The sequence below is a fragment of the Arthrobacter sp. STN4 genome (assembly GCF_024539665.1).
GTDB lineage: Bacteria > Actinomycetota > Actinomycetes > Actinomycetales > Micrococcaceae > Specibacter.
The window spans coordinates 339,207-453,683 of sequence record NZ_JAKZGX010000001.1 but is presented as its reverse complement, the minus strand read 5'-3'; the positions used below and the strand labels follow the sequence as shown (position 1 = coordinate 453,683).

The 114,477-nt window shown below is 67.6% G+C and carries 103 protein-coding genes (2 of these 103 running past the window's edge); 49 read left to right on the top strand and 54 right to left on the bottom strand.

Features of this window, described 5'->3' with window-relative positions; all coding sequences use genetic code 11:
- Both ppc and MMF96_RS02145 read right to left on the bottom strand, forming a co-directional pair.
- Positions 1-194: the beginning of a phosphoenolpyruvate carboxylase gene (gene ppc, locus MMF96_RS02150; protein WP_256882386.1), read on the bottom strand. It extends 2,614 nt beyond the left edge of the window; 194 of the gene's 2,808 nt are visible here — the first part of the coding sequence; the start codon lies at positions 192-194; its stop codon lies off the left edge, out of view.
- Positions 195-300: 106 nt separating this feature from the next.
- Positions 301-858, bottom strand: a complete 558-nt coding sequence (locus MMF96_RS02145; protein ID WP_176616898.1) for an SRPBCC domain-containing protein — start codon at positions 856-858, stop codon at positions 301-303.
- 92 nt (positions 859-950) lie between these two features.
- On the opposite strand from MMF96_RS02145, the gene MMF96_RS02140 reads away from it, so the two are divergent.
- Positions 951-1,754 (top strand): DUF1684 domain-containing protein, encoded by an 804-nt coding sequence (locus MMF96_RS02140; protein WP_256882385.1) that lies wholly within the window; start codon positions 951-953, stop codon positions 1,752-1,754.
- 43 nt (positions 1,755-1,797) lie between these two features.
- On the opposite strand, the gene MMF96_RS02135 is transcribed toward MMF96_RS02140, so the two are convergent.
- Positions 1,798-2,982 (bottom strand): acyl-CoA dehydrogenase family protein, encoded by a 1,185-nt coding sequence (locus MMF96_RS02135; protein WP_256882384.1) that lies wholly within the window; start codon positions 2,980-2,982, stop codon positions 1,798-1,800.
- Entirely contained in the window at positions 2,979-3,758 is a 780-nt protein-coding gene (locus MMF96_RS02130; protein WP_256882383.1) for an SDR family NAD(P)-dependent oxidoreductase, read from the bottom strand. Before MMF96_RS02130 ends, MMF96_RS02135 begins: the two co-directional genes overlap by 4 nt.
- 106 nt (positions 3,759-3,864) lie before the next feature.
- Between MMF96_RS02130 and MMF96_RS02125 the strand changes: the two genes are divergently transcribed.
- Entirely contained in the window at positions 3,865-4,959 is a 1,095-nt protein-coding gene (locus MMF96_RS02125) for a glycoside hydrolase family 76 protein (protein ID WP_256882382.1), read from the top strand.
- A 38-nt stretch (positions 4,960-4,997) separates the two neighbouring features.
- On the opposite strand, the gene MMF96_RS02120 is transcribed toward MMF96_RS02125, so the two are convergent.
- Positions 4,998-5,603 carry a YdeI family protein gene (locus MMF96_RS02120; protein ID WP_176616919.1) on the bottom strand — a complete coding sequence of 202 codons (606 nt, stop codon included), beginning with the start codon at positions 5,601-5,603 and terminating at the stop codon, positions 4,998-5,000.
- 53 nt (positions 5,604-5,656) lie between these two features.
- Between MMF96_RS02120 and MMF96_RS02115 the strand changes: the two genes are divergently transcribed.
- From MMF96_RS02115 to MMF96_RS02105, 3 genes are read left to right on the top strand one after another with little or no spacing between them, the layout of a single operon-like run.
- A complete protein-coding gene (locus MMF96_RS02115) occupies positions 5,657-6,325 on the top strand; it encodes a VOC family protein (RefSeq protein ID WP_256882381.1) in 669 nt (222 codons plus the stop codon).
- A 46-nt stretch (positions 6,326-6,371) separates the two neighbouring features.
- Positions 6,372-6,911 (top strand): NUDIX hydrolase family protein, encoded by a 540-nt coding sequence (locus tag MMF96_RS02110; RefSeq protein WP_176616921.1) that lies wholly within the window; start codon positions 6,372-6,374, stop codon positions 6,909-6,911.
- 42 nt (positions 6,912-6,953) lie between these two features.
- Positions 6,954-7,670, top strand: coding sequence for an SRPBCC domain-containing protein (locus tag MMF96_RS02105; RefSeq protein WP_256882380.1), 717 nt, complete (start codon positions 6,954-6,956; stop codon positions 7,668-7,670).
- An 83-nt stretch (positions 7,671-7,753) separates the two neighbouring features.
- Here the strand turns inward: MMF96_RS02105 and mctP are convergent, their stop codons facing one another.
- Both mctP and MMF96_RS02095 read right to left on the bottom strand, forming a co-directional pair.
- Positions 7,754-9,466 carry a monocarboxylate uptake permease MctP gene (gene mctP, locus MMF96_RS02100; RefSeq protein ID WP_309145212.1) on the bottom strand — a complete coding sequence of 571 codons (1,713 nt, stop codon included), beginning with the start codon at positions 9,464-9,466 and terminating at the stop codon, positions 7,754-7,756.
- Positions 9,463-9,774, bottom strand: coding sequence for a DUF3311 domain-containing protein (locus MMF96_RS02095; protein WP_176616923.1), 312 nt, complete (start codon positions 9,772-9,774; stop codon positions 9,463-9,465). The genes mctP and MMF96_RS02095 overlap by 4 nt, the downstream gene beginning before the upstream one ends.
- 238 nt (positions 9,775-10,012) lie before the next feature.
- On the opposite strand from MMF96_RS02095, the gene tgt reads away from it, so the two are divergent.
- Positions 10,013-11,368 carry a tRNA guanosine(34) transglycosylase Tgt gene (gene tgt / locus MMF96_RS02090; protein WP_256882379.1) on the top strand — a complete coding sequence of 452 codons (1,356 nt, stop codon included), beginning with the start codon at positions 10,013-10,015 and terminating at the stop codon, positions 11,366-11,368.
- A gap of 3 nt (positions 11,369-11,371) precedes the next feature.
- Here the strand turns inward: tgt and MMF96_RS02085 are convergent, their stop codons facing one another.
- The 6 genes from MMF96_RS02085 to MMF96_RS02060 form a co-directional block, all read right to left on the bottom strand.
- Positions 11,372-11,806 carry a DoxX family protein gene (locus MMF96_RS02085; protein ID WP_176616925.1) on the bottom strand — a complete coding sequence of 145 codons (435 nt, stop codon included), beginning with the start codon at positions 11,804-11,806 and terminating at the stop codon, positions 11,372-11,374.
- 162 nt (positions 11,807-11,968) lie between these two features.
- Complete coding sequence (locus MMF96_RS02080; protein ID WP_256882378.1) at positions 11,969-12,700, bottom strand: queuosine precursor transporter; 732 nt, start codon at positions 12,698-12,700, stop codon at positions 11,969-11,971.
- Positions 12,701-12,900: 200 nt separating this feature from the next.
- Entirely contained in the window at positions 12,901-13,803 is a 903-nt protein-coding gene (locus MMF96_RS02075) for a hypothetical protein (protein ID WP_256882377.1), read from the bottom strand.
- Positions 13,804-13,933: 130 nt separating this feature from the next.
- Positions 13,934-14,509 (bottom strand): hypothetical protein, encoded by a 576-nt coding sequence (locus MMF96_RS02070; RefSeq protein ID WP_176616928.1) that lies wholly within the window; start codon positions 14,507-14,509, stop codon positions 13,934-13,936.
- Between the two features lie 139 nt (positions 14,510-14,648).
- Positions 14,649-15,491 (bottom strand): tryptophan 2,3-dioxygenase, encoded by an 843-nt coding sequence (gene kynA, locus MMF96_RS02065; protein ID WP_176616929.1) that lies wholly within the window; start codon positions 15,489-15,491, stop codon positions 14,649-14,651.
- A 35-nt stretch (positions 15,492-15,526) separates the two neighbouring features.
- Complete coding sequence (locus tag MMF96_RS02060) at positions 15,527-16,276, bottom strand: alpha/beta hydrolase (RefSeq protein ID WP_256882376.1); 750 nt, start codon at positions 16,274-16,276, stop codon at positions 15,527-15,529.
- A 440-nt stretch (positions 16,277-16,716) separates the two neighbouring features.
- On the opposite strand from MMF96_RS02060, the gene MMF96_RS02055 reads away from it, so the two are divergent.
- Together MMF96_RS02055 and MMF96_RS02050 are read left to right on the top strand one after the other, a co-directional pair.
- The gene (locus MMF96_RS02055) at positions 16,717-17,643 is read left to right on the top strand and encodes an NADP-dependent oxidoreductase (RefSeq protein ID WP_256882375.1); all 927 of its coding nucleotides are present in this window, start codon (positions 16,717-16,719) and stop codon (positions 17,641-17,643) included.
- A gap of 82 nt (positions 17,644-17,725) precedes the next feature.
- Positions 17,726-18,412: an HAD-IA family hydrolase gene (locus tag MMF96_RS02050; protein WP_176616932.1), complete on the top strand. Its 687-nt coding sequence runs from the start codon at positions 17,726-17,728 to the stop codon at positions 18,410-18,412.
- A 13-nt stretch (positions 18,413-18,425) separates the two neighbouring features.
- On the opposite strand, the gene MMF96_RS02045 is transcribed toward MMF96_RS02050, so the two are convergent.
- From MMF96_RS02045 to MMF96_RS02035, 3 genes are read right to left on the bottom strand one after another with little or no spacing between them, the layout of a single operon-like run.
- Positions 18,426-19,343 carry a ketopantoate reductase family protein gene (locus MMF96_RS02045; protein WP_256882374.1) on the bottom strand — a complete coding sequence of 306 codons (918 nt, stop codon included), beginning with the start codon at positions 19,341-19,343 and terminating at the stop codon, positions 18,426-18,428.
- A complete protein-coding gene (locus MMF96_RS02040) occupies positions 19,340-19,831 on the bottom strand; it encodes a DUF2127 domain-containing protein (RefSeq protein ID WP_176616934.1) in 492 nt (163 codons plus the stop codon). Before MMF96_RS02040 ends, MMF96_RS02045 begins: the two co-directional genes overlap by 4 nt.
- A gap of 40 nt (positions 19,832-19,871) precedes the next feature.
- Positions 19,872-20,882, bottom strand: a complete 1,011-nt coding sequence (locus MMF96_RS02035; protein WP_256882373.1) for a LysR family transcriptional regulator — start codon at positions 20,880-20,882, stop codon at positions 19,872-19,874.
- Between the two features lie 149 nt (positions 20,883-21,031).
- Between MMF96_RS02035 and MMF96_RS02030 the strand changes: the two genes are divergently transcribed.
- Positions 21,032-22,423, top strand: coding sequence for an MFS transporter (locus MMF96_RS02030; protein WP_256882372.1), 1,392 nt, complete (start codon positions 21,032-21,034; stop codon positions 22,421-22,423).
- A gap of 88 nt (positions 22,424-22,511) precedes the next feature.
- Here the strand turns inward: MMF96_RS02030 and MMF96_RS02025 are convergent, their stop codons facing one another.
- Both MMF96_RS02025 and MMF96_RS02020 read right to left on the bottom strand, forming a co-directional pair.
- The gene (locus MMF96_RS02025; protein ID WP_256882371.1) at positions 22,512-24,515 is read right to left on the bottom strand and encodes a VWA domain-containing protein; all 2,004 of its coding nucleotides are present in this window, start codon (positions 24,513-24,515) and stop codon (positions 22,512-22,514) included.
- 9 nt (positions 24,516-24,524) lie between these two features.
- Positions 24,525-25,913 carry a sigma 54-interacting transcriptional regulator gene (locus MMF96_RS02020; RefSeq protein ID WP_256882370.1) on the bottom strand — a complete coding sequence of 463 codons (1,389 nt, stop codon included), beginning with the start codon at positions 25,911-25,913 and terminating at the stop codon, positions 24,525-24,527.
- Positions 25,914-26,079: 166 nt separating this feature from the next.
- Here MMF96_RS02020 and MMF96_RS02015 point away from each other — a divergent pair, with 166 nt between their 5' ends.
- Both MMF96_RS02015 and MMF96_RS02010 read left to right on the top strand, forming a co-directional pair.
- Positions 26,080-26,730: a histidine phosphatase family protein gene (locus MMF96_RS02015; protein ID WP_256882369.1), complete on the top strand. Its 651-nt coding sequence runs from the start codon at positions 26,080-26,082 to the stop codon at positions 26,728-26,730.
- The gene (locus MMF96_RS02010; protein ID WP_256882368.1) at positions 26,727-27,464 is read left to right on the top strand and encodes an SCO1664 family protein; all 738 of its coding nucleotides are present in this window, start codon (positions 26,727-26,729) and stop codon (positions 27,462-27,464) included. The genes MMF96_RS02015 and MMF96_RS02010 overlap by 4 nt, the downstream gene beginning before the upstream one ends.
- Here the strand turns inward: MMF96_RS02010 and MMF96_RS02005 are convergent.
- Positions 27,443-27,949 carry a hypothetical protein gene (locus MMF96_RS02005; RefSeq protein ID WP_256882367.1) on the bottom strand — a complete coding sequence of 169 codons (507 nt, stop codon included), beginning with the start codon at positions 27,947-27,949 and terminating at the stop codon, positions 27,443-27,445. The genes MMF96_RS02010 and MMF96_RS02005 overlap by 22 nt on opposite strands.
- A complete protein-coding gene (locus MMF96_RS02000; protein WP_256882366.1) occupies positions 27,930-29,861 on the bottom strand; it encodes a primary-amine oxidase in 1,932 nt (643 codons plus the stop codon). Before MMF96_RS02000 ends, MMF96_RS02005 begins: the two co-directional genes overlap by 20 nt.
- Positions 29,862-29,995: 134 nt before the next feature.
- Here MMF96_RS02000 and MMF96_RS01995 point away from each other — a divergent pair, with 134 nt between their 5' ends.
- The 5 genes from MMF96_RS01995 (at position 29,996) to MMF96_RS01975 (ending at position 35,537) form a co-directional block, all read left to right on the top strand.
- Entirely contained in the window at positions 29,996-30,586 is a 591-nt protein-coding gene (locus tag MMF96_RS01995) for a TetR/AcrR family transcriptional regulator (RefSeq protein WP_176616942.1), read from the top strand.
- Positions 30,583-31,011 carry a protein-tyrosine phosphatase family protein gene (locus MMF96_RS01990; protein ID WP_256882365.1) on the top strand — a complete coding sequence of 143 codons (429 nt, stop codon included), beginning with the start codon at positions 30,583-30,585 and terminating at the stop codon, positions 31,009-31,011. Before MMF96_RS01995 ends, MMF96_RS01990 begins: the two co-directional genes overlap by 4 nt.
- Positions 31,012-31,271: 260 nt before the next feature.
- Positions 31,272-32,240 carry a helix-turn-helix domain-containing protein gene (locus tag MMF96_RS01985; RefSeq protein ID WP_256882364.1) on the top strand — a complete coding sequence of 323 codons (969 nt, stop codon included), beginning with the start codon at positions 31,272-31,274 and terminating at the stop codon, positions 32,238-32,240.
- A gap of 168 nt (positions 32,241-32,408) precedes the next feature.
- Positions 32,409-33,818, top strand: a complete 1,410-nt coding sequence (locus tag MMF96_RS01980; RefSeq protein WP_256882363.1) for an aldehyde dehydrogenase family protein — start codon at positions 32,409-32,411, stop codon at positions 33,816-33,818.
- A gap of 216 nt (positions 33,819-34,034) precedes the next feature.
- Positions 34,035-35,537, top strand: coding sequence for an APC family permease (locus MMF96_RS01975; protein WP_256882362.1), 1,503 nt, complete (start codon positions 34,035-34,037; stop codon positions 35,535-35,537).
- A 94-nt stretch (positions 35,538-35,631) separates the two neighbouring features.
- Here the strand turns inward: MMF96_RS01975 and MMF96_RS01970 are convergent, their stop codons facing one another.
- The 6 genes from MMF96_RS01970 to MMF96_RS01945 all read right to left on the bottom strand — a co-directional run bounded on the left by MMF96_RS01970 (position 35,632) and on the right by MMF96_RS01945 (position 42,473).
- A complete protein-coding gene (locus tag MMF96_RS01970) occupies positions 35,632-37,239 on the bottom strand; it encodes a sulfatase (RefSeq protein ID WP_256882361.1) in 1,608 nt (535 codons plus the stop codon).
- Positions 37,236-38,045 carry an ABC transporter ATP-binding protein gene (locus tag MMF96_RS01965; protein ID WP_256882360.1) on the bottom strand — a complete coding sequence of 270 codons (810 nt, stop codon included), beginning with the start codon at positions 38,043-38,045 and terminating at the stop codon, positions 37,236-37,238. Before MMF96_RS01965 ends, MMF96_RS01970 begins: the two co-directional genes overlap by 4 nt.
- Before the next feature lie 71 nt (positions 38,046-38,116).
- Positions 38,117-38,890: an ABC transporter permease gene (locus tag MMF96_RS01960; protein ID WP_176616948.1), complete on the bottom strand. Its 774-nt coding sequence runs from the start codon at positions 38,888-38,890 to the stop codon at positions 38,117-38,119.
- A gap of 2 nt (positions 38,891-38,892) precedes the next feature.
- Positions 38,893-39,660, bottom strand: coding sequence for an ABC transporter permease (locus MMF96_RS01955; protein ID WP_256882359.1), 768 nt, complete (start codon positions 39,658-39,660; stop codon positions 38,893-38,895).
- Positions 39,661-39,692: 32 nt separating this feature from the next.
- Positions 39,693-40,676: an ABC transporter substrate-binding protein gene (locus MMF96_RS01950; RefSeq protein WP_256882358.1), complete on the bottom strand. Its 984-nt coding sequence runs from the start codon at positions 40,674-40,676 to the stop codon at positions 39,693-39,695.
- Between the two features lie 60 nt (positions 40,677-40,736).
- Positions 40,737-42,473, bottom strand: a complete 1,737-nt coding sequence (locus tag MMF96_RS01945) for an amidohydrolase family protein (protein WP_256882357.1) — start codon at positions 42,471-42,473, stop codon at positions 40,737-40,739.
- Positions 42,474-42,689: 216 nt separating this feature from the next.
- Between MMF96_RS01945 and MMF96_RS01940 the strand changes: the two genes are divergently transcribed.
- The 12 genes from MMF96_RS01940 (at position 42,690) to MMF96_RS01885 (ending at position 55,072) form a co-directional block, all read left to right on the top strand.
- On the top strand, positions 42,690-43,298 hold the full coding sequence (locus MMF96_RS01940) for a TetR/AcrR family transcriptional regulator (protein WP_256882356.1): 609 nt from the start codon (positions 42,690-42,692) through the stop codon (positions 43,296-43,298).
- Positions 43,299-43,478: 180 nt separating this feature from the next.
- On the top strand, positions 43,479-44,459 hold the full coding sequence (locus MMF96_RS01935) for a formylglycine-generating enzyme family protein (protein WP_375141392.1): 981 nt from the start codon (positions 43,479-43,481) through the stop codon (positions 44,457-44,459).
- A 150-nt stretch (positions 44,460-44,609) separates the two neighbouring features.
- On the top strand, positions 44,610-45,341 hold the full coding sequence (locus tag MMF96_RS01930; protein ID WP_176616994.1) for a helix-turn-helix domain-containing protein: 732 nt from the start codon (positions 44,610-44,612) through the stop codon (positions 45,339-45,341).
- A 152-nt stretch (positions 45,342-45,493) separates the two neighbouring features.
- Positions 45,494-46,963, top strand: coding sequence for a fumarylacetoacetate hydrolase family protein (locus tag MMF96_RS01925; protein ID WP_256882353.1), 1,470 nt, complete (start codon positions 45,494-45,496; stop codon positions 46,961-46,963).
- The gene (locus tag MMF96_RS01920) at positions 46,963-47,652 is read left to right on the top strand and encodes a GntR family transcriptional regulator (RefSeq protein ID WP_176616954.1); all 690 of its coding nucleotides are present in this window, start codon (positions 46,963-46,965) and stop codon (positions 47,650-47,652) included. Before MMF96_RS01925 ends, MMF96_RS01920 begins: the two co-directional genes overlap by 1 nt.
- Before the next feature lie 36 nt (positions 47,653-47,688).
- A complete protein-coding gene (locus tag MMF96_RS01915) occupies positions 47,689-49,218 on the top strand; it encodes an aldehyde dehydrogenase (RefSeq protein WP_176616955.1) in 1,530 nt (509 codons plus the stop codon).
- Between the two features lie 33 nt (positions 49,219-49,251).
- The gene (gene hpaD, locus MMF96_RS01910) at positions 49,252-50,349 is read left to right on the top strand and encodes a 3,4-dihydroxyphenylacetate 2,3-dioxygenase (protein WP_176616956.1); all 1,098 of its coding nucleotides are present in this window, start codon (positions 49,252-49,254) and stop codon (positions 50,347-50,349) included.
- 87 nt (positions 50,350-50,436) lie between these two features.
- Entirely contained in the window at positions 50,437-51,222 is a 786-nt protein-coding gene (gene hpaH / locus MMF96_RS01905) for a 2-oxo-hept-4-ene-1,7-dioate hydratase (protein WP_176616957.1), read from the top strand.
- Positions 51,207-52,016, top strand: coding sequence for an HpcH/HpaI aldolase/citrate lyase family protein (locus tag MMF96_RS01900; protein ID WP_176616958.1), 810 nt, complete (start codon positions 51,207-51,209; stop codon positions 52,014-52,016). Before hpaH ends, MMF96_RS01900 begins: the two co-directional genes overlap by 16 nt.
- A 141-nt stretch (positions 52,017-52,157) precedes the next feature.
- Positions 52,158-53,636 carry an NAD-dependent succinate-semialdehyde dehydrogenase gene (locus MMF96_RS01895; protein ID WP_176616959.1) on the top strand — a complete coding sequence of 493 codons (1,479 nt, stop codon included), beginning with the start codon at positions 52,158-52,160 and terminating at the stop codon, positions 53,634-53,636.
- A 119-nt stretch (positions 53,637-53,755) separates the two neighbouring features.
- A complete protein-coding gene (locus MMF96_RS01890; RefSeq protein ID WP_176616960.1) occupies positions 53,756-54,046 on the top strand; it encodes an antibiotic biosynthesis monooxygenase in 291 nt (96 codons plus the stop codon).
- Positions 54,047-54,178: 132 nt separating this feature from the next.
- Complete coding sequence (locus tag MMF96_RS01885; protein ID WP_176616961.1) at positions 54,179-55,072, top strand: aldo/keto reductase; 894 nt, start codon at positions 54,179-54,181, stop codon at positions 55,070-55,072.
- Positions 55,073-55,203: 131 nt separating this feature from the next.
- Here the strand turns inward: MMF96_RS01885 and MMF96_RS01880 are convergent, their stop codons facing one another.
- Positions 55,204-57,096 carry an FAD-binding monooxygenase gene (locus MMF96_RS01880; protein WP_256882352.1) on the bottom strand — a complete coding sequence of 631 codons (1,893 nt, stop codon included), beginning with the start codon at positions 57,094-57,096 and terminating at the stop codon, positions 55,204-55,206.
- Positions 57,097-57,314: 218 nt separating this feature from the next.
- Here MMF96_RS01880 and MMF96_RS01875 point away from each other — a divergent pair, with 218 nt between their 5' ends.
- Entirely contained in the window at positions 57,315-58,223 is a 909-nt protein-coding gene (locus MMF96_RS01875; RefSeq protein WP_256882351.1) for a LysR substrate-binding domain-containing protein, read from the top strand.
- A 304-nt stretch (positions 58,224-58,527) separates the two neighbouring features.
- Here MMF96_RS01875 and MMF96_RS01870 read toward each other — a convergent pair whose 3' ends face one another.
- Positions 58,528-59,871 (bottom strand): MFS transporter, encoded by a 1,344-nt coding sequence (locus MMF96_RS01870; RefSeq protein WP_256882350.1) that lies wholly within the window; start codon positions 59,869-59,871, stop codon positions 58,528-58,530.
- Positions 59,868-60,938 carry an MBL fold metallo-hydrolase gene (locus MMF96_RS01865; protein WP_256882349.1) on the bottom strand — a complete coding sequence of 357 codons (1,071 nt, stop codon included), beginning with the start codon at positions 60,936-60,938 and terminating at the stop codon, positions 59,868-59,870. Before MMF96_RS01865 ends, MMF96_RS01870 begins: the two co-directional genes overlap by 4 nt.
- 185 nt (positions 60,939-61,123) lie before the next feature.
- Between MMF96_RS01865 and MMF96_RS01860 the strand changes: the two genes are divergently transcribed.
- Positions 61,124-61,930 (top strand): hypothetical protein, encoded by an 807-nt coding sequence (locus MMF96_RS01860; protein WP_256882348.1) that lies wholly within the window; start codon positions 61,124-61,126, stop codon positions 61,928-61,930.
- Positions 61,931-62,015: 85 nt separating this feature from the next.
- On the opposite strand, the gene MMF96_RS01855 is transcribed toward MMF96_RS01860, so the two are convergent.
- Entirely contained in the window at positions 62,016-63,818 is a 1,803-nt protein-coding gene (locus tag MMF96_RS01855) for a chloride channel protein (protein ID WP_256882347.1), read from the bottom strand.
- Between the two features lie 59 nt (positions 63,819-63,877).
- Here MMF96_RS01855 and MMF96_RS01850 point away from each other — a divergent pair, with 59 nt between their 5' ends.
- From MMF96_RS01850 to MMF96_RS01835, 4 genes are read left to right on the top strand one after another with little or no spacing between them, the layout of a single operon-like run.
- Positions 63,878-64,357 carry a MarR family winged helix-turn-helix transcriptional regulator gene (locus MMF96_RS01850; RefSeq protein ID WP_176616967.1) on the top strand — a complete coding sequence of 160 codons (480 nt, stop codon included), beginning with the start codon at positions 63,878-63,880 and terminating at the stop codon, positions 64,355-64,357.
- A gap of 2 nt (positions 64,358-64,359) precedes the next feature.
- Positions 64,360-65,397, top strand: coding sequence for a cytochrome c oxidase assembly protein (locus MMF96_RS01845; protein ID WP_256882403.1), 1,038 nt, complete (start codon positions 64,360-64,362; stop codon positions 65,395-65,397).
- Positions 65,394-66,290 carry a cytochrome c biogenesis protein CcdA gene (locus MMF96_RS01840; protein WP_256882346.1) on the top strand — a complete coding sequence of 299 codons (897 nt, stop codon included), beginning with the start codon at positions 65,394-65,396 and terminating at the stop codon, positions 66,288-66,290. Before MMF96_RS01845 ends, MMF96_RS01840 begins: the two co-directional genes overlap by 4 nt.
- The gene (locus MMF96_RS01835; protein ID WP_176616969.1) at positions 66,283-67,506 is read left to right on the top strand and encodes a redoxin domain-containing protein; all 1,224 of its coding nucleotides are present in this window, start codon (positions 66,283-66,285) and stop codon (positions 67,504-67,506) included. The genes MMF96_RS01840 and MMF96_RS01835 overlap by 8 nt, the downstream gene beginning before the upstream one ends.
- Positions 67,507-67,510: 4 nt before the next feature.
- Here MMF96_RS01835 and MMF96_RS01830 read toward each other — a convergent pair whose 3' ends face one another.
- From MMF96_RS01830 to MMF96_RS01810, 5 genes are all read right to left on the bottom strand, one after another.
- A complete protein-coding gene (locus tag MMF96_RS01830; RefSeq protein WP_256882345.1) occupies positions 67,511-68,593 on the bottom strand; it encodes a phosphotransferase family protein in 1,083 nt (360 codons plus the stop codon).
- A complete protein-coding gene (locus MMF96_RS01825; protein ID WP_256882402.1) occupies positions 68,590-69,903 on the bottom strand; it encodes an acyl-CoA dehydrogenase family protein in 1,314 nt (437 codons plus the stop codon). The genes MMF96_RS01830 and MMF96_RS01825 overlap by 4 nt, the downstream gene beginning before the upstream one ends.
- A complete protein-coding gene (locus MMF96_RS01820) occupies positions 69,903-70,736 on the bottom strand; it encodes an SDR family oxidoreductase (RefSeq protein WP_306295619.1) in 834 nt (277 codons plus the stop codon). Before MMF96_RS01820 ends, MMF96_RS01825 begins: the two co-directional genes overlap by 1 nt.
- Positions 70,737-70,756: 20 nt before the next feature.
- Positions 70,757-71,650 carry a hypothetical protein gene (locus tag MMF96_RS01815; protein ID WP_256882344.1) on the bottom strand — a complete coding sequence of 298 codons (894 nt, stop codon included), beginning with the start codon at positions 71,648-71,650 and terminating at the stop codon, positions 70,757-70,759.
- A 189-nt stretch (positions 71,651-71,839) separates the two neighbouring features.
- Positions 71,840-73,336, bottom strand: a complete 1,497-nt coding sequence (locus MMF96_RS01810) for a helix-turn-helix transcriptional regulator (RefSeq protein ID WP_256882343.1) — start codon at positions 73,334-73,336, stop codon at positions 71,840-71,842.
- Between the two features lie 124 nt (positions 73,337-73,460).
- On the opposite strand from MMF96_RS01810, the gene aceA reads away from it, so the two are divergent.
- From aceA to MMF96_RS01795, 3 genes are all read left to right on the top strand, one after another.
- Positions 73,461-74,783, top strand: coding sequence for an isocitrate lyase (gene aceA, locus MMF96_RS01805; protein WP_256882342.1), 1,323 nt, complete (start codon positions 73,461-73,463; stop codon positions 74,781-74,783).
- A gap of 108 nt (positions 74,784-74,891) precedes the next feature.
- Complete coding sequence (gene aceB, locus MMF96_RS01800; RefSeq protein WP_256882341.1) at positions 74,892-76,556, top strand: malate synthase A; 1,665 nt, start codon at positions 74,892-74,894, stop codon at positions 76,554-76,556.
- 179 nt (positions 76,557-76,735) lie between these two features.
- Entirely contained in the window at positions 76,736-77,443 is a 708-nt protein-coding gene (locus tag MMF96_RS01795) for a DsbA family oxidoreductase (protein ID WP_176616974.1), read from the top strand.
- A gap of 100 nt (positions 77,444-77,543) precedes the next feature.
- On the opposite strand, the gene MMF96_RS01790 is transcribed toward MMF96_RS01795, so the two are convergent.
- The 5 genes from MMF96_RS01790 to MMF96_RS01770 form a co-directional block, all read right to left on the bottom strand.
- Positions 77,544-78,383 (bottom strand): carbohydrate ABC transporter permease, encoded by an 840-nt coding sequence (locus tag MMF96_RS01790; RefSeq protein WP_256882340.1) that lies wholly within the window; start codon positions 78,381-78,383, stop codon positions 77,544-77,546.
- The gene (locus tag MMF96_RS19720) at positions 78,376-79,350 is read right to left on the bottom strand and encodes a carbohydrate ABC transporter permease (protein WP_256882339.1); all 975 of its coding nucleotides are present in this window, start codon (positions 79,348-79,350) and stop codon (positions 78,376-78,378) included. The genes MMF96_RS01790 and MMF96_RS19720 overlap by 8 nt, the downstream gene beginning before the upstream one ends.
- Before the next feature lie 151 nt (positions 79,351-79,501).
- Complete coding sequence (locus tag MMF96_RS01780; RefSeq protein WP_176616976.1) at positions 79,502-80,809, bottom strand: sugar ABC transporter substrate-binding protein; 1,308 nt, start codon at positions 80,807-80,809, stop codon at positions 79,502-79,504.
- Between the two features lie 326 nt (positions 80,810-81,135).
- Positions 81,136-82,206, bottom strand: coding sequence for a LacI family DNA-binding transcriptional regulator (locus MMF96_RS01775; RefSeq protein ID WP_256882338.1), 1,071 nt, complete (start codon positions 82,204-82,206; stop codon positions 81,136-81,138).
- Positions 82,203-83,429, bottom strand: coding sequence for an ROK family protein (locus MMF96_RS01770; protein ID WP_256882337.1), 1,227 nt, complete (start codon positions 83,427-83,429; stop codon positions 82,203-82,205). Before MMF96_RS01770 ends, MMF96_RS01775 begins: the two co-directional genes overlap by 4 nt.
- A 154-nt stretch (positions 83,430-83,583) precedes the next feature.
- On the opposite strand from MMF96_RS01770, the gene MMF96_RS01765 reads away from it, so the two are divergent.
- From MMF96_RS01765 to MMF96_RS01745, 5 genes are all read left to right on the top strand, one after another.
- Positions 83,584-84,318: a sugar phosphate isomerase/epimerase gene (locus tag MMF96_RS01765; protein WP_176616979.1), complete on the top strand. Its 735-nt coding sequence runs from the start codon at positions 83,584-83,586 to the stop codon at positions 84,316-84,318.
- A gap of 5 nt (positions 84,319-84,323) precedes the next feature.
- Positions 84,324-85,436: a Gfo/Idh/MocA family protein gene (locus MMF96_RS01760; RefSeq protein WP_256882336.1), complete on the top strand. Its 1,113-nt coding sequence runs from the start codon at positions 84,324-84,326 to the stop codon at positions 85,434-85,436.
- 10 nt (positions 85,437-85,446) lie between these two features.
- A complete protein-coding gene (locus tag MMF96_RS01755) occupies positions 85,447-86,670 on the top strand; it encodes a Gfo/Idh/MocA family protein (protein ID WP_256882335.1) in 1,224 nt (407 codons plus the stop codon).
- A 2-nt stretch (positions 86,671-86,672) separates the two neighbouring features.
- Positions 86,673-87,674 carry a sugar phosphate isomerase/epimerase gene (locus MMF96_RS01750; RefSeq protein WP_256882334.1) on the top strand — a complete coding sequence of 334 codons (1,002 nt, stop codon included), beginning with the start codon at positions 86,673-86,675 and terminating at the stop codon, positions 87,672-87,674.
- A 294-nt stretch (positions 87,675-87,968) separates the two neighbouring features.
- The gene (locus tag MMF96_RS01745; RefSeq protein ID WP_176616983.1) at positions 87,969-88,349 is read left to right on the top strand and encodes an RNA-binding S4 domain-containing protein; all 381 of its coding nucleotides are present in this window, start codon (positions 87,969-87,971) and stop codon (positions 88,347-88,349) included.
- Positions 88,350-88,470: 121 nt separating this feature from the next.
- Here MMF96_RS01745 and MMF96_RS01740 read toward each other — a convergent pair whose 3' ends face one another.
- The 3 genes from MMF96_RS01740 to MMF96_RS01730 all read right to left on the bottom strand — a co-directional run bounded on the left by MMF96_RS01740 (position 88,471) and on the right by MMF96_RS01730 (position 90,498).
- Complete coding sequence (locus MMF96_RS01740) at positions 88,471-89,238, bottom strand: TM2 domain-containing protein (protein WP_256882333.1); 768 nt, start codon at positions 89,236-89,238, stop codon at positions 88,471-88,473.
- An 83-nt stretch (positions 89,239-89,321) separates the two neighbouring features.
- Positions 89,322-89,873, bottom strand: coding sequence for a hypothetical protein (locus MMF96_RS01735; protein ID WP_176616985.1), 552 nt, complete (start codon positions 89,871-89,873; stop codon positions 89,322-89,324).
- Between the two features lie 238 nt (positions 89,874-90,111).
- Positions 90,112-90,498 (bottom strand): hypothetical protein, encoded by a 387-nt coding sequence (locus tag MMF96_RS01730; protein ID WP_256882332.1) that lies wholly within the window; start codon positions 90,496-90,498, stop codon positions 90,112-90,114.
- 178 nt (positions 90,499-90,676) lie between these two features.
- Between MMF96_RS01730 and MMF96_RS01725 the strand changes: the two genes are divergently transcribed.
- Genes MMF96_RS01725 through MMF96_RS01715 form a run of 3 tightly spaced genes read left to right on the top strand, consistent with a single transcriptional unit; the run spans position 90,677 to position 95,573 of the window.
- Complete coding sequence (locus tag MMF96_RS01725) at positions 90,677-92,719, top strand: hypothetical protein (protein WP_256882331.1); 2,043 nt, start codon at positions 90,677-90,679, stop codon at positions 92,717-92,719.
- 14 nt (positions 92,720-92,733) lie between these two features.
- A complete protein-coding gene (locus tag MMF96_RS01720; protein WP_256882330.1) occupies positions 92,734-94,365 on the top strand; it encodes a class I SAM-dependent DNA methyltransferase in 1,632 nt (543 codons plus the stop codon).
- Entirely contained in the window at positions 94,362-95,573 is a 1,212-nt protein-coding gene (locus MMF96_RS01715; RefSeq protein ID WP_256882329.1) for a restriction endonuclease subunit S, read from the top strand. The genes MMF96_RS01720 and MMF96_RS01715 overlap by 4 nt, the downstream gene beginning before the upstream one ends.
- 28 nt (positions 95,574-95,601) lie before the next feature.
- On the opposite strand, the gene MMF96_RS01710 is transcribed toward MMF96_RS01715, so the two are convergent.
- From MMF96_RS01710 to MMF96_RS01695, 4 genes are all read right to left on the bottom strand, one after another.
- Positions 95,602-96,033, bottom strand: coding sequence for a hypothetical protein (locus MMF96_RS01710; RefSeq protein WP_256882328.1), 432 nt, complete (start codon positions 96,031-96,033; stop codon positions 95,602-95,604).
- Positions 96,030-96,434: a helix-turn-helix domain-containing protein gene (locus MMF96_RS01705; RefSeq protein ID WP_256882327.1), complete on the bottom strand. Its 405-nt coding sequence runs from the start codon at positions 96,432-96,434 to the stop codon at positions 96,030-96,032. Before MMF96_RS01705 ends, MMF96_RS01710 begins: the two co-directional genes overlap by 4 nt.
- Positions 96,435-96,446: 12 nt before the next feature.
- On the bottom strand, positions 96,447-96,827 hold the full coding sequence (locus MMF96_RS01700; protein ID WP_256882326.1) for a hypothetical protein: 381 nt from the start codon (positions 96,825-96,827) through the stop codon (positions 96,447-96,449).
- Between the two features lie 331 nt (positions 96,828-97,158).
- Positions 97,159-99,015: a plasmid pRiA4b ORF-3 family protein gene (locus MMF96_RS01695; protein WP_256882325.1), complete on the bottom strand. Its 1,857-nt coding sequence runs from the start codon at positions 99,013-99,015 to the stop codon at positions 97,159-97,161.
- 420 nt (positions 99,016-99,435) lie between these two features.
- On the opposite strand from MMF96_RS01695, the gene MMF96_RS01690 reads away from it, so the two are divergent.
- Together MMF96_RS01690 and MMF96_RS01685 are read left to right on the top strand one after the other, a co-directional pair.
- Positions 99,436-102,621, top strand: coding sequence for a type I restriction endonuclease subunit R (locus MMF96_RS01690; RefSeq protein WP_256882324.1), 3,186 nt, complete (start codon positions 99,436-99,438; stop codon positions 102,619-102,621).
- 57 nt (positions 102,622-102,678) lie between these two features.
- Entirely contained in the window at positions 102,679-103,842 is a 1,164-nt protein-coding gene (locus MMF96_RS01685) for an SIR2 family protein (RefSeq protein WP_256882323.1), read from the top strand.
- A 188-nt stretch (positions 103,843-104,030) separates the two neighbouring features.
- On the opposite strand, the gene MMF96_RS01680 is transcribed toward MMF96_RS01685, so the two are convergent.
- The 6 genes from MMF96_RS01680 to MMF96_RS01655 form a co-directional block, all read right to left on the bottom strand.
- Positions 104,031-104,903, bottom strand: coding sequence for a hypothetical protein (locus MMF96_RS01680; RefSeq protein WP_256882322.1), 873 nt, complete (start codon positions 104,901-104,903; stop codon positions 104,031-104,033).
- 275 nt (positions 104,904-105,178) lie between these two features.
- Entirely contained in the window at positions 105,179-106,573 is a 1,395-nt protein-coding gene (locus tag MMF96_RS01675; protein ID WP_176618749.1) for an IS1380 family transposase, read from the bottom strand.
- 152 nt (positions 106,574-106,725) lie between these two features.
- Positions 106,726-107,775, bottom strand: a complete 1,050-nt coding sequence (locus tag MMF96_RS01670) for an LLM class flavin-dependent oxidoreductase (protein ID WP_256882401.1) — start codon at positions 107,773-107,775, stop codon at positions 106,726-106,728.
- A gap of 99 nt (positions 107,776-107,874) precedes the next feature.
- Positions 107,875-108,015, bottom strand: a complete 141-nt coding sequence (locus tag MMF96_RS01665) for a hypothetical protein (protein ID WP_176615214.1) — start codon at positions 108,013-108,015, stop codon at positions 107,875-107,877.
- 230 nt (positions 108,016-108,245) lie between these two features.
- The gene (locus MMF96_RS01660; RefSeq protein ID WP_256882321.1) at positions 108,246-109,991 is read right to left on the bottom strand and encodes an ABC transporter ATP-binding protein; all 1,746 of its coding nucleotides are present in this window, start codon (positions 109,989-109,991) and stop codon (positions 108,246-108,248) included.
- Positions 109,991-111,811 (bottom strand): ABC transporter ATP-binding protein, encoded by a 1,821-nt coding sequence (locus MMF96_RS01655; RefSeq protein WP_256882320.1) that lies wholly within the window; start codon positions 111,809-111,811, stop codon positions 109,991-109,993. The genes MMF96_RS01660 and MMF96_RS01655 overlap by 1 nt, the downstream gene beginning before the upstream one ends.
- Before the next feature lie 282 nt (positions 111,812-112,093).
- On the opposite strand from MMF96_RS01655, the gene MMF96_RS01650 reads away from it, so the two are divergent.
- Positions 112,094-113,056, top strand: a complete 963-nt coding sequence (locus MMF96_RS01650) for a sugar-binding transcriptional regulator (RefSeq protein WP_256882319.1) — start codon at positions 112,094-112,096, stop codon at positions 113,054-113,056.
- Positions 113,057-113,166: 110 nt separating this feature from the next.
- Here MMF96_RS01650 and MMF96_RS01645 read toward each other — a convergent pair whose 3' ends face one another.
- Complete coding sequence (locus MMF96_RS01645) at positions 113,167-114,174, bottom strand: 1-aminocyclopropane-1-carboxylate deaminase (protein WP_256882318.1); 1,008 nt, start codon at positions 114,172-114,174, stop codon at positions 113,167-113,169.
- Positions 114,175-114,300: 126 nt separating this feature from the next.
- Here MMF96_RS01645 and MMF96_RS01640 point away from each other — a divergent pair, with 126 nt between their 5' ends.
- Positions 114,301-114,477, top strand: partial view of a GntR family transcriptional regulator gene (locus MMF96_RS01640; RefSeq protein ID WP_256882317.1) — the 5' portion only. 477 nt of this gene lie beyond the right edge of the window; the window shows 177 of its 654 coding nt (coding positions 1-177); its start codon is at positions 114,301-114,303; its stop codon lies beyond the right edge, outside the window.

Here is a 114,477-nt window from a genome sequence, read left to right as displayed (position 1 = left end):
GTGCCCGTTTCCCCGCGCGCGGCCTCCTTGGACTCCTTGGTCAGCAGCCGCACCTGCTCCACCATGGCCAGCAGTTCCGGGCCGTGCTGGCGCACCAGCGACTCGCCCAGCAGCGTGCTGACGCGGCGGACGTCGCGGCGAAGGTCGGTGTCCTCGGCCGGGTCGGCAGGCGTGTTCGGCAGTTCAGGGCTCATGGGTCAACGTCCTTACGGTTTGTGGTTCCGGGGTGCTCGCATGCAACGTTGGATACGTGGGCCTGATGGATACTACGTTGCGGCCGCGCGCAGCCGCCAGTTGGCCTCAACCCCTGGACGCCGTGTAGGCGGCGTGGACATCCTCCCAGCAGGGGAAGAAGTCGTCCCACCAGTGCTGCCAGTCCACGGCCCTGCCGTCCAGCGCCTCGGCCAGGTGGTCCAGGTGGACGTGCCAGCCGGCCAGCGACATCAGGATCACTTCCTCCGGCACGGAAATGACGTTGGTGAAAACCAGCCGTGTGCCGGTGCCGGTTGCCGTGAGGTCGGCACGGATGGTCCCGTGCATGGCGTTGCTGATCTCCAGGGCCTCCGGCTCCCGGGCCTCCACCACGCGCCCGTTCCACCAGTCCGTCTCGATGCCGTGGCCCTCGTCCTTGACGTTGAGCCACTTGAGGTCGAAGGAGGAGCCGGTCCGGGCCCGGCCGCGCACCCGGCACCACCACATTTCCGTCTTGGCCGGGTCCGTCAGCATCGCCCAGACCTCCTCCGGCGCGGCCGCGTAGTCGCGGGTGAGCGTCAGTTTGACGTGGTCCCCGTCCAGGGTTTCCACTGTCCCCGGGGCAAAGCGGGCCATGTCCTTGTTCAGGTGGTTGTTCGATCCCATGCCCCCATTGTTCCACCGCGGCGGCCCGGAATAGCGGCCACCCCGCCCCCGTTGTGCCTACTGTGAAATTGTCCATGCCCGACAGGAGCACCATGACCACGCAAGCCCCGGAACTGACCCGCCTGACCGAGCGCTGGGACCGCTTCCGTGCCGGCCGCAACACCGCGCTGGCCGCCGAACACGGCTGGCTGACGCTCACCTCCTTCCAGTGGCTGCCCGCGGAGCCCGCCGCCCTGGAGGGCATCCCCGGCCTGTGGGGCTCCGACGGCACGACGGCGTCCCTCACCGCCGCCGCCGGCGACGGCCTCACGCTGGTGGAAGGCGGCGCCGCCGTGGCCGGAACCATCACGGCCGCCCTGGCCGACGAGGAATCCCTCCTGTGGGTCCGGTTCGGCTCCGTGGTGGTGGAACTGGGCATGCGCGCCAACCGCTACATGGTCCGCACCCGCGACGCCCGCTCCCCCGTCCTGACGCAGTTCACGGGCGTGCCGGTCTTTGGCTACAACCCCGGCCTGGTGGTCACGGGCACTTTTGAACCGTATGCAGAGCCCCGCTCCGTTGACATTGCGACGGCGAACCCGGAGGTGCCGGGCGTGGCCGTGCTGGTGGGCGAGGTGGTGTTTGCGCTCAACGGGACAAGCCACCGGCTCGCCGCGGAGCAGGGCCGGCTCGGCTCGCTGCTGGTCACCTTCCTTGATGACACCAACAACGTCACCAGCGCCCACTGGCGCAAGCTGGAACTGGCCCGCCCGCGCCCGGACGGCACCGTGGTGGTGGACTTCAACCGCGCCATCAACTACCCCAGCGCGTTCACCGACTACGGCACCTGCCCCGCGCCCGTTGCAGGCAACCGCATCAACGCCCCCATCGAGGCCGGCGAGCGCAGCCCGCGGTAGGGGCGCCCGGGGCTCCCGCGGGCGGGGCGGCCCGCACCACGGCTCACACGATGGCGGAGATGCCCGTGACGGCCCGGCCGGCGATCAGGGTGTTGACCTCCTGCGAGCCCTCGTAGGTGTAGATGGCCTCGGCGTCGGCAAAGATCTTCGCCATGCGGTAATCGGTGACAATGCCGTTGCCGCCCAGGATGGCACGGCCCATTGCCACGGTTTCGCGCATGGCCGCCGTGGTGTGTGCCTTGGCCAGCGCCACCTGCGCCATCGTGGCATCCGCGTCCCCGCCTGCGTCCTGCAGCGCGGCGATGCGCACCATCATGGCCAGCGACGATGTGGCGTTGCCCAGCATTTTCACCAGCTGCCCCTGGATCAGCTGGAAGGATGCCAGCGGCTTTCCGAACTGCCGGCGTTCGACGGCGTAGGCCCGGGCCACGTCGAACGCGGCCAGCTGCTGTCCCACCGCCTGCCACGCCACGGAGATCCGTGAGCTGCGCAGCAGCTTGTTCGTGTCGGCGAAGGAGCCGATGCCGCTGAAGCGGTCACGCTCCTCCACCCTCACGTCATCAAGCAGGATGTGCGCGTTCTGCACGGTCCGCAGCGCGATCTTGTTTTCAATCTTGGTGCGCGTGACGCCCGGCAGCGACGCGTCAAGGATGAAGGCGCGCACCGCCCCCGTGTCCGCATCCTTGGCCCAAAGCATCATGTGGTTGCAAAAGGTGCCGTTGCCGATCCACCGCTTGGCGCCGTTGAGCACCCAGTGGGTGGCGCCGGCACCGTCCTCCACCCTGCGCGCGGTGGTGGCCATGCCGCCGGCCACGTCGCTGCCGTGCTCCGGCTCCGTCAGCGCGAAGGCGCCCGTGGTGCGCAGCGCGATGGCGTCCGGGAGCAGGCGCTCCTTCTGGTCTTGGGAGCCGAAGTCAATGAGGGCCTGGACGAAGAGATCGTGGTGGACCAGGAAGAACGTGGCCAGGGAGGTGTCGGTCCGCGTCATCTCGGCGACCACCAGGCCCGTGAACAGGTGGCTGAAGTGGCGCCGGTCCGGGACCGCGAGCCCCAGCGCGGCGAGCCCGGGCAGGATGTGGGCCGGGAACTCGGCGTCATTCCACCAGCCGGTGGCGTGCGGGGCCACCTCACCGGCCAGGAACCCGCGCAGCTGCGCCAGCTTGGCGGCCTCGGTGGCGGTCAACAGGGATTCGAAGCCGTAAAAGTCTGCCTCGGGGAGCCCTGTCACTTGGGTGCCATCCGGATCGCGCCGTCAAGCCGGATGGTCTCGCCGTTGAGCATGGCGTTGGCGACGATGTGCTCCACCAGCGCGGCGTATTCGGCCGGCTTGCCCAGGCGCGACGGGTGCGGCACCTGCTGCCCCAGCGAATCCTGCGCGGCCTGCGGCAGCCCCGCCAGCATGGGCGTCTCGAAGATGCCGGGCGCTATGGCCACCACGCGGACCAGCGAGCGGGCCAGTTCACGCGCCAGCGGCAGTGTCATGGCGGCCACGGCGCCCTTGGACGCGGCGTAGGCGGGCTGGCCGATCTGCCCGTCAAAGGCAGCCACGGACGCGGTGTTGACGATGACGCCGCGCTCGGGGCCGAATTCGCCGGCGAGCGGTTCGGCCGCCGCCATGGCCTCGGCGCACAGGCGCACCACGTTGAAGGTGCCCACCAGGTTGATCTGGACCACGCGGTTGAACTGCTCCAGCGGCAGCACCCCGTCGCGCCCCAGCACCTTGCCGGGCGTGGCGACGCCGGCGCAGTTGACCACGATCCGCAGCGTGCCCAGCCCGGCCGCCGCCGCAACTGCGGCGCGCACCTGGTCCTCGTCGGTGACGTCCGCAGGGGCAAACACTGCTCGGTCCCCGAGTTCGGCGGCGAGCTCCGCGCCCTTGGACGACGCCAGGTCCACCAGCACGACGCCGGCCCCCACCGCATGCAGGCGCCTCGCCGTGGCGGCCCCGAGTCCGGATGCGCCGCCGGTGATGAGCGCAACGGTGCCGTTGCCTGAAATTTCCATGTTTCCTCCTCGTTGAGGTCCGCGGGCCCGTAGCAGGGCCGTGGCTTTGCGTTAATGCATACTAACTGAAAACGGCGGCCCCCACGGCAAACAGTACGCTGTGTACATGACGCGGAACAGCACGGGACACGGTGCCGGGCAGGCGGGCGGGCAGCCGGACACGGACTGGGCAGGGCCCGCCGCCGCAGCCGCGCGTGCCGTCCATGCCCGCTTTGGCCACCGGCTCATGGGGCTGCCGGGCACCTGGATCGGCGCCGTCGCCTGGCCCGCCCCCGTCCAGGCACCGTGGTCGGAGTGGCATTACTGGTGGCAGGCCCACTACCTCGACGCCGTGGTCGACTCCGGCTGGCGCAGCCTCCGCCACGGCAACCGGGCGGCCGCCACGCGGGACGTGGCGCGGGGCAAGGCGCTGCTGCGCGGCATCCTGCTGCGCAACTTTGGCCGCTTCCCCAACTATTATTACGACGACATGGCCTGGCTGGCGCTGGCCGCGGACCGGCTCGGCGGGCTTGCGAGGGCGGCCGGCAGCACGCAGGCCGCACTGGCAGGCTTCGCGTCCGCCACGCTGGCGGGCCAGCTGCGCTCCGCATACGACACCGTCCTGGGCGGCGGCATCTACTGGTCCCGCAAGCGCGACTACAAGAACACGCCCGCCAACGGGCCGGCCGCCCTGCACTTTGCCCGCAGCGGCGAGCCGGACCATGCACGGGCCCTGGCGGACTGGCTGCGCGTTGAACTCTTCGACGCCGGGACCGGGCTGAAGGCCGGGACCGGGCTGTACCTGGACGGCGTCCACCCCACCGCCTCGGGGCCGGAGGTGGAGCGCACCATCTACACCTACAACCAGGGGCCCATCCTGGCGGCCCTGCTTGAACTGGACCACCCGCAATACGCGGGCCAGGCCGCGGAGCTGGTGGCCGCCGTCGAGCGCCGGCTGGCCACTGCAGACGGCGGGCTGCGACTGGAGCCCGGCGCCGATGGCAGCCTGTTCACCGGCATCCTTTGCCGCTACCTCGCCCTGGCCGCGCAGGAGCCGCGGCTGCCCGGGGAATCGCGGGCGGCGGCCGCCCGCCTGGTCACCGGCACGGCCCGGGCGCTTGCCGCCGTGCCGGAACCGGCCATCCTGTCCGCCGCAGTGCAGCGCTGGACAGTCCTCGAAGCCGCCGCCACCCTCCCCCAGCTCCCAACTGGGTCGCAGTAGTTGCAGTTTTCGGCCGAATTTTTGGCCGATTTCTGCAACTACTGCGACCCAGTTGCCCGGGGGCGGCGCTTTTGCGGGTGCGGCGTCTCGCCGGCGGCCAGCATCGCCACAAAGCGGGCAATCTTCGCGGCCCGCGCGGCCGGCGTCTTCACCGTGGCGGTCCGGTAAATCAGCGCGTAGCGGTTCACGGCGGTGAGCACCTCGAACATGGCCTGTGCCTGCGGATCCGCAGCAATGGCCGCCGCCAGGTCGGCGGGCACCTCGGCCACGGACTGCCCCGCATACGCGGCCTCCCAGCGGCCGTCGGCCCGGGCGGCGTCGACGGCGGCCTGCCCGGCGGGCTCCAGCCGCCCCGCGGCCGCAAGCCGCTCAATGTTGCGCACATTGTTGCCGGACCACTTGCTCGCCCGCGTGCGCGGCGTGAACCGCGTGAGGTAGCTGCCGGCGTCGCGCCTGCCAATGACGCCGTCAATCCAGCCAAAGCACAGGGCCTCGTCCAGTGCCGCCGCATAGTCCAGCGCGGTGACGGTGCCGCCCTTTTTGTGCAGCACCAGCCTGACCCCGGCCGACGACGCATGGTTGTCTGCCAGCCACGCCCGCCACGCCGCGGCGTCCGGGAGCAGGAGTTCGGGCAGCTCGATCATGGCTACACCCTAACGTTGGTAGCCTTTTGAAAACCACCAACGTTGGAGAAAAAATGCTGCGCGTCCGCCCCGTCCTCTTCACCTCCCGGCTCGACGAATACGCCGCCCTCCTCACGGCCCTGGGCCTGGCCTGCACGGAAAACCACGGCGGCTGGCGGGTCCTTGACTGCGGCGACGGCAAGGTGGGCCTGCACTGGGCCGAACGGGACAGCCCGCAGGACGGCACCACGGCCCCGGGCTTCGAGCTGCGGGACCGGGACATCTTTGTCCGCCGCACGCTTGCGGACGGCACGCACGCCGAACTGGTCGACTCGGACCACGGCCCGGCCGCACGCGTCACGGCGCCGGACGGGTTCAGCTTCCTCGCCGACCCCGTCACCGACCTCGCACCCCGACGGCCCGGCGCCCTGGCCGTGGTCCAGCTCTGGCACACGCCGGACGTGGACGCCGCCCGGAAGGTGCTGGCGGACATCGGCGCCCGCCCGCTCCCGCCCCGCCCGGTGGGCTCCGCCGTGTTCCGGGCCAAAAACGGCGGCCTTGTGGCCCTGCTCCCCGCCGGGGCGTCCGGCGCCGGGCTGGCCCTGGAGTACGACGGCGGCCTGGCCGCCCTGGGTGCCCGCCTCGCCGCCGCGGGGGTGCCGGCCGCGCAGGGCCGCGGCACGCTGGACGTGCAAACGCCCTGCGGGGGCACGCTGCAGGTCTTCGCGGCCGCGGCCGGTTGAACCCCGACCGGGGCGTGCCGGGGCGTTCATGGGGTAGAACTGATACATGAGCGTGCGCACCCCCGACCCCAATCCCGGCTGGCTGTCCAACGAGGACCTGTACGAGGCCAGGAACCGGCTTCCCATGGTGTACGTGGAGGTGGTGCCGGTGCGCCTGGACCCCCTCGGCTACGTCAGCGAGGTGGGCCTGCTGCTGCAGGCCGACGAGAACGGCAGCATGGTCCGCACCCTGGTCTCCGGGCGCGTACTGTACCGCGAGACCATCCGGGCCGCGCTGGTCCGCCACATTGAAAAGGACCTGGGCCCGCTGGCGTTCCCGCAGCTGCCCGTCAGCCCGGTCCCGTTCACCGTGGCCGAGTACCTGCCCTCGCCGTCGGAGACCGGCTACACGGACGAACGCCAGCACGCCGTCGCCATGGTGTACGTCATCCCCGTCTCGGGCGAATGCGAGCCCCGCCAGGATGCACTGGAGTTGACCTGGATGACGCCGGAGGAGGCGCTCAGCCCCGGCGTGCAGGCGGAATTCGTGGGCGGACGCGGCGCCCTGGTCCGCCAGGCGGTTTTCTACGCCGGCCTGGGCCGGTAGGGACCCTAGCCGGTTCCGGCGAAGCGGCGTAGATTACGTTTCATGGACACTGCCCAGCTCTCAGTCCTTGTCAACGCCGACGCAGAACAGGTGTGGCTCATGCTGCGTGAACCGGCCAGGATCGCCCAGTGGCACGGGTGGGAGATGGAGGGCCTGGACGACGAGATCCGCCAGATCTACTACGACAATGTCACCGAAAGCCCCGACCACCTCCGCCTGGACCTGGGCCGGGGCGACGCCTTCATCCTCACGCCCCACCAGGACGGCACCCTGGTGACCCTGAACCGCGGGACGGCCACCGGCGAATGGGCCAGGTACGACACCGACATCACCGAGGGCTGGAGCATCTTCCTCCAGCAGCTCAAGTTCAAGCTGGCCCGGCATCCGCACACGCCCCGGCGCACCGTCTACGTGGATGGCACCAGCGCCGCACACACCCACCTGTGGGACGCCCTGGGCATTGACACCGGCTGGCTCCCGGACCCCGGCGAGCCCTACGGGATCACGCTGACCACGGGCGCCACGCTCAGCGGCAAGGTCTGGTACCGGACGGACACGCAGCTGGGCCTGACCGTGGCGGACTACGCCGAACACGGCGACGGGCTGCTCATCCTGGCCCAGCAAGCGCGCGTCCCGGGCCTGCGCGAGCACCCCGGCGCCCAGGTCATCGCCTCCACATTCGGGCTCGGCGCCGCCGACCTGGAAAAAATCAGCACCCAGTGGGACACGTTCATGGAGACCCACTACCCGGACGCGTAGTCCCCCGGCCACCCCACCTTGGTTTTGTCCTGCCTTGTGTTGTCCTGCCTTGTGCTGTGCCGCCTTGTGCTGTGCCGCGGCGGCTAGATCACCGGGCCCGGCGTCTCCACGGACGTGGACGCAAAGGCCGTCACCTCGGGGTCGTCCTCGTTCGCGCCGAAGTCGGAGGCCCTGGTGATGTCCTTGCCGTCGGGCACCTTCGCCGCCCGCAGGATCAGGGTCAGCACCGCCGCCACCACCGCATTGAGCACAAACGCCGTGATGGCGATGTAGACCTTCGTGTCGGTGCCCGGGATGGCGGCAATGGAGCCGCCGAAGTGGGCGTGCGTCACGGGGTTGACCACGCTGTACGCAGCCCAGGTGCCGTAAATGATGCCCGCGGCCCAACCGGCCAGCAGCGCCCACTTGTGGAACCACCGCGTGTACAGCCCCGCCACGATCGCCGGGAACGTCTGCAGGATCCAGATGCCGCCCAGCAGCTGCATGTTGATTGCGGCGGAGGAATCCAGGCCGATGACAAAGATCAGGGCCCCGAACTTGACCACCAGGGACACCAGCTTGGAGACCTTGGCCTCCTGCTTCGGGGTGGCGTCCTTGACGAAGAAGTCCTTGTAGATGTTCCGGGTGAACAGGTTCGCGGCGGCGATGGACATGATGGCCGCGGGGACCAGTGCCCCGACGGCAATGGCTGCCAGCGCCACCCCGGCAAACCAGGACGGGAAGTTGTCCAGGAACAGCTGCGGGACCACCAGCTGCGGGTTGATGGTCTTGCCGTTGAGCTCCACCGGCTTCGTCCCGGCGGCAATGGCAATGTATCCCAGCAGCGCCAGGAAGCCGAGCACCAGCGAGTACAGCGGCAGCACGGCGGCGTTCTTGCGGATGGTGTTGCGGCTCTTGGTGGCCAGCACGCCGGTGATGGAGTGCGGGTACATGAACAGGGCCATGGCCGAGCCGAGCGCCAGCGTGGCGTAGGCCCCGTAGCTGTTTGCGCCCGGAATGAACGGCCCGGGCACCTTGCCGGTGGCCGGGTTCACGGTGGTCATCTTTTCCTGGGCCGCCCCGAAGATGTGCTCCCAGCCGCCGAACTTTTGCGGCAGGTAGATGATGGCCACGATGACGGCCAGGTAGATCAGCACATCCTTGACCACGGCAATCATGGCCGGGGCGCGCAGGCCCGAGGTGTAGGTGTACGCGGCCAGCACCACAAACGCGACGATGAGCGGCAGGTCGTTGAGGAACCAGTTGTCGGCGCTCCCCACGCCCAGCACCGTCAGCACCGACTTGATGCCCACCAGCTGCAGCGCAATGTAGGGCATGGTGGCGATGATGCCGGTCAGGGCAATGGCCAGCGACAGCGGCTTGCTGCCGTAGCGCCCGCCCACAAAGTCGGCCGTGGTGACGAAGCCGTGGCGCTTGGACACCGACCACAGCCGGGCCATCAGGACGAACACGATCGGGTAGAGCACAATGGTGTACGGGACCGCGAAGAAGCCGCTCACCGAGCCGGCCGCCCACATGGCCGCGGGCACGGCCACGAAGGTGTAGGCCGTGTACAGATCGCCGCCGAGCAGGAACCAGGTGATCCAGGAGCCGAACTTCCGCCCGCCCAGGCCCCATTCATCCAGCGAGTGCAGCCCGTCCGTGCCGCCGCCGCGCCAGCGGGCGGCATAGAATCCCATGACGCCCACCAGGACAAAAAGAATGACGACGACGAGCAGTGCCGTCACGTCGACGCCGCGGGTGGGCGCCGGGGCGGTGGCCAGGACGCCGGCCAGTGCGGCGGGTGCGGCGCTCACAGGGCCCCGCCCCCGGCGTCGTGCCTGCCCCTGTGATCCGGCTGCCTGGCGGCAACACGGCGGCGCCGGTCCTCGGCGGTCATCAACCAGTAGGAGATGCCGATAAGGATGGCGCAGATGGGCACCCACATCATCTGGTACCAGTAAAAGTAGGGGATCCCCCACAGGTGCGGATCGGCCTTCGCGTAGAGGGGTACCAGGAGCGGCACGACGATGGCCGCCGCCAGAAGGATGCCGCTGATGACGTACGGCAGGGGTTTCGCCGGTCCCCGGGTGGGGGAATCGTGAGTGATGTTCGTTGCGGACATGAGCGGCTCCTTTGGGCTCTGCAGTCCTCGAATGTTCTTGACTCGTTCATGGTAAGGACTCCTAATGACCGACCGGTAGGTATGTGCGAAATAATTTTTGCGTGTCGCAACCCACACTCCGATCGAAGTTCGGGATAATCCCCGCGCCCTCCCACCACTCGCACGCTCGCGCCGGGGCCCTCGGGCGCGTGGGCCCTTTGCAGGCCATGGGACCGGGCGGACGGCAGACACTGGCAAAATGGAGGGCATGCCCTCCCCCGACCCCGCCGCGGACCTGCTCACCACCAACCCCGCCCAGCCGCACGGGATTCCCGGCCGGCCGGCGTCACAGGCCGAATTCGGCTTCCAGGTGGCCACCCGCCTGGGCGGGGCCTGCACGCCGCCGGCCGCCGCCGTCGAACGTCAGGGGGGAGAATTCCAGGGCAGGACCGGTGTGATCACCACCCCGCACGGGACCATCAGGACGCCGGCGTTCATCGCGGTGGGCACCAAGGCGACGGTGAAGTCGGTGCTGCCGGAATCCATGGCCGAGCTCGGCGCCCAGGCGCTGCTGGCCAACGCCTACCACCTCTACCTGCAGCCGGGCGCGGACCTGCTCGACGCCGCGGGCGGGCTGGGGAAGTTCATGAACTGGCGGGACCCCACGTTCACGGACAGCGGCGGCTTCCAGGTCATGAGCCTGGGCTCCGGCTTCAAGAAGGTCATCAACATGGACGCCGCCGCCGCGTCCCCGCACGCCGGCGCGGACGATTCCGTGGCCGTGGGCAAGGAGCGGCTGGCGCACATTGACGACGACGGCGTCTGGTTCAAGTCGCACCTGAACGGGGACATGCACCGCTTCACGCCCGAGGTGTCGATGCAGGTCCAGCACCAGATCGGCGCGGACATCATGTTTGCCTTCGACGAGCTCACCACGCTGCTGAACTCGCGCAGCTACCAGGAGATGTCGCTGGAGCGCACCCGGCTGTGGGCGCAGCGCTGCCTCACCGAGCACTTCCGGCTCACCCAAGAACGGGCCGGCAAGCCCTACCAGGCCCTGTTTGGCGTCATCCAGGGCGCCCAGTACGAGGACCTGCGCCGCAAGGCCTCCCGCGACCTGGGCGGAATGAATTTTGACGGCTACGGGATCGGCGGGGCGCTGGAGAAGGAAAACCTCGGCACCATCGTGCGCTGGTGCGCCGAGGAGCTGCCCGAGGACAAGCCGCGGCACCTGCTGGGCATCTCCGAGCCGGACGACATCTTCACGGCCATCGAAAACGGCGCCGACACCTTCGACTGCGTTTCGCCCACCCGCGTGGCCCGCACCTCCGCTTTTTACACCCCGGACGGGCGCTTCAACGTCTCCGGCGCCAAGTACAAGCGCGACTTCACGCCGCTGGTGGAGGGCTGCGACTGCTATGCGTGCGCCAACTACACGCGCGCCTACATCCACCACCTGTTCAAGGCCAAGGAGATGGTTGCGGCCACGCTCGTCTCCATCCACAACGAACGCTTTGTGGTGAAAATGGTGGACGACGCCCGGCTGGCCATTGAGGACGGCACGTTCTTCGAATTCAAGGCCGAGACGCTGCGCCGGTACTATCCGGCGCGGTAGCGGCTAGGCCAGCACGCGCAGCTTGGAAGCGGTGCGGCCAAACAGTGCATGGTCGGCCGACACCCGGCCGGGACCGACCAGCGCGACTGCCGCCGCCGCTGCAGCCAGCAGCAGCACCAGCTCAAAGCCGCCCTTGTCCACGAACACGCCGGCCGTGGCATGGACCAGGACGAAGGCGCCGATCATTTCCAGGCACAGCAGTGCGGCAAAGGGCCGGGACAGGATGCCCAGGATCAGGGCAATGCCGCCGACGAGTTCCAGCGTGGCAACGACGGGGGCCACCAGGTCCGCGGCCGGGACGCCCATCTGGGCAAAGGAGCCCTGGGTGCCGGCAATGGTGAACTGGGCGTATTTCTGCCAGCCGTGGGCGGCAAAAAGGAAGCCGACAACAATGCGCAGGACGGTGCGGGCGGTAGTGGTCAGTGCGGGGTTGTTCATGGAATTCTTCACCGTTTCGGGGTCGTGGGACGGCCTTGGGGAACAGGCAGCAGGCATCAATTGATTGAAGCTTCAATGAAAGCATTTCATAAATTAAGTTGAAGCGTCAATTAATTGTGTCGCCGGCACCCGCAGCGCCTCCGGCGGCTGCCTCCGACCGGGCTAGGCGGCGTACGTCGGTTCGTGCCGCTTGAACCAGCCGATCACCAGCGTGGTGACCGGGACCAGCAGGTACTGCACGCCCACCTTGTACAGGAACCCCACCACCACGTAGTTGGCGAACATGCCAAAGCCCACAATGCCGATCACCGGCGCGGCAATGGTGCAGAAGATGAGCGTGTCGATGAATTCGCCCACGCCGCTGGAACCCATGAGCCGCATCCACAGCTTCCGCTCCCCCTGGCGGGCCTTGAGCCGGACCATGATGAGCGAGTTGATGGTCTGCCCGGCCAGGAACGCGAGCAGGCTGGCCAGCACGATCTGCGGCACCGGGCCCAGCGCCTCCACGAGGGCGTGCTGCTTTGCGATGCCGTAGTCGTCCGTGAAGCCGGGCAGGGCGATGATCACCCAGTAGCTCAGCGACGCGAAAACTGACAGGGCAAAGGTGGTGAAAATGGCCTTGCGCGCCATCTTGAAGCCGTAGATCTCGCTGATCACGTCGCCAAGGATGTAGGCGAACGGGAACAGGAAGAAGCCGCCGTCGGTCACGATCGGGCCAAACTGCACGCCCTTGGACGCGCCAATGTTGGAGAGGATCACGATGACGGCCATGCTGGCCAGCAGGATGCCGTAGTAGCGGCTTCCGACGTCGGCAAAGCGCGGCCGGGCGGAAGGTTTGCCCGCAGCACCGGGGCTGGTTTCGGGCGTGGCGGCATTGTTTTGCAGCGGGGGCATGGCAGGCAGTCTCATATCCGTAGGCAAGTGGTTCGCCCAGCCACCACCTGCGCGAGGGGCGGCCGGCTGTATTATCACTGGGCCCGTCAGCACCCGGGCCATCCCCAATTCTGTCATGCCCCGTCCGGGGCCGCACCGGCCGGGCCGCGCGGGCGCGGAGGCCGGGCCGGGCCCGCCGGGCGCCCGCGCGGCCGGCCGCCTCAGGGCTGGTGCGCCAGCATGAGCCTTTCGTTCTCGGCAAAGCACGCCGCCGTGTGCTCATTGAAGGCGGCACAGTGGCGGCCCACCAGGGCTTTCACGGCATTCGCGATCCGTTCCGTCTCGGCCGGCTGGCCGGCGCGGATGGTCCCGCCCGCGTCCACCACCACGTAGCCCCACTCGTACAGGGCGTCACAGCCCAGGGCACAGGTGAGCATGGCACTGGCGGCATAATCCAGGCGTTCCGCTTCGGAAGTGTTCGGCCTCGGCTTGATGTACCCGGCGATGAGCAGCCGCGCAGGCAGTTCCTCGCCGCAGATGGCGCACGGCGCCTTCAGCCGCCCGCGCAGCAGGTTCTTGCGCAGGTAGCCCTGTTCGAGCCTGATGGTGGTGAGTGTTTGTTCGTCCGGCTCGTCGGCACCCCAGACGCTGCCGGGCAGCCCGCGCAGGCTCCCCGCGGACGACTGCGGCGCGGTCACGCCGCACTCCTCCAGCAGCGCCTGCCCCTCCTCTTCCGACAGGGCCGTAATGTACCTCTGGCGGGGTTTGCCGGCAGCGTTCAGCGGCCCCGGGCTGCGGACGGCGACGAGCTCGGCTGCGCGGTCCCGGTGCACCCGAAGGCCTTCTGCCAGCGGGGTGGTGCGCACCAGCCAGCCGTCGGCGCCTTCGCCCAGCTGTTCCTCATAACCGCCGGGCCGGGGCGCTTCCTGCCATTCTTCAGTGACGACGCTCACGGCCCGGACGTACGGACCAAAGTAGTTGAACACCACGTCGCCGCGGCGCATTTCCTTCAGGTGGACCCTGTCACCCGGGAGGACGCCGCCGGGCCCGGGACAATTCCATAACGTCCCCTCCGTGATGGCTTGTTCATAGTTGCGGCCATGGCTGGCCCACCAGTACTGCATTTGTAGTCTCCTTGCGTGGACTTCGCTTGCGTGCAAAATCAGCCTAACGTGGCAATCCTGCGCCACGAAAGATGACCTGCGACGCCGGTCCGCACCGTGGGAGCTGCTGCCCGCCCGGCCCGGCCGGCAGTCAGGGCGTGAAGCTGAGGATGTCCGCCACCTTGGCCCAGCCGCCGGCAGCGGCCAGGCGCGCGGCCTGTTCATCGCCGGCCACCAGGTAGAGCACGTCGGCGCCATGCAGGAAGGCTTCGTCCCCCAGGGAGGCGATCATGACGGCCTCCAGCGCCGCTTCCATGCCTGCGCCTTCGGGGTCCACATGCAGCCCGCCCAGGACGGCCAGCCCCTCCGCCACCTTGACGCGCCCGCCGGCCACCGGCCGGTCGAACAAGGCGACCTCAACGGCGTCGTAGTTCTCCAGCGGCACCTCCGCCAGGTTGGTGTTCGGTGGCATGTGCGGGACCAGGTCAAGGTCGTCGGTCAGCGCCGAGAGCAGGACGGCGGTGCCGGTTTCCCTCAGGTGCGCCCCGGCGGCGAACCCCCGCGCCGCAGCAACATCCTCGGTCACCAGGTGCACCGTGCCGCCCTGGGGTGCCGCGCCGCCGCCAACGGGCCACGCGAGGATTTGTTCCGCGGCCGGATCGTCCAGCCCGCGGATGGCCGCCCAGGCGGGGCCCCACACTGTCAATGTTTCCTGCCAATGCGCCATGAGTCCTCATCCTTCGCGTCAATGCATCCGTGGCCATGTGCCGGTGCGGGCGGTCCGGGAAGGGCTGCGGGTCCGGCCAATCCAGCATAGGCACACGGCGCGCCGGCGCCAGACCAGACAGGCAGTGGGTGCGGCGGCGTCAGGTGCCGATCTGGGTCCGGACCGCGTACAGCTCGGGGAAAAACGTCAGGTCCAGGGCCCGCTGCAGGAAGCCGACGCCGGAGGAGCCGCCCGTCCCGGCCTTCATCCCGATGATCCGCTTGACCGTGGCCACGTGCCGGAAGCGCCACAGCTGGAAGTTGTCCTCCAGGTCCACCAGTTCCTCGCAGGCCTCGTACAGGTCCCAGTACTCGTCCGGCTGTTCGTAGACCACGCGGACGGCATCCACCACTGCGGGGTTGAACACGTGCGCCTTGGTCAGGTCCCGCTTCAGCAGTTCCGGGGGGATCGCCAGGCCGCGGCGCAGGAGCAGGGCCAGGAATTCGTCGTAGATGCTGGTTTGCCGCAGGATCTCCGCCAGCATGGCCCGCGCCGGCGGGTTCGCCTCAAAGACCTTCAGCATGCCGGCGTTCTTGTTGCCCAGCATGAACTCCACGGCCCGGTACTGGTACGACTGGAACCCCGATGCCGATCCCAGGTCCCCGCGGAACTGGGCGTATTCGCTGGGCGTCAGGGTGGCCAGGATGCTCCACTGTTCGGTCAGCGACCGCTGGATGTGCTTGATCCGGGCCACGCCCTTCATGGCCGGACGCAGGTTGTCCGCGGCAAGCTGGATGCGCACGGCCCGCAGTTCGTGCAGCATCAGCTTCAGCCAGAGCTCGGAGGTCTGGTGCTGGATGATGAACAGCATTTCGTCGTGGTGGCTGCTGACCGGCTGCTGGGCGCTGAGCAGGGTGTCCAGCGCCAGGTAGCTGCCGTAGCTCATCTTGTCGCTGAAATCCGTCTCAATGCCGGCTTCAATCTTCCGGGTGTTCTGTGGCATGGCCGTTCCCCTTCACAAAGCGGTTGGAACACACACTACGCCCGTGCCAGCAGCCCCAGCACCAGTTCCCGGCACACCGCCCAGGCGTTGCCGGCCGGGTCGATCAGGCTGAAGTGGTCGCCCGGCACGGGGATGAACTCCGCCTTGCCGCCGGCCGCCACCGCGGCGTCAACGTAACTCTGGCTTTGGGAGGCGGGGACGTCGTCGTCGTTCTCCGCGTGGACGGCGTACACCGGGACGGGCAGGGGGACGGCAGCCAGGGGGTCGGCACGGGAGACGTCCGGGCCCAGCAGGGCCGTCACCGCGTTGTTGCTCAGCCCCAGTTCCTGCGCCCGGGCCAGGTTGAGCAGCCCCGACTGGCTCACGACGCCGCACACCGCCACCGCGGGCCCGGCACCCACCGCCGTGGCCGGGAAGGCGGCGCGTCCGGCCGCCCACACGGCCAGCTGCCCGCCGGCCGAATGGCCCACGATGGCCACGCGCGCAAGGTCCAGGCCGTGGTCCGCGGCGGCCGGCACCAAGGCGTCGATGCCGGCCGCCACGTCCAGGAACGTTTCGGGCCAGCCGCCGCCGTTGCCCATGCGCCGGTATTCCAGGTTCCAGGCCGCAACCCCGTGCCCGGCCAGGTCGCGGGCCAGCGGGGCGCCCAGCCCGGCGTCGTAGGCGCTGCGCCAGTAGCCGCCGTGGACCACCACGGCCACGCCGGCCTGGCGCGGCCGCTTGGGCAGATACAGCTCGGCCCATTGGTCAGGCCCGGGGCCATAGGCGTACCGCTGCGGTGTCATGGTCCACAGCGTACCGTTGTGCGCGGCGGGCGGCTTTTATTATGCGCCGGACCCGCTGCGGGTTTGGCGCCAGTGGACAAGATGCGCCGGACCCGGCCCCGGTCCGGCGCATAAGCGAAGCGGACCCGCCATATGCGCAATACTGCCGGGCGGATTCGGCGCATAACAGCGGGCATACGCGAACGCCGGCCACGTTCCGGTGCCTGCGGCTTGCCCACCGGGCCCGCCGGTGCGTGGTGCGCATAAGCTGGAGGCCCGAAGTTTATGCGCAGTGCCGGCAAGGTGTTTTGCGCATAACGGCGGGCTGCTTTTAGTATGCGCCGGACCCGCTGCGGGTTTGGCGCCAGTGGACAAGATGCGCCGAACCCGGCCCCGGTCCGGCGCATAAGCGCACCGGGGCCGGCACAGGACAGAACCAGACCCGAAAGTTGGAGAACCAGATGAAGGCCATGAGTTACGCGCGCTACGGCGGCACCGAAGTCCTCGAACAAACCAACCTGCCCGCCCCGAAGGTGTCCCCCGGATCCGTGCTCATCCGGGTCAAGGCGGCGGCCGTCAACCCCGTGGACTGGAAGGTCATGGCCGGCTACCTGGACCCCATCATGGACGTGGTATTCCCGGTGGTTCCGGGCTGGGACGTGGCCGGGGTGGTGGAGGCCGTCGGCCTGGACACGCCGGAGTTCGCGGTGGGCGACGAGGTGTATTCGTATGGGCGCCGCGACACCGTGCACGGCGGCACCTTCGCCGAATTCGTGGCCCTGCCCGCCGCGGCTGTCGCCCGGAAGCCGGCGTCGCTGGGCTGGGAACAGGCTGCCGGACTGCCCCTGACCGGGCTCACCGCGCTTCGCACGCTGGACGCGCTCCGGATCGGGGCGGGAGACGTCCTCCTCATCCACAACGGCGCCGGCGGGGTGGGCCGCATGGCCATCCAGCTGGCCGTGCACGCCGGGGCCCGGCCCCTAGCCACGGCCTCCGCCAAAAACCATGCGCGGCTGCGTGAACTTGGCGCCGAACCGGTGGAATACGGCGACGGGCTGGCGGACCGCGTCCGGGCCCTGGCCCCCGACGGCGTGGACGCCGTGGCGGACTTTGCCGGCGCCGCCCTGGAGGCGACACTGGCCGTGCTTAAACCCGGCGGCCGCCACGCCTCCATTGCCGACGCCTCCGTTTCCAGCCACGGCGGCCGTTACGTCTGGGTCCGGCCCGACGGCCCCGGACTGGACCGGCTCAGCGCGCTCGCCGACGCCGGCACACTGGCCGTTGACGTCGCGGCCAGCTATCCGATGGAACAAGCCGCCGCGGCGTTCGAGGACAGCATGTCCGGTCACGGCGGGGGAAAGATCGTGCTGACCGCCTTCAGCAAATAGCCCGTACCGGATGCAGAAAACGCCCCGAAAGCTGCAACCACCGCGACCCACCTGCAAACGGCGGGACGGATAGGGTGGAGGCATGACAGACCACGGCGGCCCGTCCCCGGAGGCGGGAAAAGTGCGGCAGTTCACGGTTGAGGCGCTGTTGTTTGACCTGGACGGGACCCTGATCGATTCCACGGGGGCCACCGAACGGGCGTGGCGGCACTGGGGCGAACTGATGGGGCTGGCGGGTTTTTCCTACGGCAGCCATGGCGTGCCGGCGCAGGCGCTCGTCGAACGGCACCTGGAGGCGGACCGCCAGGCGGAGGGCTTCGAGCTGATCAAGGCCCTGGAAACCGCGGACACGGAAGGGATCGTGTACAAGCCCGGCGCCGCGGAACTGCTGGCGTCGCTCCCCGCCGGGGCGTGGACCATCGTCACCTCCTGCACGCGCGGCCTGGCCGAGGCGCGCATGGCCGCAGCCGGGCTGGCCGCCCCGGCCCACCTGGTCACGGCCGACCAGGTCACCAGCGGCAAGCCGCACCCGGAGCCGTTCCTGCTCGGCGCTGCCCGGCTCGGTGCCGACATCCGGCGCACCCTGGTGGTGGAGGACGCCCCGGCCGGCCTGGCCTCCGGCCGCGCGGCCGGCGCCGTGACGCTGGCGGTGGCCGGCACCTCCGAAGCGGGCGGGCTTGACGCCCGCTATGTGGTGGGCAGCCTGTCGGAGGTCTCCGCCGAGGTGCTGCCCGACGGCCGGATCGGGCTCACCCTGCAGGAGCCGTGACGCTCCGCGGACCTTACAGTCGTCCGGCCTCGTGCACGCGCAGCTGCATCAGCGCCAGGTCAAGGAGCGGGACCTCCAGGCCCAGGACGTGGGCCCGGCGGGCAAAATCGCCCAGGATGTGTTCGGCCTCGTTGGGCAGACCGGCCGTCATGTCCCGGTACAGGGAAGAGGTGAAGGCGGAACCCGGCTGGGCCAGGAACGCGAGTGCCTCGGCAGTGACGGGGTCGGGCACGGGGAAACCGGCCTCGGTGGAGACGGCAACGGCCTCAGCCAGGGCTGCGTACACAAACTCCGTGCCGCCCGGTACGGAGACGACGTCGCCGACGGGCCCGCGCATCAGGCACGTCACCACGCCGGCCGTGGCGATGAACACCCATTTGTGCCACATGGCCGCGAGCGCGTCCGGCACGGCCCGGGCAGTGTAGCCAGGGACGTCGATCCCGGCCAGGATCCGCCGGACCCGGTCCGTCGGCCCGCCGTGCAACTCACCCACGGACCACTCGGCGAGGGGCCCCAGCTGGCGGATGCCGCCGTCGTCGTCCAGGGTGGCCAGCACCTTGACCACGCTGCCCAGCACCTTGTCCGCGCCAAAGGCCGCCGTGAGCGCATCGAGGTGCGCCATGCCGTTGAGGAACGGGATGATGGCGGTGTCCGGGCCCACCGCCGGGGCCAGGTCGGCGATCGCGGCGGGGAGTCCGGCCGCCTTGACGGTGACGACGACGACGTCGAACGGCCCGCCCAGCTGCCCTGCCGCCACGAGCTGCGGTTCGATCCGCTGGTCCTGGCCCAGCCCCGTGATCCGCAGGCCCCGCTCGCGCAGCACCGCGGCCCGGCCCTCGCGGACCAGGAACGTCACGTCGCGCCCGGCCTGGGCAAGGCGTGCACCAAAGTAGCCGCCGGTCGCGCCGGCCCCCACCACCAGAAATCTCATGCCATCCCTTTTCTGCGTCTGCGGTGCCTGAGGTACTCATGCCAGGTCAGCACCACGATCAGGATATCGAACACGGTCAGCGACAGGAGCCCGATCGACGGGGTGCGGGTGAGCTGGTAGAGCTGGTACAGGATGAAGATGGCCAGCACCACGATCATCCACGGGTAGGCCCACAGCGCGTCCATCAACAGGGCCGTCACCAGGACCACCTTGACGATGCCGTGGGCCAGCAGGTACAGCGCAGTGAAGAGGACGACGTGGCTGGTCAGGCCCTCGGCGCCATGCAGGATGTGCGTGGCCAGGAAGTCGTTGGGATCCTCCGTCAGCTCCGGCTGGGTGACCAGGACGGCCAGCCGGTTGATCTGGGCCGGGGCCACGAAAAGCAGGAGCACCCCGCCCACCAGCTCCAGGACGCCGTCAAGGCCCTTGAGGATGATGCCGATGGCGAAGAACCTGTCCCACCAGTCCGTAAATTTCAGTAACGCCACGCAACCTCCCAACCACGGCCTTTTGTGGAGCGTAGCACCGTCACCCGCGCGGACCTTGGACCGGCCCCGGGTCGGGAGCTTGGCCCGGGGCCGGTCCGGGTGCCACACCGGGCGTGGGGTCCGCCGTCCGCCACGGTGTGCCGAGCGTCTCCACGGCGTAATCCAGCAGGGCGCGGGCCCGCGGGTTCAAGGTGAGGTTGCCGGGCCAGATGCCCGCCATGGTGGTCTGGCTCGACGGCGGCATGAGCGGGCGCACCGCCACGGGACGGCCCTCCAGGCTGACGGGTGCCCAATTGGGGCGGGCCATGAGCAGTCCGTAGCCCAGGCCGCGGCCCACCAGCGCCTGGACCAGGATGATCTGCGGCATGTTCGCCACGATTCTGGGCCGGAGCCCGCGTTCGGCAAAGGCCCGGTGGGTGTTGGCCGTGCTGGGGCTGGCGTCGTACATGATCAGCGGTTCGTCGGCCAGCTGGGCCAGGTCCACCGTGTCCTGCCGCGCCAGGGGATGGTCAATGGGCAGCACCGCCTGCAGCTCGGTCTCGTAGATGGTCTGCCGTGCGAACCCCGTGGGCAGTTCCATGTCGTAGACGATGGCCAGGTCCAGCCGGCCGTTTTGCAGCGCGGGCAGCAGATCGTCGTGCGTCCCCACCACCACCTCCACGGAGACCCCGGGATGCTGCCTGGGAAATCCGTCCAGGATGGCCGGCAGCACACTCGCGGCGAAGCTGGCAAAGCACCCCAGCTTCACCGGCCCCTTCAGCTCCCCCGACGCGCCGCTCATTTCGGCCAGCAGGTCCTCGGCACCGCCGAGCAGTTCCCGGGCCCTGACGGCAAAGTACTCTCCCGCAGGGGTCAGGTGCAGGCCCTTGGACTTGCGGCGGATACACAACTGTTCACCCACGGAGCCCTCCAGCCGCGTAATGGCCTGGGACAGCGCGGATTCGGAGAAGTGCAGGGACGCGGCCGCCTCGCTGAGGGTCGGAAAGTCCGTGAGCGCAACAAACAGCTCCAGCTGGCGAAAGGTGAACCTGGCCACCACACCTTCTTTCATTTAACCGAATTATTATGGCTGGTTTCATAAGTTTACTCACGGAAGATTTGCTGTGACACTAGTTACATCCCTCAGCACCGCACCGCCGGCCCATGCGCACCTGCGCGCCGGGCAGGCCGGGCGCCCTGACCAGAATCAAGGACACCACCATGAGCAACACACCAGTCGCCGACACACGGCGCACACAGCGGCGCGTCGCATTTGCGACCCTCATCGGCACCACCGTCGAGTGGTACGACTATTTCATTTATGCCACGGCCGCGGGCCTGGTGTTCGCCCACCTGTTCTTTGAACCCGCCGGCGCCAAGATCGGCCTGCTGCTCGCCTTCGCCTCCGTGGGCATCAGCTTCCTGTTCCGCCCGCTCGGCGCCTTCCTGGCCGGCCACTTTGGCGACAGGATCGGCCGCCGCGCCATGCTGGTGCTGACGCTTTTGCTGATGGGCCTGAGCACCATGCTGATCGGCCTGCTGCCCACCTTTGACTCGGTCGGCGTGCTGGCACCGGTCCTGCTGCTCCTCCTGCGCATCCTCCAGGGTGTCTCGGCAGGCGGGGAATGGGGCGGCGCCGTCCTGATGGCCGTCGAACACGCGCCCGCCACCAAGCGCGGCCGGGCCGGCTCGTTCCCGCAGCTCGGCGTTCCGCTGGGCCTGCTGCTGGCCTCCGGTGTCACGGCCCTGATGACCGGCGTCATTGCCCCGGGCGATGCGTTCCTGGCCTGGGGCTGGCGCATCCCGTTCCTGCTCAGCTTCGTCCTGATCGCCGTGGGCTACTTCGTGCGCCGCGCGGTGGAGGAAAGCCCCGTCTTCCTGGAAATCGCCGAAAAGAAGAAGCAGCCCAAGGTGCCCGTCGTGGAGCTGTTCCGCAAGCACTGGCTCCTGGTCATCCTCGCGGCCCTGGTCTTCGTTGGCAACAACGCCGCCGGCTACATGGCCACGGGCGGCTTCATTCCCAGCTACGCCACCAACCCCGACGGCGTCGTTGGCCTGGGCAAGACCCCCGTGCTGATCGCCATGACCTTTGCCGCCGCAATGTGGCTCATCTTCACGGTGCTGGCCGGCGGCATGGCGGACAGGATCGGGCGCAAGCGCACCTACGTGGTCGGCTATGTCGCCATGGCCCTGACCGTGTTCCCGCTGTTCCTGCTTATCAACACCGGCCAGCTTTGGGCCCTGTACCTGGCGCTGCTGCTGCTCACCTTCGGCCTGGGCCTCACCTACGGCCCGCAGGCTGCCTGGTACAGCGAAATCTTCCCGGCCTCGGTCCGCTTCTCCGGTGTCTCCATCTCCTACGCCATCGGCGCCATCCTGGGCGGGGCGTTCTCCCCCATGATCGCCCAGTGGCTGCTGCAGACCACCGGCACCAGCGTCGCCATCTCCAGCTACCTGCTGCTGACCACGCTGATCGGGCTGGCGGCGGTCCTGATGCTCAAGGACCGTTCCGGGATCGACCTCAGCATCACCAACCAGGCCGGGCAGGAGGTCGGCGCCACCATCTTCGACAAGCGCGTGCCTGTGGCAGGCGTGGCCCCCGTGCAGGCCTAGGCGTCACACCCCGTACGACGGCGGCACCCACCTTGCGTGGGTGCCGCCGTCGTTCGTTGTGGCCGGCCGGGGCGACGGACGGGGTTGCCTACAGGGACAGGCTGATGCCGCCGTCGTCGCCGTGGAGATGCGTGCGCAGGTATTCGCCGAGGACGGCGGCACCAAGGTCGCCGGCGTCGGGCGCCACCACGCGCCCGCCAATCCGCCGGGCCATGCCGGCCACGAACCGCTCCAGGCCGGGGTCGTCGCCGAGGCGGAAGAACGTCACCTGCGTGCCCGCCCGGCCCAGGCGGTCGAGCTCGGCGACAGTGGCGGCGATGGTCTGCCCGTCCGGGGGCCAGGAAAACCACGGCTCGCCGTCCGGCATCAGGTGCGCGGTGGGTTCGCCGTCGGTCACCACAAGCAGGACCGGCTGCAGGGACCGGTGCTGGTGGAAAAAACGCCCGGCCAGCAGCAGCCCGTGGTGCAGGTTGGTCCCTTGTTCCCGGTCCGCCGGCAGTGCCGTGAGCGCCTCGATGTCCATGGACTGGGCGCGCAGGCCGAAGGTGACCAGCTGCAGCCGGTCGCCGCGGAAGCGGGTGGAGACAAGGTGGTGCAGGGCCAGGGCGGTGCGTTTCATGGGCACCCACCGCCCCTCGGCGGCCATGGAGAAGGACACGTCGGCCAGCAGCACGACGGCGGCCCGCGTGCGCGCCTCCGTCTCCGCGACTTCGATGTCGCCCACCGCCAGGCGCAGGCCGTCGGCCGGGTTGCCGCCGTCGGCCGCGGTTCGGGTGATGGCGTTGGTGAGGGTGCGCGTGACGTCCCACGGCTCGGCGTCGCCGAACTGCCAGGCGCGGCTGGAGCCGGCGGGCTCCCCCGCGGCGCCGGCCGCCCGTGTGTCCCTTGCCCCCGTCCGGTGGGAGAGCTGGCGGGCGGTGTCGCGCAGCAGCGACTTCCCCAGCCGCCGCATGGCCTGGGGCGAGAGACGCAGGTCGCCGTCCGCCCCGCGCCGCAGGTAGCCGCCGTCCTGCATGGCCCGCTCGATGTCCGCCAGGGTGCGGGCCGACACTGCTGCGTCCGGGCCGAGCTGGCGGGCCAGCGCGTCCAGGTCAAGGTCGTCCAGGGTTGAGCCGTGGTAGGACTGGGCGAGCTGTTCGGCCAGCCCGTCAAGCTCGGCCAGGTCCTGGAGCACGCCGGTGCCGTCGCCCAGCCCCAGCCCTTCCCGGCCCTGGAATTGTTCGGAGCCGGACCAGTCCTCCCCCGGCCGCAGGGCCTGGAGGTTGGCATCAAGGGCATCCAGCTGGGACATGAGTGCCGGGGAGCCGAAGGCCTGGGCGGAAAGCCTCATGAGCTCCTCGCGCTGTTCGGCGGACATGGACTGCATGAGCCGCTGGGCGGCGGCCGCCCGCCGGGCCAGCACGTCAATGAGCTCGTCCACGGATTGCGGGTTTTCCGGGAAGAAGCCGCCGTGCCGGGCCATGAACCCCTGAAAGTCCTCCGCGGTGTCCTCCCCGCGCCGGTGCGCCTCCAGCAGTTCGTTGAGCTCGCGCAGCATCACCTCCACGGCCTCGCGGTCCTCGGCCGTGGCACCTTCCAGCGCCTGCTTCATCCCGGCGAAGCGCTGGTCCAGGAGCTCGCGGCCCAGCAGGTCCTTGATCCGCTCGTAGGCCTCCTGGGCCTCACGGGACTGCCAGTCGTAGGAGGCGAGCTCGTTGACGGCGGCCGCCGTGGACGGGGGCAGGTTTTCCAGCTGCATTTCCCGGAACGCCCGGTCCGTGTCGTCCATGGCGGCGTCGCGAGCCAGCTGCTTGCGTTCGGCGAGGACGGCGTCGTCGAGCAGCCTGCGCACCTCTTCCAGGGTGCCGTCGAGCCGGTGCCGGTTGAGCAGTTCACGGCGGCGCTGCTGGACGCGGCCGGCGAGCTGGTCCAGCCCCGGCCTGTTCCGGCTCCCGCGCCGCAGGTACTCTCGCAAGGCACGCCGCGGGGAATAACCCGCCATGACGTCCTCCGCCACGGCGTCGAGTGCTTCGGCGAGGTCCACCGGTGGCGCCAGCGGATCGGGGCCGCCGGTGTAGCGGCCGTACCGGGAACTGTGTTGGTGGGTGGCCATGGGGCCTCCTTACCCGTAAACCGTCTCCCCGCCGCCGGACTCCTTGGAGATCCGCCGGGCCAGGAAGAGCCCTTCCAGTGCCAGCTCAATGGCGGCGGCCCGCTGCCCGTCATTGCCGGCCTTGAGGTGGCTGCCGATCGTCTCGTACAGCCCGGAACCGTCCAGGCCGGGCAGGTTGTCCAGGAACTCGCGCGCCGTGACGTCCTCCCCCGTGGTCACTGTCACCTGCCCGTCGAACGCGGCCACCAGCGGGCCGAAGTCGATGCCGCGGTAGTGCTCACGGACGGCTTCGGCGGTGGCTGTGCGCAGCAGGTGGTCCAGGATGTCCCGCTCGCGCCCCTCCTCGCCGGATTCAAACTCCAGCTTGCCGGAGAGGACGTCCACCGCGCTTTCCAGGTCGACGATGCGGGCCACCGGTATTGCCTCCCCGCGGACTGCGGCCCGGCGCAGCGCCGCCGCGGCGACGGTCTCGGCGCCGGCAATGCCGAACCTCGCCGAAACGCCGGAACTTTGGTTGATGGCCGGGGACTGCCGCAGCGCCCGGGTGTAGCGGGCCAGGATTTCCAGGAGCACGGGCGGCACGTCTGCCACCAGCTTCCCCTCCTGCTTGATGACGGCCACCTCGTCATCAAGCTCCAACGGGTAGTGGGTGCGGATCTCGGCGCCGAAGCGGTCCTTCAGCGGTGTGATGATCCGCCCGCGGTTCGTGTAGTCCTCGGGGTTGGCGGAGGCCACCACCAGCACGTCCAGCGGCAGGCGGAGCACGTAGCCGCGGATCTGGATGTCGCGTTCCTCCATCACGTTCAGCAGCGCCACCTGGATGCGCTCGGCCAGGTCGGGCAGTTCGTTGATGCCCACAATGCCGCGGTTGGCGCGCGGGACCAGTCCGTAGTGGATGGTTTCCGGGTCCCCCAGCCGCCGGCCCTCCGCCACGCGCATGGGGTCGACGTCGCCGATGAGGTCGGCCACGGACGTGTCCGGGGTGGCGAGCTTCTCCACGTAGCGTTCGCTGCGGTGGCGCCAGGCCACCGGCAGGCTGTCCCCTTCCGCACGTACCCGGGCCCAGGATCCGGCGGTAATCGGCTCATAAGGGTGTTCGTTCAGTTCCGAGCCCTCAATGACGGGCGACCATTCGTCCAGCAGCCCGGACAGGGTGCGCAGGATCCGGGTCTTGCCCTGCCCGCGCTCGCCCAGGAGCACCACGTCGTGGCCGGCGAGCAGGGCCCGTTCCAGCTGCGGCAGGACGGTCTCGTCCAGGCCGTGGATGCCCGGCCAAGGGTCCCGGCCCGCCGCGAGGGCGGCGAGCAGGTTTTCGCGCAGCTCCTGGCGCAGCTCCTTGAGCACGTGCCCGGCGGCCCGCAGTTCACCAACGGTGGAGATGTCTGGACGATCACTCACACCTCCACCGTAGACCCCCTCCCGCCCCCGAATCGAGACTCCGGCGGGGTTCGTCGGGCGGAAAGTGGCGCTGGCCCCGACGCCCGGGCCCGCGCCGCCATCACTCCGCGGCTCCCCACATCCCTCGCAGGTTCGGGCGGGACCCCTGCCGCTACGCTTAGTCCTGATGAGTGCCTTGACAGCCCCGGCACCGGCAGGCACCCTGCTCCTGCTGGTGCGCCACGGCGAAACGCCGACCACGGGCAAGGTGCTGCCCGGCCGAGCACCCGGCCTGCACCTCTCCGGCAACGGCCATGTCCAGGCCGAACGCCTGGCGGAGCGGCTTGCCGGACTGACGCTCGACGCCGTCCTTTCCTCCCCTTTGGAGCGTGCCCGCGAGACGGCGGCGCCCACCGCCGGCCGCCGGGGGCTGGAGGTGGTGGTGGACGCCGGGCTGACCGAATGCGACTTTGGGACCTGGACCGGTGCCGAGTTGGCCCAACTGGCCCGGCTGCCGGAATGGCAGGCCGTCCAGCACACGCCGTCGGCCTTCCGCTTTCCGGAGGGGGAAAGCTTCAGGGAGATGCAGGGGCGGATGGTGGGCACACTGGAACGCCTGTGCCGCGCCTACCCGGGCGGCGCCGTCGTCTGTGTCTCCCACGCGGACCCGATCAAGGCCGCCGTGGCCCACTTCCTGGGCACGCCGCTGGACCTTTTCCAGCGGATCGGCATCGACCCCGGATCGGTCTCGGCCGTCGCCCTCGCGGAGGGGCGTGCCCCGGCCGTGCTCACGGTCAATTCGACGCTGGAGCCGCTTGGCGCGCTGGGACCGCCATGACGGACGGGAACACCGTGTCCGGGCGGGAACTGGCGCTGCTGGAAGGCGGGGTCGTTGACCTGCTGGGGCGGGTGGTGAACAGCAGCAATGCCACGTTCCTGGTGCAGCTCTCCCGCGACGGGGATTCGGCCCTGGCGATCTACAAGCCGGAAGCCGGGGAGCGCCCCCTGGCCGATTTTGAACCGGGGCTGTACCGGCGCGAGCGCGCGGCCTACCTGCTCAGCGACTACCTGGGGTGGGGGATCGTGCCGCCAACGGTGGTGCGCGGGGACCCTCCGCTGGGGATCGGTTCCCTGCAGTGGTTCATTGAGGCCGACGCCGGCCAGCATTACTTCACGCTGTTCGCGGACGCGCCCGAGACCCATGCGGACCTGGCACGGATTGCCGTGTTTGACTGCCTCGCCAACAACACCGACCGCAAGGGCGGGCATGTGCTGCGCGGCCCGGACGGGCACATCTGGGGCATCGACAACGGGCTGTGCTTCGCCGCGGGGAACAAGCTGCGCACCGTGATCTGGGACTTCGCCGGTGATCCCATCCCGGCGGCGCTGCTGGCGGACATCGAGGCGCTGCTGGCGGACATCGAGGAACCCGCCGGGGGGCTCGCCGGGCTGGCCGGCCTGCTTGCCGACGGCGAACTTGCCGCCCTCGGCCGCCGCGCGCGGCGGCTGCTGCGCGCAGGCGTGCTGCCGGACGACGCCACCGGCATGCGCTACCCCTGGCCGCTGGTGTGAGCCGGGCATCCCCGCGAGCGCCGCATGATCCAGGCTGCCGCCATGGCCACGGCCAGCTCGAGGGCGATGATCCCCAGCATCGACGCCGACTGGGGCACCGAGCCGGACATGGGACCGCCGGCGCCCATCGACGCCGTGGGGCCCGTCGCCATGGAGCCCATCGCCATGCCGCCGTGGCCGGCCAGGGAACCGGGCGCCAGGAGCAGGACCGCGTGCACGGCAACCATGAGCAGGGACATGCCGAACAGCAGCCGTACGCCGCGGTCGTGGCCGCGCCGCCACACGGAGACGGCGCACGGCAGGCAGGCGGCAGCCATCAGGACCATGAGCGCGCTTTCCCACGGCATGGCGCGGTGCTCCCACCCCATCCACAGGTGCGCGCCCACAGAGGCCAGGGCGACGGCGGCGCACAGGCGGGCAGGAAACCCGGCCCACCGGTGCGCCGCGACGGCACGCCGCGCCGTCTTAGCAGTGGCAGTGGTCATCGCCGCCGGCCCCGACGTGGTGCCCGCCCGGCGTGCTCGCGGGCACGTCCAGCACGGGGCTGCGGTCGAAAAAGCCCTCGGGGCGCAGCTTGAAGCCCACCGAGTCGACGGGCATGATCGGCCAGTCCTCCACGCGCGGGAAGTGGGTCAGGCCGAAGGTGTGCCAGAGGACAATGTCCTGCCCGTCCAGCTCGCGGTCCGCGGCAACATAAGCGGGCAGCCCGGCGCCGCCGCCGTGCTGGTTCACGAAGTCGCCGGTCGGGTAGCGCTCGCCTTCCGCGTACTGCGTGACCCACAGGTCCTTCGTGGCAAAGGCGGCGCGCCGGGCCACGGAGGATTCCGGGTCGGCCAGCAGCATGGGCTGGCCCTGCGGGTGCAGCTTGTAGCCCACGGGCTCGCCGAGCCGGTTCAGGGACGTCGGGTTGGTCACCACCCACGTCCGGCCCGCCCGCATGTCGGCCTCGCGGACGGCGTCGGACTCCCTGGCCAGGACGGTGCGCCTGCGTGTGAACGCGTTGCCGCGCTCGTTGCCCTCTCCCATGGGCACGCGCACCACGTCCTCCTCCTCGACGCGGTTGGCCAGCCCGTCGAGGGCCATGTCCAGCCGGGCCCCGAAAAGGTGCTGGTGGTACGGCGCGCCCAGGCCGGGGGCCAGTTCGGAGGCGTAGGGGTAGCCCTTGCCCGGGTAGGCGCTGGTGAAGACGACGCCGGTGGCCTTGGCCTCGAACTCGATGGTGCCGTCCAGGTAGAGGTACCAGTAGAAGCCGTAGTCGTAGTTGCCGATGGTGGTGAAGAAGGAGACCACCAGGCGGCGGTTGCGGCGCGTGTAGTCGATCCCGGTCCACAGGTCCGAGTGCTTGGAGAGAATGGACCAGTCCTCCTCGTGCATGCAGATGCCGTTGCGGATTTCCCGGGGATTGCCGAAGGCGTCGGAGAGGACCGGGCTCAGGTACGTGATCTCGCCCAGGCAGTCGCAGCCCAGTTCCAGGGAGTTGGCGTACTGGCCCACGAGGTATTCGCCGGTGTCAAAGTAGTTCTGCCAGGACCGCACGGGGGACGGGTCGCCGTAGGGCACCACCATCTCGGCGATCGAGGCGCGTTTGATGATGGAGCGGCGCCGGCCGCCGTCGTCGAAGGCCAGGTTGTGCAGGACCACGCCTTCGCGTGCGTCGAATCCGACGTCCAGGCTCCACTTCTCCCATTCGATGTGGTTGCCGCCGGTGACCGTGAAGCTGGGGCCCTCGGGCTGGGTGATGCTGATGGGCTTTTGCGTTTCACGCAGCGGGCCGGTCAGCCCCGGGTCGGTGTAGTTGCCGTGCTCGGCAGGCACCGGGACCACGCCAAAGTCCAGCACGGCGTCGACGCTCTTGTTGGTGACGTCGACGTAGGCCACCAGGCCGTCCACGGGGTGGGCCCACGGGCTGTCCTCGGCAAAATCCTGGACAAACGCCAGGCCGCGCAGGATGCGGCGCCCCTTTTCCTCCGGGTACTCAAAAACGCCGGCGGAGAGCGGTGCAACGCGCACCGTGGCGACGTCGAGGTTCCGGGCCGCCAGGGCCGCCAGCCAGTCGGGGTCCCCGGCCAGGATGGACTCCACCACCTCGAACTCCTCCTCAAGCACGGGCAGCTCGCCGGTGGCGGCCGTGTCAAGTTCGACGGCGGATTCCACCGTTCCGCGGGTCACGGAGACCACCGCGTCCCTGGGCGCTGCGCCGGAGAGGTCGTGCAGGAACACCCGGAAGCGGCGGTTGGTTTCGGTGGCGCCGCGCGGCGGGTCCAGCAGGCCGAGGTAGGCGATGCGCGCGGACTCCCCCAGCAGCCCTGCGGCCCGGAGAATGTCCCGGACGGCGGTGATTTCGGCGGCGGTGGCCAGTGCGAGGGGGGCAGTCCCGACGTCGGTGGCGGCTGTCATGGCTTCTCTTTCCGTGGAAGGGCGGGCGGCGGGCCCGTTTTATTCTATGGTTGTAGATAATACGCACACGTAAGATGCATCACAAGGGGCCAGCCCCGTTTTGTTTGCCGCAACCGCCCGCCAGGAGAACTCCAGTGCCCAAGATCGTCGACCACGACCAACGCCGGCTTGAGCTGGTCGACGCCACCTGGCGGATCATTGCCCGGCACGGCATCGAGGGCGCCACCATGCGGGAAGTGGCGCTGGAGGCCGGCTTTGCCAACGGGGCACTCAAGCCCTACTTCCCGACCAAGGACGCGCTGCTCACCTTCGCCTTTGGCCACGTCTTCAACCGCACCAATGAACGCATTGCCGGCACCTCGGCCGGCAAGGTGGGGCTTGAGGCGCTGCGTGCCTTCTGCCAGGAAGTGCTGCCCCTGGACGAGGACCGCATCAACGAGGCCCGCATCGTCATCCCGTTCTGGCAAAAGGCCCTCACCGACCCCGCCAAGGCACAGCTGCACGAAACCTCCATGAACCAGTGGCGCGCCACCATGGAAAAACACCTGCACCAGGCGCGGGGCCGCGGCGAGGTCACCGCCGCGGCCGGCGACGAGGACATCGTCAACCAGCTCATGAGCATGCTGCTGGGGGCGCAGATCGTCGCAGCCATGTCCCCCGGGGAGCACCTGCCGGCCCAATTGAGCGAGGCCCTGGACGCCTACCTGCTGCTCCTGCGCGCGTGAGCGGCAGCTGGGACGAGCACGGCATGGGCGTGCTGCGGCTTCCCTCGGGCCGGCTTGTCCGGGGCCGGTCCCTGTTGCGGCCCCTCCCGGATGGCCTCCAACCGGATTTTGCGCTCTACCTCTTGGGACACCGGCCCCCGCAGGTCGCCTGGGAGAGCCGGTGGCTGCGCTGGCATGACCTTTGGCTGCCCACGGACCGCGCCGGGACCGTCGATGCCCTGCATGAGGCGTGGGACCGCGCAGCATCGGAGCGGGTGGAGGTTGCCTGCCTGGGAGGGCAGGGCCGCACCGGGACGGCGCTGGCCTGCCTGGCCGTGCTGGACGGCCTGCCCGCAGCCGACGCCGTCGCCTATGTCCGGGCCCACTACAACCGGCGGGCGGTGGAGACCCCCTGGCAGCGCCGCTTCGTGGCGCAGTTCACCTGAGCGCCGACGCGGGCCCGCCGAATGCGATCAGGCAGCATCCGACCCGTCACTTACGGCGGTTGTGAAGGGTCAAAGCCGCCATAAGTGACGGCTCGCACACGGACCCCGCCACCGGCGCCGTCCAAGAAATGCCGATACCCGACGCGACTGGTTGACCGGCCGGCCGGCGAAAGGTTTTTCGCCCGATGTCGAAAATAAGTGACAGGGGCCACATGGACCCGTACCATGATGACAAGCACTACCTGCCACCAAGGACTCCCATGAATTCCGCCCTCGACACCGCCGACGCCGTCCAAACCGCCGTCGCCGATTCCTTCGCCGCCTGGCACGACCTCGTCTCGGAATCGTTTGTTCCGCTGCATGTCCGTTCCGGGGACCCCGGCCACTTCCGCGGACAGCTGCGCTCGAGGCTGCTGGATGAGCTGGCCATCGTCGAGGTCACGGCCTCCGGGCACAGCGTCCACCGCACGCCGTCGCTCATCGCCAGCACGGACAGGCTGTACTACAAGCTCAACCTGCAGCTTTCCGGCACGGGGATCCTCGTCCAGGACCGGCGCGAGGCGGTGCTGCGCCCCGGCGACCTGGCCGTCTACGACACCCACCGCCCCTACACGCTCGCTTTCGAATCCGACTTCCGCACCCTGGTGCTCATGTTCCCGCACGACATCCTCGACCTGCCGTCCGGTGCCGTCGGCACGCTCACGGCCGTGCGCATGGCCGGCGACGAGGGGCTCGGGCGGATGATCAGCCCCTTCATGACGGAGCTCGCGGACAACCTGGACATCCTCTCCGGCCCCAGCGGCCACCGGCTGGCCCACAACACCATTGACCTGCTGGGCACCCTGCTCGCCGCGGAGCTGGACCGCCGCCCCGGGGGCGCCGGCAACCCGCACGAGGAACTGCTGGGACGGATCCGCCGGTTCATCGAGGCCAACCTCGGCGACCCCCTCCTGTCCCCCGCCGGCATTGCGGCCGCGCACTTCATCTCCACCCGCCACCTGCACAATGTGTTCCAGGAAGCGGGCACCACGGTGGCGCAGTGGATCCGCACGCGACGGCTGGAAAACTGCCGGCGCGAACTGCGCGACCCCCTCCAGGGGCACCGTTCGGTCAGCGCCATCGCGGCCCGCTGGGGTTTCGTGGACGCGGCGCACTTCAGCCGCATTTTCCGTGCCGCCTTTGGAGAGCCGCCCAGCAGCTACCGGCGCGCAGCCCCCGTCGCGGCGTAGGCACCCCCGGGGCCTGCCGGCCGGGACGGGCCGCCACGGCCGGCTTGTTCGCCCACGGTCAACCGGCGTTCACGCATAGACAAGACTTCCCCGGCGGCCCGGGCGAGACTGGGGATGACACGGCACGGCCCCGCCGCCCCTGGGCCCCAGACTCGAAGTGGAGCATTCATGGAAACGCAAACCGACATCCTGACCGCCATTGCACCGGCCGGCGGCGAGACCCGCACCATCCTGGACCCGGCCACGGGCGAGGCCGTGGGCCAGGCCCCGGTCCACACCGTGGCGGACCTGGACCGGGCCGTTGCGGCGGCCGCGGCCGCGCAGCCGGCCTGGGCGGCCCTGGGCCACGAGGCGCGCAGCGCCGCGCTGCTCAAGGCGGCCGACGCCGTCGAACGCCACGCCGAGGAACTCGCCCGGCTGCTCTCCCGTGAGCAGGGCAAGCCCCTCAACGGCCCCAACGCCCGCTTCGAGGTCGGCGCCTGCGCCGCGTGGCTGCGCGCCACCGCCGCCACCGCGCTGGAGGCCGAGACCGTCGTGGACGACGGCGAAACACACGCACAGATCCACTACCGCCCCATCGGCGTCGTCGGCGCGATCGGGCCGTGGAACTGGCCCATGATGATCACCGTCTGGCAAATCGCCCCGGCCCTGCGCATGGGCAACACCGTGGTGGTCAAGCCCTCCGAATACACGCCCCTGAGCGTGCTCGCCCTGGCCCGGGTGATCAACGCCGAACTGCCCACAGACGTCCTGCACGTCATCTCCGGCGGCCGCGACGTCGGCGCCCGCCTGGCCGAACACCCCGCCGTCGGCAAGGTCATGTTCACCGGCTCCACCGCCACGGGCAAGGCCATCATCCGCTCCTCCGCCGACACCATCAAGCGCCTCACCCTGGAACTGGGCGGCAACGACGCCGGGATCGTGCTCCCCGACGCGGACCCCAAGGCCATCGCCGAGGACCTGTTCTGGGGCGCGTTCATCAACACCGGCCAGACCTGCGCCGCGCTCAAGCGCCTCTACGTCCACACCGACATCTACGACGACCTCTGCCAGGCCCTGACCGACGTCGCCGCGGCCATGCCCATGGGCGTGGGCCTGGACGAGGCCAACGTGCTCGGGCCCCTGCAGAACAAGGCCCAGTTCGACATCGTCAGCGCCCTGGTCCAGGCCGCCAAGGACTCCGGCGCCCGTGTGCTGCTCGGGGGCAACCCCGACCCCGACCAGCCCGGCTACTTCTACCCGACCACGCTCGTGGCCGACATCGACAACGACAACCCGCTCGTGGCCCAGGAACAGTTCGGCCCCGCACTGCCGATCATCCGCTACGACACCATCGACGACGCCGTGTCCATGGCCAACGCCCTGGACGTGGGCCTGGGCGCCTCCGTCTGGTCCGCGGACCTGGACGCGGCCCGCGAGGTCGCCGCACGCATCCAGTCCGGCACCGTGTGGATCAACAAGCACGGCGCCGTGGACCCCCGCATCCCCTTCGGCGGCGCCAAGCAGTCCGGCTACGGCCTCGAATTCGGCGTTGAAGGCCTCAAGGCCCTCGGCGTCCCCCAGGTCATCAACGGCTAGGCACAAGCTCCGGACCACCCCAGCGACGGGACCGCAGGCACACTGTGGCTGCGGTCCCTTGGCCTGCCCCGGGCCATTGCAGCCGGCATTCCCCGGCGAGGCGTGCGTGCCGAACAACCCTGCACGGGAAGTCAAGCGCAATGCCGTGAACAACAAACGGGTGCCTGTGACAACTGACACACTCGAGATATCTTTATTCTCCCACTGGAGGTTTTAATGTCACACGAACGAACACTTCCCCCCACCGGCACCGTCGCCGGCAAGGGGCCCGGCACGGGGCTGAGCAAGCGCACGCTCGGTGTGCCCGCACTCGTCTTCATGATCATCGCCGCCTCTGCCCCGCTGACGGTGATTGGGGGCGGGGTGCCGAGCAACTTTGCGGTCAGTGCCAACCTCGGCGTCCCGCTGTCCTTCGTTTTGCTGGGCGTCTGCCTGGCACTGTTCGCCGTCGGCTATGCAGCCATGAGTTCGCACATCCGCAACGCCGGGGCGTTTTACGCCTACATTTCCCAAGGGCTGGGCCGTGCCACGGGCGTTGGCGCGTCATGGGTGGCACTGGTCTCCTACAACGCCATGCAGGTGGGCATCTATGGCCTGTTCGGCTTCGCCCTTGCGTCCTTCATCAACGGCAAGCTCGGCACCAACCTTCCCTGGTGGGCGGCCGCGCTTGTCGGCTTCGTGATCGTCGGCTGGCTCGGCGTGAACAAGGTGGACCTCTCAGCCAAGGTGATCGGCGTGCTGGTGGCCGGCGAATTCCTGGCGGTCATCGTCTTTGACGTGATCTCCTTCGCCGTCAGTCCCGAAGGTGTCAGCGGCGCCGGCCTGGCGCCGTCGGACCTGTTCACGGCCAGCATCGGCGCCGCCCTGTCGTTCAGCATGGCCGCCTTCATGGGCTTCGAGTCGGCTGCCATCTACAGCGAGGAGGCAAAGGACCCGAAACGCTCGATCGCACGGGCCACCTACATCGCCGTCGGCGTCATCTCGGTGTTCTACGCCGTGTCCTCGTGGGCCATGGTGATCGGCACCGGGCCAAGCCACATCATCGGCGAATCCCAGAAGCAGGGCCCGGACCTGCTCTTCAACTTCCTCACGGCCCATGGCGCGGTCATCGTCTCGGACATTGCCCAGGTCCTGTTCGTGACCAGCCTGCTGGCCGCCCTCATCGCCTTCCACAACGCCGTGGCCCGCTACACGTTCTCGCTCGGGCGTGAGCGCGTGATCCCGCGCGCACTCGCCCGGGTCAACTCCCGCCACGCCCCCGTGGCCGGCTCCCTGACCCAGTCCGCACTGGCGCTGGTCCTGCTGGCCATCTTTGCGATCGCCGGCACCGGTTCCGACCTTGGTCCGCTCTACCCCGTGCTGACGTTCTTCACGTGGCTGACGAACACCGGCGCGTTCGGCCTGGTGCTGCTGCTCGTGATGATCTCGGTGTCCGTCATCGGATACTTCCGCAAGCACAGGGGCGAATACTCCACATGGACCCGGCTCGTCGCACCTGCCCTGTCGGCCCTCACGCTGGGCACCGTGTTTGTGCTGATCGTGGTCAATTTCAACGTGCTGATCGGCTCCACCGGGTTCTCCCCGCTTTCCGTCATCCTCCCGGCGATCGTGGTGGTGCCCGGCGTCGCAGGACTGCTCTGGGGCCTGCGGCTAAAGACGTCGCGTCCCGACGTCTACCTCGGCATCGGCTACGGCGGTGCCCCGGATCTGGAAGACTGAGCGGCACAACTGCCCCGGGCGGCACGGCCTGCGCCGTGCCGCCCTTGCGCATTTTCGGCTCCGCCACGCTGAGGACCACACCTGGTTTGCACGCTCAGGCCGACGCCGTCGGCCTGGTCCCCATGACGCCCAGGGCCATCGTTTCCTCCAGCATCAGCTCCGTCAGCTGGCCCAAAAGCTGGGCGTGGCCGGTGTCGTCGGCCAGGTTGTCCAGCTCGTCCGGGTCGGACAGGAGGTCGTAGAGCTCGGTGGCGGCGGCCGTCCCGAAGTACCGGGTCAGGCGCGCGCGCCGCGTCAGGACCGAGCGGATGCGCACCGGCGCCGGAAGCCCCGGCAGCCCGAATGGCTGGTCCTCCTCAATGATCAATGCCTCACGGACGGCGTCCACGCTGCCCTCCAGCAGCGGCACCAAGGACTGTCCCTGAAGTCCGCGGAACGCCGCCGTCCCGGTCAGCTCCAGCAGGGTCGGCGCCAGGTCGGCGGTGCTGACAAGTGCGGCGGTGGAGCGCGGTGCCGTGCCGGGAACCCGGATGGTCAGGGGGACGTTGGTCACTGCCCGGTAGTGGGTGAAGTGTTTGAGCATCAGCCCGTGATCTCCCAGAAGGTCACCGTGGTCGCTCGTGAACAGGACGACCGTGTCGTCGTCGAGCCCCTGTGCGCTAAGGGCGCCCAGCACCCGGCCGATCTGCTCGTCCATGAGCGTGATCAAGCCATACTGGGCCGCGGCCGCATGCCGGTACTGGTCCTCGGTCACGGACCACGTCATGGTTGAATCGCTGCCCGGAGTTCCCCGGTGGTCGATAAGTGCCCTGATGTGTTCGGGCGACTTGCTGTGGTCCTGGTGGAAGCCCGCTGGCAGCGGGATGTCCTCCGGACTGTAGAGGTCCGCATACCCTGCCGGCGGTGAGAAGGGGTGGTGCGGGTCGGGAAACGACACAAACAGGAAGAAGGGCTCGTCCTCCCCGGCCAGGGCCCCGATGCGTTCGATGGCCTTGTCCGCCACATAGCTGCTCGGGTGCGCTTCGACGGGGACGGCCGTTTCATACACCTGTTCCCAGCCCGGGTACACCGTCACGGCGTTGCCGGCGCCGCCCAGCCGGCGCGGGTCCCAACCACGCCCGGCGGCCCAGTGGCGGTAGTGCCCGCCGGGATTGTCGCCGTGGCCCACCACCAGGTCCACGTGCTGGTAGCCGTAGTAATCCTTGGGCAGCTGCAGGAAGCCGGCCTCATGGTCGGACCGGTTTTCCCACCTGTCCCAGCCCGGTTCCCGGTCAAACTCGGCGGCATCGCGATGGTTCAGGCTCAGCAGCAGCGGGTCGGTCGCCTCGATCTCCGCCCGTTGGTCGTCCTCGAACGGCCACCCCATGTTTTGGTGGTGCAGCTTGCCGACGGCGGCCGTGTTGTAGCCATCCAGGGCCATGTTCCGCACCATGGTGCTGGCATTCGGATCCATCGTGATGCCGTTGCAGCGTGTGCCGTGTGCCGAAGGCCAACGGCCGGTCAACAGGCTGGCCCTGTTGGGCATGCAGGTGGGGTTGGCCACGGTGGCCTCGGTGAAGACCACGCTCGCCGCAGCGAGGCGGTCAAGGTGGGGGGTCTTGACCACCGGATTGCCGGCAAAGCCGAGGTGGTCGGCCCGGAGCTGGTCGGCAATGAAGACGACGACGTTGGGTCGGCGCCCTGCGCCTGAAGCCTGGCTCATGCCGGCCTCTTGATCAGGGACAGCACCTCGGTGCGCTGCTGGGCAAACCCGGGCAGGGAGCGGGTGGTGATCTGGTCCCGGGGCCTGGGCAGCTCCAGGTCGATGGTTTTGAGCACGCGCGCGGGCTTGGAACCAAGGACCACCACCCTGTCGGAGAGGTAAACCGCCTCGTCGATGTCGTGTGTCACCACGAGGATTGTCATGTTGAAGTCGTCGCGGATTTTCAGGCACAGGTCTTCAAGGTCAAAGCGGGTCTGTGCGTCCACGGAGGCGAAGGGTTCGTCCATGACCAGGATCTCGGGGCGGTAGGCCAGGGCACGGGCGATGGCCACACGCTGCTGCATGCCGCCGGAAAGCTGCCACGGATACTGGTGCTCAGCATGTGTAAGGCCCACAGCTTCCAGGGCGCTGTCGCAGCGTTCCCGCAGCTCGGCGGCCGGCAGCTTCAGATGCCGCAGCGGCAGCAGCAGGTTCTTGCGCACCGTCAGCCATGGCATGAGGGAACGGTTGTAGTCCTGGAAGACCAGCGCCATTTCCCGCGGCGGCCCGTCAATGACCCTGCCGTCAATGGCCGCGCTGCCGCTGGTGGCGGCCTGCAGGCCGGCCAGGCATTTGAGCAGGGTGGTCTTGCCGACGCCGGAAGGGCCGACGATGCAGACAACCTCGCCGGTTTCCACGGTAAAGGTCAGGTCCTCGATGATGACCTTGGCCTTGCTGCCGGTGCCGTAGGACTTGGCCAGGGACTTCACGTCCAGGCGCGGCAAGGCCGCCGGCCGTTTCGCTGTCGTGGCTGCTTCGTGGGACATGGCTTTTCCTTGGTCGGGGGCACACGTCTGTGCCGGGCTGGTGCGGACGGAAGAGGGTAAGGCTGAAAGCATCATGAGGCCTTTGCGAGTTGTCGTGAACCGATATACCAAGCCAGCAGGCGGCGCCGGCCCAATTCGAAGATCATGTTGGCGGCAAATCCGATGACGCCCAGCAGCAGGATCCCGGACCACATGTCCGCAATCATGAAGCTTTGCTGGGCCAGGAGTGTCATGGCCCCGATGCCCTGGGCGGGCCCGAGCATTTCGCTGGCGATCATGACGACGAAGGCGGTCTGCAGGCTGACCTGCATGCCGGAGGCAATGTGCGGACCGGCCGCGGGCAGGTAGACGCCCAGGACCTTTTCCCGCGTGCTGAGGCGGTAGACGGCGCTGACATCCTTGAGCGTTGAATCCACGCCGCGCAAGCCGTCCACCGTCGCGATCAAGGTCGGAAAAACGGCAGCCATTGCAATGCTGGTGACTCGCATCTCCACGCCGAAGCCGATCAGGGCGACGAAAATCGGCACAAGCGCCACCGGGGGAATGCTGCGGAAGAAGTGGATGACCGGGTCAAGATATTCCCCGACCTTCGGCAGCATGGCCAGCACGAATCCCAGTCCGACCCCGATGACGCTCGCCAGGGCGAAGCCGATGACGAGGTTCAGCAGGCTGACCAGGATGTCCGACTGAAAATGGGCGAACAACCACAGGGCCTGAAACCGTTCCAGGATGTAGCTCAGCGGCGGGAAAAAGGTATCCGTGGAACCGGCGGATACGGCGAACCAGGCCAGGATGAGGATCACCGGAGTGCCGATGCCAAGCACCAGGTACAAGGTCTTGCGCATGGTCACACCATCTCTTCACGGTAGGAGGGGTGCCAGTGCAGCAGGCGGCGTTCGCCGAGGCGGGACAGCCCGATGAAGAGCAGGCCCAAAATGCCCAAAACCAGCACGTAGGCGTACAGGGACGCATAGTCGCCGGCGGACTGTGCCACGTAGAGGTTCTTGCCCAGCCCCGGTCCACCTCCCAGCAGTCCGGCGACGACGGCAACAATCAGGGCCACCGGTGCGGCCACCCGCAGGGCGGTGCCGATGAACGGCATCGCACTGGGCAGCACGACGCGCCACAGGATCTCGACGCGGCCCAGCCCGTAGGAACGGGCCGTGTCGCGCGCCACCGGGTCGGTGTCGTGGACACCGGCCATGGTCTGCGTGATGATCGGGATGAGGCAGCCAAAGAACGTGAGCAGCCAGGCCATCTTTGCCGTGGGGCCCAGAATGAGCACCACCAACGGAAGGATGACGATCGGCGGCACCGGCTTGAGAAATTCCAGCAGCGCCAATGTGGAGTAGCGGGCCGCGGGAAAACTGCCGACCAGGACGCCGAGCACGATGCCGGCGACGGCGGAGGCGATCAGGCCGAGCAGGGCCACGCCAACCGTCTGTCCGACGGCGGACCAGAACGCGCCGCCGGAGACGTCGGCACCTAGTGCTGCGAACGTGGCGAGCGGCGACGGGAGCGCGGCCCCGGCCAAGTGCGTGCCGGCGATCAGCTGCCAGAGCACGATCGAACCAAGGAGCCCAAGTGCTCCCCGTCCCAACTGGTGTGGCTTCATGGTGTTGTCCTTAGCAAGGGAAGCGGTGCTGACTATTTGAACAGGACGCCGTCGAGGTTTACCGGGGCACCCAGGTACCCCAGCTGGGCAAGTTGCGTATTGACCCGCTGGATGTCCGTGATGCTGACGGAGGTCGGCCAGAAGGTGTGGGCGCCGCTTTGGATGTCCGACAGCGGAACCTTCGTCAGATTTGCGCCGACCTGCTGGCACTCGGCCAGGTGGGCGTTGCAGTAGGCGTTGGCCTTGTTGATGCCGCGCGCAAAGGCTTGCAAGGCTGCGGTTTCCTTTGTCGTTGTGCTTGCACCCGAGACATAAAGGCCCACGGCACCCTCCTTGAAGAAGGCGACGCCGGGCGATGACAGCCTCACGTCCCCGGCCGACTGGGCCTTTCCGGTGAACGGCGAGACGAGGCCGGCCGCATCCACGCGTCCCGAGTTCAGGGACTGCAGCGCCGAGGAGAAGTCCAGCACGGTCCACTTCACGGTGGACGGGTCGCCGCCGGCGTCCTTGATGACTTTGGAGATGGTGACCTCCAGCTGTGCCTTGCGCGCGGGGACGGCGATCGTCTTGCCGACCAGGTCCTTGGGACTGGTAATGGGGCTGCCCTTGGCCACAAACAGGCCGGTGTCATCGACCTCGGCCAGGTTGGGCGGCTGCTGGTCGGCCGGAGCGTACCCGTCGGCGGCGGCGACGACCTTCAAGGGGACATGCTGGCTGAGGGCGTTCAGCAGCGGGATCGACGGCGAATACGCCAGGTCCAGCTGCCCGCTCTGGGCGGCCGCGATGCCAGCCGGTGGGTTGGCTATCGTGGAATCCTCGATGGTGAGCTTTTCGGCCTTGAAAAAGCCCTTGTCGATGCCGATCTTCAGGGCTGCGTCGGAGCTCAGTCCGATGGTGCCGACCTTCAACGTGGTCATGCCGTTGCTGTCCGGGCCGGAGGCGTTTGACGGTGAGCCGCACCCGGCCAGGGCCAGGGCAAGCAGCCCGGCGAGTGCGAAGGGGAATCGTAGTTTCATGGTGCTCCTTGAAGTGGTGGGAATGCCAGTGGTGGTGCTGCAAAGTGATGTTGGGAAGGCCTATGCCGGCCAGCCGGACAGGTCATGGACGATTTGTCCGCCGACGGCGGTGAGCACCACTTGGCGCTCCATGAGTTCCTCGATCCTGTTCTCGTCGGGCCAGGGCCCGTCGAGGACGCAAAGGTCTGCCACCATGCCGGGGCGGAGTGTGCCCTTGTACGTTTCGGCATGGTCCTGCCAGGCTGGCAGCGACGTCATGGCTGCCAGTGCCTCGAGGGAAGTGATGCGTTCAGGGTCATTGGCCGCGCCCGCCCGGCTTGGGGTGGCCCTCCGGACGGCGGCGATGATTGTCCGGCGCCAGTCCGTGGACGTGACGGGGGAATCGGAGGCAAGGTTCACGGCGGCTCCGGCGGAGAGGGCCGAGCGCAGCGGCTGATGCCGGGCAAAACGCTCTTCCCCCATGACGCCGCGCATCAGGTCCCCCGCCGTGGCACGGATCAAGGGGTTGGTGCTGTAGCCGATGCCCCGTCTTGCCATGGTGTGCAAGGTTTCGTTTCCGCTGAAGGCTCCGTGGATGATGTAGTGCCGGCGTTCCGGGCCCCGGCCCGGCGCGAGGCCTGACAGGAGTTCAACCGCGGTTTCGGTCGCGGCGTCGCCGGTGGCATGGATGCCGGCCTGGAGCCCGGCGTCGTCAATCAGCGCCAAAATCCTGCCCAGCTCGGCGACCCGCTCCTCGTCAGTGTCCCCGGCGACGACGAGGTGGCCGTGTGTGCATTTGGCGCCGTACGGTTCATGCATCCAGGCGGTGTTGCTGCGCGGGATGCCGTCGGAGAAAACCTTGACGCCGGCGACCGCGAGTCGCCGCGGGTCGATTCCCCGGCTCAGATAGGTGCCGGCAAGCCCCGAGGAAAGGCCTCGCCTTACGGCGGCCGCGCTCACCCCGCCCGTCCCCGCGAAGAGCATCAGGACGGCAACCCGGAGACTTAGCTCATCGGCAGCGGCCATGTCGCCAAGCAGCTCGAGGGCTCCGGTGGTGCCCGAACCGTCGAACAGTCCAGGACTTCCGGGCCCCAAGCCGGGCTCTGTCAGCGACGTGATGCCCCGGGCGTGAAGGAGGGCCTGCGTTTTCAGCAGTGCCGAGTGCAGGACAGTGCCTGGCACATCCGGCAGTACGGAGTTCATCAGGACGGCCGCCCCGTCCTGCAGCAAGCCGGTGGGCGAACCGTCGGCATGGCGTTCAATCACTCCGCCGTCAGGATCGTGGGTGGCGTCCGTGATGCCGGCCCGGCGCAGGGCGGCCGCGTTGGCGAGCAGCTGGTGTCCCGTCTGGTCAAAGGCGACCACTGGAACGTCCTGGCGGCATTGCGCCAGGGCCTGCGCCCCACCAGGCCCGAGGGTCGCTGAATCCCATCCGTGGGCACGGATCCACCCGTCAGGTGGAACCGGGCTGTTGCCCAGGATGCTGACAACCTGGTCCCAGTTGGCCGCGGCTGCTGCACCGATCTTGACATGGCCAAAGAGCGTCATGGCAGTGCCCACCAAATGAAGGTGTGCATCGTTGATGCCTGGAAGCACTGTGCCGCCGCGCAGGTCCACCAGGCGTGTGGCCGGCCCGGCGAGGTGACGGAGTCCGTCCCCGCCCACGGCCGTGACCACTCCCCCGGTTATGGCCAGGGCAGAGGCACCGTGGACCTGCGCAGCACGATCCGGGCCGGCCGGCAGTTCCCCGGTCAGGACGGTACCGCCAAACAGGACCAGGTCAGGGGTCTGGCTTGGGGATTCCCATGGTGTCGACACGCAATCACCTCTCTGTGATCCAGCTAACTTTCTAAGAGTATGTCAGATGACTTGGTCAATTGACTAGATCTGGGCGTATTATTTTTTGTATAGCCTGAGGGCAGAGATTTGGAGAGACCTGCAACACTGTCCGGGCACTGTCCCGGCTACGCTGCAGGGATCTGGCCGCGCAGCGGAATCGCCGTTGCCGGACCGGCCGGCTGGGAAGGGGAAAGCATGGCGCGCATTTCAGCCGACGACCGGCGCAGCGAGTTTGTCCGCTCGGCCGCGCGGGTGATAGCCAACCATGGTGTTGCGGCGGCCACGACGCGCCGCATTGCGGCGGAGGCCAATGCCCCGCTTGCATCGCTGCACTACTGCTTTCGCAACAAGGACGAGTTGCTGCAGGAGGTCTACAACTACCTCAGCCGTGACTACGCGATGGCACTTCCGCCCGTGCCAGCCTCCACGGCCGGGCTGGCGCACGTCATGGAAGCGCATGCCCTGCGTGTTTGGGACCGCATGGTCCAGAACCCCCACGAGCAGGTCACCACTTTTGAGCTGTTGCTGCGCCGCTTCCGGGTCGACGACGACGGCCAGCCGCAGGCCCTGGCCATGAACCAGTCGATGTACAACGGCTGGATCAGCTCCACCATGGCGCTGTTCACCGATGCCGCCGTGGCCGCCGTCGAGCCGATTCCGTCCAACCTGGACCAGGTCACCCGGCTCTTCATCTCGGGAATCGACGGCATCAGCATGCAGCACCTGGCCGACCCCGATGAAGCCAGGTCGAAGGAACTGGTCAAGTTACTGGCCCTCAGCCTGTCCAGGGCACTGGCCTACTGAGAACGCCCAGGGATTTCACGGTACGCTACACGTGGCCCGGCCGGTTTTCGGCCCTGCGGCCCTCACCGCCGAGCCGCCGGATGGCCCGCCAATTTTACGGTTTTTACGAACAAATCGGTCCAGGTACGTCCCATCGCATGAAGACATAGGAACAAGGGAAGCGCGAGGTCCCAGATGGAAATGCCAAGCTGCTGCAGTCCGGGCCGCGGGCAGGCCGTGCCGGAAACGCATGGCGTCCTGCCGGCACCCGTTCCCGCCGCGCGGGCCGCCGGCCCGGAATCGGTCCATGACGACGTCCTGGTCCCGGCGGGGACGTTCGCCATGGGCGACCCCTTCGACGAGGGCTACCCGGCCGACGGCGAGACGCCCGTCCACCAGGTCAGCATCTCCGCCTTCCGCATCGACGCCACCACCGTCACCAACGCCCGGTTCGCCGCCTTCATCAACGCCACCGGCTACCGCACCGACTCCGAAGCCTACGGCACCTCCGCCGTGTTCCACCTCGCCGTCCAGGCAGACCAACGCGACATCCTGGGCACGGCCGCCGGCACACCATGGTGGCTCAACGTCCGCGGCGCCGACTGGGCCCACCCCGCCGGGCCGAAATCCACCTGGCACGACATCCCGGACCACCCCGTGGTGCAGGTCTCCCACACCGACGCACTGGCCTACTGCGCGTGGGCCGGGCGGTCCCTGCCCACCGAGGCCCAGTGGGAATACGCGGCCCGCGGCGGCCTGCCCCAGGCCCGCTACCCCTGGGGCAACGAACTCCACGGGCTGGCCGCGGACGGCACCAGAGTCCATCATTGCAACATTTGGCAGGGCGCCTTCCCCACCGAAAACACCGGCGACGACGGTTTCCTTACCACCGCCCCCGTGCGCAGCTTCGCACCCAACGGGTACGGGCTCTTCCAAACGAGCGGCAACGTCTGGGAATGGTGCGCCGACTGGTTCCTGCCCAAGTACTACAAAACCTGCCACGGCCAGGGCACCCTGACCGACCCGCCCGGGCCCACCATCGGCCGCGGCCGCGTCATGCGCGGCGGCTCCTACCTCTGCCACGACTCCTACTGCAACCGCTACCGCCTCGCCGCCCGCAGCCACAACTCCCCCGAATCAGCCAGCGCCAACTGCGGCTTCAGAACCACAACAACCGCCTAACCAATGCTGCCTGGCGCAGGGGCAGCACCCCCGGCCACGGGCCACTTCTTGTTCGTTATCTGAATCAGAAGTTCCAATATAGGATGAATGTGAAATGTGGCAGCAACCACAAGCGCCGGCAGCCCGCCGCCGGCCACTGATTAGGACGGCATAGTGAGCTCAGCTTCAGCAGACGGCACCCCGGCCAAAACCCCGGCGCATTCACAAACCTTGTCGCGCGGCATCCGCGCGCTGGAAATCCTGGCCGAAGCCCAGTCTCCCATGACCATTGCCGAGCTGTCCGCCGCACTGGGCGTGCACCGCTCCATCGCCTACCGGATCCTGCGTACCCTGGAGGACCACTCGCTGCTGATGCGGGACGACGCCGGGCGCGTCCAGGCCGGACCGGGGCTGGCGGCACTGGCCCGCGGCGTCAATCGCAACCTGCAGACGGCGGCCCTGCCGGAACTGACGGAACTGGCCAATGAACTGGACATGACCACCTTCATCGCGGTCTGGGACCACCGCGCGTCGGTCACCCTCCTGACCGTGGAGCCGCGCCATTCGGGGGCCACCCTGGCCCAGCGTCCGGGCACGCGCCACTCCTTTAGTTCCGGCGCGCCCGGCATCGCCATCCAGTCCGCCATCAGCGAGGACACCTGGGAGCGGCTGGCACCGGGCCTGCCCTACCGCCCGGAAGCCCGCGCCGCCAGGGCCGCCGGATTCGCCACGAGCCACGACGAGGTCCTGCCCGGAGTCGCCGCCATCGCCGCCCCCATCCACATTCCCGGCGGCATGCCGGCCGCCATCTGCGCCATCTCCCTCGGCCCCAGCACCGACCCCGCATCCATCGGCGCCCGGCTCGCCGCCAGCGCCCACGTCATCGAGGCTCAGCTGCAGTAGGTGCCAGCCCGCGGCCGGAAATTCACCCCGCCCAAGGGCTTGACGTGACCGTCGCAACACGGATATGGTGATCGTATACGATATCGTACTTGATATTGGCGGCCGGTCCACCGGCCGCAGCAAGCCGTCAACTTCCATCCCAGGAGTGTTCCGTGGAACAAGTCACAGCAGCCACGCTCAAGCAGGCCGGCAAGGTCATCGCCGTCCATCTGGCGTACCAGTCCCGGGCGGACCAGCGCGGGCGCACCCCGGCAAACCCCTCGTACTTCCTCAAGGCGTCGTCGTCCCTGAGCCTGAGCGGCTCCGACATTGAGCGCCCCGCCGGCTGCGAGCTGATGGCCTATGAGGGTGAGATCGCCCTGGTCATCGGCACGGCCGCCCGCCGCGTCAGCCCCGAGGAGGCCTGGTCCCACGTCGGGTACGTCACCGCCAGCAACGACCTGGGCATCTACGACATCAAGTACGCGGACAAGGGCTCCAACGTCCGCTCCAAGTCCGGCGACGGCTTCACGCCCTTCGGCCCGGCCCTCATCCCGGCCGCCGACGTCGACCCGGCCGGCCTGCGCGTGCGCACCTGGCTCAACGGCGAACCCGTCCAGGACGACACCACGGCCGGCCTGATCTTCCCGTTCAGCCAAATCGTCGCGGACCTTTCCCAGCTCATGACGCTGGAACCGGGCGACGTCATCCTCACCGGCACCCCCGCCGGTTCCTCGGTCGCCGTCCCCGGCGACGTCATCGAAGTTGAGGTTGACGCCCCCGCAGCCGGCTTGTCCACCGGGCGCCTGCGCACCACCGTCACGCAGGGCACCGCGGAATTCGCCGCTTTCGGCAACCAGCCCAAGGTCTCCGACGCCGACCGCGAGGACGCCTGGGGCTCGGCCGAGGCCGCCGGCCTGACGCCGAAGGGCCTCAGCGCCGATCTCAAGCGCAAGCTGACCAGCGTGGGCACCGCCACGCTCAGCGCCCAGCTGCGCAAGCGCGGGCTGAACAACGTCAGCATCGACGGACTGAAGTCCACCCGCCCCGAACTGCGGATCGCCGGCACGGCCCGCACCCTTCGCTACGTGCCCAACCGCGAAGACCTGTTCAAGACGCACGGCGGCGGCTACAACGCCCAGAAGCGCATCATCAACACGCTCAACGACGGCGAAGTCCTGGTCATGGAGGCCCGCGGCGAGCCCGGCACCGGCACCGTCGGGGACATCCTGGCCCTGCGTGCACAGATCAACGGCGCCGCCGCCATCGTGACCGACGGCGGGGTCCGCGACGTTGCCGCCGTCGCCGCCCTGGACATGCCCACCTTCTTCACCGGAGCGCACCCCGCCGTCCTGGGCCGCAAGCACATCCCGTGGGACACCGACCTGACCATCTCCTGCGGCGGCGCCACCGTGCAGCCCGGCGACATCATCGTCGGCGACTCGGACGGCGTCCTGGTGATTCCGCCGTCGTTGGCGGAGGAAGTGGCCGACGACGCCATCGTCCAGGAGCACCAGGAAACCTTCATCGCCGAAATGGTCTCCGAAGGCAACAGCGTGGAGGGCCTGTACCCGATGAACGCGGCGTGGAAGGCGAAGTTCAACGACTGGGCCACCACGCATCCGAATCCCGCGGCGCAGTAATGAGCCCCGAGACAGCCAGCAAGTCGGAGCGGGCGTACGCCGCCATCAAGGAGAAGATCCTTGGCGGCGGGTACACGCCCGGCTACCGGCTGGTGCTGGCCAAGCTGGCCGAGGACCTCGGGTTCTCCGTGGTGCCGGTCCGCGAGGCCGTCCGCCGGCTCGAGGCTGAAGGCTTTATCACCTTCGAGCGCAACGTCGGGGCCACGGTGGCCGGGATCGATCCCACCGAGTACCTGTACACGATGCAGACGCTCAGCATTGTGGAAGGCGCCGCCACGGCACTCTCGGCACCGCTGATCGGCCCGGAGGACATCGCCCGGGCCCGGGGCGTCAACGCGGCCATGCGCGAGTGCCTGGAACATTTTGACCCGGTCCGCTTCACGGCGTTGAACCTGGAATTCCACAGCGTCCTGTTTGAAAACTGCCCCAACCCGCACATCCTGGACATGGTCCACCGCGGCTGGAACCGGCTGCAGGCGCTGCGGTCCTCCACGTTCAACTACGTTCCCGGCCGGGCCAAGGAATCCGTTGCCGAACACGAGGCCCTGCTGAAACTGCTGGAAAACGGGGCCGATGCCGACACGGTGGAACGCGCCGCCCGCGCCCACCGCGCGGCCACCCTGGACGCCTACCTGGCCCGCGGCACACCAGAACAGCAGGCCCGCATGCCGCTGTCCCCCACTTACTAAAATCCCACAGAACACCTGAAGAAAAGGAATTTTCCCATGGCTGAGCACTACATCCCGGACAACCTGCCCACACACCTGCAGCACTACATTGGCGGCAAGCTCGTCGACTCGATCGACGGCGACACCTTCGACGTGCTGGATCCGGTCACGAACAAGCCCTACATCAAGGCCGCCTCCGGCAAGGTCGCCGACGTCGCCGCCGCGGTTGCCGCCGCCAAGGACGCCTTCGAGAACGGCCCCTGGCCGGGCATGCTGCCCCGCGACCGCTCCCGCGTGCTGCACAAGATCGCGGACATCGTCGAGACCCGCGGCCGGGAACTGGCCGAGTTCGAATGCTTCGATACCGGCCTGCCCATCACGCAGGCACTCGGGCAGGCCCGCCGCGCAGCGGAGAACTTCCGCTTCTTCGCCGACCTGATCGTGGCCCAGCACGACGACGCCTTCAAGGTTCCGGGCCGGCAGGCCAACTACGTCAACCGCAAGCCGATTGGCGTCGCCGGCCTCATCACGCCGTGGAACACCCCCTTCATGCTGGAGTCCTGGAAGCTGGGCCCGGCGCTGGCCACCGGCAACACCGTGGTACTCAAGCCGGCCGAGTTCACCCCGCTTTCCGCGTCCCTGTGGCCCGGCATCTTCGAGGAGGCTGGCCTGCCGGCGGGCGTGTTCAACATCGTGCACGGCTTCGGTGAGGAAGGCTACGCCGGCGACTCACTGGTCAAGCACCCGGATGTCCCGCTCATCTCCTTCACCGGCGAGTCCCGCACCGGCCAGATCATCTTCGGCAACGCCGCACCCTACCTGAAGGGCCTGTCGATGGAGCTGGGCGGCAAGTCCCCCGCCGTCGTCTTCGCCGACGCCGACCTGGAAGCCGCCATCGACGCGACGATCTTCGGCGTCTTCTCCCTCAACGGCGAACGCTGCACCGCCGGCTCGCGCATCCTGGTCGAACGCAGCATCTACGACGAATTCGTGGAGCGCTACTCCGCCCAGGCCAAGCGCGTGAAGGTTGGCCTGCCCCACGACGACGCCACCGAGGTCGGTGCGCTGGTCCACCCCGAGCACTTCGAGAAGGTCATGTCCTACGTGGAGATCGGCAAGACCGAAGCCCGCCTGACCGCCGGCGGCGGCCGCCCCGCGGAGTTCCCGGAAGGCAACTTCATCCAGCCCACCGTCTTTGCCGACGTCGCCCCGGATGCCCGGATCTTCCAGGAGGAGATCTTCGGCCCGGTCGTCGCCATCACCCCGTTCGACACGGACGAGGAGGCCCTTGAGCTGGCCAACAACACCAAGTACGGACTGGCCGCCTACATCTGGACGAACGACCTCAAGCGGGCCCACAACTTCGCCCAGGACGTTGAAGCGGGCATGGTGTGGCTGAACTCCAACAACGTCCGCGACCTGCGCACCCCGTTCGGCGGCGTGAAGGCCTCCGGCCTGGGCCACGAGGGCGGCTACCGCTCCATCGATTTCTACACGGACCAGCAGGCCGTCCACATCAATCTCGGCGCCGTCCACAACCCCGTCTTCGGCAAGGCCGAGGACGCCGCCGAAGTGATCGACGCCTAACCCCCACCCCAACCGCTCGAAGGAGAGAACACCATGACCGACTTCATCCCCACCCCGTCCATCCCGGCCCCGGACATCGTCCGCTGCGCCTACATGGAAATGGTGGTCACCGACCTGGCCAAGTCCCGCGAGTTCTACGTCGACGTGCTGGGCCTGCACGTGACCGAGGAAGACGGGAACACCATCTACCTGCGCTCCCTGGAGGAGTTCATCCACCACAACCTGGTGCTGCGCCAGGGCCCGGTGGCCGCCATTGCCGCCGCCGCCTTCCGGGTCAAGTCCCCGGCCGAGGTGGATGCCGCCGAGGCCTACTACAAGGAGCTGGGCTGCCGCACCGAGCGCCGCAAGGACGGCTTCGTCAAGGGCATCGGCGACGCCGTCCGCGTGGAGGACCCGCTGGGCTTCCCCTACGAATTCTTCTACGAAACCACCCACGTGGAGCGCCTCACCCGCCGCTACGACCTCTACTCCGCCGGCGAGCTGGTCCGCCTGGACCACTTCAACCAGGTCACCCCGGACGTCCCCCGCGGCCGCAAGTACCTCGAGGACCTGGGCTTCCGCGTCTCCGAGGACATCAAGGACTCCGACGGCGTCACCTACGCCGCCTGGATGCACCGCAAGCAGACCGTCCACGACACCGCCCTGACCGGCGGCGACGGCCCCCGCATGCACCACATTGCCTTCGCCACGCACGAAAAGGCGAACATCATCGCCATCTGCGACAAGATGGGCGCCCTGCGCATCTCCGACCGGATCGAGCGCGGCCCCGGCCGCCACGGCGTCTCCAACGCCTTCTACCTGTACATCCTGGACCCGGACGACCACCGCATCGAGATCTACACGCAGGACTACTACACCGGCGACCCGGACAACCCCACCGTCACCTGGGACGTGCACGACAACCAGCGCCGCGACTGGTGGGGCAACCCCGTCGTCCCTAGCTGGTACACGGAGGCCTCCCTGGTGCTGGACCTGGACGGCAAGCCGCAGCCCGTCATCAAGCGCACCGACGCGTCCGAAATGGCGGTCACGGTCGGCGCTGACGGCTTCTCCTACACCCGCGGCCCGGGCGACGCGATGAACGGCGACCCGGCCGAGGAGATCGGCTTCAAGATGGGCACCCAGCTCTAGCCCATGCGTGCCGTCGCCGGCGGGGCATTTGCCCCGCCGGCTCCCGGCACGCACCGCTCGGCCTTTAAAACGTTAGAGGAGACATACATGCTTGACGATGACACCATTGCCGCCATTGCCGATGAACTGGTCGATGCCGGAAAGAGCCGCGTGCCCGTTCCCCGGCTGACGGCGCGGTACCCGGAGATGACGGTGGAGGATTCCTACCGGGTGCAAAAGCTGTGGAGGGAGCGCTGCGAAGCGCAGGGGCGGGTGCTGGGCGGCCACAAGATCGGCCTGACGTCCAAGGCCATGCAGTACGCCACGGGCATCACGGAGCCGGACTACGGGATCATCTTCAAGGACATGATCCTGGAAAACGGCTGCACGGTTGAGTGGAAGCAGTATTCACACCCGCGCATCGAGGTGGAGCTGGCGTTCCTGCTCAAGGAGGACATCAGCGGCCCCGACGCCACGCTCTTTGACGTGCTGCGCGCCACCGAATACGTGGTGCCGGCGCTAGAAATCCTCGACTCAAGGATCGAAATGGAGGGCCGGACCATTGTGGACACCATCAGCGACAACGCCGCCATGGGCGCCATGGTGGTGGGCGGCACCCCGGTGAAGCCGGACGCCCTGGACCTGCGCTGGGTCTCGGCCATCCTGTTCAAGAACCAGGCCATCGAGGAGACCGGGGTGGCGGCCGGCGTGCTGAACCATCCGGCGACGGGCGTGTCCTGGCTGGCCAACAAGATCGCCCCGCACGGCGACTCGCTCAAGGGCGGCGAGCTCATCCTCGCCGGCTCCTTCACCCGCCCCATGTGGGTCAACGAGGGCGACACCGTCTTTGCCGACTATGGAAAGCTGGGGACCATCACATGCCAGTTCGTGTAACGCCGGACCCGTCGTTCAAGGACGCCCTGGCCGGGGCCGGGCGGCCGCTGGCCGGCATGTGGGTGTGCTCCGGCAGCCCGCTGGTGGCCGAGATCTGTGCCGGCGCCGGGCTGGACTGGCTGCTCATCGACGCCGAACACAGCCCCAACGGGCTCGAAGGCATCCTCGCGCAGCTGCAGGCGGTCAACGGCTACCCCGTCACCGCCGTCGTGCGCCCGCCCGTCAACGACACCGTGTTGATCAAGCAGTACCTTGACCTGGGCGTGCAGTCGCTGCTGATCCCCATGGTCCACACGGCCGACGACGCTGCTGCCGCCGTCTCCGCCGCCCACTACCCGCCGCGCGGCGTCCGGGGCGTCGGCTCGGCGCTGGCCCGCTCGGCCCGGTGGAACCGCATCCCGGACTATCTGGCCCGGGCCTCGGAGACCATCACCGTGATCGTCCAGATCGAGTCCCGCGAGGCCGTGGACAACGTGTCGGAGATTCTCGCCGTGGACGGGATCGACGCCGTCTTCATCGGCCCCTCCGATCTCGCCGCCTCCATGGGCGTATTGGGAGCGCAGGAACACCCTGACGTCGTGGCCGCCGTCGAGCATTGCATCAAGGCGGCCAAGGCGGCCGGCAAGCCGGTGGGCGTGAACGCCTTTGCCGAGGCCACCGCGCGCCGCTACCTGGCCGCCGGCGTGGACTTCATCCTGGTGGGCGCCGACGTGGCCATGCTGGCGCGCGGCAGCGAAGCCCTCGCCGCCGGCTATGTCCCGGCGGCCGGCACCGGACCCACCGCCAGCTACTGACCAGCGCTGGTTGAGCCCGTCGAAACCCCGCTTGTCGAAACCCCCGCTTGTGGAAACCCCCGCTTGTGGAAACCAAGGTCTCGACAAGCTCGACCAGCGTCAACTCCCGCCCCACACACACAATCTTCAAGGAGCTCACGCATGACCATCACAGTTGACCGCGAAGCAGGGCTGCTCGCGTCCGTCCCGACCGGGCTGCTCATCAACGGCCAGTGGCAGGCTTCCGCCAGCGGCAAGACCCTGGACGTCCACGACCCCGCCACCGGAAAGGTCCTCGCTTCCATCGCCGACGGCGGGAGCGAGGATGCCCTCGCAGCCCTCGATGCGGCGTCGGCAGCACAGGCCGGCTGGGCCCGCACGGCCCCGCGGGTGCGCGGGGAGATCCTGCGCAAGGCCTTCGAGCTCGTCACCGAGCGGGCCGAGGACTTTGCCCTGCTGATGACCCTGGAGATGGGCAAGCCGCTGGGCGAGGCCCGCGGCGAAGTGGCCTACGGCGCCGAATTCCTGCGCTGGTACTCGGAGGAGGCCGTGCGAGACTACGGCCGCTACGTGACCACGCCGGAAGGCAAAAACAAGATCCTGGTCCAGCACAAGCCCGTGGGCCCTTGCCTGCTCATCACGCCCTGGAACTTCCCCCTGGCCATGGCCACCCGCAAGGTGGGCCCCGCCGTCGCCGCCGGCTGCACCATGGTACTCAAGCCCGCGAAGCTGACCCCGCTCACGGCCCAGCTGTTCGCGCAGGTCATGCAGGAGGCCGGGCTGCCCGACGGCGTCCTGAACGTGGTTTCCGGCTCCAGCGCCGCGGCGATCTCGGGGCCGCTGCTGAAGGATTCGCGCCTGCGCAAGATTTCCTTTACCGGCTCCACGGCCGTGGGCAAGCAGCTCATGGCCGACGCCACCCACAACGTGCTGCGCACCTCCATGGAATTGGGCGGCAACGCCCCGTTCATCGTATTCGGGGATGCCGACCTTGAGGCGGCCGTCGACGGCGCCATGGCGGCGAAGATGCGCAACATGGGCGAGGCCTGCACGGCCGCCAACCGCTTCCTGGTGCACGAATCCGTGGCCGGGGAATTCACCGCCAAGCTCGCCGAACGCATCGGCGCACTCACGGTGGGCCGCGGCACGGAGGCCGGCACCGACGTCGGGCCCATGATCGAGCAGAAGGCACGCGAAGGCATCCACGCGCTGGTGACCGCGGCCGTCGCGGACGGCGCCACAGTCCTGACCGGCGGCGACGTCGTGGCCGGTGACGGGTACTTCTACCAGCCCACCGTCCTGGGCAACGTGCCCAACGACGCCGCCATCCTGGGGCAGGAGATCTTCGGCCCCGTGGCCCCGGTGACCACGTTCAAGGACGAGGCCGACGCCATCCGGATCGCCAACTCCACCGAATACGGCCTGGCCGCCTACGTCTACACGCGTGACTTCTCGCGGCTGCTGCGGGTCAGCGAGCAGCTGGAATTCGGCATGGTGGGCTTCAACGCCGGCGTCATCTCCAACGCCGCTGCACCGTTTGGCGGCGTCAAGCACTCGGGCCTGGGCCGTGAAGGCGGTTCCGAGGGCATTGCCGAATACACCACCACGCAGTACATCGGCATCGCGGATCCGTACGCGTAAACAACGGGCTGCCGCCACAACAGCGCCGTCCCCGGCCGGGGGCAGCGCTGTTCCCGAGTGCGCTGCGGTAGCGTGGAAGGACACTCGGCCCGGGCATTCCGGGCCCGGAAGGAGCAGAAGTGTCCATTGTTGTCATCAACGCCTTGAAGGTCCCGGTCGAGGCCGGATCCGAACTCGAGTCGCGCTTCGCCGCGCGCAAGCACTCGGTGGACGGCGCCCCCGGGTTCGAGGGGTTCCAGCTCCTGCGCCCCGTCGCCGGGGAGGACCGCTACTTCGTCTACACGCAATGGGCCACCCGTGAAGACTTTGAGAACTGGCGCGCCCAGCGCTCCGGCCACGACCACTCCGCCCAGGCCCCGGTGGCCAGCGGCATGGACCTGCTCGAGTTCGACGTCGTGGACCTCGGGTAGCCCCGGGGCGGCGCACCGCGCGCTGCCGGCCCTGCGCCACTTCCCACGTGGCGCAGGGTCCACGTGACGGCATTGCGCAGCTTTAAGGGCCGCTGCCGGAATATTGCCCGTCCGGCGCCGGTTGCCCCGAATATGAGCCAAAACACACAGGCCGCCGTGGCGGCCACCATCGACATCAAGGACCTCGGGACTGTCCAGCGGCTGGGCTACGGTGCCATGCGGATCACCGGCGACGGCATCTGGGGCGAGCCCGCCGACCATGCGGCGGCAGTCGCCACGCTCCGCAGGGCCGTGGAGCTGGGCGTCGACTTCATCGACACCGCCGACTCCTACGGCCCGGACGTCTCCGAGCGCATCATCGCCGAGGCACTCCACCCCTATCCGGCGGGGCTGCACATTGCCACCAAGGCCGGCCAGGCCCGACCTGCGCCGCACAAGTGGGTTCCGCTGGGCCGTGCCGAGTACCTCCGCCAGCAGGTGGAGCTGAGCCTGCGCAAGCTCAAGGTGGACACCCTGGACCTGTTCCAGCTGCACCGCATCGACCCCAAGGTGCCGGTGGAGGAGCAGTTCGGGACCCTGCGCGCCCTCCAGGACGAAGGCAAGGTCAGGGCCCTGGGCCTCTCCCAGGTGTCCGTCGCGGAGCTGGAAACCGCGGCCGGGTACTTCACCGTGGCCAGCGTGCAAAACCGCTACAACCTCACCGACAGGTCCTCCGAGGATGTGCTGGACTACGCGGAGGCACACGGCATTGCCTTCATCCCGTGGGCCCCGATCTCGGCAGGAATGCTGGCCGGGGCCGGCGGTGCTGTCGAGGAGGCGGCGCAGCGGCTGGGTGCCACGCCATCCCAGGTGGCCCTGGCCTGGCTGCTCCAGCGCTCCCCCGCCATGCTTCCGATCCCCGGTACGTCATCCCCGGCGCACTTGGAAGAAAACCTTGGCGCGGCCGCCCTGCGGCTGGACGGGGAAACGTTCGCCGCCCTGGACGCCGCCGGCCGTGCCGAACATGAGCGGGCGGGCACCAAATAAGGCAATGCGTGCCCGCCCGCCTTGTCGGGGCGCCGCCCGGAACCGCCCGTAACCAGCCGGGGGCGCAGGCGGCAAAGGTACGGCCCCGCAGTGGCATCACTGCGGGGCCGTACCTTTGCTGCGAAACGCTGTTACACGCGGGCGCCCGAGTGGATCTGTGCGAAGAACTCGCCCAGCTCCGCAGTGGCGGTCAGCGGCAGGATGTCCGCCACGTACTGGTCCGGGCGGACGACGACGACAACGCCGTCGCGGGACAGCCCGCGCACATCAAAGATGTCATCGCCTTCCACAATGCCGAACACCTTTTCAAGGTTGGTGAGCCGGAACGGCCCCACCACGGGCTTGAACACGTCGGGCACGGCGTTGATGTCGATGTCCTCGTGCTTCTGCTGGTAGATGACCTTCGCATCAAACCAGGCGTCGGCGTCGAGCCCTTCGGGAGTGGCCGCCAGCGGCGATTCCGGGGCGTTTGCGAGCCACTGCGCCAGGTCCGTGGTGGGCGAGGCGGCCCCGGGCTGGGCCTGGTCGGCGAAGACGTAGATGCGCCAGCGGCCGTCGGCCGTGGCCAGGTGGCCCAGGTGCAGGGGGTTGGTGTCGCAGACGCGGGAGACGCGTGCGGACTTGAAACGCTTGCCGAGCGGGAACCCGGTGGCCAGCTCCTGGCGGGCGTGTGAGGCCGTGAGCATCGAGCTCGTGTACTGCGTCATGAACCCTGCCGGGAACTCGGCGGTGGCCACGTAGAAGTCCTCCAGCTCCGACGGGTCGGCGAACTCCTCGGGCTTCTTGGCCATCATGGTGGACCATTCCTTGTCGAAGTCGATGAGGTTCTTCGCCACCACCTGGCGCTCGGTGGAGTAGGTGTCCAGCAGCGCGGCGGGGCTGCGTCCTTCAAGGACGTGGCCGAGCTTCCAGCCGAGGTTGAAGCCGTCCTGCATGGAGACGTTCATGCCCTGGCCGGCCTTGGCGCTGTGCGTGTGGCAGGCGTCGCCGGTGATGAAGACGCGGGGGCTGCGCGTGCCGCGGTCCTGCGCCAGGACGTCGTCGAACCGGTCGGTGAGGCGGTGGCCCACTTCGTAGACGCTGTGCCAGGCAACGCTGCGCACATCCACGGTGTACGGGCGCATGATCTCGTTGGCCTTGGCGATGATCTGCTCGATGCTGGTCTTGCGCACGGCGCCGCGGTCGCCCTCGGGCACCTCGCCCAGGTCCACGTACATGCGGAAGAGGTAGCCGCCCTCGCGGGGGATCAACAGGATGGATCCGCCGTCGTGCGACTGGATGGCGCACTTGGTGCGGATGTCCGGGAAGTCGGTCTGGGCCAGCACGTCCATGACGCCCCAGGCATGGTTGGCCTGGTCGCCGCCCATGGTGCAGCCGATCGCCGAGCGGACCTTGCTGCGGGCCCCGTCGCAGCCAACGACGTACTTGGCGTGGACGAAGCGCTCGGTGCCCTCGTCCTCGCCGGCGCTGCGCACCAGCGTGACCTTGACGGGGTAGTCGCCCTCGCCGGTGACCTCCAGGCCCTGGAATTCCCAGCCGAAGTCGGGGACCAGGCGGGTGGGCGAGTTTTTGGCGACCTCGGCAAAGTAGTCGAGCACGCGGGCCTGGTTGACGATCAGGTGCGGGAATTCGCTGATGCCGGTCGTGTCGTCGACGGCGCGGCCGCCGCGGACAATCCGGGTCGGTTCCTTTTCGTCCGGGCGCCAGAAGTTCATTTCCGTGAGCCAGTAGGCCTCTGCGGTGATGTGCTCGGCAAAGCCGAACGCCTGGAAGGTCTCGACGCTGCGGGCCTGGATGCCGTCGGCCTGGCCGAGCTCCAGCCGGCCACCGCGACGCTCCACGAGGCGCGTGGTGATGTCCGGGAACTGGGAGAGCTGGGCTGCGGTGAGCATGCCGGCCGGCCCCGAGCCCACGATCAGCACGTCCACCTCATCCGGAAGCTCCTCGGGGCGGTCAATGCCGACACCGGCGGCCGGCTTGACCCTCGGGTCACCGGATACGTATCCATGGTGGTGGAACTGCACAAGAATCTCCTCGCTGCAAGGTGGCGGCGGCTGCGCCACCAAAAATCGTTAATTCGCTATTTGAACATGCAGTTCTAATAGTGCACACTAAGCATAATTGTGTGCGTCAACTCACGCAAGCCTGTGAGCTGAACGTCGCCAGGGCGGACGGGTGTTTCGGCGGTTCCAGGGGACGTTGGCGCCGCGTACGGGCCCTGCGGTGCGGATAGGATTCGACCATGTTCCGTTACACCCTCCGGCAGGTGCTCCATTTTGTCGCCATCGCCGACCACGGCTCGATCCGGGCGGCCGCAGAGGCAACCCACGTCTCCCAGGCCGGGCTGTCGCTGGCCTTGACGGAGCTGGAAAAGGCCCTCGGCGTCCAGCTGGCGGTCCGGCAGAAGGCGAAGGGCATCACGCTGACCAGCGCGGGGCGCAGGTTCCTTTCCGAGGCCCGGATGCTGCTGCGCCAGGCCGACGAGCTCCAGGCCACCACGGCAGAGTCCCCCGGCATGCTGGCCGGGCCGCTGGACATCGGATGTTACAGCACGCTGGCCGCCTTTTGGGTCCCGCCCATCACCGCCGGTTTCGCCGCAGCCAACCCGCACCTGGCACTGTCCATCACCGAAGGTCCGCCGCGCCGTCTCCAGCTGGACATGCTCGAGGGCAGGCTCGACGCCGTCCTGACCCACACGCGGCACGTCGTCGAGGGGGCCCAGTACAAGGTTGTCAGGGGAGGCCGGCCCTACGTTCTGGTGGGGGTCATGCACCGCCTGGCCGGGCGCTCCGCCGTCCGGCTGGCGGAGCTGGCCGATGACGACATGGTCCTGCTGGACATCCCCACAGTGCGCGAAAACCAGCTGCCGAACCTGCGCGCCTCCGGCCTGGACCCGAAAATTGCGTGGCGGTCCACCAGCTATGAGGCCGTCCGCGGCATGGTGGCCCGCGGCCTGGGCTACACGGTCCTGGTCCAGCGCCCGCCCCACGACGTCAGCTACGAGGGCCTGCCCGTGGTTCCCCTGCCCATCGAGGGCCCCATCGGCCACAGCGACATCTGCTTTGCCTACCCCGCCAAGCAACAGCCCAGCCGCAAGCTGCAGGCACTCATCGACTACTGCGCCGCCTATACCCCGCCGGTCAGCCCGTAAAGACCCGGCACACCCCGCCGGCCGGGCAGCGAGCCCTGCGAGCGCGTCGAGACCCGGGGCCGCGCCCGGCCCTGCACCACCAACCGAGCGTCCGCAAAAACACCCCCGGTTGCGCGGGAGCGTCCTTAAAAACACCCCCGGTTGCAACCGAGCGTCCGTGGGGAGGGCGGACGTCGCGGGGCACGCACGACGGCGGCGGGTGGCCTTCCGCCGGAAGGCCACACTCTTTCCCTACACGACGCTCTTCCGATCTGGAAGGCCACCCGCCGCCGTCGTCCGGGGAGATCGCACCCGGGTGAATGGGTCAGCGCATGTCGCCGCTGAGGTCCGCGGTGCGGCCTTCCTTGGTGGCCATGACGCACACGGCCGCCACCACGAAGGCCAGGGCCCAGGCCACGCCCACCAGCCACAGCGAGCCGCCGGCCAGCAGGACCAGGCTGCTGGCGATCAGGGGCGTGAAGCCGGCGCCCAGCGTGGAGGAGGACTGGTAGGTCAGCGAGGCGCCGGTGTAGCGGATGCGGGTGGGGAACAGCTCCGCCACGTACGCGCCGAACGGGCCGAAGATGACGCCCTGGATGATGCCGTTGGCCAGGAACAGGCCGATCGCGAAGCCCAGCAGGGTGTGTGTCTGCAGGAGCCAGAGGATCGGGAAGGCCAGCACGGCGCCGGCAATCATGCCGGCGAGCATGACGGGTCGGCGGCCGAACCTGTCGCTGAGCCGGGCGGCGAACCAGATGCCAACGATCGTGAGCATGGCGCCGACGGCCTTGACGTTCAGCACGCCGGTCTGGCTGACACCGTGGTCCACCGCGTAGGCAATGGCCCAGACCGTCATCAGGCCCTGCACGGTGTAGGAGCTCATGCCCGCCAGTGTGCCCAGGATCAGGTTCTTGGGGTACTTGGTGAAGACCTCCAGCAGCGGCACGCGCTTCTTTTCCGCCGTTTTCTCCAGTTCCAGGAACAGCGGCGTCTCGGCCACCTTCAACCGGATCACCAGGCCCACGGCCACGAGCGCCAGGCTGACCAGGAACGGCACGCGCCAGCCCCATGCCAGGAACTGTGCCCGGGGCATGACCGAGAAGGCCGAGACCATCAGCGTGGCCATGACGGCGCCGGCGGGCCCGCCCATGTTGGCGAAGCTGGCGGCAAAGCCGCGGCGCTTGGACGGGGCGTGTTCCAGGGCAACCAGCATGGCGCCACCCCATTCCCCGCCGACGGCGATGCCCTGGACCAGGCGCAGCACCACCAGCAGGATGGGCGCAGCGAGTCCGATCTGCGCCGTCGTGGGCAGCAGCCCGATGGATGCGGTGCCCAGGCCCATCATCACCATGGAGACAATCAGGCAGCCCTTCCGGCCGAGCCTGTCGCCGAAGTGGCCGAAGATGGCCCCGCCCACCGGGCGGGCGGCGTACCCCACGGCCAGGGTGCCGAAGGAGGCGAACAACCCCACGGCGGGCGGGATGTTGGCGAAGAAGACCTTGTTGAACACCAGGCTGGCCGCCATCGCATAGAGCACGAAGTCGTAAAACTCAATGGCGCTGCCGATAAAGCTTGATGCCAGGATCCGCCGCATGGCGGAGGTGTTCAGGCTGTCTTCCCGCGCGGCACGTCCCTGGCGGGGGTTGGTCTTGTTGCTTGTCATAGTCATCTCGCGGAAACCATTTCTTCCATTGTGCGCGTGGCGGAGGCGCTGTGGCCAAAGGGGATGGAGTCAAGGTCGTCGGGGACGTAATAGTCCCCGGCGAAATCGGCCCCTGCCTGCTGCCAGACGGACAGCGGTGTGGTCCCGGGAACCAGGTGGTGCAGGGCCAAGGCCCCGGCCCCTGCCCGGGTTGCCAGCTCCACGGCCTCCGCGGCGCTGGTGTGGGACTTGCGGTGGTGGTCCCCGGATGCCCGGCCTGTCCCGTCGGAGGAACCGCCGTAGGTCTTGTTGACCCAGTCAAAGTCGATGGCCTCGTGCAGCAGCAGGTCGGTGCCGCGCGCCAGCCGGACCAGGTTTTCGCACGGCGCGGTGTCCCCGGAGATCGTCACGGAGCCGGCCGCGGTGTCGAAGCGGAAGGCGAAGGCCGGGGCGATCGGCGGGTGCTCCACGAGCGTTGCCGTGACCGTGACCAGCTCGTCCGAATAAATTTCAAACGGTTCCATCCCCTGCGGCGTGGGGTTGCCGTTGGGCGAATAGCCGGCCTCCGCCGGGATGGCGATGTCCTGCGGCACAAAGTAGTCAAAGGGCGACGGGCGCAGGCTGTCCAGGATCCTGTCGTTGAGGTCGGTGGCGTAGGCGGCCATCAGGTGGTTGAACATGCCGGTAATGCCCGGCGTCGGGTTGTCCGGGAACACGGGTGACGGCGGCACCGTGGCCCGGGCGGAGACCGGGGGCAGTGCGCCGCGGTCGCCGGGTCCCACCAGGTGGATCTTGTGCTGTCCGGCCCCGAAGGTGAACAGGCCGAAGATGGCCAGGGAGCCCAGGTCGATGGTGTGGTCCGAGTGCAGGTGTGTGACGAAGATGCCGCGCAGGGAACTGACGGGCAGGTTGGCCAGCATCATCTGCCGGCCCACCCCGTGCCCCGCATCCACGAGGTAGGTGGCCTCCCCGACCACGACGGCGGTCGCGATCCCCGAGCGCTTCCCGGCGTTTTCGCCCGTCCACCAGCGGGGGCCGCCGGCGGTGCCGAGCGTGACCACCCGGGGCGTAAGGTCTGGGACTTGCCGGCTCATTGCCTGCCTCCTGTATCTGCAGCCCGACCGGCTGCGACGATGGTGTGGATCACTTTTCTTCCACTATCGTGCGCCAGCTCACAGTGTTTGAAAAACGGTTTTATGCGTGCACTAAAACTGGTTTTACTTATGTTCCGGCAGCCCTTCCCGGCAACCTCCCAGCCGACGGTTGGAGAATGCATGGCATGCCTGAGGATTTTTCACCGAATACAACCCTGCCCGCCGCGACGGACCGGCGGGTCCGCAGCCTGGTCTCCAAGGTCCCTGAAGTGACGGCGTTGTTTTGGGTCATCAAGGTGCTGACCACCGGCATGGGTGAGACCACCAGCGACTACCTCGCCCACACGATCGATCCCGTCATCGCCGTGGGGATCGGCGCCGTGTGCTTCGCGGCCGCCCTGGCACTGCAGTTCTCCGTCAAGCGGTACATCCCGTGGGTGTACTGGCTGGCCGTGGCCATGGTCAGCGTTTTCGGCACCATGGCCGCCGACGTGTTGCACGTGGGCCTGGGCATCCCCTACGTGGCCTCGACAATCTTCTACGCCGTGGTTCTGGCGGCCGTGTTTTTCCTGTGGCACCGCACGGAAAAAACGCTGTCCATCCACAGCATCCACTCGCCCCGGCGCGAAATGTTCTACTGGGCTGCCGTGCTGGCCACCTTCGCCCTGGGCACGGCTGCCGGCGACCTCACCGCCGTCACCCTGCAGCTGGGCTACCTCGGCTCCGGCGTGCTTTTTGCCGTGGTCATTGCCGTTCCGGCGCTTGCGTACTGGAAGTTCGGGCTGAAGGCCATCCCCGCCTTTTGGGCTGCCTACATTGTCACCCGGCCACTCGGGGCGTCGTTCGCCGACTGGATGGGCGTCTCCCATGCCCGGGGCGGACTGGATTGGGGCACCGCACCGGTCAGCCTCGGCTGGGCCGCGGCCATCGTTGTGCTGGTGGCGGTGCTGGCCGCCCTGCAGCGGCGCACCAAGGCGCAGACGGGCGCATAGGGCCGGACGCCGCCGCGGGAAGTCGCCGCCGCGGGGCGCCTGCCGCGTGACGACGGCATGGGCCCGGCCCCGGCATCAGCCCGGTTCAGGCCCCGGCCCGCGCCAGGAGCCGCAGGACGGCTTCCTGGCTGAGCCAGCCTTTCAGGACCCCGCCATCAACGACGGGCAGCCCGCCGCCTGCCGGGGAGTCCAGCACCAGATCCACCACGGAGTCCAGGGTGGCCGCAGGGGCCGCCGTGGCAACGTGCTCGGCGAGCGCGGACAGCGCCGGCCCCTGTCGGTCCTCGCTTCCCGCCAGCGCTTCGGACAGCAATTGGAGGGTGACGACGCCGGCCAGCCGGCCGGCGTCGTCCGTGACGGGCAGGCTGTGCCTGCCGGAGGCCAGGAGCAGGTGCGAGCCCTGGGCCGCGCTGAGGTTGCCGTCCAGGGACCGGCGGCCGGCATCCATCACGGAGTCCACGCGGGTGGCCTGCATGAGTTCGGTCCCGGGGTGCCGGGTGAGGTCCACGCCGCGGCGGCTGAGTTTGAGGGTGTAGATGGTGTCCGGGGACAGGAGCTTGGACACCCCGGCGGAGACCACAATGGCGAACATGATCGGCAGGATGATCGAATACTCGCCGGTCATCTCAACCATGATGATGACGGCGGTGATCGGGGCGCGCGCGGCCCCGGCGAAGACCGCGCCCATGCCCACGAGCGCGAACGTCCCCACCTGGCCGTGGAGCGCCGGATCGATGATCCCCACAACTTCCCCGAATGCGGCACCCAGCATGGCGCCGATGAACAGGGACGGGGCAAACACGCCGCCCGAGCCGCCGATCCCTATGGTCAGGCTCGTGGCCACGATCTTGCCCACCAACAGCAGCAGCAAAAAGCCCACCGCATAGCGGCCGTCCACGCCGGCCTGCAACACGGGGTACCCCACCCCGTACATCTGCGGCAGGGCCAGCAGGAGCAGCCCCAGCAACAGCCCGCCAAGGGCGGGCCGGAGCCAGTTGGGGATGCGGCGTGCCGCGAAGTCGCACGCGTCCTCGATCCCGTACAGCACCCGGGTGAACCCCACCCCGGCCAGGGCCGCCAGCAGCCCCAGCAGCAGAAACAGCGGGTACTCCCAGCCGCCGCCCAGATGGAAGGGCGGAAGCTGCAGGAAGGCCTTGTCGCCCAGGAACGTCCGCCCCACCACGGAGGCGGCCACGGAGGCCAGCACCACCGCGCCGAAGGAGCCGGCCTCGAAGTCCGCCAGCAGCAGCTCCAGGGCAAAAAAGACCCCCGCAATGGGGGCGTTGAAGGTCGCCGCAATGCCTCCCGCTGCACCACAGGCCACCAGGGTGCGCACCCTGGCATCCGGCATCCGGAACACCCGGGCCAGCCAGGATCCCAGGGCCGAGCCGATCTGCACGATCGGCCCTTCACGGCCAACGGACCCCCCGGACCCGATGCAGATGGCCGAGGCCAGGGCCTTGACCACGGCCACCTGGCCCTTGATCCGCCCGCCGTGCCGGCTGACGGCATACATGACCTCGGGGACGCCGTGGCCGCGGGCCTCCGGCGCGAAGCGCTGGACCAGCGGCCCGTAGACCAGCCCGCCCGCGGCGGGGGCGAGGACGACAAAAAACGGGCCCAGCCAAGGCAGCCACGGATGTGCCGGGTGGCCCTGGACCGCCGAATAGTCAAGGTGCCCGGAAAAGAACAGGGTGGCCGCGGAGATCATCCAGCGAAACGCGACGGCGGCGAACCCGGCCCCTGCACCCACCACCAGTGCCACGCTGATCAACTGGTAGCCGCCTTCCGAAGCGGGCCGCCAAATGGTCCGCCAGGCAGCTGAAAGGTTGCGTCGGGGTGTGCCGATGCCGTTGGACATGCAGGGAATCCTCACTTCATGGCTCACGCCTAAATTTCATGCGATTAAATTTCATGCGGTCGTACAATATATGCCATACTGCAATTATGCATGCTAGCACCCCTCCTTCCGCCCCCGGAGACGCGATCGCTGAAACGTTGACGGCCTCACGGGCGCTGTTGGGCGTGATTGCCCGGTCCCTGGCCACCGTCATGGACACCGTGACGCTGCCCCAGTTCAGGGTGCTGGTGGTGCTTTCCGACTTTGGCCCGCTCCGCATGGGGGACCTGGCCGGCAGGCTCGGCGCCAACCAATCAAGCTTCAGCCGCTTCGCCGACAGGATGGTGACGGCCGGATTGATCACCCGGCAGGTGGGGACGGCCAGCCGCCGGGAGGTCATCATGTCACTCACCGAACACGGCAGGAACGTCCACAGCACCGTGACGGAAGCCCGCCGCACGGAGATCGCCACGCTCCTGGGCACGCTTTCCCCCACGGAACGCGAGGCGGTCAAGACCGGCTTTGAAGTCTTCGCCCGGGCTGCCGGGGAACCCTCCGCGGCCGAGCTGATGATAGCGGGGCTTTGAGCGTGCAGCTGCTGTCCGGCATGCCGCCCATGCCCGGCATGGGAAACCCCCACGCAGTCATGGCCGGGCCCATGTGGATGCCCACCGCCCCACCCACCGTGGCGAACGTGCTGGCCTGGCATCCGCAGCCGATCCCCGTGCTGCCCGTCCTGGCCGTGGTCCTGCTGCTCGGCTACGGCGCCGGACTGCTGGTGCTGCGCCGCCGCGGGGTGGCATGGCCGGTGGGGCGCACCCTGATGTGGCTTGTCGGCGTGGCGAGCATCCTGTTTGTCACGGGCACCGGCATTGACGGCTACGGCATGGAGCTCTTCAGTATCCACATGGTCCAGCACATGGCGTTGAACATGCTCTGCCCGGTCTTTTTGGTGCTCGGCGCCCCCATCACCCTGCTGCTGCGGGTGCTGCCGGCCGGCCACGGCCGCCGCGGCACGGTGCGCCGCGGCCTGCTGCGCGTCCTCCATTCGGTGCCCGCCTCCATCCTCACCCATCCCGTGGTGACGTTCGCGCTGTTCGTCATGAGCCTGTACGGGCTCTATTTCACCCCCGCCTTCGACTACCTGATGGGCACCTGGTGGGGGCACAACATCATGTTGATCCACTTCCTGATGATCGGCTTCCTGTATTTTTGGGGAATTCTGGGTGTGGACCCCTCCCCGCGCCAGACCGGCCGGGGGCTGCGCGGCATCTCCGGGGAGGTCGTCCCGGTGCTGGAACTGGCCGCCACCACCCCGTTCCACGCGTTCTTCGGCGTGGTGGTCATGATGTCCACCACGCTGCTGGTGCACTTTTATGCCACGCCCATGCCGGGCTGGAACATCATGCCGCTGGCGGACCAGGGCACGGGCGGCGGGATCGCCTGGGGCTTTACCGAATTCCCCACGCTGCTGGTGCTCGGCGTCCTGGTCTCCAAGTGGCAGCGCTCCGATGCGCGCAAGACGGCGGCCGCCGAGCGCCGGGCCGCCCGCGTGGGGGACGTGGACCTGGAGGACTACAACAGCTACCTGCAGCGCCTGGCCTCCCGGGACAAGGGGCCGCAGTGAGCCCGCTGGCGGTCGCGGCCGCCACCAGCTACGCCTTCACCCTGGGCCTGGTGGCCGCCGTCAACCCGTGCGGGTTCCCGCTGCTTCCAGCCTACCTGGCCCTGTTCACCGGCAGGCCCGACGGCGGCGGCACCGGCCGCGCGGCCCGGGCCGCCCGCGGCCTGGTCTCCGGCACCGGGGTCACGTGCGGCTTCACGGCTGTCTTTGGCACGCTCGGGCTGGTCCTGGTCTCCGGTGCCGCACTGGCCTCGGGATGGCTGCCGTGGTTCATGGTGGCGGCGGGCGCCCTGATGGCGGCCCTGGGCATTTCAACGCTTTGCGGGCGCCCCCTTTACCTCCGGCTGCCCGCGCCCCGGCTGGCACCGGGCGGACGGACGTTCGCTGCGACGTTCATGTTCGGCATCGCCTACGCCATCGGTTCCCTCAGCTGCGCCCTCCCCCTGTTCCTGGCCGCCGTGGGCGGCTCGTTCACCCGGCTGGGTTTTTGGGCCGGCCTGGGCTGCTACCTTGCCTATGCCTTGGGCATGGGATTGTTTGTCACCGGTGCCGCCGTGGCGACGGCGGTCGCGGGGGCCGGGCTGATGCGCCGTTTCCGGCAGGCCGGGCGCTTCCTGCCCGTCGTCTCCGGGACGGTGCTCGCCGTGTCAGGGCTCTACCTCGCCTACTACTGGACGGCCGAGCTGCTCCACTTTTCCCTGGCCGCCGGCCCCTTCGGCACCGTCTCCGCCGTGCAGGGGGACGTGACCTCATTCATCGCGGGCCACATGGCCCTCATGGCCCTGCTCCTGCTCGCGGCAGTCCTCGCCGCCGTCACCGCCGTCGCCCGCAAAAACTGGACCAGCCCCCGGGAAGCCCGCGGGGCGGAACCTTCGGAAGGAAACCCCCATGCCTGAAACACCAACACCGGCCGCCGCGCCACGCACCCGCGGCAGGGCGGTCCTGTGGGGCGTGGGCGGCCTGATGCTCCTGATGGCCGTGGTGGTGGTCCTGCTGCTCGCGGGCCTGGTGCCAAACACCCCGCCCGCCGCCCCGGCAGCCCAGGGGGCGGCCGCCGTCGAGCCCGGCATCAATGCGGCCGCCTCCACCCTGCTCCAGCTGGACCCGCAGGCCCGGCCGCTGCCCACGGCCCCGGCCCTCTCGCTGACCGACCAGGACGGCAGGCACGTCACGCTGTCCCACTACCGCGGAAAGTCAGTGGTGCTGTCCTTCAACGACGACCGGTGCCAGGACCTGTGCACCCTGCTCGCCCAGGACGTGGTGGCCGCCAACAAGGACCTGGGCCCACATGCCAAGGACGTGGTGTTCCTTTCCGTCAATGCCAACCCCTACTACCCGTCGACGGCGGCCGTGAAGGAATGGACGGACGGCCATGGCCTGGCCGGCGCGTCCAACTGGGTTTTTGCCACCGGCAGCCCGGACCAGCTGGCCAAGACGGCCGCGAACTACGGCGTGCCGATTGAGCTCAACCCCAAGACACGGGACGTGGTCCACGGCACGGAACTCTTCTTCATCGACCCGTCCGGGAAGGAGGCCGCCCTGGGGCAGTTTGGCACCTCATCCGCCAACACCGATCTCTACGGCCACGCGATGGCCCAGGCCGCGGTGGACCTGCTGTCCCATGCCGCCGCGATCCACGTTGGCGGTCCCTCCCCCGCGGCACAGGCCGGCCGGACGGCAGCCTCCCTCAACGCCGCCGCGCCGGGCTTCACGCTGCCGCAACTGTCCCACCCGCACAGCAGCACGTCGCTGGGCGCGCTCAAGGGCAAGGTGACGGTGCTCAATTTCTGGGCCAGCACCTGCACGGCGTGCACCACGGAAATGCCCGCCATGGAACAGTCCTTCAAGGACTTGGGCAAAAACGTGAACTTTGTCGGCATCGACGTCGCCGACAACCCCGCCAGGGCCGCCGCCTTCGCCGCCCAATACGGCATCAGCTACCCCCTGCTCAGCGACACCGCCGGCACTGCCTCTGGCGCGTACCAGGTGCCCGGGCTGCCGTTCACCGCGGTGATTGGGGCCGACGGGACACTGCTGGTCCGCCACCCCGGCGCCATGACGGCCCAACAGCTCGAATACGTGCTCCAAAGCCTGGCCCAGGGCGGCAGCTGACGCCCTACGGCAGCCGCTGCGCGAACCCGGCGGCTGCCTCCAAAAGGCGCGGCACGCCCTCCTCCAGCACGGCACCCAGGGAGGGCCCGCCGTCGTCCCTCCCGCCCTGCTGCCAACGGGCGTAGATCGCCTCACAGAAGATCGCGGCCTTCCACAGCGCCAGCGCCTGATACCAGGGCAACGCGGACAGGTCCAGCCCGAAATGCTGGTTGTACCGTTCCACCAGCTCCTCCCGCGTGAGGTACCCGGGCTGCGCCGTCACCGAGGTCAGTTCCATCAGCGTCCCGGGTGATCCGGCCTGCGCGTATGTGGCGGTCAGGTAGCCCAGGTCGGCCAGTGGGTCGCCGAGCGTCGCCATCTCCCAGTCCAGCACGGCCTGCACGCGCACGGGCCCGGAGCGGCGGAACATCAGGTTCCCCACCCGGTAGTCGCCATGGACCAGGGCGGTGCGCTGCGTGGCGGGCCGGTTCGCCTCCAGCCACTGCGCCAGCTCCGCAACCTGCGGCAGGTCCCGGACGGCCCCGGCGTCCCACAGCCCGGCAAAGCGCGCCACCTGCCGCCGCAGGTATCCCTCCGGCCGCCCGATCCCGGCAAGCGCGCCCTTGCCGCCATCCACCGAATGCAGCCGCACCAGCATGTCCGCGACGGCCTCGCTGGTGGCGCGCCGCTGCCCGCGACCGTCCAGGTGCGCCGGAACCGTGTCCGTGACCACGTCGCCGTCCAGAAACTTCATGAGGTAAAACGGCCCGCCCAGGACGTGCGTGTCCGCGCAGACGGCGAGGATTTTCGGCACCGGAATGCCCCGCGGCGCCAGCAGCTGCTGGAGGTGCGCCTCCCGGACCATGTCGTGGGTGGACGGCGGCAGCGGCGGCCGGGGCCCGCGCCGGAGGACGACGTCGGCACCCCGCCTTTTGATGCGGAACGTCACGTTGGACTGTCCGTCGCCAATGCGGTGCCAGTGCAGGGGCCCGGTGCCGATCCCGGAGGCGTCCAGGTATTCCTCCAGCCGGTCCACCACCAGCAGCGGCGGCACTTCCATCCGCTCCGCCTCGGCCGTCGTCCGGGCCACGTCCCCGCCGCCGGTCACGGGAGGTCCCCGGCGTCAATGCGGGCCGCGCCCTGGAACGGTTCGCCGCCCTCCACCTCGCGGCGCCTGGCCGCGGAGGCCCGGCGCGCGATGGCCCATTTGTGCGTCTCGGTGGCGCCGTCGTAAATCCTGAAGGGGCGGACCTCGTTCAGGTACTGGGCCAGGGGGAGCCCGTCGGAGACCCCGTCTCCCCCACACAGCTGCACGGCCCGGTCGATGACCCGGTAGACGGCCTCGGAACAGTGCACCTTGGCCACGGAGGACAGTGCGGCCCCGGCCTGCGGATCGGTGCCGAGCAGCACGGCGCACCGGCCGATGATGGCGTCGGAGGTTTCAAGGTCGATCACGGAGGAGGCGATCAGCTCCTGCGCAATGCCCAGCCCTGAAATGGGTCCACCAAAGATCTCGCGGGTGTTGGCGCGGTCCAAGGCAATGTCCAGGGCCCGGCGGGCCAGCCCCAGCCAGCGCATGCAGTGGGTCAGCCGCGCCGGGCCCAGCCGCAGCTGGGCATGCCGGAAGCCCAGGCCCACCCTGCCCAGCACGGCGTTGTCCGGCACGCGGACGCCGTCGAAGTGCACGTGCGGGTGGCCGCCGGGCAGGTACTTGTCCATGGTGTGGATGGCCGCGCCGACGCGGACCCCCGGCGAGTCCATGGGCACCAGGAACATGGTGGCGCCGGCGGGCGCCGCGTCCTTCCCGGCACCGGCCGGCCCGGTATCCGGGGTGCCGGCACCAGCGGTTACGGTATCCGGCGTGCGGGCCATGACGATGGCGAAGCCGGCAAAGGTGGCGCCGCTGGTGAAGCGCTTGTGGCCGGTGATGGTCCAGTGGCGGCCGTCGTGCACGGCGGTCGTGGCCAGTGCGCCCGGGTCGGAGCCGGCCCCCGGGTGCGGCTCGGTCATGGCAAAGCAGGAACTGATCTGCCCGGCCGCCAGCGGCGCCAGATAGCGGCGCTTTTGTTCGGCCGTGCCAAGCAGGTTGAGCATGTGCATGTTGCCTTCGTCCGGCGCCATGCAGTTCAGCGCGGCCGGGCCGATCGGGGAATACCCTGCCTCCTGGAATATGGGGGACCAATGTTCCAGGGGCAGCCCCTGCCCGCCAAATTCGCGGGGCGCGTGCGGGGCGTAGACGCCGGCGGCCTTGGCGGCCTCCCCGAGCTCCCGGCGCACTGTCAGGTTCAGGGCCTGCCCGGGACGCGGCTCCGCCGGGATGACGGTGCCGCGGATGAACTCGCGGGTGCGCAGGCGCAGCTCCTCGGCTTCGGCGGGCCCCGGGCCGGCCGGCCGGGACGGCCCCGCGTGCTGCCCCATCACTGCCGGTCCTGGCCTATTCCGCCGGCGACGAGCAGGCCGCCATCGAGCGTGAGCACCTGGCCGGTGACCCAGTCCGCGTCCGGGGAGGCGAGGAAGGCGACGGCGGAGGCAACGTCGTCGGGCGTGCCCAGGCGCTTCAGGGGATACGTGGCGGCCACTTCCGCCTCGCGCCCCTCATACAGGGCCCGGGCAAAGCGGGTCTTGACCACGGCTGGCGCCACGGCGTTCACGCGCACCGCCGGCGCCAGTTCAAGGGCCAGCGTGCGCGTGAGGTGGGAGACGGCGGACTTGCTGATGCCGTACAGGCCGATGCCCGCCGCCGGGACCACGCCGCTGGCGGAGGACACGTTCACCACGTTGCCGCGGCGCTCCCGGAATCCCAGTCCCGGGCGGTCCAGCACGGCCCGGGTCCAGGCCAGCGTGGCGAGCACGTTGAGCTCGAAAATCTTGCGCGCCGCGTCCATGTCGACGGTTTCCAGCGGACCGTAGGCGGGGTTGATGCCGGCGTTGTTGACCAGGATGTCCAGCCCGCCCAGTTCACGTTCGACGCCGTCCATCACCTCTGCGCGGTGCGCCGGGTCGTCCGCGTGCCCGGCAAAGGTGACCACGCTGCCGGCCGGGAAAGTGGCCGCGGCGTCCGCGAGCTGGTCCGCGCCGCGGGCGGTGATCGCCACGCGGGCCCCTTCCGTGGCCAGCCTCCGGGCGATGGCCAGGCCGATCCCCCTGCTGGCGCCCGTGACTATGGCCGCCCTGCCGTTGAAGCGGTGGCAATTGACGTTCATGGCACCCTTTCCGTCCCCGGTCCGCTGCCGGCCGGTAGTTGCCAGCATGCTGCGGATCGGGGCGGCGGTCAAGGGTGCGGGCCCGTTGCGGGCGGCTGTTCCCAGGCTTGGGCGAACCCGTCTTCGTCGTCAAATTCAACGGTGGCGATGACTTCCCTGGTCTTCGGATCGATCATGAAGGCCTCGTCCTCCTCCTCGACCATGATGAAGTCGCCGTGGTCGGTGCCAAAGTGCCAGGCCGGGACGGTTTGACCCTTGTGCTCGAAGTTGGGGTCCCCCATGGTGATTTTTTCCAGCTCGTAGCCGGCCGTGCTGCACAGTTCCCGGATGACGGCCTCAAACTCGGGAATGTTCTCCAGCCCGGCTTCCTCGGCCTCGGCCTGGCGCTGCGCCAGGTTGGGGATCCGGGCCGCGCGCCCGGCGATGTGGGCGGCAAGCCCGTCCGCGTCGAGGAGGAGCAGGCCTTCCTGTCCCTTGAGCCAGGCGGCGCTGAGCGCCGTGAGGTCCTCGGTGTCCAGGAGGTCCTCGAAGGCCCCGTCGAGGGCTTCCATGTGCTGGACACCCTCGCTGCGAACGTCGGCGACGTCGTAGTCCTCGTCGAGGTCGCCGTCCAGGTAGGCTTCGGAGTCCGCTTCGGACAGCGAGTCGAAGTAGGCCGTGGTCCGGTTGAAGAGCTCCAGGTGCTGCCCGGCGCCCATGCCCTCCAGCCCTTCGCGGATGTAGGCGTCGAGTTCTTCGCGGTCCGGGGACATGATGACGTACTGGGCGAATCCGCCGTCGAGCGCCTGGGTCAGGTAAAAGTCAACGAAATAGCTGCACAGGGCGTTGGGGGCCATCTCCCCGGAGTTGAGCAGCGCCTCGAACATGGCGTTCACCACGGACACGTTGGAATCAACAACGGCCGCATCGTCGGCGTCGGGGCCCTGCACGGTCAAAACAACGGGGTACTGGATCTCGGTCACGAAGGAATTCCTCACTGCAGGGAGCCTGTGCTGCTGACTGACACCTCCACGGTACGTCGCACACCATGCCGCCTTGGCGCCCGCGGGGTGAACGTCGGGCGACCATTCGGCAACCATTCCCCGACCCCCGGGCCGGCGTCGGGTCCCGGTGCCGCGCAGGGTTGGCAGCCAACGGCGCGCAGGAGCCGGTCACGCTCCCTGGTGCGCGGCCAGGAAGGTGTACACCTCGGTCTCGTCCACGCCCGGGAACGCACCCTGCGGCATCGCTGCCAACAAGTGCGAGTTCGCACGGGTGGACGGCCAGGCGTTCCCGGCCCACTGCGCGGACAGCTCGGCGGGCGGGCGGCGGCAGCAGTCCGGGTCGGGGCACTTGGACTGCGAGCGCTCCTTGGTGTCACGCCCGCGGAACCATTTCACGTGCTCGTAGGGGACGCCGATGCTCAACGAGTACTCCCCCGAGGAGTGCCGTTCCGTGCGGGCCGTGCACCAGTACGTGCCCACCGCGGTGTCCGTGTACTGGTTGAAGGCCCGGAACTTGTCCGGCACGTCAAAGACGGCCCGTGACGTCCAGAACCGGCACACGGCCTGCCCCTCGATGGCGCCGGTGTGGTCGGCGGGGAAGTTCACGCCGTCGTTCTCGTAGGCCTTGTGGATGATCCCGGACTCGTGCACCTTCTGGAAGTGCGTGGTGATGCCCAGGTGCTCGGTGGCCAGGTTGGTGAAGCGGTGCGCGGCCGTCTCGTAGGACACGGCGAACGCGTCCCGGATGTCCTCGATGGCCAGCTCCTTGGCGGCCTTCGCTTCCTTCAGGAAGTCCACCGTGGCGTGCTCGGGCATCAGCAGGGAGGCCGCAAAGTAGTTCGTGTAGACGCGCTGGCGCAGGAAATCCGCATAGTCGCGCGGCGTCTGGTGCCCCAGGACATAGTGGCCCAGCGCCTGGAGCAGCACGGAGCGGGGGTCGTGGTCGGAGCGCTGGCCGTGCGTGAGGTAAATCCGGTGGTTCTTCAGGTCCGTCACGGAGCGGGTGGAATGCGGCAAATCCCCCACATAGTGCAGGTCAAAGCCCAGGTGCTCGGCAATGTCCGCCGCCACGTGGTGGGACAGCGGGCCCCGGTCATGCCCCACCTTGTCCAGCAGGTCCTGGGCCTGGCGCTCAATCTCCGGGTAGTAGTTGTTGCGGGCCTTCATCTCCCCGCGCAGTTCGGAGTTGGCCCGCCGCGCCTCCTCGGGCGTTGCGGACTGTTCATCCAGCCGGCGTTCCAGCTCGTGCTGCAGCCCCACCAGGGACTCCAGGATTTCCATGGAAAGCCGGGAGCTGACGCGGACCGTGGGCAGTCCCAGCGACTGGTACAGGGGCCCGCGCTGCGCCCGTTCCAGCTCGATTTCCAGCGCCGCCCGGCGGCTGGGCGGCTCCGCCCCGAGCAGCTGGTCCAGGCTGACGCCGAGGGCCCCGGCCAGGTGCTGGAGCAGGCTGAGTTTGGGTTCCCGCTTGCCGTTTTCAATCAGGGACAGCTGCGACGGCGCGGACCCCACCTTGGCGCTGAGGTCGTCGAGCGTCATGCCCAATTTCTTGCGCAGGTGGCGGACCCGGCGGCCCAGCGCTATCAGGTCCACTTCGCCGTCGCCGCCGGCGCCCTTGCCGTCGCGTGGGGCCCCATCGCCCAGATTCCAGCCCGCATTGTTCATTTCTTGAGAATACGGGAAGAAGTGCAAATCTTTCCACCCTTTTTATCTGCAAAGCCCTTGCAAAGCCCTGAATAGTTGATTTCAAGAAGAAGGACCAAGGATTCCAGCAAAGGAGCTTTTCATCATGACTGCAGCATTTGAACCCGCAAAGACGCCGGAACAGACCAACGCTGAGGCAGCCGCGGCCCTCGAACTCGAGTGGGCGGCCAACCCCCGCTGGGAGGGGATCAAGCGCTCCTACCCGGCCTCCGACGTCGTCCGGCTCCGCGGCCGGGTCCAGGAGGAGCACACCCTGGCCCGCCGCGGTTCGGAAAAGCTCTGGGACCAGTTGCGCAACGCCGGTCCGGAAGGCTACACGAACGCGCTCGGCGCCCTGACCGGCAACCAGGCCGTCCAGCAGGTCAAGGCCGGGCTGAAGGCCATCTACCTCTCCGGCTGGCAGGTCGCCGCCGACGCCAATTCCAACGGCAACACCTACCCGGACCAGTCCCTGTACCCCGTGGACTCGGTGCCCAAGGTGGTCCGCCGCATCAACAACGCCCTCCTGCGCGCCGACCAGATCGAGTTTTCCGAAGGCAAGCAGAGCGTGGAGGACTGGCTGGTGCCGATCGTGGCCGACGCCGAGGCCGGCTTTGGCGGGCCGCTGAACGCCTACGAGCTCATGAAGTCGATGATCACCTCGGGTGCGGCCGGCGTGCACTGGGAAGACCAGCTGGCCAGCGAAAAGAAGTGCGGGCACCTGGGCGGGAAGGTCCTGATCCCCACGGCCCAGCACGTGCGCACGCTCAACGCCGCCCGGCTCGCCGCCGACGTCGCCGGCGTCCCGTCTGTTATTGTTGCCCGTACGGACGCCGAGGCCGCCACCCTGATCACCTCCGACGTTGACGACCGCGACAAGCCGTTCCTCACCGGGGAGCGGACCGCGGAAGGTTTCTACAATGTGCGCAACGGGATCGAGCCGTGCATTGCCCGCGGCCTGGCCTACGCCCCCTACGCGGACCTCATCTGGATGGAAACCGGCACCCCGGACCTGGAACATGCGAAGAAGTTTGCCGAAGGCATCCACGCGCAGTTCCCCGACCAGATGCTCGCCTACAACTGCTCGCCGTCGTTCAACTGGAAAAAGCACCTGGACGACGCCACCATCGCCAAGTTCCAACGCGAGCTCGGCGCCATGGGCTTCAAGTTCCAGTTCATCACCCTGGCTGGCTTCCACGCCCTGAACTACTCGATGTTTGACCTTGCCCACGGTTACGCCCGCAACGGCATGAGCGCCTACGTCGACCTGCAGGAGCGCGAATTCGGCGCAGAAGAACGCGGCTACACCGCAACCAAGCACCAGCGTGAAGTGGGCACCGGCTACTTCGACCTGGTGGCGACGGCGCTGAACCCAAACAGCGGCACCCTCGCACTGGCAGGCTCCACCGAAGCCCAGCAGTTCCACTAACAGCTTTCCCCCTCATCTGTGTTGCAGCTGGTGGACCGATCCGACCCGAAACGGCGGGTTTTCGTCCAACAGCTGCAACACAGATGGACCAGACTTGGAGCAAACACCATGAACTCAACCAACAGCCTGAACGGATTCACGATCAACGGCATCACCCTGACGGCACCGCCCATCCACCGCCAGGATGAGATCCTGACCCCGGAGGCCCTGGACTTCATCGCGGCCCTGAACCGTGCGACGACGGCGCGCCGCCAGGAGCTGCTGCAGGCCCGCCAGGTGCGCCGGCGCCAGATCCTCAGCGGCAGCGACCCGCGCTACCTGCGCGAGACCGCCGGCATCCGCGAGGACCCGCGGTGGCGGGTCGCCCCACCGGCCCCCGGGCTGGAGGACCGCCGCGTGGAAATCACCGGCCCCGTCGATGCGAAGATGGCCATCAACGCCCTGAACTCCGGAGCCAAGGTGTGGCTGGCGGACATGGAGGACGCGTCCACGCCGACCTGGGGCAATGTGATCCGCGGCCAGGTCAACCTGATCGACGCGCTGGAACGCCGCATCGACTTCACAAGCCCGGACGGCAAGGAGTACCGCCTAAACCCGGCCGAGGACATGCCGACCATCGTGGTCCGCCCCCGCGGCTGGCACCTGCCGGAAAAGCACCTGCTCATCAACGGCAAGCCGATGGCCGGCGGGATCGTGGACTTTGGCCTGTACTTCTTCCACAACGCCCGCCGGCTCATCGCCCAGGGCAAGGGGCCGTACTTTTACCTGCCGAAGATTGAAAACCACCTCGAAGCCCGGCTGTGGAATGACATCTTCGTTCAGGCCCAGGACCTGCTGGGCATCCCGCAGGGCACCATCCGCGCCACCGTCCTGATCGAAACCATCACCGCGGCCTTCGAAATGGAGGAGATCCTCTACGAACTGCGCGACCACGCCGCCGGCCTGAACGCCGGGCGCTGGGACTACCTGTTCTCCGTCATCAAGAACTTCCGCACCCGCGGCCCGCGCTTTGTGCTCCCGGACCGCAACCAGATCACCATGACGGCACCGTTCATGCGCGCCTACACCGAACAGCTGGTCCGGGCCTGCCACCGCCGCGGCGCCATGGCCATCGGCGGCATGTCCGCCTTTGTGCCGAACCGCCGCGACCCGGAAGCCAACGCCAACGCCCTGGAGAAGGTCCGTGCGGACAAGACCCGCGAGGCCGGCGACGGCTTTGACGGCTCCTGGGTGGCCCACCCGGACTTGGTCCCCGTGGCCATGGAGGTCTTTGACGACACGCTGGGCTGGAACCCGAACCAGATCAGCCGCCTGCGCGAGGATGTCGAAGTGGACGACCGCGCCCTGCTGGACGTGGCCGGCACCCAGGGCACCATCACCGAGGACGGCATCCGGGACAACATCTGGGTGGGCATCCAGTACATCGAGTCCTGGCTGCGCGGCCACGGCGCCGTCGCCCTGAACAACCTCATGGAGGACGCCGCCACCGCGGAAATCTCCCGCTCGCAGATCTGGCAGTGGATCCACAGCCAGGCCATCACCGACCAGGGCGAACTCATCACCTTCGACTGGGTGCAGGAAATGCTGGAGGAGGAATTCGCCAGGATGCCCCGCTTCGATGCCGACCGCTTCGACGACGCGCTGGAAATCTTCGAGGCCGTGGCCCTGGGCGAGGAGTTCCCCACCTTCCTGACGCTCTCCGCCTACGCCAACTACCTGCACGAAACCCCCGCGCAGGAGCCGGCCCGCAAGCGCGAGCTCGCCGCCGCGTAGTTTCACAAGTCTTGGCTGGCCTGCCGGACACGTCGCCACTGACCGCCCGAAATCCGGGTCCCGGCGGCCCAGCCAGAATACCGACAGGCCCGACCACCCCATCCGGTGGTCGGGCCTTGTCATGCCCCGGGCGGCGGGCCCTCCGGAATAACCGCCTCCCGTTCCCCGTTGCCGCAATTATGAAGATTGAAATCTGGTCCGACGTCGCCTGCCCGTGGTGCTACATCGGCAAGCGCCGCTTTGAAACTGCCCTGGATGGGTTCCCGCACAAGGATTCCGTGGAGGTGCAGTGGCGCAGCTACCAGCTGGACCCCAGCCTCCCGGAGCACTACGACGGCACTGAGATCAGCTACCTTTCCGAGCGCAAGGGCATGGACCCTGGCCAGGTCGCGGGCATGTTCGCCCATGTGACCGAGCAGGCTGCCGGCGTGGGCCTGGACTACAAGTTCAACGACGTGGTGGTCGCCAACAGCTTCAACGCCCACCAACTCATCCACCTGGCTGCGGCCAACGGAAAGGCCGACGCCGTCAAGGAAGCCCTGCTTTCGGGCCACTTTGAGCACGGCGAGGACATTGGCGCCCGCGAGTTCCTGGTCCGCACCGGAACCGCCGCAGGGCTGGACGCCGCCGCCATCAACGAGGCGCTGGACACCGGCAAGTACGCCGACGACGTCCGCCACGACTTTGCCGAGGGCCGCGCGCTCGGCGTCCAGGGCGTGCCGTTCTTTGTGATTGACAGGAAGTACGGGATCTCCGGCGCCCAGCCGTCCGAACTGTTCGCCCAGGCCCTCAACGAGGCATGGCAGGAAGCGAATCCGCTGACCATGGTGGCCGCCGCCAGCGCCGATGGCGCCGAGGTGTGCGGTCCGGACGGCTGCGCGGTCTAGCGTCCACGGTCGACGGCGTGCCAAGCTGTCCGGGACGGGTAAAATTTACCACGCCCCCGCCAGCTTGGCACGCCGTCGTCGTGCGGCGGTGCCGCAGCGGCTACTTGACGGCGCCGGCCGTCAGGCCCGCCACGAAGTTCTTCTGCAGGAGCAGGAAGCCGATGACGATTGGGATGGAGACCACCACCGAGGCGGCCATGATCTGGTTCCAGTACACGTTGGTCTGCGTCGAGTAGAGCTGCAGGCCCACGGCCAGGGTGCGGTTGGCGTCGGTGGTCATGACGGAGGCGAACAGCACCTCGCCCCAGCTGGTCATGAAGCTGTAGATGGCCACCGCGACCAGGCCCGGCCGCGCGGTGGGCAGGATGACCGTGATCAGGGCCCGCATGGGGCCGCAGCCGTCCACCTTGGCCGCCTCGTCCAGCTCCCGCGGGATGCCGTCGAAGTAGCCGGCCAGCATCCAGATGGAAAACGGCAGCGAGAACGTCAGGTAGGTGATGATCAGGCCGGTGCGGGTGCCCACGAGCTGGACACCGAAGTTCGTGTTGATGTTCACGAAGATCAAAAACAGCGGCAGCAGGAACAGCACGCCGGGCAGCATCTGGGTGGAAAGCACCGTGGTGGAGAACACCGAGCGTCCGCGGAAGTTGTACCGGGAGATGGCGTAGGAGGCAAAGATGGCGATGATCAGCGACAACACCGTGGCCACGCTGGAGACAATCACCGAGTTGACGAAGTAGTTCCCCAGCGGAACGGTCTGCCACATGTCGATGTACGGCTGGATGGTCAGGGTCTTGGGCCACCAGGAAAACGCGCCCTGGACATCCTTCAACGGCTTGAGCCCGGAGATGACCATGACCCAGATGGGCACGATGGTGAAGATGGTCAGAATCGCGATGGTGGCGATCCTGAAGGATTTGGCACCGGTGGTTTCACGCACGGTCTTTCCTCCGGTTCATGAAGAGCAGGTAGATTCCGCTGACAATGAGCAGGAACAGCAGAAGCAGGACGGACATCGCCGCACCGGAACCAAAGTTCCAGGTCAGGAACGAGGCGTTGTAGATGTGGAAGGAAATCAGGTCGCCGGCCGGGGGCTGGGAACCGCCGAACAGAACGAACGGGGTGTTGAAGTCGTTGAAGGTCCACAGGAACATCACCAGCAGCAGCACCATGTTGACCGGACGCAGCATGGGCAGCGTGATGGACGACCACTGGCGCAGCGGCTTGGCGCCGTCCACGGCCGAGGCCTCGTAGACGTCGTTGGGGATCGACTGCAGCCCGGCCATGAGCATGAGGAAGGCAAACGGCCACAGCCGCCAGATCGCCACGATGACAACGGCCCAGAAGGCGTTGTCGCCGATCAGCCAGAAGGGCCTGGCACCCGGCAGGCCAAGGTTGTCAAAGAAGAAGTGGTTGATGGCCCCGTTGTCCTTTTGCAGCATGAACTTCCACGCGATGACGCCGGCGTACATGGGCAGTGCGTAGGGAATCAGGAACAGGGTGCGGAAGAAGCCGCGGCCAAAAAAGGACTTTTGCAGGGCCACCGCGGCCGCCATGCCCAGGCCCCAGGAGATGCCGACCACCAGGATGGTGAAGGCGGCCGTGATCAGGAAGGACTTGAGCAGCCCGGCGCCGATCGCGGAGTTGAAATCGAGTGCGATCTGGTAGTTCTTCAGTCCCGTGACGGGTGCATTGCCCCAGTTGGAGATGTACATCTTGGTGAGCTTGAGAAAGCTCATCCAAATGCCGGTGGCCATCGGGATGACATGGATGACCAGTTCGAAGACGACGGCGGGGGCCAGCAGCGCGTACGGCAGCCACCAGCCGGCCTTGCGGGTTTTGCGTTTCCCGCCCCTGGCCGCCTTGTCGGCGGCTCCGGACTTGCGGGTGGTGGTGGTTGCAGACACTGCGGCACTCACCTTTCTTCGGAAGTGTGGAAATGGGGAAGGGGCGGGGCCGGCGATGCGGGCCCCGCCCCTTCGTCACCGCTGGATGGGCCCACGGGCCCGGGTGCCCCTGGTCCGTCCCGGCTGCGGGCCGGACCAGGTGCGTGGGGGATCAGCCGGCGGCTTCCACTGCCTGCTGGGCCGTGGTCAGCGCCGCCTTGATGTCAGCCTTGGAAACGGTGCCGCCGGAGGCGACCGTGGCGAACATTTGGTTCATGGCCTTGCCCACGGTGCTTTCAAACTGGTCCTCGGCAGAAACCAGCGGGAGGGGCTTGGACTTGTTCGCGTAAATGTCCTCGAACGTCTTGGCCAAGGCGGAGTCCGTGGTGAAGGTCGGGGTGACACCGGCCAGGACGGGAAGTGCGGCAAAGGACTTGTCGAGCGTGTTTTGCGTGTCCTTGCTGGTCATGAACTTCACGAACTTCAGTGCCGCGTCCTTGTTCTTCGTGTTCTTGAAGATGGACATGTTGATGCCTGCAACCATCGTGGCGATGTCCTTGCCACCCGCGGGGGCCGGGAAAGCCACCACGCCGAACTGGTTGTCCTTCATGCCCTGGGAGGCGATGGAACTGTTCGCGTTGTTCTGGCTCAGGACCATGGCAGCCTTGCCGTTGGCAAAGTCGTTGATGGCCTTGGTGCCGTTGTCGTACTGGGCGTTGCCGGGATCCACCACCTTGTCCGTCTGCATGAGGTCCAGGTAGCGGGCAATGCCGTTGACGACGCCGTCGGAAGTGAAGGTCGGCTTGCCGGATGCGTCAAAGAACTCCGCGCCGTTCTGCGCCGCGTTGATGAAGGCAAAGTGTGAGTTTTCCGTGTAGCTGCCGGCGGCCAGGGTCATGCCGTGGACGGAGCCGGTGGTCAGCTTCTTGGCGTCGGTGACCATTTCCTCCCAGGTGGTGGGAGGGGTCAAGCCGGCATCCTTGAACATGGCCTTGTTGTAGTACAGGCCGTAGGCCAGACCATAAAGGGGCACCGAGGTGGGGTCCTGCCCCGGAACGCCGCCGGTGTCCATGGCGGTCTTGACGAACTTGTCCTTGCCGCCGATCGCGGTAAACGCGGCGGAGTCGAACGGCATGAACGCGCCGGTGGACTGCAGCGAGGCGGCCCAGGTGTTGCCGATGTTCAGCACGTCGGGAGCCTGGCCGGAGGTGACTGCCGTCTGGATGCGGGTCTGCAGGTCGTTCCAGCCGATGACTTCCAGGTTGACCTTGATGCCTGTCTCATCCTGGAATTTTTTCAGCTCCGGGGTGAGCACTTCCTTGTCATTTTCAAGGCTGGTCCCCTGGTTGCTGGCCCAGTACGTCAGCGTGGTCCCTGAGCCGCCCGTGGAGCCGGAATTGGTGGTGCCACCACTGCAGCCGGTGGCGGTGACCGCCAGGGCTGCGATTGCCGCTGCTGCGGCAAAAGTACGAATTTTCACTTTCGCGACTTCCTTGTCATTGTCGTGGGATACCCGAAAAGTTGGTTCCTAGGTGTCTCGGGCGGACCCGTTTCTCATCGTGAATCCAAAGCTAGACGAACTTATGCCGAGCGTCAATCAAAAGTTGAAGGTTAATTTTCGGCCTATTGAACTACATCCATCAGATCTCCCAACAGAGGACGCCCTACATGGCTGCAATATTGGCGAAAAACCTTGAAAATTCAGGGATTTAAGTATGTCCGGGCAGACGTATTTCCTGTGACCAGCCTAACTGAACCGGTTCAGCAAAATCGGATTGTTACCGCTTTGTTATGAAGCTGCGGGGTTCAAAGGGCGGCGTTGGCGAGGCTTTCCCGCCGGTGCAGCACACCGGCGGCCATCGCCACGTTCGCGGTCTGGTGCCCGGCGATGGTTTCCAGCAGCAGGGCGGCCGAACGGCGCCCCAGCTCCATGGTGTTCCGGGCCAGCGCGGCGACCGCCGGCGAACTGAGCTGGCACAGGATCGAATCGTCCCAGCTCAGGATGGAAACCTGGCCCGGGACGGCAATCCCGAGCCGCTTGAGCGCCCGGAGCCCGCCAATGGCCATGAGGTCGTTGCCGTACGCGATGGCGGTGGGAAACTCAGGGGACCCCGGCGCAAGGCCGGCGACGACGGCGGTGGTCGCCTTGCCGCCGTCGTCCGCGGTGTAGTCCGAGGTGCTGAACACGGCCGTCATGCCCAGCCGGCTGGCATGGGAATGGATGCCGGCACGGCGGGCCGCCTCGTGCGTGAGCCCCGGCGGGCCGGAGACGTAGGCGATGTGCCGGTGGCCGCGCGCGTGGAACGCCTCCACCACGGTGGCCGCATCCGCGCCCTGGTCCACCGTGGTGTTGGCGCCAAACGGCGTGGGGCCGGCGTCCTCGGCGGCGCCCACCAGCACGTGCGGCAGGCTCAGCCCCGCCAGCAGCTGGGGGCGGGGATCGTCGGCAAAGCGGTCGAAGACGATGACCCCGTCCACGCGCCGCTCCCCCGCCCACCGCCGGTAGACGTCCAGGTCGCGGCGTGGCTCCGGGGGCGGGGCGGGGGTGACCATCCGCAGCATCAGGTTCATGTCGTGCTCGCTGAGGATGGCCTCGATCCCGGCCAGGACGTTCATGTAAAACGACTCGGAGCCCACCTCCTCCGGGGTCCGCGCCAGCACGATCCCGACGGCCTCGCTGCGCGACTGCGAGAGCGCCCGGGCGCTGGAGCTTGGATACCAGCCCAGCTCCGCGGCGAGCGCCAGGACGCGGGCGCGGGTCGGTTCGCTGACCCCGGGCTGGCCGTTCAGCGCGTAGGAAATGGAGGCCTTGGACATGCCAAGGCGCTGGGCCAGGCCCGCAATGGTGACCTTTCCCGCCGGGCCGGACCCGCTCATGACGGCTGCTGTTGCGCCAGCAGGCGTTCGACGCCGGACGGGGCCAGCACGTGGTCAATCACCAGGCGCCCGGCGCCCAACACGCCGGCGTGGTCGGCGGCCATGGACTGGACAATGCGCAGCCGCGCCGTGGCGAGCGGCAGGGACCGCTGGTACACGATTTCCCGCACGCCGGCCATGAGGTACTCCCCGGCCGAGGAGAGCCCGCCGCCGATGACAATGACCGACGGGTTGAGCAGGTTGACGCAGGCCGCCAGCACGTCGCCCACGTCCCGGCCGGCCTGGCGCATGGCCGCGATGGCGGCGAGGTTTCCGCGCCGGGCCAGCTCCAGGACGTCCTCGCCGGTGGCCGCCGGGACGCCTGCGGCTGCCAGCGAGGCTGCCACGGCAGGTCCGGACGCCAGGGCTTCCAGGCAGCCGTGGTTGCCGCACCGGCACAGCACGTCGCCGCCGCGGGGGACGCCGATATGCCCGATGTCCCCGGCCGTCCCGTCGGCCCCGCGCTGCAACAGCCCGCCGCTGATGATGCCGGCTCCGATGCCGGTGGCGACCTTGACGAAGAGCAGGTTTTCAGCGTCGGGCCAATAGGTGGCCCGTTCGCCGAGGGCCATGATGTTCACATCGTTGTCCACCAGCACGTTGGTCTTGAACCGCCGCTGGACGTAGGCAGGAACGTCAAAGCCGTCCCAGCCGGGCATGATGGGCGGGCTCGCGGGCCGTCCGGTGGAATGTTCCACGGGCCCGGGCAGGCCGATGCCGATGCCCACCAGTTCGCGTTCGTGCCGGCCGGACTGGGCGAGCAGCTGCCCGGAATGCTCCAGCACGGCGTCCAGCACGGGGACCGGGCCGGTGGAGATGTCGATGGATTCGCGCAGCTCGGCGAGGATCTTGCCGCTGAGGTCGGTGAGCCCGATGAGCACGTGCGTGGCGCCGACGTCGACGGCCAGGACCACGCGGGCCGTGGGTTGGAAGGCAAAGCGCGACGGCGGGCGCCCCCCTGAGGAGACCGCCTCGCCGGCGGGCCCGATCAGGCCGGAGCCGGCCAGGGCATCAATGCGCGCCGCAACCGTGGAGCGGGCCAACCCCGTGATTTCCGTCAGTTCCGCCCGGGTCCTGGCGTGGCCGTCGCGCAGGAGCTGGAAGACGTCGCCCGCCCGGGAGGTGCCGGCGCCCGGGGCACCGCCGGCGGTGGCTGGGGTGGGCAGGGCTGGTGAGTGCGGCATCCACAACAAATAACACACTGGCCCCCTTCTGTCACACTTCTATCCGACGAAATTCCAAGTTGGGGAATTTCTTCCCAACTTTTGCTTGACGGCCGTCAAAAGTTCCCCTAGCTTGGAGAAGAACAACCAATTGCACCTTTCGAGGAGACCCTCCGTGACGTATTCACTGCAGCTGTACACCGTGCGCAAACCCCTCGAGGAGGACCTGCCCGGCACCATTGCCCGCGTGGCGGAACTTGGCTTCACGAAGGTGGAGCCGTACAACTTTGTGGCCACCGCCGACGCACTGGCCGCCGCATTTGCCGAGAACGGCATCACCGCCCCGTCCGGCCACGCGCCCTTGCTCAAGGACGACCAGGACGGGATTTTCCGCGCCGCCCGGACGCTCGGCATCACCACGGTCATCGATCCGTTCATTCCGGCCGAGCAGTGGCAGAACGCCGAGGACATCCAAAAGACGGCCGCGGCCCTGAACGCCGCGGCGAAGAAGGGCGCCGAATACGGCATCCGCGTCGGCTACCACAACCACTCCTGGGAGCTGGAGTCCAGGATCAACGGCACCACGGCCCTGGAGTACCTTGAAACGCTGCTGGACCCGGAGGTGGTCCTGGAAGTGGACACCTACTGGGTTTCGGTGGGCGGCGCCAATGCCGTGGACGTGCTGGCCCGCCTCGGCGATCGGGTGAAGTTCATCCACATCAAGGACGGCCCCCTCACCATGGACACCAAGGCCCAACTGCCGGCAGGCCAGGGCGAGGTACCCGTCTGGGACGTCATTGACGCGGCAAAATCACTGGAGGTCGGCGTCGTGGAGTTTGATGACTACGCCGGGGACATCTTTGACGGCATCGCCCAAAGCCTTGCCTTCCTCAACCGCGGAAAGGCCTGAACGCCATGACTGCCACCAAAAGCGGGCCGGTCGGCGTCGCCGTCATCGGCGCCGGCAACATCAGCAAGCAGTACCTGGACCACCTGACCACCTTCCCGGACGTCGTGGTCCTGGTCGTCGCCGACCTCTTCGAGGAAGCCGCCGCCGCCCGGGCCGCCGAATACGGCATCGCTGCCTCCGGCGGGGTGGATGCGGCATTGGGCCACCCCGACGTCGAGATCGTGGTCAACCTGACCATCCCCGCGGCCCACGTTGAGGTCGCCACGGCGGCCGTGCGCGCAGGCAAGCACGTGTGGACGGAAAAGCCGTTCTCGCTGGACCGCGAAAGCGGCCTGGCCCTGCTCAAGGAAGCCCGGGCTGCGGGGGTCCGGCTCGGCTGCGCCCCGGACACCTTCCTCGGCGCCGGCCTGCAGACCGCCCGCCGGCTCATCGACGCCGGGGAAATCGGCACCCCGCTGACCGCGCTGACCATGTTCCAGTCCCCCGGCCCCGAATCCTGGCACCCGAACCCGGCCTTCCTGTTCCAGGCCGGTGCGGGCCCGCTGTTCGACATGGCCCCGTACTACCTCACCGCGCTGGTGCAGGCATTCGGCCCCATCGCCAAGGTAGCCGCCGTCGGTTCCACCGCCTTCCCCACCCGCACCATCGGTTCCGGGCCCAAGGCCGGGGAAGTGTTCGACGTCGAGGTCCCCACCCATGTGAGCGCCATCGCCCAGTTCGAGTCCGGCGCCTCCTCGCACAGCGTCTTTAGCTTTGAGTCCCCCAGGGCCCGTGTGGGGTTCGTGGAAATCACCGGCACCGAGGGCACCATTTCACTGCCGGACCCGAACAACTTCGACGGCGACATCCGCCTGTGCAGGCGCGGCGAGGAGGAATGGTCCACGATTGCCGCCGAGGGCCCGTCCAACGGCCGCGGCATGGGCGTGCTGGACCTGGCCCGTTCGCTCCGTGCCGGCGTCCCCCACCGGGCACCGGGCGAGCTTGCCTACCACGTGCTGGACGCCATGGTCTCGATCGCCGAGTCGGTGGACAGCGGCGAATTTGTCACCGTTGACAGCACGGCCCCGGCCTCCGCACCGCTTCCCGCTGACTGGGACCCCACCCAGGCAACCCTCTAGGAATCCCCCGATGACCTCCCTCCAAGTTCCGGCCGGCACCCGTCCGTTGGGCGTGGCCGTGATTGGCTACGCCTTCATGGGCCAGGCCCACTCCCACGCCTGGCGCACCGTAGCCAGCCACTTTGACGTCCCGGCATTCGAGCAAACGGTCATGGTGGGCCGGAACGCGCAGGCCGTGGCCGCGGCTGCCGCCAAGTACGGCTGGAGCGAATCGGCCACGGATTGGCGGGAGGTCATTGCCCGGGACGACATCGACATTGTGGACATTTGTGCCCCCGGCTGGCTGCACGCGAAAATTGCGACGGCGGCCCTCGCCGCGGGCAAGCACGTCCTCGTAGAGAAGCCGTTGGCCAATTCCCTGGCCGAATCGGAGACCATGGTTCGCGCCGCCCGGTCCGCCCGGGCAGCCGGGGTGCGCTCCATGGTGGGCTTCAACTACCGCAGGCTCCCCGCGCTTGCGCTGGCCCGCCGGCTCATCGCGAACGGAAGGCTCGGCACCGTCCGCCAGGTCCGCGCGTCGTACCTGCAGGACTGGCTGGTGGACGGCGAATCGCCCATGACGTGGCGGCTGCGCAAGGAATCTGCCGGCTCGGGTGCGCTCGGGGACATCGCCTCCCACGCCGTCGACCAGGTCCAGTTCCTGCTCGGGGACACCGTCACGGCGGCCTCGGGCATGCTGCACACCTTCGTCACCGAACGGCCCGGCCCGGATGGTCCGGAACCCGTGACGGTCGACGACGCCGCCTGGGCCAGGCTGTCCCTGGCCGGCGGCGCCATGGCCAGCGTGGAAGTGTCGCGGGTGGCGCTGGGGCAAAAGAACGCGCTGCGGCTGGAGGTTTATGGCACAACCGGGTCAATAACGTTCAACCTGGAAAACCCGAACGAGCTGTATTTCCTCGACGGCACGGAACCGGTGGAGGTCCAGGGCTTCCGGCGCATCCTGGTCACCGAGCCCGAACACCCGTATGTTTCCGGCTGGTGGCCGCAGGGGCACGTGCTGGGGTGGGAGCACAGCTTCACGCACCAGATCCGCGATTTCCTGCTGGCCATTGACGGCGGCACCGACCCCTCGCCGTCGTTCGAGGAGGGGCTGGGCGTCCAACGCGTCCTGGCCGCGATTGAGTCCTCCTCCGCAGCCGGCGGCATCACGACGCCGGTTGAGCCTGTCGAAACCGAGCCCGTCGAGACCCAGCCTGCCGAACCCGCACCCTCATCCATCGCGTCTAGGAGTTAACCATGCCCCGCCCGTATACCCTGTTCACCGGCCAGTGGGCCGACCTGCCGTTCGAGGAAGTGGCCCGCCTCGCCTCCGAATGGGGCTACGACGGCCTGGAAATCGCCTGTTCCGGGGACCATCTTGACCCGTGGCGCTGGGACGAGCCCGGATACGTCGAGGGCAAGCTGGCCCTGCTGGAGAAGTACGGCCTGAAGGTGTGGGCCATCTCCAACCACCTCAAGGGCCAGGCCGTCTGCGACAATCCCATCGACTTCCGCCACCAGGCCATCGTCGGCACCAGGGTGTGGGGCGACGGCGAGCCCGAGGGTGTTCGCCGGCGCGCGGCCGAGGAAATGAAGCTGACGGCCCGCCTGGCCCAGGCCCTGGGCGTGAAGACCGTGGTGGGCTTCACCGGTTCCTCGATCTGGCAGTACGTGGCCATGTTCCCGCCCGTCCCGGCGGCCGTGATCGACGCCGGCTACCAGGACTTTGCGGACCGCTGGAACCCGATCCTGGACGTCTTTGACGAATGCGGCGTGCGCTTTGCCCACGAGGTGCACCCGTCCGAAATCGCCTATGACTACTGGACCACGGTGCGCACCCTGGAGGCCATCGGCCACCGGGAGGCGTTCGGGCTGAACTGGGACCCGTCGCACTTCATGTGGCAGGGCATCGACCCGGTGTCCTTCATCTGGGACTTCAAGGACCGGATCTACCACGTGGACTGCAAGGACACCAAGCTGCGCCTGACGGGCCGCAACACGGTCATGGGCTCGCACCTGGCCTGGGGCGATCCCCGCCGCGGCTGGGACTTCGTCTCGGCCGGCCGCGGCGACGTGCCGTGGGAATCGGCGTTCCGCGCGCTGACGGCGATCGGCTATGACGGCCCGATCTCCGTCGAGTGGGAGGACGCCGGCATGGACAGGCTCCAGGGCGCGCCCGAAGCCCTGGCCGCCCTGAAGAAGTTCAACTTCGCGCCGTCCGAGCTGTCCTTCGACGCCGCCTTCAGCCACCAGGACTGACTCCTCGAACGGGCACTTAATGGGACTGTTTCGCGGAAACATCCCCATTAATTGCCCGCTGGCGCGATGCCCGGTTCGGCGATGCCCGGGCGGGTCGGGGTGGCCAGTCAAAACCTGCGGCGCCGGCGCAAGGACCGCGGCGCAGAAGAAGACCAGCGGCAACCACAAACAGTAATAGCTGCCTTCCTATTACGATTTAAGCAATCAAATGTGAACAAGTGAGCCGCCATTCGCACCACCGCAGGCCCGCCCGGCGCAGAACGGGACGCCGTCGGCGCTAAAGTGGATGCCATCATGAGCATTCCAAAAACCGCACCGGCCTCGGTCCGTATTGATGCGTGGCTGTGGTCCATCCGCGTGTACAAGACACGCTCCGTGGCGACGGCGGCCTGCCGTGCCGGGCATGTGAAGCTCAACGACGTCAATGCCAAGGCCGCCCAGACAGTGGTACCAGGCGACACCGTCCGCGTCCGCGAGTCCGGCTGGGAACGCATCCTGGAGGTGCGCCGCCTGATCAACAAGCGCGTCGGCGCCGAGGCCGCATCCCACTGCTTCACCGACCACACTCCCCCGCGCCCCGTGCTGCCAGCGCTCGGCCTCCCGCAACGCGACCGCGGCACCGGCCGCCCCACCAAGAAGGACCGCCGCGACATGGACAGGCTCCGCGGCGACTGACCCCTCCGGTGGTCGAGCATCGAGATCCGGCACGTGTATCGGTCGGCTCATCACGGCTCCGGACGCCGATCGCGGAAAGGGACGCCGGTAGAACGCCGTCCCTTTCCGTCCCCGTCCCCGGCTAGCGCTTTTCCTCGACCGTCACGGTCCAGGAATCGATGTTGGCCGCACGCACGTCGAGGTAGTACTTGCCAGCTGACTTGTGGAGGGCCGTCACGTTCGCGTCCGGCTTGCTCAGCATGACAAGGGGGAACGCGCCGTCCTTGGCAATGTCCTTTCCTGCGGGCTCCAGGTAAACGGCGGCCACCACCGTGTCGGCTCCACCCTTGAAGTCGTAACGCAGCTGCGCCTCGCCACCCGTCAGCTCAAAGACCTGGCTGGAGCTGTCGGCCGTGCCGCTCAGCGTCGCCACGGTGGTCCACTTCTTGGCAACCGGGGCGGCTTCTTTCTTGGCCGGGGCGGCAGCGGGCGCAGGGGCAGCGGGCGCAGCAGCGGCAGGCGCCACCGGTGCTACAGGTCCAGCGGCAGGTGTTCCGGCACCGGATCCGGCGGTGCCACCGGACACGGCGCCCACCACCAGCAGCACGGCGGTGACAATCCAGGCAAGAACCTTGTGCTTCGCATAGCCGGCCAGCAGCTGCCCCCGCTTGTCCGTCTGCTTCCCGGCGAGCGTGATGATGAGGTCCACGAGCGTCCAGATGCCCAGGCCGCCAAGGGTGACGAGCTTGAGGATCCCGGTGCCGGCCTTGCCCAGGTAGAACCTGTCGACGCCCAGGCCGCCAAGCAGCAGGGACAGGACCCAGGTGGTGACGAAGGACTTGGTGCCGGTGACGCCCGGCAGTGGTACGGGCTGCAGGAACGGGGTCCCCGGCTTGATGGTGTGAGTCATGGTTGTTTCCTTTCGTGGACGCGGTGGGTGGGCCGCGTCAGGGTATGTTGGCTGCCGCGGTGGCGGCAATGGTTCGGACCGGGCTACTGCTTGGTCCAGGTCCCGCAACGGGAGGTCTTGAAGTCCTGGCCGGCACTGAGCGTCACGGATGGACGCCCGCCGCCGGGGATGTCGTTTTCGATGATGTCGGAGCCGTTGCTGCCGCCGGCAAGAATGGCCCAGTAGCAGTCGGAATCGACGGCCGAGGTGCTCACGTACGTGCCGGGGGCGATGTCGCGCCCGACGGCCCAGGTGCCTTCACCAATGGTGTTTTTGGCCTTCTCCTTCTCGGCCCCGGAGACGGCGTCCTCGCGCTTCTTCACTGCCGCCTGGTCCTCCCCGACCTTCTTTTCGGCAGCGCTCACGGCACTTTCACGCTCCGCAACCGCATCCTCGCGCCCCTTGATTTGGCTTTGCAAGGCTGCAAACTGGCCATCGAGCTGGCGGTAGGCGGACCTTGAGTTATTCAACGCCTCATCCACGCCGGCCTTGTCCTGCGCAAGTTGCACATAGGCATCGCTGGCGGTGGGGTCCGGGAGGCTGCTGCCAAACCAGGTGCCCGCACCCAGAAGTACGACGGCGGCCGCACCGAGCACGAGCGCCTTCGTCTTCCACGTGCTCCGGGTGGTCCCCTTTGGTGCGGGGCCAGTTTTCCTGGTCGGACTTCCCTTGGGTGCCGGGCCTCCCTTGGGGCCCGCTCCCTTGGGTGCGGGGCTTCGCTTAGAGGCGGGGCCGCTCTTGGGCGTCATCGTCTCAGCCGGAACGGACTCCCCTTTCGCGGGAGGCACGGGGCCCGCCGCTTGCGGGCTGTTTTTTTCTGTCATGTCAATTTCCCTACGAATCGGTGCGCGATGATGGGTGGTGCTGCCCGGCCCCCAGTGACGGGGCCTGCAGTTCTTCGAAAGTGCAAGCACCGGTCTCGTCCGGCGCCCCAGCGTGGGGCCTCGGCAAGAGGTGTGTTGGTGCAGGGTGGCCGTCCCCCAATGAACGGCCACCCTGCGGCAGCGGCGGGTCAACAACCGGGGCATCGTCGCCGGGACCTTGCCCCGACCCGCCGTCCGGGCAGCCAAGTCGCGCCTTCGGTGCGGCAACAGCCACCTGGGGCCGGCGCGCCGGCTGGCCAGCGCCGAACAGCACTCCGTTGGCCAGGCCCAGCACGTGGCCGTAGGTGCTGAAGACGAGCTCGTGGCCGGGCTCTGTGCCTTCGATTGTGCTGCCCATGACGGTTCCCCCCAATGTTTCGGATGCTGTTCCTTGCTGACAGGAACACGCTAGGCCCGTTGATGAACCAGATTTTAAAAAACAACTGATAATGGGACTTATCAACATGTTGTTCACAGAATGTGGATTGCGACATAAGCTGTACACGCACCCAAAATGCGGATGAAAAGGAGGGCACATGAGCGAACCGGCCACGACCCTGCGCATCTCGCTGGCGGAAATTGCCGCCCTTACCCGCGTGAAGCGGCCCGTGGTGTCCATGTGGCGCAGCCGCAGCAGGGACACGCCCACCCCGTTCCCGGACCCGGTCCAGGTGAACCGCGGCCAGCAGCTGTTCGACGCCGGCGAGGTGGGCGGTTGGCTCGAGGCCACGCAGCACGGCAACAACCCGCACGCCCGGGCGGACATGGCGTCGTTTGCCCGGCACGACTCGGCCCGGACAGACCCGGAGGCATCCTTTGCCGCCCAAACCGCGCTGATCACCCTGCGCCGGCTGGCGGGCGGCCCGTTGGCCGCGCTCGGCCCCGGGGAACTGCTCGACGCCGCGGACGAGGCGGACCCCGACGACGACTTCCTCTATTCGGAAATCGAGGGCCTGGGCCAAGACGCCCAGGAATGGGCCGCCCGGGCCGACCAGCTGGTGGATGCCGCCTACTCCCCCGCAGCCGCCTTGGAACAGCTCCTGCGCGAGCGCTTCAGGGCGGGCTTGAGAGGCTACGCGGACACGGCCCTCGCGGAAGCGGCCGTCGAGCTGGCGGCGAGGACCGCCGTCGAACTGGCCGGGCATGGCGACACCGGATGGCCCGTGTTTGTCGATCCCACCGCTGGCGGCAGCGACCTGCTCGTGGCCGTCCTGGACAGGCTGCCGGAGGACGCGGACCCCGTGTTCGTCACGCGCAGCGGGCGGGACCAGGCGTCGCGGACCGCCCTGCGCCGCCTGCTGGTCCACGGCGCGCGGCGCAGGGCCCTCACGGTGACGGGCACCGGCCAGTTCACGGTCGGGGAGCCGGCCGTCCATGTGGCGTCCTACCCGCCGCCCGGCGCCCCGGACCTGGCCGCGCCGGACATCCTGGCGGACATTGACAACACCGTGCTGCAGATGGACGATTCGCAGCGCGGCGTCGTCATGGCGCCCGCGTCGGTGCTCACGGACGCCCTCGACGATGTGAAGGCCGCCGAGGTGCGCTCGGACCTGCTGCGTTCGGGGCGGGTGCGTGCCGTCGTCCGCCTCCCCGCCGGCCTGGTCCCGGCCCGGACCCGCCAGGCGCTGGCCCTCTGGGTGCTGGGCCCGGCCCACGCCTCGGTGCCGATCGCCGAACGTTGGACCATGGTCGCCGACCTCACCGGCACCGTCCTGACGTCCGACGCCGTCCAGGACCTGGTGGGCGACCTCGCCCTTTCCCTGGGCACGGCCGGCACAATCCACGCCCACGCCATGCGCTTTGCCCGGGTTGTCCCCACCTCCCGCCTGCTGGCCCGGCGCGGCGCACTGGTCCGGCACGGCGCCGACCTGCCCGACGAATCCGATGCCGCCGGGCAGGCGGTGCGCGCGGACCGGCTCCTGGCCCAACTCAACGACCCCGGATCCACCCCCGCGCCGGTGCCCCTCAGGGTGTCGCTGGGCAAGGGAGCCCCGTCCAGCGGCACCGTCGAGTCGCTCCTGGCACGGGGCCACCTGCGCTACGTCCAGGGTGTGCGGCTGGCCGCGGGGCTCCCCCTGGCGCACGACGGCGGCGCCCGGGTCCTCGGGCTGCCGGAACTTGGGCACGGCGCGGGTAAGGGACGCCGCGGCGCGGCTGCCAGGAGGATCGGCCGCCTGGTCCTGGCGGCCAACCACCCCAACGCGCGGCTGACCGAGCCCGGCGACGTCGTCTTCACCACCTCGCCCGCACCCGCCGCGCTGGTGGACGGGGAGGGCGGCGCCGTCGTCGAGTACCCGGCGCGGGTGCTGCGGATCAGCGGCGCCGATCCCGGCGGGCTCATGCCGGAGCTGCTCGCTGCGGACATCAATGCCGCCGCCTCCAAGGACTGGCGGCACTGGGCACTCCGGCTGGTGCCGCACGCAGCGGCACAGCAGTTGCAGCACGTCCTGGGACTCCTGGAGCGGGAACGGGCCGCCGCCCAGCTCAGGCTCGACCGCCTCACCGAACTCACCACGCTCCTGCGCGACGGCGTCAGCGCCGGCGGGCTCGCCGTGGACGCTACGATCGATTTAACGTAAAAGGAAGATGCTCAATGCCCCCGAAGAAAAGCACCGCGAAGAACCTGGACGCCGCCCCGTCCACCATGAAGGAACTCAAGGACACCCTGTGGAAGGCTGCGGACAAGCTGCGCGGTTCCATGGATGCGTCCCAGTACAAGGACGTCATCCTGGGGCTGGTGTTCCTGAAGTACGTCTCCGACGCCTTTGACGAGCGGCGCGAGCAGATCCGCACCGAGCTGGCGGCCGACGGGCTGAACGAGGACCAGATTGGCCAGCTGATCGACGACGCGGACGAGTACACCGGCCGCGGCGTGTTTTGGGTTCCGGCGCGCGCCCGCTGGACCTTCCTGGCGCAGAATGCCAAGGGCACACAGGCCACCCTGGACGAACATGCCAAGAGCATTGGCGAATTGATCGACGACGCCATGGCGTATGTGATGGGCGCCAACCCGTCGCTGGCGGCCACGCTGCCGATGATCTTCAACAGGGACAATGTGGACCAGCGCCGCCTTGGCGAACTGCTGGACCTGTTCAACTCCGCCAAGTTCACCGGCCAGGGCGCCACAAAGGCGCGCGACCTGCTCGGTGAGGTTTACGAATACTTCCTGGAGAAGTTTGCCCGCGCCGAAGGCAAGCGCGGCGGCGAGTTCTACACCCCGGCCGGCGTGGTGCGCGTGCTCGTGGAAGTGCTCCGCCCCGACCACGGCCGCGTGTACGATCCCTGCTGCGGTTCCGGCGGCATGTTCGTCCAGGCCGAGAAGTTCCTCGAAGCCCACCACAAGGAGGGCTCGGAGATTTCGGTCTACGGGCAGGAATTGAACGAGCGCACGTGGCGGATGGCGAAGATGAACCTGGCCATCCATGGTTTGAACGGCAACCTGGCCTCGCGCTGGGGCGACACGTTTGCCCGCGACCAGCACCCGGACATGCAGGCCGATTTCGTCATGGCCAACCCGCCGTTCAACATCAAGGACTGGGCGCGCTCGGAATCGGACCCCCGCTGGAAGTACGGCGTGCCGCCGGCCGGCAACGCGAACTACGCGTGGATCCAGCACATCATTTCCAAGCTGGCGCCCGGCGGCTCGGCCGGCGTGGTCATGGCCAACGGGTCCATGTCCTCCAACTCCGGCGGCGAGGGCGAGATCCGTGCGCAGCTGGTGGAAGCCGATCTGGTTTCCTGCATGGTGGCGCTGCCCACCCAGCTGTTCCGCTCCACCGGCATCCCGGTGTGCACGTGGTTCTTCGCCAAGGACAAGTCGTTGGGTGCGCACGGTTCCGTGGACCGGACCGGCCAGGTCCTGTTCATCGACGCCCGGAACCTGGGGCACATGGTGGACCGCGCCGAGCGTGCCCTCTCCGATGAGGACATCGCCCTCATCGCCGGCACCTTCCACGCCTGGCGCGGTACCACGCCCGTCGAGCTTGTCGAGACCAAAACCTACGAAGACATCCCCGGCTTCTGCAAGTCCGTCACCCTCGCCGAGATCAAGGCTGCGGATTACGCCCTCACCCCGGGCCGTTACGTAGGTGCCGCCGAGGTTGAGGACGACGGCGAGCCCATCGAGGACAAGATCGCCCGTCTCTCTGCTGAGCTCTTCACCCAGTTCGACGAGTCGGCTCGCCTGGCAGCTGTGGTGCGCGAGCAGCTGGGGAGGGTTTCATGAGCTGGGAAACGCATAAGATCGAAGAACTCGCCTCCAGCGAAAAAGCTGCACTTGCTACAGGCCCGTTCGGTTCAGCGGTCTCGTCTAAACACTTTCGGCAGGATGGTGTGCCTATGTTGCGCGGCAGCAACCTAAGCGAAAATGTTGGCACAAAACTGAACGAATCTGATCTCATATTCTTGGAGACAGAGCTGGCCGAAACGTTTAGTCGAAGCACCGCCAAGCGCGGAGATTTGATATTCACTTGCTGGGGTACAGTCGGGCAAATTGGTCTACTAGGTCCGGATTCCCGGTACGAGAAGTACATCGTATCCAATAAGCAAATGAAACTGACGGTGGACCGCTCAAAAGTTGATCCTCTATTCCTGTACTACAACTTGAGCCAGCCCAAGATGATCTTCGAAGTACAGTCCCGAGCAATTGGCAGCACAATCCCTGGATTCAATCTTGGGCAGCTCAAGTCCTTGACCGTTAATATCCCCACCCTGGACGAACAACGCGCCATCGCAGAAGTCCTGGGCGCCCTCGACGACAAGATCGCCGCCAACACCAAGCTCGCCGCGACGGCGGATGACTATGTGCGGTCCATGTTCGTTGGACTAACGTCCGATGCCAGTGAAACCATCGCTATTGGCGAACTTACGTCGAACAGGAAGGACCTGATAGATCCCAGCACTTTGGGTCCCGAAGTTAGATACGTGGGCCTTGAACATATTCCACGGCGGTCCATGTGGCTAGATTCATTTGGGCTTGCTGACTCCGTGACGAGCACCAAAGCAGGATTTCACCCGGGCGACATCCTGTTTGGAAAGCTTCGGCCATACTTCCACAAGGTGGCTATCACGCCCTTCGCTGGCGTTTGCTCCACCGACATCCTAGTTCTAACTCCATCGTCGCAAGACTTGTCCGGCTTTTCCTTAGCTAGCGTTTCAAGTGACTACGTAGTGGAACGCGTGACCGCTGCAAGTGAAGGGACCCGTATGCCCCGAACGAGTTGGAAAGACTTGTCAGCGGTCCACGTGCCGTGGCCGGGGGAAGAGTCGGCTCGCGAATTCAGCGTCCAGGTTACCGCACTCCAGCGATCCGTTGAGAGCCTGATCCAAGAAAACACTAGCCTTGCGGCAACACGCGACGCGCTGCTGGCACAGCTCATGTCCGGCAAGCTCCGCGTCAAGGACGTCGAAGCGCTTGCAGCAGAGCACGTCTGACGTCCACGACGGAGAGTTACGCAAGTCGCTACTCTCCGTCGTAACCAATGTCTAGTTCGTCGTCGACTTCGCTCAGCTTTGCGATAGATACGTCTGGCATTTCTGCTGGGATGGCGAGATTGGATTTGGTCAGGCCGATCATGACGGCTGCGGCCATGCGTGCAGAGTCGTACATGCCACGGCAAGCGTCCGACTCGGCAAAGATCTTTACGAAATCATCCTCGGTGTACCTTTTTCCGTTCTCGATCAGCAGAGCACCAAGAAACACCGTGACCTGAACTTCTGAACCGGCGACAAGCAGCCATCCCATGACCGATCGGTCCTTGCCATCAGGATCGAGGGCACCATATGACACTTCCCAGACAATCTGCTCCGGGAAGTTTTCACCGACATCAATATTTGCTTCCAGAACGCTGTGATCGACAGCAACGAACGGGTCTGAAGACTTAAGTGTCATCATTGGGCTGCCCGAATTGCCCGCCGGAGCTCAGCGTCGGTCATCCTCCGGCTCCGCTCCTCTAACGACGTAGCCTTTCGGCGTTTAAAGGCCCGGAAATCTTCCATCCGGACAACACGATTAACCTGCTTCGCCGCTCTTGCATTTTCGTTGACCATATTCAGTTCAAGGCGTGCCCCCAACATGTGAAGAGTCTTCGCCAGATTCCGGACCGTAATGTTTCGTTCACCTGCCAAACGCGCTGTCACTTCACTTTTGCTGACGTCCAGGGCACGCGCAAGCTCGACCCGGGCCATTCCAGACTTCTCCAGCGCCTCAGCAATGAGTTCGCTCGCGTCGATCATGGCCGCCTCCTCCGCGTAGGCTAGCGCAAACTCGGGATCATCAGAGTCAAAAATTCCCATTCTCCGAACCCTTCATTTTGTTGCTGCGTCCCTGTACGCCGCCAAAGCTTTGTCAATCTCTGCGCCCACGGCATGGTCTTTGGGTTTGTCCCTCCCATGAGTTGCCCACCAATACGGTTCATCATGCACCAGATAGAGGCGATATTTGTCTACTTTGAGCTCGACCACGACCGCTCCGTCAGATTCGCGCTGTAGTGTCCGAAAGTTCTCGGGCGACTTTATAGGTTTTCCATCCCGCAGGTACTCAAAATATCTTCGATATCGAGCCTGGTACCTCTTCTCCAAGTGCCGGATAAACTCGGCAGCGTCACACTTTCCTGACGTCCGCACAACCGCGAGCACCCACGGACAATCATCAAGAAGCTCTACCGAATGCCCGCCGAGTTCAGTCATAACTGAACTACACCTCCACTGTAGCAGATCACAGCTACGCTCAACGGCGGCAAGAACGCCCGAATCCGACGTGCGTCTGTCACGCCACGGCTAGCCATGTCTGGCCCCGACGTCTGCTTTATTGTGCTGATTGCAGCTGGCTGCAGGTGAGCCATGATTGGAACGCCACCGTCGGACTGAAGGTCCAGCTATTGCACCCGATTTCGGGTGTAATAGGCTCCGAACGGCCGTATGTACCCACTTTCGGGTGCATTGGCCGCCCGCGTGACAGTACGCCCTGACGGGCCTTTCCCTGGAACCCAAGTGCCGCGCGTTCTATCCTGAGCCCCGGTCAGTACATCTCCACGAGCTCCTCGTTCAGCTCCTCCTTGTCGAACGCCTTGGGGTCCAGCCTCTCCCCGTCATCCATGCCCAGCCACTCGCGATATTCGGCATGTTCCTCATGGGCGGGGTCGTTGACGGCCTCCACCACTGTGGCCCAGCCCCACACCCCACCGCAGTCTTCGGCCGGGCCCCGGCCGCGGCCGCCGGTACAGCGCACGGCGGGCACACCGGCGTCGTGCGGCAAGGTCTTCTCCAGGGTGATGGCGTGCACCCAGTCGTCGCCAAAGTCGTAGGTGTAGGTGATCGAATCCTTTTCCGCCGTCAACAGCTCGCCGATGGTCACGGACGCCTCATCCAGGGGCGGGTCGCCAAACCCGTCGTCGTCACCGCCGGCCGGGCCATAGGAGGTGCCTGGCCACCCGCCGACGCGGAACTCGTGCAGGTGGTAGCCAAGCCATTCAAAGCTCATCTGGATGACCCGGTGCATCTGCTCCAGCGTCAGGTCCGAACGAACCAGCAGGCGGCGCCAGATCGGCGGCTTGGAACCCTTCAGCATGACTTTCAGCTGCAGGATGTGTGCCGGTGCGAGGTTCTTCCGCTTCCGGGACGGCTGTTTCTTCGGCGCATCGGGCTGCCGGGCCGGCGACCCCGGCAACAGCGGTCCCGCGCCCCACGGATCACCCCACGGATCGTCGGCGTCGTCGGGCCCATCCGTCAACGCGCCCTGCATGACGGCCGCAACAGCCGGCACCACGGCGGGCGGCACCGTGATGACCTTGTCCAAGGTGACCAGACCCAATTCCGCCAGCTCATCCATCCGTTCCTGCAGGATTGCGGCGGCATACATGTCCAGGTCCAGGCGCTGCAACTTGGCCGGGTCGGTCAGCACCTCCACAGGAAAGGGCTTCTCCGTGCAGGCGGCATAGAGGGCAGCCGTCTGCGCCATGCTGGCCTGGGTGACTGCCGGGTCCCAATCATTCTCGCCATAAATGGCGACGGCCAGGAATTTGGCCATGAAGTCGCGCAGCACTTCCAGGCCCCCCGGATGTCCCGGCTCGAGGAACTCCTCGGCAAGCGGCGTGGGCCACGCCTTGGTGGAGCCGATCTCGATGAGGTCGCTGGCTTCCAGGGCGGCCCAGAACTTGACGAGCATGGGGACCTGGTTCATGGAATTGACTGTCACCATGGCTTCGGGGGAAGCGTCTCCGAGATCGTCCATGGGAAGCGGTTCCCGTTTGGCGTTGCGTGCCGCTCCCCTGGCCGCCACGCCCACGGCCGCAGCGGCACCTTCGATCTCCTTCAGGCGCAAGGCACCGGTGCTCGTGACCGTCCTGCCGTCGCCCAGCCATAGCAACAGCCTTTCCAGGCGCCGGGCGAGCCCCGTCCCCGCCAGGCCGGCCAGCTCCTCTTCCTCCATCAGTGTCGGCGCCACGATTTCGGGCAGAGATGCCTCGCCATCCATGTGGAACAGCTCGTCCACAGCATCGAAGTTCTCTTCTGTCCCGGTCCAGGCCCCGGTTTCCCCGAGGAATTCCACATAAACGTGGATTGCGGCGAAGGCGAAGGTTATGCCGTCCTCATCATCTTCGTCGTACCCGCTGATGGTCTCCGCCACGGCCAGCCCAAACGGCCCCGGTTCAAAGTTGGTCGCCTCCGACGACGGCGATGCCTGGAAGTAGGCGGCAACAAGCCGCTTGACGGGCCTGAGAATTTCCAGGGCCTCTTCGGCCCTGCCCCCCTCTGTTTGCCGGCACCACTCAACAAAGGCCGGGGTGACGGCGTCGACGGCTCGTTCCGCCCTCAAATCACTCACCGAGGTCACGCTTCGCTGTGCGGCACTCTTGTGTTTGGTCTTCTTGGCCATGCGGTTCCCTCCGCGTTGCAGGATGGTCAATAGTCTCGACAGTCAAGTCTAGTGGCGGGGCGGGCGAGAGCCCGGGCGGGCGACAAACATTTGCACGTCGGCCAGCCAACAAGTAAGCCAGCCAGCGCTTGATCCCCGGATTCCTGCGGAAGTTCTGCCCTTCTCGCGCGTCAACAATTAAGTTTTGACGGCCGAACAATTGCGGGACGACGAGTCCACAGCGCAGCGCGCCGAAGTGCGACATGTAAAGAAAAGGGCCAAAAGTTTAAACGTCACGAGAACATGCAAAAGAAGTTGCAATGGTTATCCACAAGACGTCGGACACTGATAACCCCTCCTATCGCTTCACGAAGGCGTCGCGACAACCCCGGGCTGGTACCGTCAACACCAAGTGCAGAATCACGCGGGGGAGAACACATCATGGCAGTGGCGGGAACGGGCTTTTCCGAGGCCGACTGGGAGGGCCTCGCCCTGGAACAGCTGGCCGAGCCGCTCGGCTGGAAACCCGTCCGCGGCGAGGACATTGCCCCGGGCAGGGACGAGCGCGAATCGTGGTCGGAACTGCTCATCCGGCCCCGGATGCTCGCCGCCCTCCAAAAGTTCAACCCCACCGTCCCGATGCAGTACCTCAAGCAGGCGCTCGCGGAAATCACCGCCCCCAAGTCCACCGACGCCATCACCGAAAACCAGCGCATTCACGCCTGCCTGGTCCAGGGCTACCGGCTCAGCTACATCGACGCCGACGGCACCGACGTCAACGCCACCATCCACCTGCTCAGCCGCGACCCCGACCAGAACAACTGGCTCGCCGTCAACCAGGTCACCCTCGTGGCCGGGGACTACAAGCGCCGCTTCGACCTGGTGCTGTATTGCAACGGCATGCCGGTGAGCATCATCGAACTGAAAAAGGCCGGCAGCGCCCAGGCCGACCTCGCCGCCGCCCACGCGCAGCTGCAAACCTACCTGCGTGAATTCCCCATGGCCTTCCGCTTCTGCGTCTTCACCCTCGCCAGCGACGGCATCCAGGCCAAATACGGCACCCCGTTCACCCCGTTCAACCACTTCTCCCCCTGGAACGTGGACGACGACGGCGTGCCCGTCCCACCGGGGTTCACCCTGGACGGTGAGGCCGTCACCGGGATGGAGACCGCCCTTCAGGGCCTGTACAACCAGGACCGGTTCCTGCAGCTGCTCAACGACTTCACCGCCTTCGACGAAAACGCCGACGGGCTGAGCAAGCGCATTGCCAAGCCCCACCAGTATTTCGCCGTCACCAAGGCCGTGGGAAATACGGTCCAGGCGGTCGAATCCAACGGGAAGGCCGGCGTCGTCTGGCACACCCAGGGATCCGGCAAGTCCATGGAAATGGAGCTTTACACCAACCGCGTGATCCGCCACCCCCGGCTGAAGAACCCGACGGTGGTGGTCATCACGGACCGCAACGAGCTCGACGGCCAGCTGTATGAGACGTTCGCCCAGAGCCAGCTGCTGCCCGAGGCGCCGCGGCAGATCCGCCGCCGCTCCGAGCTTCGGGAGGAACTGGGCAACCGCACCACCGGCGGCATCTACTTCACCACGCTGCAGAAGTTCGGCCGCAGCCAGGCCGAGAAGGAGGCCGGCACGGAGCATCCGCTGCTTTCGGACCGGCGGAACATCATCGTGGTGGTGGACGAGGCGCACCGCAGCCACTACGACGACCTGGACGGCTACGCCCGGCACCTGCGCGACGCCCTGCCGCACGCGACCCTGATCGCGTTCACGGGCACCCCGATCTCCTTCGATGACCGCAACACCCGCGACGTCTTCGGCGACTACATCGACATTTACGACCTCACCCGTGCCGTGGACGACGGCGCGACGGTGCCGGTCTACTTTGAGCCGCGCCTGATCAAGGTGGGCCTGGCCGGTTCGGTCACCGAGGAGCAGCTGGACTCTGCAGCCGACGACGCCACAGTGGGCCTGGACGTGACCGAGCGGGCGCGCATCGAGGCAAGCGTCGCCGTCGTCAACGCCGTGTACGGCGCGCCGGAGCGCATCGCCGCACTGGCTGCGGACCTGGTGGAGCACTGGGAGGGCCGGCGGACCGCCATGCACAAGTTCATCTCCGTGGCGGGCAAGGCCCTGATCGTTGGGGGCACCCGCGAGATCTGCGCACGGCTTTACAGCGCCATCGTGGCACTGCGCCCGGACTGGCACTCGGCCGAGCTGTCCGGAGGCCTGATCAAGGTGGTCTACTCCGGCGACGCCACGGACCGGCCACCGGTGTCCGACCACGTGCGCCGCGACTCGGAGAACGCCGTGGTCAAGGCCCGGCTCAAGGACCCCGACGATGAACTGGAACTGGTCATTGTCAAGGACATGATGCTCACCGGCTTTGACGCCCCGCCGCTGCACACCCTGTATCTGGACCGTCCCTTGAAGGGTGCCCTGCTCATGCAAACCCTGGCCCGGGTCAACCGCACCTTCCGCGGCAAGGAGGACGGGCTGCTGGTGGCCTATGCGCCGCTGGCCGACAACCTGGCCAAGGCGCTGGGCGAATACACGCAGTCCGACCAGGCCAACAAGCCCGTGGGCAAGAACGTGGATGAAGCCGTCGCCATGACCGTCACCCTGCTGGGCACGCTGGGGCAGCTGCTGGCCGGCTTCGACTGGAAAGCCGTGCTGAACAAGGGCGGCCCCAAGGCCTGGATCAACGCCGCCACCGGCGCCACCGCCTACCTGCGCGACCCCGCAACGCCGGGGAACGCGCCGTCGAACGGGGAAACGCTGGCCTCCAGGTATCGGCGGTACAGCGGGCAGCTCTCCCGCGCCTGGGCGCTGTGCTCGGGCTCGGCCGCGCTGGCGCAAATGCGCCCCGAGGTGCAGATGTATGAGGAAATCCGGGTCTGGATGGCCAAGTACGACGCGGCCGAACGCCAGGCCTCCGGCGAGCCCATCCCCGAGGACATCCAGCGGCTGCTGGGCGAGCTGATTGCGGGGGCGACGGCGTCCGGCGAAGTGCTGGACATCTACTCGGCGGCCGGCATGCCCAAGCCGTCGCTGGACGACCTGACGCCGGAGTTCATCGCCAAGACCAAGGGCGCGCGGAACCCGCAGCTGGCCATCGAGGCGCTGCGCAAGCTGGTGTCCGAGGAGTCGGTGGCGACGACGCGGAACAACGTTGTGCGCCAACGCGCGTTTTCCGAGCGCATCACCGAGCTGATGAAAAAGTACACGAACCAGCAGCTCACTTCTGCTGAAGTCATTGCCGAGCTGGTGGAACTGGCCAAGGAAGTGGCCGCCGAAGGCAACCGCGGGCAGCATTTCAACCCGGCCCTTAACTCGGATGAGCTCGCGTTCTACGACGCCGTGGCCTCCAACGAATCCGCCGTGGAAGTCCAGGGCGAGGGAAAGCTGGCGGAGATCGCCCGCCAGCTGGTGCGCGTCATGCAGCGGGACATTCGGACGGACTGGACCGTCCGCGACGATGTCCGCGCCAAGCTGCGTTCATCCATCAAGAGGCTCCTGGTCTTGAACGATTATCCGCCGGACAAGCAGCCGGAGGCCATCAAGCTGGTCATGGAGCAGATGGAGTCGATGGCACCGCGGTTCGCGGAGGCGCGGTAGCGACGACACAAAGCAAAGTACGACGTACCCCACCGACAAGCCGGAACGAAGGACCAAATGAATCTAACTGTACTTTCAGGTAACGGGCTCAGCACAGCGTTTAACCCGGATTTGAGACTCGATCTACTCTGTCACGAGGTTATACGCCGAATAGATGCTTCGAACGCCCAAATTGGTGATAGCGAAGAACGGGATCTTCCCCTCCAAACAGTCGCGAATCTCATGGCTGAAGTTGCTAGGCACCTTGACGGAAACGACCCAACAGAGGACTTCGAGGTGTTGATCGGTGCGTTCGTGGCTCAGCGCCACGCGATCCAACACATGAACAGGCTTGCGCGCGCTTTGGCACCCGAAGACGAAGTTCTGGCTCAAGCGTTGGCTGAATCAGCGAAGTTTGCTAGGAGTGTCAGCGACGAAGGAATTAGCCACGTACTCGAAATCATCAGTGAACGGTCTATGGCATACGCAGAAAGACAGGCTCCCCTCGAAAATTTTGTAGAGGCTATTGCCTCAGCCTTCCCGGGTAAAATCACTTTTGCGAACCTCAATTACGACACCATGCTCCATGCGGCTCTGCTCGGAACAGTGAAATCAGAACTCTGTGATCTTGCGGACGGGCGAAGGAAAATTACAGTCAAGGACGAAGACGGAAAAATCTTTTCGTGCGTTGCCTTGCGCACTACCCTCAGTTTCCCTTCAACGACCAGGATTAGGCTGCTGCAACTTCACGGTTCCTATTCGTGGTGGTACGACCCGGAACAAGAAAAAACTGAACTGGTGGTTCGATTCGAAGCGTGGCAAGTGCGAGACGAATCATTTCTTGCCCAAGTTCGTTCTGAAACTATGAATTTACGCCCAGCCGTTGTTCTCTCCAATCAACTCAACAAGACGACCGAAATTCGGAGTTACCCATTCTCATTGGCCTATGAAGGCTTTGGGCTAAGCCTACGTAGTTCGAGCCATTGGCTTATCGTTGGATATTCATTTCGCGATGACGCGGTGAATGCGTCATTGCGCGAAGCACTTGGGGAACGTGATCGCTCGGCTCGCCCGAAGGTTCTTGTCATAACACTCGGAGTCTCACCTTCACGTAAGGAAGTGGAGCAAGCTCTGGGATGGGGAAAATCCGAGGGCCCGTCAGATTGGCTCACATTCCATAGAGACGGCGTTGTCGATGCGACGAAGTCGAACGACTGGACAAACTGGTCTTGTAGCAGCTAAGTCGTCCGCTACTTAACCGCCGCAAGTCCTCACCCTATCGCCGGCGATTTACCTGGTGACGTCTTCCAGCATTTTCACGTAGCAGGCCATGCCCAACTGCTTTATGGCTCGGCTACGAAACATTGGGACGCATTCGCATTATCTCGATGCTCCACCGAGCTAGACACCGTCAGACCACCCCTCGTTCGTCATCGATAGATGGCAATCGCCCTCAAAAGCAGTGCTGGGCCAGAGAGCTCGGCTTCATCGGCCGCAATGGTGACCCCAAGAGCTTCTGCGGGCTCAATGAAGTTGCCCACGACCGCAGTTAGAGTGTCTCGTTCGAGCTTGGTGACCGGCGCGTCGGCTGTAAGCCTCAATGTTGGCCATTTGTCACCCTCTTCCAGCACCATTTCAACCTGAGCTACCACTGTATATGTGCCGTCGAGGCGTCCAAGCCCACCAATAAGCCAGTTGGCGTCGAGAATAACAGCAACCGCCGGTCCGGCGTCGCCTTCGGGGCGCAGCATTGCCAAAACCTCGTCAGTACCGCCTAGCAGTGCTTCCAAGCTTCTTAGGCCAGCTTTGGTTCCTTTTAGCTCCTCACCCTTTTGCGCAAAGGGCGAGCTTTGATCCTGAGCTTGGGCTGCAAACCAGCGAAACAAGCGAAACAAGGTTTGGAGAGGAACGATTTGCAGAGCGCCACTGACTTCGAGTGTGTCTCCCGGCTCCACCGCTGATAAGACCGTGTCATCCCATCCACTGAATGTTCCAAGTGCCTTCTCTGCAACTATCTTCTGATACCAAATCTCAAATATGGAAAACCTTGTGCGCGTCCGAACGACTTCTTCTTCGAATGAGCTAATCGTCTTCTTGCCACCTTCGATTTTTCCACCGAAAGCCCCCGCGCCGGCGTTGATACTACCCGAAAAACCGCCATCGCGTGCTTGATTAATCTTGGCAACAACTTCGTCAATTTTCCCGGACTCAATCGCCGACAGGCTATTCATGACAGTTGAGTCATCAAGATATACGTACCCACGATGCACGCGTTTCTTCGGCGGATTGTAAGCTGCCATCATTCATCGCACCTTTGGATAGGATGTCTAACCACCTTCTTCAGTATATCTTGCGCGACCCTGCCGCAACATACGTGGTGCCTAACCTCGAACTTTCATGACACGAGGTTTCTGGTGGATCAGGGCTGACCGTCTGCCTGATGGTTCCCATTGTGGCATTTGGGTGTGACATTCTGGCCGCTGACCTGTGGGGCGGTGGTCGGTGACGGTTCCACACCGGTCACGGTGGTGCTGGTACTTGCTTCTGATGAGTGGCGGATGGTCGGGCTGGCTGCCGTCTATGGCGGGCTGAGCGCGGCGATCCGTTTCACTGCCTTGAGCAGCAATTGCACCTCTGGCGCTTTGGAGGCCAGGTGAAGGGTTGTTTGGCGGGCGTGTTTGGCGAGTTTCCCGCCGATTTCAAAGAGCCTGGCCCGGAGCTTCTTCGGTTCCCACCGACGGGCCTTAGAGTCGTTGAAGCCGATCATCTGGGTCCAGGCCATGAGCTCTGTGGCCATCATGACCACATGGCACCAGAGTTCGTTGGCTGAGAAGGATTTGAACGGCAGGTTCGCGAAACCGGTGTCCTTGGCATTGCGGATCCGATCTTCACAGCGGGCACGGAGCCGGTGGCTGACGTCAAGGTCAGCCAGTTGGCCGTGTTCCTGGTTCGTTGCAATGGCCGTGTACCGGTGCCCGTCGATGTCGGTGATCCTCAACTGGGCGCCCACGTGCGGGATTTCCTTGCGGACAATGATCCGCATCCCCTTCGGCCAGCCGGAAAGGTCGAGCATGCCGGTGATGTCGGCAACCCAGGCGCCGTCTCGTTCTGTACCGTCGCTGTCGTAGGCCCGGGTCCACCCCTTCTTCGGAATCAGCGGCAACACATTGGCAACGGCATCGCTGATCGTGAACCCGACAGAATAAGAGAAATTACGCCCCTTGGCAGTGAGCCAATCTAGGAACCCGTGCGTGCCACCGGCAGAGTCCGTGCGGATCATGATCTTCCGCCCGGACCGCCACCCCTTCGGCAACTGCTTAATGGAGTCCTTCACGACCTGGATGTGGTCGGCGACCGTGTTCGAGCCGGCATTGCCGGGCCGCAACAAGGTGGCCAGGGGCTCTCCTGTACCTGTGCCGCCGTGGTCAATGAAAGAACACAGCGGGTGGAAGCCGAAGCCCTTCTTCCACGTAGGCCGGGCATCATCCTTCTCCGAATGGGAATTCACCAGGGAAGCATCAAGATCGATGACCAGCGGACTCTTCCTGCTGGCACCATGCAGGGGCGAGGCTTCACCGGCCTGTTCCCACACATGCGCCCTCGATGCGGCACGGGCCTTGTTGATCGCCGCCAACACCTTCGCCGGTTGTGCGGTGGCCAGGACCTTGAAGAGCCGGCTGATCGTGGGATCAGAGGCGATCAAGCCGTACACGTCGGGCTCGTTGCGGAGCCGATCAATATCGGAGACGAAGTCTCCACCCGTTGCCAGCGACAACGCCAGGTCCGTGAGGATCTTGCCAGGGTGGTGTGTGGCGAACGGCTTACGCCATGGCTCCAGCACTCCTGCCAGTCCGGTGGTCAGACCGGATGCCTTCAGCATCTCCGTCAGGACGATCCCGCCGCCCTGGGACACAACCCCGCCCCCGGTGGCATCAACTCGAACAGAGGGGTAAAAACCGGTAATGTTGTTCACCTGCAAGGTGCTCCTGAAACTGTGTAGAAAATGTTGTGTGGTAACTACATTTTCCCATGTCAGAGGCACCTTTCAGGCTTTAATGACGCCGCGAAGTCACACCCGCGATGAAATCTCGAGGCTAATCTGCACAAAAAGCGCCCCCGCCGACGTCAACCAGCGTTGGGCGCCCACCCGATCGCCGGGGCAATGTACTTGGCGATGTTCTCCAGCATCTTCACGTTGTAGTCCACGCCCAGCTGGTTCGGCACGGTGAGCATGATGGTGTCCGCGGCCTGGACGGCGGCGTCGGCGGCCAACTCCTCAGCCAAAACGTCCGGCGGACCCATGTAGCTCTTGCCGAAGCGGGAGAGCAGCCCGTCAATCATGCCCACCTGGTCCTTGTTTTGGGCCTGCGAGCGCAGCCCGAAGTACATCCGGTCCACGTCGTCCACCACGGGGATGACGCTGCGGCTGACCGAGACACGCGGCGTGAACCCGTGCCCGTGCGCGGCCCATTCGTCGCGGAACACCTGGATCTGTTCGGCCTGGAGCTGGTCGAACGGCACCCCGGTATCCTCCGTCAGCAACGTGGAACTCATCAGGTTCATGCCCTGCCGGGCCGCCCAGACCGCCGTGGCACGCGTGCCGGCACCCCACCAGACGCGCTGGGAAAGTCCTGGCGAGTGCGGTTCGATGCGCAGCAGCCGTTCGCCGCCCATGTAGGCGTGTTCACCCGGCTCGGCCACCCCCGCACCGGAAATCGCATGGCGGAACGCTGCCGTGTGGCGCCGGGCCATGTCGGCAGCCGTCTCGCCGGCCTCCGGGTGGTAGCCAAAGTCGGCCGCACCGTTCGCGGCCGGTTCGGGTGACCCGCGGCTCACGCCGAGCTGCAGCCGGCCGTCGCTGATCAGGTCCGTGGCCGCCGCCTCCTCGGCCATGTAAAGGGGATTTTCGTAGCGCATGTCGATGACGCCGGTGCCGATTTCAATCCGGCTGGTGCGTGCGGCAATGGCGGCCATGAGCGGGAAGGGCGACGCCTGCTGCCGGGCAAAGTGGTGGACGCGGAAAAACGCGCCGTCGATGCCGAGCTCCTCCGCCGCAACGGCCAGGTCAATCCCCTGGTGCAGCGCATCCCGGGCGGAGGCCGTCTGCGAGCCGCGGCCGGTGCCATAGTGGCCGAAGGAGAGAAAGCCTATGCGTTTGGTGCCAATGGTTTCCATAGTCGTCACAACACGGCCCCGCCACGGGCTATTCCATGCGAATGCATGAAAGCTCCCGCGGCGGGGCGTGGCCGGTCAGGCCGGCAGGCTGCACGCAGTTCAGCGCTTCTTCAGGTGGGATACCGGGTCGGCATTTTCGATCGAGGAGCCGCGGGCCTTCTTCTCGGCACGCTTGGCCTTGATGGCGTGTCCCTTGTCCATCTTCTTGTGCTCGTGGTGGTGTGGCTGTTTGTCAGGCATGGTCAGCTCCTTGGTCATCATCTGGCTAGCTACGCACAAGGCCGAGCGGTCCAATGCGCCCCTCATTTGAACGTTACGCCTGTTTGCCCGACACCAAAAGGGGCGGTTCCCGGCAGGCGTCCCGGGTGTCGACAGGCTCGACCGGCGGGCAAGGTCCGGGTCTCGACAGGCGCGGTCTCGACGCGCTCGCAGGGCTCGCTGCTCGACCACCGGCAGGCTCGACCGGCGTCTCAGGACTCCTGGCGCCAGGAGTTCCACAGCGCGGCGTAGGATCCGCCGCGTTCGAGCAGTTCGTCGTGCGAGCCCAGCTCTGTGATGCGGCCCTGGTCCACAACGGCGACCCGGTCGGCGTCGTGCGCGGTGTGCAGGCGGTGCGCAATCGCCACCACGGTGCGCCCCTGCAGCACGGCGCTGAGCGAGAACTCCAGGTGGCGGGCGGCGGCCGGGTCAATCAGCGAGGTGGCCTCGTCCAGCACCAGGGTGTGGGGATCGGCCAGCACCAGCCGGGCCAGCGCCAGTTCCTGCGCCTGCCCGGGCGTCAGGGTGTGGGCGCCGGAGCCCACCTCGGTTTCCAGCCCGTCGGGGAGGGCACGCGCCCAGCCCAGGGCGCCGACGTCGGCCAGGGCCTGTTCCAGCTCGTCATCCGTTGCGCCGGACTTGCCCAGGCGCAGGTTGTCCGCCAGGGTGCCCACGAACACGTGGTGTTCCTGCGTCACCAGCGCCACCTCGCCGTGCAGCTCGTCCAGGGGGCGGTCCACCAGGGGCACGCCGCCCACCGTCACCGTGCCGCCCGTGGGCGGGTGGATGCCGGCGATCAGGCGCCCCAGCGTGGACTTGCCCGCGCCGGAGGGCCCCACCATGGCCAGCCGCTCCCCCGGCCGCAGCACCAGGTCGATCCCGTGCAGCACGTCGTGGCCCGGGCGGTAGGCATAACGGGCACGGTCCACCACCAGTGAGTCGTCGGCGGGGACGGCGTCCGTGGCGATCCTGTCCCCCTGCACGTCGCGGATGCCCACGATGCGGGCCAGCGACGACGCGCCCACCTGGATCTCGTCAATCCACATGATCAGCAGGTCCACGGGGTCAATGAGCTGCAGTGCGTACAGTGCCACGGTGGCCACCATGCCGGCCGTGACGGCACCCTGCGAGGCCAGCCAGCCGCCCCACAGCAGCACGCCGGCCACGGGGAGCCAGAAGGAAAATTCGGCCACCGGGAACATCACCGTGCGCAGCCCCAGCGTGTATTTCTCCCGCTCAAAGCAGCCGCGCAGGGCCGCGTCGATGCGGCCGCGCCGGTGTGCACCCAGGCCCAGCGCGTCCACCGTGCGGGCACCCTCAATGGTTTCGGTGATGGCGCCGTTGAGCACGGCATAGCTTTCCCGCTCCGCCAGGTACCCGGCCGTGGCGCGCCGGAGGTACCAGCGGGTCACCGGGACCAGCAGCGGCGCACCCACCAGCAGGCCAACCGCCAGCACGGGGCTGGTAAACACGGCCGCGGCCACCGTCAGCACTATCGTCGCCAGCGACACCAGCACCTGCGGCACGCCAAAGCGCACGGTGTGCGAGACGGCGTCGACGTCGTTCGTGGTGCGCGAGACGAGGTCGCCGGTGCCGGCCTTTTCCACCGTGGAGAGCGGCAGCGAGGTCACCTGCTCCATGAACTCCTCGCGGAGCTGGGCAAAGACCTTCTCCCCCAGCACCATGCCGGTGCGCTGCGCCCACCGGGACAGCAGCGACTGGACCAGCACAAAGCCGGCGAGCGCCAGCGCCACGGCCGCGACAAACCCGGGCGTGGTGCCGCGGGCGACGGCGTCAACGAGGCGCCCCAGCAGGAACGGCCCCGCCAGCCCGGCCACGGCGGCGAGCACGTACAGCCCCACCACAAAGGCGAGCGGCCGGCGGTGCTGGCCCATCAGGCGCAGGCCTTCCGCCCGCACCGTGGCGGAGTCCGCCACGGGCAGCTTGGAACCGCCCATCACTGCACGCCCTTTCCGACCGGTTCGTGGTTGTCCCCGGTATGTTCGACGCCGGTGCCTGAGTTTTCGTTGTTGCCCGCCGGGGTGCCGCCGTCCATCCCCTCCCCGCGGATCACCACCTTGCGGTAGGCCGGGACCGTGTCCAGCAGCTCGCGGTGGGTGCCCCGGGCGCGGATGGTCCCGTGCTCCAGGAACGTCACCGTGTCCATGGCGTCCAGCAGCAGCGGGCTGGCGGTCACCACCACCGTGGTGTTTTCCGCCGTGCTGCGCTTGCGGCGCAGCGCCGCGGCAATGCGCTGTTCGGTGTGGGCGTCCACGGCGCTGGTCGGTTCAATGAGCACGAGCACCTCCGCATCGGTCAGTACGGCACGGGCCAGGGTGAGGCGCTGGCGCTGGCCGCCGGAAAAGCCTCGGCCCTTCTCCGTCACCTCGTCGTCGAGCCCGCTTTCCAGCCCGTCAAAGACGTCGGCGGCGCTGGCCACGTCGAGGGCGGCCATGATCTCCGCGTCGCTGTGGCTCCCGGCCGGGTCCAGTTCCTCGCGCAGCGTGCCGGTGAACAGCTGGGGTTCGGCGTCGGAGACCACAATGCGGGAGCGGACCTCGCGCAACGGCACCAGGTGCAGGGCGGCACCGCCCCAGCGGACCTGCGCCTCCCGCAGCACGGCGTCCTCGAAGCGTCCCAGTCGCCGCGCCAGCTCCGCCGACTCGGCGGGGTCCGCGGACACCACGGCGCTGAGCGTGCCGGGGACGGCCACCACGCCGGTGGCCGTGTCCACCAGGGCGCTCGGCGAGGAGGGCCCCGGGACGGTTGTGCCGGCGTCGTGCACGGCGGACGGGGTGGCCAGGACGTCGATGATGCGCCGGGCACCGACGTGGGCGCGGATGAAGCGGGACACGGCGTCGGCGGCGGTGCGGATGGGCGAGACGAGGAACACGGCGTAGCCATACAGGGCCACGAGCTGGCCCGGCGCGATCTGCCCGGACACGGCCTGCAGCGCGCCGATCCAGGTGAAGGCCACACTGAAGGCGCCGACCACCAGGACCTGCACGGCGTCGAGGTCGGCCAGCGAATAGGCCACCTTGTTTCCGGCCAGCTGCGTGTCCCGCGAGCGCTCCCGGTAGCGCTGGACGAAGATGTGCTCGCCGCCGATCCCGCGCAGCACGCGCAGCCCGGCCACGGTGTCGGCACCCAGCGCCGTCATCTTTCCGGCGGCCTCGCGCTGTTCCTTTTGGCGGCGTTGCAAGGGACGGATGACGAACAGCAGCATGGCGCCGCAGAGCGGGACGCCGAGCAGGACCACCAGGCCCAGCTGCCAGGAGGAGCGGAACACCAGATACGTCACGAGCAGGTAGCCGACAACGGAGCCGGCCAGGCGGGCGCAGACGTCGAAGATCTCGCCAATGCGCATGGCATCCGACGCCGAGGTGGAGACCACCTCGCCGGTGGAGAACTTTTGCGGCAGGGCATCCCCGCTGCGCGTGACCTTGTGCCCCACCAGCTGCGCGGAACGGTACGCGGCCTGCATCCAGCTGCTCACGGCCGTGCGGTGGCGCAGCGTGGCCGCCCCGGACTGGAGCAGCGTCAGGGCCACCAGCAGCGCCACCCACAGGCCCAGGCGCCGGAAGTTGCCACCCACGATCCCCTGGTCCACCGCCAGGCCCAGGACAAACGGGGTCAGCGCCTGGCAGGCTGTCCAGACGGAGCCGTACACCACGCCCGCCAGGAGCGTGGCACCTTCCGCGCGGGCCAGCCACCACAGGAAACGGGCGGGCGATCGCAGGTCCGGGGAACCGGCGTCGGGATAGGGAAATGCACGCACAATGGCCTTCTAAAAAGTGGGGGGAGGCAGGCAGGACGCGATCCAGCGGTCCGCAGGCGGCGGCGCGATCAGCGTGTGGTGGGTTGGCTGCTGTTCTCTATCTCACAATTACCCACCCTAACGCAAAATATCCGCCAGATGGAAGGGGTTTTGCCGGACCATCCTGGCGGTGCCCCTGCCGGTCCGGCCCTTCCCGGGCGCGCAACCGCGGGGACCATCTCCTAGAATCGTCTATAGGCTACTGCGCGAACACCGCCGGCCAGACAGGAAAGGGGTGCGGCCTTGGCCACAGACCACGCCTTGCGGCACGACCAGCTGGTGCAAAAGGTGGCACACCTGTACTACATGTCCGGCGCCACCCAACTGGAAATCGCCTCCGCGGAAAACCTCTCCCGCGCCACCGTGTCGCGGCTGCTGGCCGAGGCCAAGCGGCGCGGCGTGGTGCAGATCCGGATCGGCCCGCCGGTGGACAGGATGCCCGAACTGGAGGCCAGGCTGCGGTCCACGTTCAAGCTTGCCGACTGTGTCATCTCCATGGACCGTCCCCGGTCCCTGTATGAGAAGAACAACCGCCTGGGCTACGTGGCCGCCCGTTACCTGGAAACCCACCTCGACGGCGTGCGGCAGCTGGGCGTGGCCGCCAGCCGGACGCTGTCATCCGTGGCCAAGTCGCTCAGCCCCGGGGTGCGCAGCGAACTGACAGTGATTGACCTGCTCGCCTGCCCGTCACGGCTGGACCGTTCCGGCGACGAACGCATCCACGTCGGCGAACACATCTGCCAGCAGCTGGGCGGGAACTTTGTCCCTGTCCCGGCCAACTTCCTTTACCGTGACCCCGCCGCCCGGCTGAAGGCGCTGGAATCCCCCGAGGTGGCCTACGGGCTGGAGCTGGGGACGCACAGCGACCTGGCCCTCATCGGGCTCGGCTCCATGCAGCGCTTTGACGGCACCGGCACCTACAGCCCGGTGTCCCCCACCGCCCTGGCAGACCTGGCGGCAGCCGGTGCGGCCGCCCACCTGTGCGGCCATTTCTTTGACCACCAGGGCCGCGAGGTGGTTTCGGAGGTCACGGACCAGCTGGTCGGCATCACCCTCGATGACCTGCTGAAGATCCCGCGCCGCATGATGGTCACCGCCGGGCCGGCCAAGGTGGTGCCGCTGGCGGCGGCCATCCGCGGCGGCTACGTCAACGAACTCGTCACGGACGAATCCACGGCGCGGGAACTGCTCGCCACCTTCCGTTGAGGCCGCCTTCCGGCACGGGTCCGGTATCGCGCGGCGGTCCGTCCGCGGCGCCGGGCCGCGGCGGGAGGACGACGGCGCAACGCACGTGCCGCCGTCGTCCGCCGGGCGGGCTAGCGGAAGAGCCCGCTGTAGGCGCTCAGGGCCGGCTGCCCGCCAAGGTGCGCGTACAGGACGTTGCTGGAGGCCGGGATGTCCCGGGACCGCACCAAATCGATCAGCCCGGCCATCGACTTGCCCTCGTAGACGGGGTCCACGATCATCCCTTCAAGTGAGCCGGTGAGGCGGATGGCGTCCAGCGTGGATTCGACCGGGATGCCGTAAAAGTCGCCCGCCCAGCCTTCCAGCACGGTGATTTCCTCCTCGCGCAGTTCGCGCCCCAGCCCGATCAGTTCCGCGGTGTGGCGGGCGATCCGGCCCACCTGCGCACGGGTTTTCTCGATCGTGGCGGACGCGTCAATGCCAATGACGCGGCGCGGGCGATCCTGGCCGGCAAAGCCGGCGATCATGCCGGCATGGGTGGAGCCGGTGACAGTGCAGACCACGATGGTGTCGAAGAAGATGCCCAGTTCGGCCTCCTGCTGCTGGACCTCGTAGGCCCAGTTGGCGAAGCCCAGGCCGCCGAGGCGGTGCTCGGAGGCGCCGGCGGGGATGGGGTACGGCTTGCCGCCGGCGTCCTCGACGTCCTTGATGGCCGCCTCCCAGCTGCTGCGGATGCCGATGTCGAAGCCGGCCGCGTCGAGGCGGACGTCGGCGCCCATGATGCGGGAGAGCTGGATGTTGCCCACGCGGTCGGACAGCGGGTCCGGCCAGTCCACCCAGTTTTCCTGCACCAGGCGGGCCTTCATGCCCAGCTTGGCGGCGACGGCGGCCACCTGGCGGGTGTGGTTGGACTGGTAGCCGCCAATGGAGACCAGGGTGTCTGCTCCCTGGGCGATGGCGTCCGGGACGATGTACTCCAGCTTGCGGGTCTTGTTCCCGCCAAAGGCCAGGCCGGAATTGACGTCCTCGCGCTTGGCCCAGATCCTGGCCCCGCCCAGATGCGCGGACAGGCGGGGCAGCTCATGGACCGGGCTGGGTCCAAACGTCAGCGGGTAGCGTTCAAAGTCTGACAGTGCCACGGCAGGTCCTCAGGGTTTGGGAGTGGCGCAGGTCACGCCGTTCTGGTTATGCAATATATTGCATGTTGCGTACAGGGTGTGTCAAGGGTGCCTGGACAGCCCCGGACGCGGGATAGCATGGGCACCATGCCCACCCCCGCGCCCCACGGCATCCACAAGCGCCCCTTGCTCCGCGACGACGTCTACAACTCCATCCGCGACGCCATTGTTGACGGCACCTTTGGCCCCGGCGAACGGCTCAAGGACCCCGAGCTGGAACAGTGGCTGGGCGTCAGCCGCACGCCCATCCGCGAGGCGCTGTTG

Excerpts from the sequence above, each read along its gene's own strand:
- MMF96_RS02145 (WP_176616898.1), bottom strand. The coding sequence starts at position 858 with ATGGGATCGAACAACCACCTGAACAAGGACATGGCCCGCTTTGCCCCG.
- MMF96_RS02140 (WP_256882385.1), top strand. The coding sequence starts at position 951 with ATGACCACGCAAGCCCCGGAACTGACCCGCCTGACCGAGCGCTGGGAC.
- MMF96_RS02130 (WP_256882383.1), bottom strand. The coding sequence starts at position 3,758 with ATGGAAATTTCAGGCAACGGCACCGTTGCGCTCATCACCGGCGGCGCA.
- MMF96_RS02125 (WP_256882382.1), top strand. The coding sequence starts at position 3,865 with ATGACGCGGAACAGCACGGGACACGGTGCCGGGCAGGCGGGCGGGCAG.
- MMF96_RS02120 (WP_176616919.1), bottom strand. The coding sequence starts at position 5,603 with ATGATCGAGCTGCCCGAACTCCTGCTCCCGGACGCCGCGGCGTGGCGG.
- MMF96_RS02115 (WP_256882381.1), top strand. The coding sequence starts at position 5,657 with ATGCTGCGCGTCCGCCCCGTCCTCTTCACCTCCCGGCTCGACGAATAC.
- MMF96_RS02110 (WP_176616921.1), top strand. The coding sequence starts at position 6,372 with ATGAGCGTGCGCACCCCCGACCCCAATCCCGGCTGGCTGTCCAACGAG.
- MMF96_RS02105 (WP_256882380.1), top strand. The coding sequence starts at position 6,954 with ATGGACACTGCCCAGCTCTCAGTCCTTGTCAACGCCGACGCAGAACAG.
- MMF96_RS02095 (WP_176616923.1), bottom strand. The coding sequence starts at position 9,774 with ATGTCCGCAACGAACATCACTCACGATTCCCCCACCCGGGGACCGGCG.
- tgt (WP_256882379.1), top strand. The coding sequence starts at position 10,013 with ATGGAGGGCATGCCCTCCCCCGACCCCGCCGCGGACCTGCTCACCACC.
- MMF96_RS02085 (WP_176616925.1), bottom strand. The coding sequence starts at position 11,806 with ATGAACAACCCCGCACTGACCACTACCGCCCGCACCGTCCTGCGCATT.
- MMF96_RS02080 (WP_256882378.1), bottom strand. The coding sequence starts at position 12,700 with ATGCCCCCGCTGCAAAACAATGCCGCCACGCCCGAAACCAGCCCCGGT.
- MMF96_RS02075 (WP_256882377.1), bottom strand. The coding sequence starts at position 13,803 with ATGCAGTACTGGTGGGCCAGCCATGGCCGCAACTATGAACAAGCCATC.
- MMF96_RS02070 (WP_176616928.1), bottom strand. The coding sequence starts at position 14,509 with ATGGCGCATTGGCAGGAAACATTGACAGTGTGGGGCCCCGCCTGGGCG.
- kynA (WP_176616929.1), bottom strand. The coding sequence starts at position 15,491 with ATGCCACAGAACACCCGGAAGATTGAAGCCGGCATTGAGACGGATTTC.
- MMF96_RS02060 (WP_256882376.1), bottom strand. The coding sequence starts at position 16,276 with ATGACACCGCAGCGGTACGCCTATGGCCCCGGGCCTGACCAATGGGCC.
- MMF96_RS02055 (WP_256882375.1), top strand. The coding sequence starts at position 16,717 with ATGAAGGCCATGAGTTACGCGCGCTACGGCGGCACCGAAGTCCTCGAA.
- MMF96_RS02050 (WP_176616932.1), top strand. The coding sequence starts at position 17,726 with ATGACAGACCACGGCGGCCCGTCCCCGGAGGCGGGAAAAGTGCGGCAG.
- MMF96_RS02045 (WP_256882374.1), bottom strand. The coding sequence starts at position 19,343 with ATGAGATTTCTGGTGGTGGGGGCCGGCGCGACCGGCGGCTACTTTGGT.
- MMF96_RS02035 (WP_256882373.1), bottom strand. The coding sequence starts at position 20,882 with ATGAAAGAAGGTGTGGTGGCCAGGTTCACCTTTCGCCAGCTGGAGCTG.
- MMF96_RS02030 (WP_256882372.1), top strand. The coding sequence starts at position 21,032 with ATGAGCAACACACCAGTCGCCGACACACGGCGCACACAGCGGCGCGTC.
- MMF96_RS02025 (WP_256882371.1), bottom strand. The coding sequence starts at position 24,515 with ATGGCCACCCACCAACACAGTTCCCGGTACGGCCGCTACACCGGCGGC.
- MMF96_RS02015 (WP_256882369.1), top strand. The coding sequence starts at position 26,080 with ATGAGTGCCTTGACAGCCCCGGCACCGGCAGGCACCCTGCTCCTGCTG.
- MMF96_RS02010 (WP_256882368.1), top strand. The coding sequence starts at position 26,727 with ATGACGGACGGGAACACCGTGTCCGGGCGGGAACTGGCGCTGCTGGAA.
- MMF96_RS02005 (WP_256882367.1), bottom strand. The coding sequence starts at position 27,949 with ATGACCACTGCCACTGCTAAGACGGCGCGGCGTGCCGTCGCGGCGCAC.
- MMF96_RS02000 (WP_256882366.1), bottom strand. The coding sequence starts at position 29,861 with ATGACAGCCGCCACCGACGTCGGGACTGCCCCCCTCGCACTGGCCACC.
- MMF96_RS01985 (WP_256882364.1), top strand. The coding sequence starts at position 31,272 with ATGAATTCCGCCCTCGACACCGCCGACGCCGTCCAAACCGCCGTCGCC.
- MMF96_RS01980 (WP_256882363.1), top strand. The coding sequence starts at position 32,409 with ATGGAAACGCAAACCGACATCCTGACCGCCATTGCACCGGCCGGCGGC.
- MMF96_RS01975 (WP_256882362.1), top strand. The coding sequence starts at position 34,035 with ATGTCACACGAACGAACACTTCCCCCCACCGGCACCGTCGCCGGCAAG.
- MMF96_RS01970 (WP_256882361.1), bottom strand. The coding sequence starts at position 37,239 with ATGAGCCAGGCTTCAGGCGCAGGGCGCCGACCCAACGTCGTCGTCTTC.
- MMF96_RS01965 (WP_256882360.1), bottom strand. The coding sequence starts at position 38,045 with ATGTCCCACGAAGCAGCCACGACAGCGAAACGGCCGGCGGCCTTGCCG.
- MMF96_RS01960 (WP_176616948.1), bottom strand. The coding sequence starts at position 38,890 with ATGCGCAAGACCTTGTACCTGGTGCTTGGCATCGGCACTCCGGTGATC.
- MMF96_RS01955 (WP_256882359.1), bottom strand. The coding sequence starts at position 39,660 with ATGAAGCCACACCAGTTGGGACGGGGAGCACTTGGGCTCCTTGGTTCG.
- MMF96_RS01950 (WP_256882358.1), bottom strand. The coding sequence starts at position 40,676 with ATGAAACTACGATTCCCCTTCGCACTCGCCGGGCTGCTTGCCCTGGCC.
- MMF96_RS01940 (WP_256882356.1), top strand. The coding sequence starts at position 42,690 with ATGGCGCGCATTTCAGCCGACGACCGGCGCAGCGAGTTTGTCCGCTCG.
- MMF96_RS01935 (WP_375141392.1), top strand. The coding sequence starts at position 43,479 with ATGCCAAGCTGCTGCAGTCCGGGCCGCGGGCAGGCCGTGCCGGAAACG.
- MMF96_RS01920 (WP_176616954.1), top strand. The coding sequence starts at position 46,963 with ATGAGCCCCGAGACAGCCAGCAAGTCGGAGCGGGCGTACGCCGCCATC.
- MMF96_RS01915 (WP_176616955.1), top strand. The coding sequence starts at position 47,689 with ATGGCTGAGCACTACATCCCGGACAACCTGCCCACACACCTGCAGCAC.
- hpaD (WP_176616956.1), top strand. The coding sequence starts at position 49,252 with ATGACCGACTTCATCCCCACCCCGTCCATCCCGGCCCCGGACATCGTC.
- hpaH (WP_176616957.1), top strand. The coding sequence starts at position 50,437 with ATGCTTGACGATGACACCATTGCCGCCATTGCCGATGAACTGGTCGAT.
- MMF96_RS01900 (WP_176616958.1), top strand. The coding sequence starts at position 51,207 with ATGCCAGTTCGTGTAACGCCGGACCCGTCGTTCAAGGACGCCCTGGCC.
- MMF96_RS01895 (WP_176616959.1), top strand. The coding sequence starts at position 52,158 with ATGACCATCACAGTTGACCGCGAAGCAGGGCTGCTCGCGTCCGTCCCG.
- MMF96_RS01885 (WP_176616961.1), top strand. The coding sequence starts at position 54,179 with ATGAGCCAAAACACACAGGCCGCCGTGGCGGCCACCATCGACATCAAG.
- MMF96_RS01875 (WP_256882351.1), top strand. The coding sequence starts at position 57,315 with ATGTTCCGTTACACCCTCCGGCAGGTGCTCCATTTTGTCGCCATCGCC.
- MMF96_RS01870 (WP_256882350.1), bottom strand. The coding sequence starts at position 59,871 with ATGACTATGACAAGCAACAAGACCAACCCCCGCCAGGGACGTGCCGCG.
- MMF96_RS01865 (WP_256882349.1), bottom strand. The coding sequence starts at position 60,938 with ATGAGCCGGCAAGTCCCAGACCTTACGCCCCGGGTGGTCACGCTCGGC.
- MMF96_RS01860 (WP_256882348.1), top strand. The coding sequence starts at position 61,124 with ATGCCTGAGGATTTTTCACCGAATACAACCCTGCCCGCCGCGACGGAC.
- MMF96_RS01850 (WP_176616967.1), top strand. The coding sequence starts at position 63,878 with ATGCATGCTAGCACCCCTCCTTCCGCCCCCGGAGACGCGATCGCTGAA.
- MMF96_RS01835 (WP_176616969.1), top strand. The coding sequence starts at position 66,283 with ATGCCTGAAACACCAACACCGGCCGCCGCGCCACGCACCCGCGGCAGG.
- MMF96_RS01825 (WP_256882402.1), bottom strand. The coding sequence starts at position 69,903 with ATGGGGCAGCACGCGGGGCCGTCCCGGCCGGCCGGCCCGGGGCCCGCC.
- MMF96_RS01820 (WP_306295619.1), bottom strand. The coding sequence starts at position 70,736 with ATGCTGGCAACTACCGGCCGGCAGCGGACCGGGGACGGAAAGGGTGCC.
- MMF96_RS01810 (WP_256882343.1), bottom strand. The coding sequence starts at position 73,336 with ATGAACAATGCGGGCTGGAATCTGGGCGATGGGGCCCCACGCGACGGC.
- aceA (WP_256882342.1), top strand. The coding sequence starts at position 73,461 with ATGACTGCAGCATTTGAACCCGCAAAGACGCCGGAACAGACCAACGCT.
- aceB (WP_256882341.1), top strand. The coding sequence starts at position 74,892 with ATGAACTCAACCAACAGCCTGAACGGATTCACGATCAACGGCATCACC.
- MMF96_RS01795 (WP_176616974.1), top strand. The coding sequence starts at position 76,736 with ATGAAGATTGAAATCTGGTCCGACGTCGCCTGCCCGTGGTGCTACATC.
- MMF96_RS01775 (WP_256882338.1), bottom strand. The coding sequence starts at position 82,206 with ATGAGCGGGTCCGGCCCGGCGGGAAAGGTCACCATTGCGGGCCTGGCC.
- MMF96_RS01770 (WP_256882337.1), bottom strand. The coding sequence starts at position 83,429 with ATGCCGCACTCACCAGCCCTGCCCACCCCAGCCACCGCCGGCGGTGCC.
- MMF96_RS01760 (WP_256882336.1), top strand. The coding sequence starts at position 84,324 with ATGACTGCCACCAAAAGCGGGCCGGTCGGCGTCGCCGTCATCGGCGCC.
- MMF96_RS01755 (WP_256882335.1), top strand. The coding sequence starts at position 85,447 with ATGACCTCCCTCCAAGTTCCGGCCGGCACCCGTCCGTTGGGCGTGGCC.
- MMF96_RS01750 (WP_256882334.1), top strand. The coding sequence starts at position 86,673 with ATGCCCCGCCCGTATACCCTGTTCACCGGCCAGTGGGCCGACCTGCCG.
- MMF96_RS01745 (WP_176616983.1), top strand. The coding sequence starts at position 87,969 with ATGAGCATTCCAAAAACCGCACCGGCCTCGGTCCGTATTGATGCGTGG.
- MMF96_RS01740 (WP_256882333.1), bottom strand. The coding sequence starts at position 89,238 with ATGACTCACACCATCAAGCCGGGGACCCCGTTCCTGCAGCCCGTACCA.
- MMF96_RS01730 (WP_256882332.1), bottom strand. The coding sequence starts at position 90,498 with ATGGGCAGCACAATCGAAGGCACAGAGCCCGGCCACGAGCTCGTCTTC.
- MMF96_RS01725 (WP_256882331.1), top strand. The coding sequence starts at position 90,677 with ATGAGCGAACCGGCCACGACCCTGCGCATCTCGCTGGCGGAAATTGCC.
- MMF96_RS01720 (WP_256882330.1), top strand. The coding sequence starts at position 92,734 with ATGCCCCCGAAGAAAAGCACCGCGAAGAACCTGGACGCCGCCCCGTCC.
- MMF96_RS01715 (WP_256882329.1), top strand. The coding sequence starts at position 94,362 with ATGAGCTGGGAAACGCATAAGATCGAAGAACTCGCCTCCAGCGAAAAA.
- MMF96_RS01710 (WP_256882328.1), bottom strand. The coding sequence starts at position 96,033 with ATGATGACACTTAAGTCTTCAGACCCGTTCGTTGCTGTCGATCACAGC.
- MMF96_RS01705 (WP_256882327.1), bottom strand. The coding sequence starts at position 96,434 with ATGGGAATTTTTGACTCTGATGATCCCGAGTTTGCGCTAGCCTACGCG.
- MMF96_RS01700 (WP_256882326.1), bottom strand. The coding sequence starts at position 96,827 with ATGACTGAACTCGGCGGGCATTCGGTAGAGCTTCTTGATGATTGTCCG.
- MMF96_RS01695 (WP_256882325.1), bottom strand. The coding sequence starts at position 99,015 with ATGGCCAAGAAGACCAAACACAAGAGTGCCGCACAGCGAAGCGTGACC.
- MMF96_RS01690 (WP_256882324.1), top strand. The coding sequence starts at position 99,436 with ATGGCAGTGGCGGGAACGGGCTTTTCCGAGGCCGACTGGGAGGGCCTC.
- MMF96_RS01685 (WP_256882323.1), top strand. The coding sequence starts at position 102,679 with ATGAATCTAACTGTACTTTCAGGTAACGGGCTCAGCACAGCGTTTAAC.
- MMF96_RS01680 (WP_256882322.1), bottom strand. The coding sequence starts at position 104,903 with ATGATGGCAGCTTACAATCCGCCGAAGAAACGCGTGCATCGTGGGTAC.
- MMF96_RS01670 (WP_256882401.1), bottom strand. The coding sequence starts at position 107,775 with ATGGAAACCATTGGCACCAAACGCATAGGCTTTCTCTCCTTCGGCCAC.
- MMF96_RS01665 (WP_176615214.1), bottom strand. The coding sequence starts at position 108,015 with ATGCCTGACAAACAGCCACACCACCACGAGCACAAGAAGATGGACAAG.
- MMF96_RS01660 (WP_256882321.1), bottom strand. The coding sequence starts at position 109,991 with ATGGGCGGTTCCAAGCTGCCCGTGGCGGACTCCGCCACGGTGCGGGCG.